The organism is Streptomyces sp. HUAS MS02 (assembly GCF_055702265.1).
Genome location: NZ_CM146747.1, coordinates 3,189,475 through 3,304,817 on the forward strand (window position 1 = coordinate 3,189,475; position 115,343 = coordinate 3,304,817).

A 115,343-nucleotide genomic window follows, 5' to 3' on the forward strand; every position below is an offset into this window, starting at 1 on the left:
CGGCCTGTCGGCATGATGCCGCTGGGCGGTGGGCATGCCCCCGCCGGGGGCACGAACGCGGTAAGGGGCGTCCGCAAGGCGGAACGCCCCTTACACATGCACCCGATCACAGAGGCGCCCGCTCCCTGAGGGGCACGGCCCGCCCGTCCATCGGCGCTTCGCTCAGTTGCGGCTGCCCCCGAGGGAGTTGCCGCTCAGTCCGCCCGCGCCCATGCCGAACTGTCCGAGCACTCCGGACGTCCGCAGGTGCTGCGGCGGAAGCAGCTCGCTCGGCTGCACCAGGACGTGCCCGTGGCCGCCGAAGTGCATCTCCCAGCCCTCACCGGTGGACCCCCTGCGGCGCCACACTGCGGACGTGGAGGTCGGCGCCTGGAGCTGGGTGCGCAGCGAGGTGGACCAGGCGATGACGGCGTCCGAGTCGACACAGATGTTCTTCTCGGGCGTCACCTCGAGCGCGAGCGGCTCTCCCGAGGTCATCAGGACGACCTTGCCGCCGCCGGACAGCTCCAGGTTGTACGCGCCCGCCGAAGCCACCTCGACGGCGCTGTCCACGGCGACGATGCCGACGTTCAGCGAGCCGTCGAACGCCAGGACGGCGGAGGAGTCGACGGTGATGCCGCTGCCGACCTCCATGATGTGCAGGTACTGCGCGAAGTTGGCGAGATACACGACCCCGTTGCCCTTGCAGCGCATGAGCTCCAGCCGCTCACCGGTCATCCGCTCGGCGTTGCGCCAGCTGCGGTTGCGGTACTGGCTGTCGAAGTCGACCTGCCCCTCGAAGGCGACCATGGCGCCCTGACGAGCCAGGACGGGACTGCTGCCGATGGTGATGTCGGTCTTGAGCAGTTGCGGGTTCTGCAGTGTGTAGCGCTCGGTGTGGTTCACCGGGATGTGCGCGAAGAGTGTGCTGTGCATGGTGTGCTGTTCTCCTCTCAGCCCCGGTCAGCCACGGATCTTGAAACGGTCGCCGGTGTCCTCGCTGGGCTGGACGACCACGAAGCCCCGCCCCTTGAACCCGATCTGGAAGGCCTCCCCACTGCCCCGGCCGATGAGCGCGCCGGCCTTGATGGTGCGACGGGCCTTCATGTCAAGGCCGTCGGTCCAGGCGATCAGCGCGTCCGGGTCGACGTAGGTCTCCCGTTCGGCGCAGTCGAGGGAGATCGGCACGCCCCGGCTGACCAGGGCGACCCATCCGGTGCCCCGGATCACGAGGTTGGTGAGGCCCGAGCCGGAGAGCTTGGCGAGACCCTTGACCGGCTCGATGGAGAGCTGGAGGGAGGCGTCGCAGGCCAGCAGGGTCGGGCCGTTGACCGACAGCGCCTCGTTGTTCAGGTGGAGGACGAGGACGTCGCCGCCGTAGTCGGCGAGATACAGGTCCCCGTCGCCGCGGCAGAGCATCAGCTTGCCGCCCTCGCCGGTGACCATCTCCTCCGCGCTGCGCCGCAGCGTGGCGGGCGGGCCGTCGAACTGCACATAGCCGTCGTACGCGATCATCGAGCCGGCCTTGGCCAGGAGGTCCTGGCCGGTGACCATGGTGACCTTGAGCGTCTTGGAGCTGTGCACGCTCATACGGACGCCGGTGGAGGCGGAGCGGTGCGCGTTGAGTGTCTGGAGGTCCATGCTCTGCCTCACACCTCGAAGGGCTGGACGACGACGAAGTTGCCGGGGGCGCCGCGGAACTGGAGGTTGACGGCCTCCTGGGTCTGCCGGGCGTACCCGGAGCGGCGCAGCCTGAGCGAGGTCGTGGTGACGGCCTGTGCGCCGGCGGACCAGGCGATGACGGCGTTGCCGTCGACGTAGGTGGCCGGTCCGACGGGCAGCACGACGGGGATGCCGCGCGTCTTGACGACGACCGCTCCCGTACCGGAGAAGAGCATGCTGAACAGGCCGCCGCCGGGCAGGCCCGCGCCCTCGATACGGCGGATCTCGGTGTCCAGGGACTCGTCGAAGGCGAGGACGCCGCGGGCGCTGGTATAGAGCTGCTCGTTCTCCAGTCGGATGACGAAGAGCTGGCTGCCCTCGTCGGCGAGGAACACCTCACCGTCCCCGGAACACCGCATCAGGGCCATGCCCTGGCCGGTGAGCTGGCCCGTCAACTTGCCGAGCAGGCCGGAACCCTTGTGGGCGAAGTCGATGTCGCCCTGGTAGGCGACCATGCTGCCCTGCTTGGCGAGGATGTTGGCGCCCTTGGTGAGCATCGCCCGCACCAGCTGCGGGTTCTGCTCGGTCCAGCGGTCCCCGACGGGGGCCTCGGAGTACTTCGTCAGGACGACTCGCAGCCCTGCCTCCGGCGGCACCGGCGCGAGCTGCGTCCCGCCGCCGAAAGGCTGTGCCTGCCCCGGGAAGGCACCCGGGGCGCCAGGGGGCGTGAACGGGCCGCCTTGCGGAGCCGCACCCGGCGGGGTGAAGGGGCCGCCCTGCGGCGCGGCACCGGGAGGCGTGAAGGGCCCACCCTGCGGCGGGGCGCCGGGCGGGGTGAACGGTCCACCCTGCGGCGGGGCGGGCGGGGGCGGCACGGTGCCGCCGGGCGGCGTGTGCAGGGGCGCGGCGATCGTCGGAGCGGCGTGCACGGAGGGCGCGGGCGCCGGGGGCGCGAACGGCTGCGCGGGCGCCGGGGCGGCCGGAGTCGCGGGCGCCGCGGGGGCGGCGAACGCGGGCGGGGCGAAGCCGGGCGCGGCGGCGGCCTGCGGCTGCTGCGGTGCGGCGGGCTGCTCCTCGGCGACCTCGCCGCCGAAGTTCTTCAGAAGCGCGTCGAGGCCGCCGTCGAAGCCCTGCCCGACGGCCGCGAACCGCCAGACGTCCTTCAGGTAGAAGTCGCCCAGCATCACGGCACGCTCGGTGGAGAACTCCGAGCCGTCGAACGGATACCTGGCCACTTCCTCGCCGCCCGCGACGATACGTACGTAACCGGGGGCGATCTGCGACATCTGGCCGTTGCCGTCGATCGTCGCCGTGAAGGACAGCTTCTGGATCTGCGGCGGGATCTTGTCGAGGGTGACACGGAAGGACTCGGTGTCACCCGACTGGGCGCCCAGGAGCTGGATGGACTCCTCGGGGGTCTTCGGCTGGTTGAAGAAGACGAAGTAGCGGTCGTCCGAGAGCCGTTCGTCGGCGTCCAGTCCGAAGCAACTGATGTCGAAGGTCAGCCCGGGGGCGGAGATCTGTACGCCTACATACAGATCCGTACCCGCGGTGAGGTCACTGATCTTGGCCTTGTGGCCGCGTTGGAATTCCCTGGCCATGCGTGACGACCGTCCCCCATCCCGAAAGTGCGTGCGCCTGCGAGTGCGTCGCGCCAGGCTAACCGCAAAGTCCTGGGGCGTACGAGGCCGGTACAGAGACGGTACAAAAGCGCGACTTCGGTCACCGGTTCCACAAACGCACACGCGCGCGTGCAGCGCCTGTTCCGTGACACCACCGCTCGGGGCACCCGCCGTGCGGCGCCTTCGGGCCGCAGGTCACGGGCCGTGTCTCAGTGAACGGCCGCGCGAGGTGTCACTCGTCCCGCGTGACGGGCAGGTGGGGCAGGCGGTCGGCGGCGACCACCCCTTCGAGGTAGCCCCGAGCACGCTCGGTGCGCGGATAGGCATCCAGCAGCTGCCAGAAACGGGGGCCGTGCCCCGGTACGAGCAGGTGTGCGAGTTCGTGCAGGAGGACGTAGTCGACGACGTACTCCGGCATGCCCTGCAGCCGGTGCGAGAGGCGGATGCTGCCCTCGGCCGGGGTGCACGATCCCCAGCGGGTGTTCTGGTTGGTGACCCAGCGCACGGAGGTGGGCCGGGCGCGACCACCGAAGTACTGGTCCGAGAGCCGGGCGGCCCGCTCCGACAACTCGGTGTCGCCGAGGCGCCTCTTGCTCTCCTGCGCGGCCAGCTTGTCGAGCATGACCGTCACCCAGCGCCGCTCCTCCGCCTCGGACATCCGTGCGGGGATGAGCACGACGGTGCGATCGCCCTCGCGGTACGCGGAGACCGTTCTACGCCGTCGCGCGCTCCTGCGAACCTCGATCGCGCTCGCCCCCGAGCCGCTCGGCGGCTGGCTCGTCGTGCTGCGCGGTGGCTTTGCGGCGCGGTGCAGTGGGTCGGCGGGCACGCCCCGACGTTACCCGCTGCACACGGGGGAAGTCCCGCCTCCGGGACGGTTCGATATCGATCCGCACCCCGAGCGCCTGATTTGTACGACGAATGCCGTCGCCTGTGGACAACTCTCGACAGGCATCGTCGCTGTCCGTGCATGCTGGCACTCGTCGGCGGACCAGGCACTCGCACCGTCGGCGGACAGAACCGATCTCTGGCTACGGGGGCCGATCATGCATCCGATGGTGAAGCCCGCGCTCCGGCGCGGCTGGCGGGATCTCAACACCGTGCAGTTCGGTCTGGCACCGGCGCACGCCATGGTGCTGGGCCCGATGGACACGACGACGGGCAGTTTCCTCGCCCTGCTCGACGGCACACGCGGGTTACCGCTCCTGCGCGAAGAGGGACGCCGCATGGGTCTGCCGGACGGTCATGTGGACGGTCTGGTGGAGCGCCTGTCCCGGTCCGGCCTGCTGGACGACGCGACGGGCGGCGGCCCGGCCGCTGACGACCTGCGCGCCAAGCCCGAGGTCCTGGACCGACTGCGTCCCGATGCCGCCACGCTCTCTCTGATCACCTCCGAGCCGGGCGACGCCATGGGTCGTCTGGCCGCACGCCGATCACTGAGAGTGCAGGTGCGGGGTGCGGGCCGGGTGGGCTCGGTGCTCGCCTCCCTGTTGTCGGGTGCGGGGGTCGGCGAGGTCGACGTCCGCGATGTAGGCCGGGTGGAGCCGTGTGACGTGGCACCGGGCGGGCTGTCGGCCGAATCGATCGGCGAGCGCAGGGACGCGGCGGCCCGCCGGGCCGCCCGGCACGCGGCGCCCGATCGCCCGCCCCGGCGTCGCCGAGGCTCCCGGCCTCCTTCCGCTCCGTCGGCCGGGGAGCGAACAGGGGACCGTCTCCACGAGGAGCCCGGCTTCTCGCTGGTGATCCTCGCCCCACGGGACGGTGTCGACGTCCACGCTCCCAGGCCCATGGCCGCCGAGCCGCTCGTCTCCTCGGGTACGCCCCACCTCTACGCCGGTGTGGTCGAGGGGACGGGCGTGGTCGGCCCTCTGGTCCTGCCCGGTGAGACGGGTTGCGCGGGCTGCCTGGAACAGAGCCGCACCGATCGCGACGAGACGTGGCCACGGCTGGTCGCACAGTGGCGGTCCGGACGTCCTCACCAACTGGAGGCATGCGACCTGGCCCTGGCCACGACGGTCGCCGGACTGGCCGCGGCGCACGCGCTCGCCTTCCTGGACGGGCGGACCCCGTCCAGCGTGGGCGCCCGCTGGGAGGTCTCGGTACCGGGGTTGGACTGGCACCCGCGTCCGGTGTGGCCGCACCCGGCATGTTCCTGCACAGCCGCTGAAAACGGTGCCGCCGGGAAAGGTAACGGGGAACACACCGCAAAGGAGGGGGATGCGCACGAGACAATGGCGGGGCATCAGCGGTCAACGAGGTTGTCCCGCAAGGCACACGCGGCACGGCCTGCTGGGAGTTGGAGGGCGCATGTCTGATCTTCCCCGGAAGGCGGTCACCCGGACCGCCAAGCTCGCCGCGCTTCCGCTCGGCATCGCAGGCCGGGCCACCTGGGGACTCGGCAAGCGAATCGTCGGCGAGTCGGCGGAGCTCGTGGGCCGTGAACTCCAGCAGCGCACGGCGGAGCAGTTGTTCAAGGTCCTGGGCGAGCTGAAGGGCGGCGCGATGAAGTTCGGGCAGGCCCTGTCCGTCTTCGAGTCGGCGCTTCCCGAGGAGGTCGCGGGCCCCTACCGCGCGGCTCTGACGAAGCTCCAGGACGCGGCACCGCCGATGCCGACCCGCACGGTGCACACCGTGCTGGAGGAGCGCATCGGTGCGGACTGGCAGGAGCTGTTCCTGGAGTTCGAGGACAAGCCGGCCGCCGCGGCCTCCATCGGCCAGGTGCACCGAGCGGTGTGGCACGACGGTCGTGAGGTCGCCGTCAAGGTGCAGTACCCGGGCGCGGGCGAGGCCCTCCTCTCCGATCTCGGTCAACTCAGCCGGTTCGCGCGTCTGCTGGGACCGTTGATCCCCGGCATGGACATCAAGCCGCTCATCGCGGAACTGCGGGACCGTGTCTCCGAGGAACTCGACTACGGCCTGGAGGCCCAGGCCCAGCAGGCGCACGCGGAGGAGTTCGAGGACGATCCGGACGTGGTCGTCCCGGCCGTGGTGCACCAGTGCGAGCAGGTGCTGGTGACCGAATGGATGGAGGGCACCCCTCTGTCCGAGGTGATCACCGACGGCACTCAGGAGCAGCGCGACCGAGCGGGCCAGCTGCTGACCCGCTTCCTCTTCTCGGGTCCGGCCCGCACCGGCCTCCTGCACGCCGACCCGCACCCGGGGAACTTCCGCCTGCTCCCGGACGAGAAGAGCGGCTGGCGCCTCGGCGTCCTCGACTTCGGCACGGTGGACCGACTGCCGGGTGGCCTGCCGGCCCCGATCGGCGAGGCCCTGCGGCTGACCATCGACGGCGAGGCCGAGGCGGTCTACGAGATGCTCTGTACGGAAGGCTTCGTGAAGGAGTCGATAGAGCTGGACCCGGATGCCGTCCTCGACTATCTGCACCCCATCATCGAACCGGTCCGGGCGGACGAGTTCGCCTTCGCCCGCGGCTGGATGCGCAGCCAGGCCGCTCGGATCGCCGACCCGCGCTCTCCCGCCCACCAGTTGGGCAAGCAGCTGAACCTGCCCCCGTCCTACCTCCTCATCCACCGGGTGACCCTGAGCACCATCGGCGTGCTGTGCCAGCTCGGCGCGACGGTCCGTATGCGCGACGAGTTGGAGGAGTGGCTGCCGGGTTTCCTGCCCGAGGAGGAGGGCGAGGGCGAGTCGGCCGCGGAGGCGTAGCCGGTCCGGTCGCGGGCGGGTTCACCACCAGGCCGAGTCCAGCCTGCCTTCGATCGCTCGCAGGTTCTCCCTGGCGCAGGTCTCGCAGAAGTAGCGCCGTGCGCCGTTCTCCACGGAACAGATCCACAGAGGTCGAGGGGCGTCGGCGGTGGTGCCGCAGCGGGCGCACACGAGGGTCTGGGGTTTTGCGGCGGGGCCGCCCTGGTCACTGTCCCCGGAAAGACTCGTCACTCGGCGACGATATCGCCGCCCTCGGCAGATCCGTGGGCACAACGCACCGCGGGGGCCGGTCCCTTCGGACCGGCCCCCGCGGGGAGCCACTACTGGTGGTGGTGATGTGCCTGTCCAGGCAGGGTCATGCCGGTCGCCGTGTGGCGACTACTGCATGACCGCCATGGCGAGCGCACGGCGGGCGCGCAGCGAGGCGCGCTCGGCCCGGCGCTGCATCCGCTGAGCGACCGCCAGGCGCATGGCCCGGCGTTCCTGCTCAGCCTGGTGCAGGCGCTCGTGCATATGCGCACGAGCCAGGGCTTCTGGCATGAGATGCATCTCTCGGGTCCTGTTCTGGCGCGAGGCGTTCGCACCGGTGGTGGTGAAATCAGGTGTCGGGGAGCCGGCGGGCTCGCTCGTGGACGGCTTCATCGGGGCCTGCTTCTTGGGGTCGTGCGTGAGGGGGCGGTCGATCGTTCCGGTGATGTTCATGCCGTGACCGGGTTCTTGCGCGGGCGACCACGAGGCCGCTTGCGGGCCACGACGACACCCTGGACGAAGAGCTCGCCACCCCAGACGCCCCAGGGCTCACGCCGCTCCTTGGCGCCGGCGAGGCAGGCCTCCATCAGCGGGCAGGTGCGGCAGAGGGACTTGGCGTACTCGACATCGGCCGGCGACTCGGCGAAGAAGACCTCCGGGTCGTAGGAACGGCAGGGGACGGGTACGCCGAGGTTCTCGATGGCGTCGTCGAGCGCGGTGAGCGCGGTGAGCGGGGTCAAGGTGGAGTCCTCCGTGAGGCCGGGCGGGGGGATCGTTTCGGAAGGCGGTACGGACGGGGCGTGCGCTTCGAGTTGCACGGGTCGTCTTCCTCGTCTGGTCGTTCCGGCCTGTTGGCCGGTGGCGGCTGGTACCGGGTTCTTTTCTTGTCCCGAGGCCCCTTCGCTCTGTAGTCCCTGGTCAGGGACAAACAGAAGGGCCGCGGATCCCGGATGGGGTTCCGCGGCCCTGAAGGCGCCGGCCTGATCGTCGATCAGGCTGGATCACTCCAGGGTTCAGGCCCACGGAAGGCCCACATCAGGTGGTGCTGCGTCGTCTGCTTCCGGAATCCGGCACCGGCCGCCGCGAAGGCATAGGCCTGGGCCTGTGCCTCTACTGCTGCTTCCAGTGCCTTGGTCGGTCGCTCATTGCGCTCACGGACGGGGAGACCCGCCAGAGACACGGAGGACGCCGGACGGCCGCCACTGATGGCGGACAGACCGGTGCCCAGGTTCGAGACGCCGAGCATGCACAGGGAGACGGCCGAGCGATCGGTCATTTTGACCGTGCTGATGTAGCTGGTGTTGATGCTGATCACTGGACTCGCCTCCTCTCGGCGTCTATGGGGACCGGTGTGAACCGATCCGACGGATATGAAGTACATCACGAAACCAGGGCCTTCGAGAAGGCCGCTGCTCTCGTGCCTAAGAACCTATGGGGATTGCTGGGGCATGCGCAAACTATTTTTTCGACGAGTTCGTATCAGTCGTTCTCGTCCTCGCACCCAGGCTCCCGACCTGCGCAGATGTCGAGAACATCGGCGCCGTAGCGCTGCAACTTGCGGGCGCGGACGCCGGGGATGCGACCGAGTTCAACCGGAGTACTCGGCCCCGCTTCCGCGATCGCCATCAGTGTCCGGTCCGTGAAGACACAGAAGTCCGGTTGGCCGCTGCGCTGCGCCTGGACCGCGCGCCACTCACGCAAGCGCTCGTAGAGCCCCTCGTCCATGTCGGAGGGGCAGTCCTCGCAGCGCATCAGCTTCATCTCGCCGGCGTCCCGCAGGGTGCGCCCGCAGACCCGGCAGCGGGCCGGGGTCCGGCTGGTGCGGCGTGGCGCCCCCGTCGCGGCGCCGCCCCCGAGGTCACCCGTCCGGCCGCCCGGGAAGCCCGGTTCGACGCCCCCGGAGCCGCCCGTGGCGGTCCGTCCCGCGGTGGCGGTCGATCCGGGGCGCAGGCCGTTGAGGAATCTGCTGGGGCGGCGGTTGGGACGGCTGCCGGGTGAGCGGGACAGGGCCCAGGAGACGGAGAGGTGTTCGCGCGCGCGGGTGACGCCCACGTAGAGGAGCCTTCGCTCCTCCTCGATCTGTTCGTCCGTCCTCGCGTAGGTGATCGGCATCATGCCCTCGGCGACCCCGACGAGGAAGACGACGTCCCACTCCAGGCCCTTGGCGGAGTGCAGCGAGGCGAGGGTGACGCCCTGGACGGTCGGGGCGTGCTGGGCGCCCGCCCGTTCGTCGAGCTCCGTCACCAGGTCGCCGAGTGTGGCGTCGGGCTTGGCGGCGGCGAAGTCATGGGCCAGGTTCACCAGGGCCGCCAGTGACTCCCAGCGTTCCCTGACCGCTCCGGAGCCCGCCGGTGGTTCGCCGGTCCAGCCCTCGCCGGACAGCACGGCTCGTACCTGTGAGGGGAGGTCGACGGCGTCCTCGAGGAGGGTGTCGTTGCCGCCGAAGCGCGCGGCCGCCCTCAGCGCGGCCCCCGCCTTGCGCACTTCGGGGCGGTCGAAGAATCGTTCCGCGCCGCGCAGCTGGTAGGGCACGCCGGCGTCCGCGAGAGCCTGTTCGTAGGTCTCGGACTGGGAGTTCGTGCGGAACAGGACGGCGATCTCGCCGGCGGGGACTCCGGAGGCGATGAGTTCGCGGATGCGGCGGGCTGCTCCCTCGGCCTCGGCGGGCTCGTCCGCGTACTCGGTGTACCGGGGCTCGGGGCCCGGGGGGCGCTGGGAGATCAGTTCGAGGCGATGGTCGGCGGCGCGACCGCGGGCCTGGGAGAGCAGGCCGTTGGCGAGGTGGACCACCTGCGGGGTGGAGCGGTAGTCACGGACGAGTTTGACGACGGTGGCCCCGGGGTGGCGGTGGCGAAAGTCGAGCAGATGGTCGGGTGTTGCGCCGGTGAACGAATAGATCGTCTGGCTGGCGTCGCCCACGACGCACAGGTCGTCCCGGTCGCCGAGCCACAGTTCCAGCAGGCACTGCTGGAGGGGGCTGACGTCCTGGTACTCGTCGACCACGAAGTGCTGGTACTGGGAGCGGACCTGCTCGGCGATGTCGTGGCGGTCCTGGAGGATACCGACCGTGAGCAGGAGGACGTCCTCGAAGTCGATGACGGCCCGTTCGCGCTTCAGGTCCTCGTACGTGGCGTAGATCTGGGCGATCTCGGCGGGGTCGCGGGGGGCTTCGCGGCCGTGCTTGGCGGTCGCGGCGGCGTAGTCGGCGGGGACGGTGCGAGTGACCTTCGACCACTCGATCTCGGCGGTCGCGTCGCGTAGTTCGTTGCGATCGAGACGGATGCGGCACGCGGCGGCGGCGTCCGCGACGAGCTGGATCTTGCGGTCGACGATGCGCGGCATGCCGCCGCCGACCGCTTTCGGCCAGAAATACTGGAGTTGGCGCAGTGCGGCCGAGTGGAAGGTCCGGGCCTGGACCCCGGCGGCGCCGAGCTGACGGAGCCGGCCGCGCATCTCTCCGGCGGCGCGGTTGGTGAAGGTGACGGCGAGCACACTGGCGGGCTGGAGCATTCCGGCCCGCACTCCGTAGGCGATGCGGTGGGTGATCGCCCTGGTCTTGCCCGTACCGGCGCCGGCCAGCACGCACACCGGACCGTGCAGGGCGGTGGCGACCGCGCGCTGCTCGGGGTCGAGCCCATCGAGCACCGCGTCGGCCGAGTCGGGGACCCGCGGGAAGAGGGTGGAAGGCGTTGCTGCTGTCACACGGCCATGCTGCCAGGTCGCCGGAGACGGCTGAGCAAGTTGTCCACAGGCAGGCCCCCGTAGTCGTACTAATGCGGCAGGCGCCCCTGTGCTCCGGTGTGCCGACGCGGGGGCAGCGGTGGTGGACGCCACCCGAGCGGGGGAATGGCGGGCCTGTCGCGTACGTTCCACTCACTGCTACCAAGCACCCCTCAGACCGTGAAGGAGCGCCAGGGACATGTCGGGCACTGTGACGATGTACAGCACCACGTGGTGCGGCTACTGCCGTCGGCTGAAGAGCCAGATGGACCGCGAGGGCATCACGTACAACGAGATCAACATCGAGCAGGACCCGGAGTCCGCGGCGTTCGTGGAGAAGGCGAACGGCGGGAACCAGACGGTCCCCACCGTCCTCTTCCCGGACGGCTCGACGCTCACGAACCCTTCGCTGGCGCAGGTCAAGCAGAAGATCGGCGTGTGACCACGGACAGGCTTCAGCCGGTGTGACCTCGTGTCGGCAGGGGCTTGCCGTACCAGAGTTCGATCAGTCGGGCCGCGATCGAGATGCCGTAGGGAGGCGCGACCTCCCCGGACTCGAACGCGGCCCGCAGTTCTTCGCGGGAGAACCAGCGGGCCTCGTGGATCTCGTCGCCGTCGACGTCGACGGTGGTCGAGGTGGCCCGGGCCATGAACCCCAGCATGAGGCTGGAGGGGAAGGGCCAGGGCTGGCTGGCGACGTACTCGACGTGGCCGACCGTGATGCCGACCTCTTCCTGGACCTCGCGCCGCACGGACTGCTCGATGGACTCACCGGGCTCCACGAAGCCGGCGAGGGTGGAGAACCGCCCCTCGGGCCAGTGCACCTGGCGGCCGAGCAGGATGCGGTCCTCGTCGTCCGTGACCGCCATGATCACCGCCGGGTCGGTGCGCGGGTAGTGCTCGGCACCGCAGGCGGGGCAGCGCCGGATGTGGCCGGCCGCCGCGATGACGGTGCGCTCGCCGCAGCGGGAGCAGAAGCGGTGGGTGCGCTGCCAGTTCTCCAGACCGACCGCGTGCACCATGAGACCCGTGTCACGGGGCGACAGCAGCATGCCCGCCTCCCGCAGCCCGGCCGGGCGTGCCGACTGGTCCATGCGGCCGGGGAGCGCGTCCTTCTGCAGTGCGAAATAGCTCACACCGTCGGCGTCGGTGCCCAGGAAGTAGCGGTGCGCCTCGGTGAGCGGGGCCTCGAAGGAGGGCGTCATGACGAGTTCGGTGGCGCCGTCCGCGGTCTCGTCGATGAGGACCTGACCGCCGGAGACCACGAAGCAGCGGGTCGTGGGGTGGCTCCAGGCCGCCGCGAGCCAGGCCTCGTCGAGCCGGTGGTGGGCGGCCCGGTCGATGCCGCTGGGGGCGGTGAGCGCGATGGGTCGGTCGGCGGTGTGGTCGGTCCAGGTGGTCACGGGTGCTTCCAACTCCCCCGGTGAAACGGTTGATGGGGCGGGGCGGTTCGGCGGGGCGTGCGGTGGGCTGGGCGTGCCGGGGCGGTCGGGGTCTTCTTCAGTGTGCCTCGTGGGTGCTTTCGGCCAGTTCGCCCCAGAGGTACGCGCTGGTCTCGACGCCCTTGAGAAGCAGATCGAGTTCGACCTTCTCGTTGGGGGCGTGCCAGCCGTCGGAGGGGACGGAGATACCCAGGAAGAGCACGGGGGCGCCGAGGACTTCCTGGAGGTCGGCGGCGGGGCCGGAGCCGCCCTCGCGCGTGTGACGGACCGGCTGCTGGAACGCACGGCCCATGGCCCGCACGACCGCCCGCAGGGCCGGGTGGTCCAGGGGCGTCAGGCAGGGGCGGGTGGAGCCGGTGAACGTGATCTCGTGCCGGATCCCGGCGGGGATGCGTTCGGCGGCCCAGGCGGTGACCGCCTTCTCGATGTGATCCGGGTCCTGGCCGGCGACCAGGCGGAAGGACAGCTTCACCATGGCCGAGGACGGGATGATCGTCTTGCTTCCGGCGCCCTGATAGCCGCCGCCGATGCCGTTGACCTCGGCGGTCGGGCGGGCCCAGATGCGTTCCAGGGTGGTGTGACCGGCTTCGCCGTGCGCCGCGGTCGACCTGGCCGTGCGCAGCCATCGCTCCTCGTCGAAGGGCAGTTCGGCGAAGAGTTCGCGCTCGCGGTCGGTGAGTTCGACGACGCCGTCGTAGAAGCCGGGGATCGCCACGCGCGCGTGCTCGTCGTGCAGGGCGGCGACGAGACGGGCGATCTCGATTGCCGGGTTCGGTACGGCACCGCCGAAGGAGCCGGAGTGGATGTCCTGGTCGGGGCCGTACAGCCGGATCTCGCACTCGGCCAGGCCGCGCATGCCGGTGCAGACGGTGGGGGTGTCCTCGGCCCACATTCCGGTGTCGGAGACGACCACCGCGTCGGCGGCGAGCCGTTCGGCCCGGGCCTCGACGAGGGCGCGGAAGTGCGGGGAGCCGGATTCCTCCTCGCCCTCGATCAGCATCTTCAGGTGGACGGCGGGGGCGCTTCGGCCGGTGGCGGCGAGATGGGCACGGACACCGAGTGTGTGGAAGAACACCTGCCCCTTGTCGTCGGCCGCCCCGCGCGCATGGAGTCGGTTCCCACGGATCACGGGGTCGAACGGCTCGGTGTCCCAGCCGTCCTCGCGCGCCGCGGGCTGCACGTCGTGGTGGCCGTAGACCAGCACCGTGGGTGCGTCGGCGTCCGTGGAGGGCCATTCCGCGAAGACCGCGGGCGCTCCCGCCGTCTCCCAGACCTCCACCGTCGGGAAGCCGGTCTCCCGGAGCTTGGCGGCCAGCCAGTCGGCGCTGCGCCGTACGTCCGTCGCGTGTTCGGGCTGGGCCGAGACCGACGGAATGCGCAGCCACTCCACGAGGTCGTCGAGGAAGGCGGCACGGTGGTTCTCGATGTACGTACGGACGACGCTGACGTCGCTGTCAACGGACTGGCTCATGCTCACGAGCCTATCGGCCCGCGGCGGCATGCTCGTCAGGCGGTTCGTCCGTGAACGCCTCCGGTTCGTCCGCCGACGGCTCCGATCCCTCCGTGGCCGGATCCGGTCCCTCTTCGGTACCGGATTCCTCCAGGAGCAGTCTTTCCAGTGCGTCCCGGCCGGGGAGGTTCGCCGGCCGGACGACGGCTCCGGTGCGGACGTACAGGAAGACGGCGTCGACGGACTCCAGCGGCACGCCCTGCTGCTCGGCCCAGGCCAGCCGGTAGACGGCGAGCTGGAGGGGGTCGGCGGCGCGGGTGCGGCTGGTCTTCCAGTCGACGATCTCGTACGTCGTCGTCCCGTCGCCGTCGTCGTCCCGGTAGACGGCGTCGATGCGGCCGCGCACGACCCGGCCGGCGATGTCGATCTGGAAGGGGGCCTCGACCCGGTGCGGGGTGCGGTGCGCGTACGGCGTGCGTTCGAATGCCTCTTTGAGGGCTTCCAGGTCCAGTTCGTCCGCGATCTCGGCCTCTCTGCCGGGCAGTTCCTCGGGCTCCAGCATCGGCAGCCGCAGCTCTTCGAAACGGGCCTCCAGCCAGGCGTGGAAACGGGTGCCGCGCCGGGCCGCGGGCTGTGGGGGGCGCGGCATGGGGCGGGCGAGTTCCTGCGCGAAGCCGTCCGGATCGGCGGCGAGACGCATCAGCTGCGAGGTGGTCAGCGACGCCGGCAGGGGTACGTCGGTGACCTTCGCGCGGGCTCGCACGAGTTCCCCGGTGAGGGCGTCCAGGTCGCGGTCCCACGAGGCGACGGTGCGGGCCTCCTCGGGGGTGAGCCCGGACGCGCCGGGATGCCTGCGGGCGTGCGGCACGGCGGGCGTGCGCCCGTCCGGCGCGGGGCGGTCCACGCGCGCGTGCGGAGCCTGCGCGGGACGGTCCGACGACCAGGAGTCCCAGTCGTCGGTGTCCTCGTCGATGAAGGGGGCGTCGTCCTCGTCGATGAAGAGGCCTTCGTCCTCGCCGATGGGTGGTTCGTCCGGGAAGTCCTCCTCTGTTGCCCCCGGATGCGTGTCCTCGTGGGAGGCGGCGCGGTCCAGGTGGGCCAGGACGGTCCGGGCAGCCGCCCTGCGGCGCATCAGAGCCGCGTCGTCGAGCGGGAGCGGCCAGGCGTGGTCGGCCGCCGTCGCGTGCAGAGCGGGGTTCTCGGCGTCCTCCTCCGGCTCGTCGGCCCATGCCTCGATCTCGCCGTGCCCGGCGACACAGTGGTCGTACAGGGCCTTGAGGAAGTCGGACGGCCCGCGGCGGCGCTTCTGGGACGGGCCCCACCAGTGGCCGGAGCCGAGGAGCAGGGAGCGGGGGCGGGTGAACGTCACGTAGCCGAGGCGGAGTTCCTCGGTGTGCTGGTGGTCCTTCATGGCCTCCTGGAAGGCCTTCAGGCCGCGCGAGTCCCAGGCCTCGACGTCCGGCAGGGTGTCGGCGTCGCCGCGCAGCTCGTGCGGCAGGACCTTGCCCTGGGCGGTCCACTTCTCCCGGCCCTGGGTGCTGGGGAAGGTGCCGGTGACCAGACCGGGGACGGCGACGACGTCCCATTCCAGGCCCTTGGACTTGTGGGCGGTGAGGACCTTGACGGTGTTCTCTCCCCCCGGCAGGGCGTTGTCGAGGCCCTTCTCGTACTGGGCGGCCGTGCGCAGGAAGCCGAGGAAGGCGAGGAGGGTGGCCTCTCCGGCGCTGTTGGCGGCGAAGGAGGCGGCGATGTCCAGGAAGTTGGACAGGGTCTCGCGGCGGCGTGCGGCGAGCGCGTGGGGGGAGGCGGAGAGTTCCACCTCCAGGCCGGTGACGGCGAGGACCCGGTGGAGGACGTCCATGAGCGGGTCGGCGAGCGAGCGGCGCAGATCACGCAGTTCGGCGGCGAGCCGGGCGAACCGGATGCGCGCGTCCGTCGAGAACGGCAGGCCGTCGTCCTCAGCCTCGGCTTCGAGGGGGAGTTCCAGGAAGGTGTCCAGGGCGTCCGCCAGCGAGATCACCTCGGACGGGTCGACGCCCTCGACGGCAGCGGCGAGCCGGCGGTCCGAGTCGGCGTCACCGTCCACGCGCGCGTGGGACACGAGCAGCCTGGCCCGGCGCCCCAGGAGAGCGAGGTCGCGGGGCCCGATCCGCCAGCGCGGGCCGGTGAGGAGGCGGACGAGGGAGGCGTTGGCACCGGGATCCTGGAGGACCTCGCAGACCGCGACGAGGTCGGCGACCTCGGGGAGGTGGAGCAGTCCGGAGAGGCCGACGACCTCGACCGGGATGTCCCGGGCGACGAGCGCGCCCTGGATCTCGGCGAAGTCGGTGGCGGTGCGGCACAGGACCGCGATCTCGCCGGGCTCCTTGCCGGTGCGCACCAGATGGGCGATCGAGTCGGCGAGCCAGTCCAGTTCCTCGGCGTGCGTGTTCAGCAGGGCGCAGCGGACCACACCGTCGCGTTCGGCGCCGGGGGCGGGCCGGAGGGCCTCCACGCCCGCGTGCATGGCCCGCAGGGGCTCCGCGAGACCGTTGGCGAGGTCGAGCAGACGGCCGCCGCTGCGGCGGTTCTCGCTGAGCGACTGGCGGGTCGCGGGGCTGCCGTCGGGGTGGGCGAAGTGCTCGGGGAAGTCGTCGAGGTTGGCGACGGAGGCGCCGCGCCAGCCGTAGATCGCCTGGCAGGGGTCGCCCACAGCCGTCACGGGGTGGCCGGTGCCGCCCCCGAACAGACCTGACAGCAGGACGCGTTGGGCGACCGAGGTGTCCTGGTACTCGTCGAGCAGGACCACGCGGAACTCGTCCCGCAGGATGCGCCCCACCTCGGGGAGTCGGGCGAGGCGGGCGGACAGGGCGATCTGGTCGCCGAAGTCGAGGAGGTCCCGCTCGCGCTTGGCCGCGCGGTAGCGGCCGACCAGTTCGGTGAGTTCGCGTCGGGCGGCGGCCGCTTCGGGGACCTTGCGCAGATCCGCGTTGGTGAGCTTGGCACCCTCCAGTTCGCGCAGCAGGTCGGCGTCGTACGCGCGCAGGTCCTCGGGTCGTACGAGGTGCTCGGCGAGTTCGGAATCGAGGGTCAGCAGGTCGCTGACCAGGTCGGGGAAGGAGCGGGTCAGTGCCGGGTAGGGGCCCGGGGACTCCCTCAGGACGCGTGCGGCGAGCTGGTAGCGGGTGGCGTCGGCGAGGAGCCGGGAGGTGGGTTCCAGGCCTATGCGCAGGCCGTGGTCGGTCAGCAGGCGGCCCGCGAAGGCGTGGTAGGTGGAGATGACCGGCTCGCCCGGCGGGTTGTCCGGGTCGATCACGTCCGGGTCGGTGATGCCCGCTTTGACCAGTGCCTTGCGTACGCGCTCGGCTAGTTCGCCCGCCGCCTTGTTCGTGAACGTCAGGCCCAGCACCTGTTCGGGGGCGACCTGTCCGGTGCCGACCAGCCACACCACGCGCGCGGCCATCACGGTGGTCTTGCCCGACCCGGCTCCCGCCACGATCACCTGCGGCGCGGGCGGCGCGACGACGCAGGCCGTCTGCTCCGGGGTGAACGGGATGCCGAGGAGCTCCTTGAGCTGCTCGGGATCGCTGATACGGGCGGACATTCCAGAGAGGCTAACGCCGACCACTGACAGCGGCCGCCGGGCCGCCGAGCGGGCGCGGTCACTCGACCACGTGACGGCCCTCGGGGCGGGCGCTGCACGATGCCCGGAAAGCGCAGTGTGCACAGTGTTGTCCGGCGGTCGGGGAGAAACGCTCGTCCAGGACCTTGCCCGCGGCGGTGGCCAGGAGGTCCGCCACCCACTCCCCTTCCGCGCCTTCGACGGGGCCCTGCGCCTGCACCTTGGGGACGCTCTCGCCACCGTTCTTCTTGGCGGCCCCCTGCCGCAGCTGGACGAGTTCGGCGCCGCCCGGTTCGGGACGTACGCCACCGAAGGGCTCGTCGACAGCTCCCTCGCGGACCGCGAGCTGGTACACGGCGAGCTGGGGGTGGCGGCTCACCTCGGCGGAGCTCACGGACTGCTTGCCTGTCTTGAAGTCGACGACGTAGGCACGGCCCTCGGTGTCGGTCTCGACACGGTCCATGGAGCCTCGGATGCGCACCTCATAATCGCCCGCCTCGAGGGTGACGTCGAAGTCGTGCTCGCTGGCCACCGGGGCCCGCCCCGCTCGGTCCATGACATGCCACTGCAGGAAGCGTTCGAGCGCCACGCGCGCGTGCTGCTTCTCCTGGTCCGACTTCCAGGGCGCGTCGAAGGCGAGCGCGTTCCAGACGGAGTCGAGGCGTTCCATGAGGACGTCGAGGTCGGCCGGGGTGCGCCCGGAGGCGACCTCGTCGGCGAGCACGTGGATGACGTTGCCGAAACCCTGGGCGGCGGTCGCGGGCGCGTCGGCCTTCACCTCACGGCCCAGGAACCACTGCAGGGCGCAGGTGTTGGCGAGCTGGTCGAGGGCGCTGCCGGACAGCACGACGGGCTGGTCACGGTTCCTGAGCGGCACCTTGCTCTCGGTCGGCTCGAACATGCCCCACCAGCGGTGGGGATGCGCCGACGGCACGAGCGGACGGCCGTCCTCGTCGCTCAGCGCGGCCAGCCGGGCCAGCCGCAGGGCGGCCGCCTCGCGGAGCGTCTCGGACACGCGCGGGTCCACCGTGGTGGCGCGCAGCTCGGCGACGAGGGCGGCCACGGACAGCGGGCGGCGGGGACGGCCCGTGACGTCCTTCGGCTCGACCCCCAGTTCGGTGAGGAAGCGGGAGGGCTGATCGCCGTCGTCGGCTGGGGCTTTCACCGCGGTGACGACGAGGCGCTCACGCGCGCGCGTGGCGGCCACGTAGAACAGACGGCGTTCCTCCGCGAGGAGGGCGCCCGGCGTGAGCGGTTCGGCGAGACCGTCGCGGCCGATGCGGTCGGCCTCCAGGAGCGAACCGCGGCGGCGGAGGTCCGGCCAGAGCCCCTCCTGGACACCCGCGACGACGACCAGGCGCCACTGCAGGCCCTTGGCGCGGTGCGCGGTCATCAGGCGTACGGCGGCGGGGCGGACGGCCCGCCCGGTCAGCGTGTCGGCGGCGATGTCCTCGGCCTCGATCTCCGCCAGGAAGTTGAGGGCGCCCAGGCCGCCGGTGCGCTCCTCCGCGCGGGCCGCCGTGGCGAACAGCGCGCACACGGCGTCCAGGTCACGGTCCGCGTTGCGTCCGGCCGTGCCACCTCGCCGGGCGGCGCGTTCCAGGCGCCGGGGCCACGGCGTGCCGTCCCACAGCTCCCACAGCGCCTCCTCGGCCGTACCGCCGCCCGCGAGGCCTTCACGGGCCTTCCGCAGCAGCGCGCCGAGGCGCTGTGCGCCCCTCGCGTACACCGGATCGTGTGCCACCAGCCGTTCCGGCTCGGCCAGCGCGCGTGCCAGGAGTTCGTCCGACGGCGGCGGTACGGGGTTGCCGCCGGCTCGCTCCTCCTCGCGCAACGCGCGGCCCAGGCGTCGCAGGTCGGCGGTGTCCATACCCGCCAAGGGGGAGGTGAGGAGGTCGAGCGCGGTTTCGGTGTCGAGCCAGCAGGGCTGCGCGTCGGACGGGTGGGACCGCCCGGACGGATCCGCCGGTTCGGACACTTCGGGTGACTCGTCGGCTTCCTCTGCCGAGCCCGTCACGGCCGTCGTCTCCCCCAGCTCCGCCCGCGCCACCGCCCGCAACGCCGTCAGCAGGGGCTGTACGGCCGGTTCGTGGCGCAGGGGCAGGTCGTCGCCGTCGATCTCCAGGGGAACGCCCGCAGCGGTGAGGGCGCGCCGGATCGAGGGGATCGTGCGGGCGCCGGCGCGCACCAGGACGGCCATCTCGCTCCAGGGGACGCCGTCCTCCAGATGGGCCCGGCGGAGGACGTCCGCGATGTTGTCCAGTTCGGTGCCCGGCGTCGGGTACGTGTAGACCTCGACGCGCCCTCCGTCCCGTACGGGCCTCAGCTCGCGGTGGGTGCGTACCTTCTCGGCGGGGAGGCGGGTGAGCGGCATGCGCTGGGTGAGCAGGCGGGTGGCGCCGAGCAGGTTCGCTCCCGAGCGGCGGGAGTTCCTGAGGACCGCGACCGGAGCCTGGCGGCCGTCCGCGCGCGGGAAGACCTGCGGGAACTCCAGGATGCCGTTCACGTCGGCGCCCCGGAAGGTGTAGATCGACTGGTCGGGATCGCCGAAGGCGACCAGGGTGCGGCCGCCTCCGGCGAGGGTCCGCAGCAGCCGTACCTGCGCGGGGTCCGTGTCCTGGTACTCGTCGACGTAGACCGCGTCGTACTGGGCGGACAGCCGCCGGGCGACGTCGGGGCGGCCGGCCAGGAGCACCGCGCGATGGACCAGTTCCGCGTAGTCGAGCACGCCCTGGAGGTCGAGGACATCGAGGTACTCGGCGAGGAAGGCGGAGGCCGCGAGCCAGTCCGGGCGGCCGATGCGCGCGGCGAAGGCGCGCAGGTCGTCGGGGGCCAGGCCCAGTTCGCGGCTGCGGGCGAGGACCGCGCGGACCTCGTCGGCGAAGCCGCGTGTGGTCAGGCAGGCGCGCAGTTCGTCCGGCCAGCGCACGTGCGCGAGGCCCAGGCGTTCGAGGTCGGGCTGGCCCGCGAGGAGTTCCCGGACCGCCACGTCCTGCTCCGGGCCGGACAGCAGCCGCAGGGGCTCGACGAACAGGTCGCTGTCCTGGTGGGCGCGGACCAGCGCGTAACAGAAGGAGTGGAAGGTGGTGGCCTGGGGGGCGCGCGCGGCGCCCATGCGCAGCGCCATGCGGTCGCGCAGCTCCACGGCGGCCTTGCGGCTGAAGGTGAGGACCAGCACGCGCGCCGGGTCGCCCCCGCGGGCGATGCGGGCCGCCACCGACTCGACGAGCGTGGTCGTCTTGCCGGTGCCCGGACCTGCGAGAACGAGCAGGGGCCCCCGCTCGTGGTCAACCACGCCGCGCTGCTCGGCGTCCAGACGAGGGGGGTCCGTCCGGGCCGGTGGGGTACGCACCAGTCGGTAAGCGCCACGGCTCCCCTGTCGCACCTGGGTGTGCGACAGGCGCCTGGTGGAGAAAGAGGAGCTCACGTGGTTCGCCGGTCCTGGTGGGTGTGCGGGGTGTCACTGTCGACGCGGTGCGCCGGTGTCGAGGGGTGGTGGTCGGGAATCGGGTGTGCGGCGTGCCGCTCGGCGAGGAGGGTGGCCGCGGGGTGAGAGGGACACGCGCAGCCGACGCTACGCCGACGGGTGGTGCGGAAGCAGGGCTTCCCCTTAAGCCCTCCCGCCGTGCACGGCACATGCGTCCCTCGCCCCACGAACGTACGGCATGGCACCGACGTGCCACGCGTCCCCCGTACGGGCCAGGGGCCGCACCGAGGTCCGTCGGATGGCGGAAGCTGTCAGGTGTGACCCTCCGCGCCCCCACCGCCGTCCCAGCGCGCCCGTCTCATGTCGACGCGCGGGACATGGCCCTCGGTGGCCCGGCTCGCCTCGCGCAGGGGGGTCGCCTCCGCGCGGTAGTGGTCCAGGGCCCTGAGTTCATGGCCGGGCAGCAGGACTCCGTCGGCGCGGACGACGCGCCACCAGGGCACCGCGCCCCCGTAGAGGGCCATGACGCGGCCCACCTGGCGCGGGCCGCCCTCCCCCAGCCATTCGGCGACGTCCCCGTATGTCATGACCCGCCCCGGCGGGATCAGGTCGGCGACCTCGAGGACCCGCTCCGCGTACTCCGGCAGGGCGTCCGCCGGAAGGCTCTCCTCGCTCATCCGCCCCATCCTGCCCCACCCCACCGACAATGGGACGTGGTGGCCAAAGGGTGCGTCCCTCGCTCCGGGGGCGGTCTTCGGGCAGACTGTGCGCCCCCGCATTGCACCCTGATGCCCCTGTGTGCCCATCCGGCATGCCACCATCGTGCGGGCGGTGACCGGTGATACGAGACCAAGAAGAGACGATGAAGCAGCAGAGCGTGCATCCCGATGACGCGTCGGGCACCTCTGACGCCTCGTCGCGCCCGAACGCCTCCGAGGGGGGCGACGAGGGCACCGACGACGTCTCGGAGAAGGCCTCCGGCACCACCCCTCCCTCCTTCGAGAAGAAGTCCCCCTCGGCGCACGAGCACGGGGACGAGGACGAGAAGCAGCGGGACGGGCAGGACGAGGACGACCTCGACGAGGCGCACGCCGAGGAGGTCGAGGGCGACGAACCACTGCTCCCCGCGCGCGTGCACCGCCCCTCCGACCTCATGCGGCTGTCGGTGGGCATCCTCGGGGTCATCGTCCTGCTGGCGATCGCCGCCTTCGCCCACGGCACCACCTCCGGACTCGAACAGGACATCAACAAGGGCACGGGGCAGGCGCCCGATCTTCTGATCAAGCTCGCCGGCCTGGGATCGAGCATCGCGATCCTGCTCGTACCGGTCGCGTTCGCGATCGAACGGCTGATCAAGCGGGACGGGCTGCGCATCGCCGACGGCGTGCTCGCGGCGGTGCTGGCGCACGGAGTGACGCTGGCGACCGACCTGTGGGTCGCCAGGGCCGCCCCGGACTCGATCCAGGAGGCGCTCACCCAGCCCTCCCCCGGCGACATCCACGCGCTCACGGACCCCGTGCACGGCTACCTCGCGCCGGTCATCGCGTACATGACCGCCGTCGGCATGTCACGCAGACCCCGCTGGCGGGCCGTGCTGTGGATCGTGCTCCTGCTGGACGCCTTCTCCATGCTGGTCACGGGCTACACCACACCGTTCTCGATCATCCTGACGGTGCTGATCGGATGGACCGTCGCCTACGGAACGCTGTACGCAGTCGGCTCACCCAACGTCCGCCCGACCGGCCGGACGCTGATGGCCGGCCTCAGGCGGGTCGGCTTCAAGCCCGTGAGCGCGGCCCGTGAGGAGATCCCGGAGACGGCGGAGGGCGGGGACCGGGGCCGCAGGTACTTCGTGACGCTGGAGGACGGCCCACCCCTGGACGTCACCGTCGTGGACCGGGAGCAGCAGGCCCAGGGCTTCTTCTACCGCGTCTGGCGGCGTCTGACGCTGCGCGGCATCACCACCCGCCGCAGCCTCCAGTCGCTGCGCCAGGCGCTGGAGCAGGAGGCCCTCCTCGCGTACGCGGCCATCGCGGCCGGCGCCAACGCGCCGAAGCTGATCGCCACCTCCGAGCTCGGACCGGACGCCGTGATGCTCGTCTACGAGCACACCGGCGGACGCACCCTGGACTCCCTGGCGGACGACGAGGTCACCGACGAGCTGATGTCGGACACCTGGCACCAGGTGAAAGCACTGCAGTCGCGGCGGATCGCGCACCGCAGGCTCGTGGGTGACGCGATTCTGGTGGATCGTTCCGGCACGGTGATCCTCACCGATCTGCGCGTCGGCGAGATCGCGGCGGGCGATCTGGTGCTCCGGATGGACGTCTCCCAGCTGCTGACGACTCTGGGTCTGCGGGTGGGCGCGGAACGCGCGGTGGCGTCGGCGGTCAGCGTGCTCGGCCCCGACGCGGTGGCCGACTGTCTGCCGCTGCTCCAGCCCATCGCCCTGTCGCGCTCCACGCGCGCGACGCTGCGCAGACTCGCCCGGGAGCGCGCCGAACGGGAGCGCGAGGCGGTCCTGGAGGCGTCCCACCTGGCCAAGCAGGCCCGTGCGGAGGAGCACAGCAGGGCCGCCGAGCCGGGCAAGGCCGACAAGAAGTCCGTACGGGCCGAGCAGCGGGCCGAGAAGCGGGCGATCGACGAGGCCCTGGAGGGGGCCCGCGAGGAGGACCTGCTCACCCAGATCCGCCACCAGGTGCTGCTGATCAGGCCCCAGGCACCGGTCGAACCGGCCCGGCTGGAGCGGGTCAAGCCGCGCACGCTGATCAGTCTCATCGCCGGCGCGATCGGCGCGTACTTCCTGCTGACCCAGCTCACCCACATCGAGTTCGGACCGCTCATCGAGAACGCCGAGTGGGGCTGGGTCGCCGCCGCGGTGTTCTTCTCCGCGCTGAGCTATGTCGCGGCGGCGATGAGCCTGCTGGGCTTCGTGCCGGAGCGGGTGCCGTTCCTGCGGACCATCGGGGCGCAGGTCGCCGGCTCGTTCGTGAAGATCGTGGCGCCGGCCGCGGTGGGCGGTGTGGCCCTCAACACACGCTTCCTGCAGCGCGCGGGGGTGCGGCCGGGACTCGCCGTGGCGAGCGTCGGCGCGTCGCAGCTCTTCGGACTCGGCTGCCACATCCTGATGCTGCTGGCCTTCGGCTATCTGACCGGTACCGAGAAGACGCCGTCCCTGTCACCGTCCCGCACCGTCATCGCGGGCCTGCTGACGGTCGCGGTGCTCGTGCTGGTGGTGACGTCCATCCCGTTCCTGCGCAAGTTCGTCGTCACGCGCGTGCGGTCGCTGTTCGCCGGTGTGGTGCCTCGCATGCTCGACGTGCTGCAGCGGCCGCAGAAACTGGTCACCGGCATCGGCGGCATGCTGCTCCTCACCGGCTGCTTCGTGATGTGCCTGGACGCCTCGATCCGCGCGTTCGGCAACGAGGACGTGTCGATCAGCATCGCCAGCGTCGCGGTCGTCTTCCTCGCGGGCAACGCGCTCGGTTCGGCGGCCCCGACCCCGGGCGGTGTGGGTGCCGTCGAGGCCACCCTGACGGTCGGTCTGATCGCCGTCGGCCTCCCCAAGGAGGTCGCCGCGCCGGCCGTGCTGCTCTTCCGTCTGCTGACCCTGTGGCTGCCCGTGCTGCCGGGATGGCTGGCCTTCAACCAGCTGTCACGCAAGGGCGCGCTCTAGAGGGCGCCCACGCGCGCGTGGGTGTCGCGTCCGTCGCAAGCCGTCCACGCGCGCGTGGCGGCACGCCTCAGCTCACCCGCACGGCCCGCGCCCCGAGCGCATCGCTCGGGGCCCCTCCAGGATGGGTGGCATGCCCCTCGCACCCCGACCGCGTGCCGTCGCCGTGACCGCCGTCGCCGTCCTGCTGACCGTGACGGCGGCGGGCTGCGGCGATGCCGCTCCGGGGGACGACGGGGACCTGACGAAGCAGAAGCTGAGCTGGAAGACCTGCGAGGCGCCGTCCGAGTCCCAGGGTGGTGGCCCCGCGCCCTCACCGCTGCCGGACGGCGACGGCTGGCAGTGCGCCACCATGAAAGCGCCTCTCGACTGGGACGAGCCCGACGGCGACACCATCGGCATCGCACTGATCCGGGCCCGGTCCAGCGGCTCCGGGAGCCGACGCATCGGCTCACTCGTCTTCAACTTCGGCGGCCCCGGCCTGTCCGGGGTCAAGACGCTCCCCTCGTTCGGCGAGGACTACGCGAAACTGCGTACCCGCTACGACCTGGTGAGCTTCGACCCGCGTGGCGTCGGACGCAGCGCCGGCATCCGGTGCGAGGACGACGAGGCACTCGACGAGTACTTCCAGCAGGACATGACACCGGACGACGCGTCCGAGCGGACGGAGTTCCTCGACAGCACCAAGACGTTCAACTCCGCCTGCGAGGAGAACTCCGGCAAGACCCTCCCGCACGTCCCCACCACGGACGCGGCCCGCGACATGGACCTCATGCGCCAGGTCCTCGGCGACGACAGGCTCCACTACTTCGGCTTCTCGTACGGCACCGAGCTCGGCGGCGTCTACGCGCACCTGTTCCCCGAGAAGGTCGGACGTGCCGTGTTCGACGCGGTCGTCGATCCGACCCAGACCGCTGAGCAGGGCTCTCTCGGACAGGCCAAGGGCTTCCAGCGGGCGCTCGACAACTACGCCCGGGACTGTGTCTCCCAGGTGGCGGACTGCCCGGTGGGCGACACCGAGCAGGACGTCGAGGCCCGGATCGTCAAGCTGCTCGACGACCTCGACAGAAAGCCGATCCCCGGGGTCTTTCCGCGCGAACTGACCGAGACCGAGGCGCGGAACGGCATCGCCCAGGCCCTCTACTCCCAGGATCTGTGGCAATACCTGACAGCGGGTCTGGAACAGGCGTACGACGGGGACGGCCAGGTGCTGATGCTGCTGTCCGACTCCCTGAACGGGCGCAGCGAGAACGGCGAGTACAGCAATATCTCCGCGGCGAACGTCTCCATCAACTGCGCGGACGACAAGCCGCGCTACACCACCGAGGACGTGGAGGCGAGACTGGCCGAGTTCCGGGCGACGTCGCCCGTCTTCGGTAAGTGGCTCGCCTGGTCCCTGCTCAGCTGCACCGACTGGGCCGTCGCCGGCGCGGCCGACCACCCCGATGTGGGGGCCTCGGGCTCGGCGCCGATCGTCGTGATCGGCAACACGGGCGACCCGGCCACACCGTACGAGGGCGCGCGGAGGATGGTCGAGGCGCTCGGGCCGGGGGTCGGAGTGGGGCTGACGTACCGAGGGCAGGGTCATGGCGCGTACGGCAGCGGCAATGCCTGCGTCCAGACGGCCGTGGACGATTACCTGCTGATGGGGAAGGTACCGAAAGACGGCACCGTCTGCTCGTGAACATGCAGGTCAGAACGTTATCCACAGGCCATCTCGGCATGCCGATGGTCCGCATACCATGGCATGACCGTCATTCGGGACAACCGTCGGGCGGTCGAGTGAGAGGGGGGAAGTGCTCATGGCGCGTTTTCCACGGGGGGCGGCCCTGGCCGCAGCCGTGCTGCTGGTCGCAGGATGCAGCGGCGGCACGGACGACGGAGCCGACGACGAGAAGGAGGACGGCAAGGCCTCCGCATCCGCACCGGCACCCGCGTTCGCGCCCCAGGAACTCGACTGGGGGCGCTGCGAGGCGACGTCGGAGGGGCCGGCGCCGGGCGACGAGTGGCAGTGCGCGACGCTGAAGGTGCCGCTGGACTACGCCGAACCGGACGGCGCGACGATCGGGCTCGCGCTGATCCGCAGCGAGGCGACCGGCGACGCCGACGAGCGGGTCGGCTCCCTCCTGTTCAACTTCGGCGGCCCGGGCGGCTCAGGTGTCTCCATGCTCCCGTCGTACGCCGGGGTGACGAGCGAACTGCACAAGCGGTACGACCTGGTGAGCTGGGACCCGCGCGGGGTGGCCCGGAGCGAGGGGGTGCGCTGCCGCAGCGACAAGGAGATCCAGGCGGGCGAGTCGGTGGACGCGACACCGGACGACGCGACCGAGGAGACCGCCTTCTTCGAGGACGCGGCCGACTTCGGCGCGGGCTGCGAGAAGGCCGCGGGCACACTGCTGTCGCACGTCTCCACCACCGAGACCGCGCGCGACATGGACCTCATGCGCCAGGTCCTCGGCGACGAGAAGATGCACTACTTCGGCATCTCCTACGGCACCGAACTCGGCGGCGTCTACGCCCATCTGTTCCCCGAGAAGGTGGGACGCCTGGTCCTGGACGCGGTGGTCGACCCGACCGCCGACACGGTGGGCCACGCGAAGAACCAGGCCCTGGGTTTCCAGCGGGCCCTCGACAACTATCTGAGGTCCACGGGCGAGGACCCCGAGGCAGGCACCCGGAAGATCGGGAAGCTGCTGGAGCGCATCGACGCCGAACCACTGGCGACGACGTCCGGCCGCGAGCTCACCCAGACGCTGGCGACCACCGGGATCGTCCTGCCGCTCTACAGCGAGCAGAGCTGGCCCACACTGACCAGCGCGCTCGACGCCGCGGAGGACGGCGACGGCACCGAGCTGCTGGCGCTGGCCGACGGGTACAACGAGCGTGACCCGTCGGGCCACTACGGCACGACGACCCACTCCCAACGGGTCATATCGTGCTTGGACCAGAAGCAGCGGCCGGCTCCGGAGGAGACGAAGAAGCTGCTGCCCGAGTTCCGGGAGATCTCTCCCGTGTTCGGCGAGTTCCTGGGCTGGGACACGGCGGGCTGGTGCCACGACTGGCCAGTACCCGGTCTCACGGACTCACCGGAGGTGAGCGCTCCTGGAGCCGACCCCGTCCTCGTGGTGGGCAACACCGGGGACCCGGCGACACCCTACGAGGGCGCGCGGAAGATGGCCGGGGAACTGGGCGAGGGCGTCGGTGTGATGCTCACCTGGAAGGGCGAGGGGCATGGCGCGTACGGCAGCGGCAGCAGCTGTGTCGACTCGACGGTGAACGCGTATCTGCTGGACGGCAGGGTGCCCAAGGACGGCAAGGTCTGCGGGTAGACCGGTGCGGGCACCGGCCCACGGCTGTCGGGTGGGCAGCGCGGAGGGGCCCGGCACCCGTGGTGCCGAGCCCCTCCTTGGAAGGCCTTCGTCCGGCGAACCGGCCTGTTCTGCTAGTAGACCGGCTTGCTGGGCTCGATCTGGTTGACCCAGCCGATCACGCCACCGCCGACGTGGACCGCGTCGGCGAAGCCGGCCGACTTCAGGACCGCGAGGACTTCCGCGCTGCGGACACCCGTCTTGCAGTGCAGGACGATCTTCTTGTCCTGCGGAAGGGCCTCCAGGGCGGTGCCCATGAGGAACTCGTTCTTCGGGATCAGCTTGGCGCCCGGGATGGAGACGATCTCGTACTCGTTGATCTCGCGGACGTCGATGATCTCGATGTTCTCGCCGTCGTCGATCCACTCCTTGAGCTGCTTGGGAGTGATCGTCGAGCCGGCGGCCGCCTCCTGGGCCTCCTCGGAGACGACGCCGCAGAAGGCCTCGTAGTCGATGAGCTCGGTGACGGTGGGGTTCTCGCCGCAGACGGCGCAGTTGGGGTCCTTGCGGACCTTGACCTGGCGGTACTGCATCTCCAGGGCGTCGTAGATCATCAGGCGGCCGACCAGGGGCTCGCCCGTGCCGGTGAGGACCTTGATGGCCTCGGTGACCTGGATGGAGCCGATCGAGGCGCACAGCACACCGAGGACGCCGCCCTCGGCGCAGGAGGGAACCATGCCCGGCGGCGGGGGCTCCGGGTAGAGGCAGCGGTAGCAGGGACCGTGCTCGGACCAGAAGACGGAGGCCTGGCCGTCGAAGCGGTAGATCGAACCCCAGACGTACGGCTTGTTCAGCAGCACGGCCGCGTCGTTGACCAGGTAACGGGTCGCGAAGTTGTCCGTGCCGTCGACGATCAGGTCGTACTGGCTGAAGATGTCCATCACGTTCTCGGCCTCGAGCCGCTCTTCGTGGAGGATCACGTTCACGTACGGGTTGATGCCGAGGACGGAGTCACGGGCGGACTCGGCCTTGGAGCGGCCGATGTCGGCCTGGCTGTGGATGATCTGGCGCTGCAGGTTCGACTCGTCGACCTCGTCGAACTCCACGATGCCGAGCGTCCCGACGCCCGCCGCGGCCAGGTACATCAGCGCCGGCGAGCCCAGGCCGCCGGCGCCCACACAGAGCACCTTGGCGTTCTTCAGCCGCTTCTGCCCGTCCATCCCGACGTCGGGGATGATCAGGTGGCGGGAGTACCTGCGGACCTCGTCTACGGTGAGCTCGGAAGCGGGCTCGACCAGGGGTGGCAGCGACACGGGGACTCCGTTGGTCGGTCAATCACTACAGTTGTTCTCCCCGTAACACTGCCACGCCCTTTTTCATTCCGAGACACCCGTCCCAACCAGCGAGACGACTTCGTCCCAGTAGCCGGGCATCGTCTCCCAGGGGTCGACCCTCCCGTGGCGATCGGTGCGGTCCGTGAAGTAGATCGTGGCGGCGCCCTGCCAGCGGGCGATCCGCAGCGCCTCGTCGAGGTGACCGCGCGGGACACCGTGGACGAAGTGGCAGAAGCGCTCGGGGGGATGGTCGGCGGTCCATTCGGCCACCTGCGACCACCGGTAGTCGCTCCAGGAGCCGGAGAAGGTCACCAGCTGGTCGGCGATCTCGACATACCCGGGATGCGGATGGGTGCCATGGCCGAGGACGACGTGGCCGCCGCCGAGGAGGGCGCGGAGTGTGGTGACCGCGCGGCCGGTCTCGGCGAGGGAGCCGCGCTCGGTGGGACAGCGGTCCAGGAGGAAGCCGTCGACGAGGTACCAGTCGAGATAGCGGCGGGCGTCGGCGGCGATCTCGGCGAAGGCGCGCGCCCCGAAGGTCATGTCCACCCGGCCGAGGACCTGGACGCCCGCGTTCCGCAACCGTCCGGCGGCCTCCAGACAGTGCCGGTCGGGGCGGGTGCCGGGGCCGTCGGAGACGTCGAGGGCGACCCAGTGCAGAGGGGTGCCGGGGCGGGTGAGTTCGCCCCATTCCAGTGGAGCGACGAGGGGGTGGGCATAGCCGGGGACGCCGATGCCCTGACTTAAGCCGGTGCGGGCGATGCCCGACGGGGCGGGGGTCAGATACGGCATGCCGCCTCCATCCAGATGTCGGCGAGGGACTCCTCCAGGTTGATGCGGGGCCGCCAGCCGAGCCGGTCGCGGGCGGTGCGCACATCGGCCTGCTGCCAGCTGCCGCAGCCGTCCGGGTAGGGGTAGGAGACGGGGGCGGCGTGGTCGGGTTCGGGGCGAGGGTGGCCGATGGTCGACCTGAGGGGGTTGGGCGGGGCGTCCAGTTCGTGGAGGGCTCCCCCGTAGCCGGCGACGCGAGCGAGGACGGCCGCGGCGTCACGGAGGCGCACGGCGCGGCCCGAGCCGATGTTGATCACACCCTGAGCGGCGGAGAGCGAGGCGGCGTGGACGGCGCGGGCGACATCGCGTACGTCGACGAAGTCGCGCTGGACACCGAGGCCGCCGAGTTTGAGTTCGCCGTCGCCGGACTGCATGGCGCGGCGCATGGCTTCGGCGAGCCGGCCGAGCGGGGAGCCGGCGGGTGTGCCGGGGCCGGCGGGCGAGAAGACGCGCAGGACCACGGCGTCCAGGCCGGAGCCGAGGACGAGCTCGGTCGCGGCGAGCTTGCTCACACCGTACGGGCCGCCGGGGCGGGGCACGGCGTCCTCGGCGGTGGAGGACCCGGGCTGGCTGGGCCCGTACTCCGCGCCGCACCCGAGCTGCACCAGACGTGCCCCGCAGCCGCTGCGGCGCAGGGCCTCGCAGACGGTGGCGACGGCGACGGTGTTGTGCCGGGTGAGTTCGCGGGCGCCGCCCCGGGTGGCGCCGGCGCAGTTGACGACCACTCCGGGGTGGACGGCGTCCAGGAAGCGGGTGAGCGCGCCGGGGCTGCCGGTGGCGAGGTCGAACCGTACGTCGGCGTCGTCGCCGCGGCCGAGCGCGGTGAGTTGGACGGCCGGGTCGGCGAGCAGACGTTCGGCGACGAAGCGGCCGAGGTATCCGTTGGCTCCGATCAGCAGGACCCTCATCGGGCGGCTCCCGGGGCGGGTTCTCCGGTTCGGGAGGTGATCATCTGGCGTTCTCCTTATGGGGTGGTGCCGTGGGTGCTGAGGTGGCCCGCGGTGTCGGCCCCGCGGGAGGGGACGTCCGGGACGGAAGCCCCGTGCGTCGATCGGGCTCGGACTTCGCGTGGCGGTGTGAGGCCGTGGTGCGAAGCCCGAGGGGTCAGGTCGCCCCGGGGGGCAGGGCGTGGGCCGAGGCCCGGGTGAGCGTGCGGGTCGCGTGGACGAGCAGGGTGAGCGCGGCGGCGCCGCACACGAGCGCGGGTACGGCCTCGGGACCCCAGGCGCGGGCGATCGTCTCGACGGGTGCGGCCAGGAAGGAGCAGCCGGGCAGGCGGCTCGCGAAGACCGTGCCCAGCGCGACCGCCTCGGCCAGGGCGGCTGCGCGGAGGGCGACCACCGGGGCCTGGGAGAAGCCGTGAGCGATGAGGAGACGCGCGAGCAGAAGGAGCGCCCCGAGGGCGGCGGCGCCCGCATATCCGGTGGGCTCGTTCAGGACCGCCCCGCACAGCGCCAGCAGGGCGGCCAGGGCACCGAGGTGGAGTGCGGACACCCCGAGGATCAGGGGCTTCATGGACTCGGCGAACTCCGCGAGGCCGCGGCTGGTGCGGAGTTTGCGGCGGGCCCGCGCGGAGAGGAGGTGGGCGCACCAGACGGCGGGAGCGCAGGACAGGGCGAGGGCGAGTACGGGGGTGACGGCCAGGGGCCAGAGGCCGTGGGGCCCGCCTGCGAGACCGGCGGTGAGCAGGCCGTCGCCGAGGAGGGCGTAGGCGATGAGCCAACACGTCCAGGTGCGGGTGCGGCGCGCGGTGCCGGACGGTGCGCGCAGTGGACCGCGGTCGAGAGCCGCACGGAGACCGAGCGCCACCGCGAGAGCGCCGAGGGCCGCGGCCATGAGACGGGGTTGGCCGTCGGTGAGCCGTACTCCTGCGACGCCCGCCGCGCACAGGGCGCCCGGCAAGAGGGCGAACACCGCCCAGCCACGGCGTGCGCCGGTTGCGCTCGGCACCGGCTCGCGCTCCGTGGATTCCTCCCCGTCGCGCGACACGCGTGCGTACATCTCCTCGGCGAGCGAGAACACATCGCGATGCCGGAAGCGGGCGGCCGTTCGGTCGGTCACCCCGTGGGCCTCCAGCCCGGCGGCGATCTCCAAGGGGTCGACCGCTCGCTCGCAGAGTTCCCGGTGCCGGTGCATCAGGGCCTTCACGGGGTCCACGGCACCGCGCCGGGAAGCGGACCGGGGCACGGCCTCGGGCAGGGCAAGGCCGTCGTCGTCCACCCGGAGCGCAGGACCGGGCGGGGCGACGAGGTCCCGCGAGGCCAGGGGGTCGCCCGAAGTCACGGCCTCCGGCGGGAGCTTCGCATCGCACCCGTCCAGCCCGTCCAGCCCGTCCAGTCCGTCCAGCCGCAACTCGCTCATCGCGCCCCCTCCCCCGCGGGCACCGGCTCCTCGGCGGCGGGAGCCGGCTCCTCCGCGGCGGGCACCGGCTCCTCGGCGGTGGCACCCGAAGGCCTCGCTACAGCCCGCACCGCGACCGCGGCCGACGTGGCCGCCGCTGCCGCCTGAGCCGTGCGCGGGGCCGAAGCCATGGCCTCGGCCGAGGCGGCACTCGCCACCGAGGCCGAACCCGTGGCCGCTGCCGGCTCCGTGGTCGCAGCCGAACCCGTCGTCGCAGCCGAGGCCGTGGCCGCCGCTGCGGCCGTGGTCCCAGCAGTCGAAGTCCCGCCCGCCGCCAACGCCGTGTCCGGCCCCGGCACCCGGCTCCGCTCAGGCACCCCGTCCCGCCCGGACAGAACGGCCCGGCCCGGCGTCGTGGCCCGCACGGGCGAGCCAACCGCCCACCGTGGCCTTCCGACGGCACCCCCGCCCGACCCCGCCGCACCGGCGACCGCCGCCGCGGCCCCGGAAATCCCCGCTCCTCCGGCAACCCCCACGACCCCAGCGACCCCGGCGACTCCCGCGACCCCGAGGCCGCCCGCCGCCGGGCGCGACTCGGTCCAGCGGCCGGGGACGTGGGACTCAGCAGGGGACCCAAAGGGCAGTGGTTCACCGGTGCCGTCGAGGACGATCCTGTGCACGGGGGCGTGGGAGACGATCTCCAGGTAGATGCCACGAAATGCCGCGACGTTCTGTTCCACCGTGAAGAGTTCGAGAGCGCGGGCGCGGGCGGCCGCGCCCAGGCGCGCACGGCGCTCGGGTTCGCGCAGGAGCGCCACGCACGCTTCGGCGAGCGCCCGCGGATTGCGCGGGGGGACGACGAGTCCGGTGCCGCCGATGACCTCCACGACCGCTCCCACGTCGGTGGAGACCGTGGGCCGACCGCAGAACATGGCCTCGACCAGACTGATCGGGAAGCCCTCGACCACACTCGACAGCACGACCACCGCCCCGGCGGCGTACGCCTCGGCCAGGTCGGGGACGGCCGGGTCACCGATCTCCTCGAAGGAGACGGGGTTGTCGCCGACCGCGTGGACACCGTCCGCCTCGTCGGGGAAGAGCTGTGCGGCGAGGGCCTTGCAGTGGCCCAGATAGGCGGTGGCCTCGGCTCCCGCGGCCGCTCCGACGATCCTGAGCCGCGCCCTCGGCTCCGCCCGCCGGACCTCGGCGAAGGCGTGCAGCAGCGAGATCAGGTCCTTGGCGGGCTCGATGCGGCCCACCCACACCAGCGTGTGCGGATCCGCACACTCCGGCGACTCGCCCACCTCGGCGAAGCGACCGGCGTCCATGCCGGGGTAGACCGTACGGATCTTGGCTCGGTCGGCGCCGCAGCGCTCCTGCCAGCGGCGGGCATGGGTGTTGCCAGGGGTGAGGAAGGCGGCCCGCCGGTACACCTCCGCCGTCAGTCGCCGGTGGAAGGCAGCGAGGAGCGCGCGTACCGGCGCCTCTCCCGAGGCCCCGAGGTAGTGCGCCCGGAGCGGCACGCCGTACTCGGTGACCAGGAGCGGCACCCCGTGGAAGTGACGGGCCAACAGTCCGGGCAGCGCGGCCGACCCGCCCGCCGCCGCATGGCACAGGTCGACGGCGCCCAGCCCGTCGTCCTCGTACCAGTCGAGCGAGAGGGGGCGCAGGGCGCGTTCGAGATGCGAGGCGACCGTCAGCAGATCCGGCACGCGAGCCTCGCGCGCCCCTCGCAGTGCGCCCGGCGCGCGACAGGCGCGCTCCAGTGTGCGGACGGCGTCCTCGGAACGCAGCGCGCCCACGAGTCCGCCCTCGTCCCGGGCCAGCTCGGCAAGCCCGTACAGCGCGTTGCCGAAACGGTCCGCCTCAGCACCGGCCGCACCGTCGAGACCATCCACGGCCGGACCGTCGAAGCCATTCGCGGCCACCCCGTCGAGGACCGTCCCGGCCACGCCGCCGATCCCGGCCACACCGCCGAACCCGCCCGCACCGCCGCCGGCTCCCCCCGAACAGACAGACGCCACCAGCTCCCCGTACGCCTCAGCGAAGCGCCTTCGCGCGCGTCGGCCGTGGACGATCCCGTCGTCCTCGACCGTCCACAGCGGTGCCGTGCGGACCCGGCGGACCTGTGGCGGCAGCGGGATCCAGCCCTCGTCCTCCTGTCGCTCGCTCCGGCTGAGCGCGTAGACGTCGAACTCGTGTCGCTCCAGCCCACGTACGAGTCGGTCGCACCAGAGCCTGGCGTCACCGCTCACATACGGATAGCCACCCTCCGTAAGCAGTCCGATGCGCACGCGTGCACCCCCGATCTCCCGTTTGAGGAGCCGCCGTTCGCCCGGCGGCCCGCAGCGGGACGAACGTATGCGGACAAGGCGGTGGCGCGACGGACGGTTGTCCATCGCGCCACCAAAAGGGGTGAACGGTCGTAACTTTCGCTAGCGGGACGCGTTTTGTCGCGCTAAGGGATCACTCGGTCACTCCGCGTCGATCGACGACGCGGGGTGACCCGTCAACTCCCCGGGTAGGGCCAGGGATTGGCCTTGCAGGTGATCCCGCCGAAGGTCAGGAACTTGCTCTGCTGCTGCATGACCGGCGCGAGTTCGCCGTTCTTGTCGCAGGTCTGGTGGCCGTAGCCGAGACGGTGCCCGATCTCGTGATTGATCAGCATCTGCCGGTACGCGTGCATCTCGTCGCCGTACGTCTCGGCGCCCTGGGCCCAGCGGTACGCGTTGATCATCACGCGCTCGGTGGCGGCCGAGTCGCAGGACACGTTGTCCACGGTGGTGTCGAGGCCCGACTTGGCGCACCAGACCGCGGTGGTACCCGGGCTCGCGAGCGTGATCACGAAGTCGGGGGTCCCCGAGGAGATCCGCTCGAACGTACGGCCACCGCTGTGGGCCCAACTCCGGTCGTCGTTCAGAGTCTTCTGCACGGCCTGGGCGAACAGCTCCGCTTCCAGTCCGAGCCCCTTCTCGACGTCGACCCGGTAGCGGTACTTCTGCCCCGTCCCCGGCGCCTTGTCGAAGCCCCTGACCGCCTCGAACTTTCCGCCGCCCTCCAGATCACCGGCGAGCGGGTACTTCTTGTCCATCTTCTGGTCGTACGACAGCGGGGTCGCGGTCGGGCTGGGAGAAACAGAGGGGGTGGGCCGGTTGTCGCTGCGCGAGGCGTCGCGCACGGCACGCTCGTCGGCGTCGGCGGCCTGCGGCTGCCGAGTGACGGTGTCGTCCTCTCCGACTGCCATCTGCCCGCCCACGACGACCACGAGCACGGTGGTGACCGCGGCTGCCGCGATCCCGGTGAACGCCCGCCCCTTGCCACCCTTCGCCGTCCCCGCGGCCCCGGTCCCGTCGCCCGGGGGCCGCTCGTGCGGCTGCTCCTGCGGCGACCGCCCGCGCGGCGGTTGCTCCTGCAGAGCCGTCTCGGCCCGGCCGTCGTCGGCACCCGGCGCGCCACGATGGGTCCGGCCGGGTGCGAAGACGTCGTCGACCTCGTCGAAGGCGTCCAGGTAAGCCTGGCGGGGGCCACCGGGGGGCATGGTCTCCTGCCGCTGCCGGGGAATGGGGATACGACGGCCCGAGCTCTCCGAAGGCACGCCGTACGGGGCGCCATGGGGTGACGCCTCGCCCGGCCCACCATAGGGAGCCCCTGCGGGCGACCCCTGCGCCACGCCGTGTCCGACACCCGGCCCGCGCCGACCACCACCCAGGTGGCCCCAACCCCCGCCCGCTTCACGCTGCTCGGGGTGCTCCCCACGACTCGACGGACGACCGCCGTCCTGGGCACCGTCCGAAAGACGCGGGAAGCCGTGCGCGGGCGTGCCGTCGGGCAGACGCGGGAAGCCACGCGCGGGCGTGCCGTCGGGGAGGCGGGGAAAACCGTGCGCCGGGGTGCCGTCCGCGTAGCGCGATGCGCCGTGCGCCGGGGTGCCGTCGGTCAGACGCGGGAAACCATGCGCGGGCGTGCCGTCGGCGAAACGCACCCCCTGCTGCCCGGTCCCACCACCACCGAACCCCGGCCTCGCCTGACCTGGCCTCGCCTGCCCCGGAAGCCCTTGCCCCGCCGTTGTGTCGTACCCGTACCCGTCCCCATACCCCGGGCCCGCGGCATACCCGCGAGGCGACGGAGCACCCCCCGGCGACTGCGGAACGGCCTGTGCCGCCGAGGCCGAGGCGCCACCGGCGCCCCAGGAATCCGGTCCGCCCGAGCCCCGGGTCCGCGCGCCTCGGGTCTCCTCCGCGCCGGGCGCTCGCGGAGGCGCCGCCGCGCGGTCACCCGGCCCGGCGGACGTCGCCGTCCCGGCTGTCCCTATATCGACATCACTTGTGTCGCCTCTCGGCGCCCGCCCCTTGCGGCTGTGCCGTCCCACGCCGCGCCTCAGCTCCCCACACCGGGCGAGCTCTTGGGCGGCCCTTCGGCGACCGCGTCACCGTCGTCGGCGCCGACCGAGCCACCGCCACTCACCGAACCACCCTCACCCGAAACACCGACCGACCCCGAAGACGAACCCACCGAAGACGAACCCACCGGTTCCGAACCCGATGGTTCCTCACCCACCGGCTCCACATCCGCCCCGCCCCGCGTCCGCCCCGCATCCGCGAGCAGCTCACGGAACGCGGCAGCCACCGCCTCCGGGTACTCCATCATCGCCACGTGCCCCGCGTCCGGCAGGGAGACGAGGCGGGAGTCGCGGAAGGAGCGGGCCGCCCGCTGGGCCATGCGGTAGCCGACGAGCTGGTCGCGTCGGCCGTAGACGAGGAGGGTCGGGGCGAGGACGCGCTCCGCCTGGCGCCAGAGCGAGTGCTGACCGCCCAGAGTGTAGGCGTCCACGAGCCCCCGCGCCGAACGCGTCAACGCGTCCCACATGTACGGCAGTTGGAGCCGCCGCTCCATCTCCTCCACGGCATTGCGGAAGCCCTCCTCGGTGACCCGGCCCGGGTCGCCGTAGCAGAGCGCGGTGACGCCCCGTACGCGCTGCTCGGCGCTCCAGCCCTTGGTGAAGCGGGTGAAGAGCGCCGACATGCCCGGCAGCGCGAGCATCGCCGTCGGCACGGCGGTCCGCTGCACGCGGAGCTCCGGCAGGGCCGGCGAGACGAGCGTCAGGGTGCGCACCAGATCGGGGCGCAGAGCGGCGACGCGGGTCGTGATCGCGCCGCCGAGGGAGTTGCCGAAGAGGTGCACCGGGCCGCGCCCGGCGGAGTCGAGGTAACGGATGACCGCGCGGGCGTGTCCCGTGACCGAGTAGTTGCCGTCGTCCGGTGGCGGCGAGTCGCCGAAGCCGGGCAGGTCGAGCGCCTCGCTGTCGACGAGCCCGTCGAGCAGCGGCATCAGCGCGGACCAGTTCTGCGACGAGCCGCCCAGGCCGTGCACGTACAGGGCGGGCGGCAGTCCTTCGCGCGCCGGCGGTCTCGACCGCACCGACAGCGTGATCCCCGGCAACCGGACCGACCTCAGCCGCTCGCCGGGTGCCACGCGCACGGCACTCGCCTTCGGCGACGCGGTGGCGGTCAGCAGGGACGGCAGCTCGGTCGAAGACATGCGGGCAATGTTACGAGACGATCACGCAGTGACTCATGTGTTCGCCGTCACAGAGCACACCGCAAATCAGCCACTTCTCACGGGGTACCGGGCACGACGCACTCGCCGCCGACCCGATGGCGGGCTCACCGCCGACCGACGGGGCCCTCGCCCCCGGATCAATAGCGGGCTCGCCACCCCGAACCGCATCGCATCGCATCGCACCGCACCGGATCGGATCGGATCGGATCGGATCGCACCGGATCGGATCGCACCGGACCGACCGCGTAGCGCCGCGATGACCTGTCTCCTAGGCTCGGAGACGTGCTCGCGAACGCGCTCGGAGCGCGCCCGGGGACGGGCTCGCAAGCGCTCTCACGAACAGGCCCGTGATCAGCCCGCACGACCAGGCTCGCGAGCCGCCGCAAGGCAGGCCCGTGACGGCGCATCCGATCTCGCGAAGAGGGCACCCGTACGTGGCCCCCGCCGCCGTCGGGGCGTTCCGGCGGCACCAGGGCAGCAGCAGGAAGGGGAACCACGATGGCCGTAGATCCGACCGATCCCGACACCTTCGCCGAGGAGGACGCCGTGGAGTTCGACGATGTGGAGGCCCCCGAGGCCGATGCCGCCGAGCAGCACGCCGATGTCACCCAGCACCGGGACGACCCGTTGACCGACGTCGACCCGGACGCGGCCAATGAGGCCGATCTGGCGGAGCAGGCCCGCGTGGTCTCCCTGGACGAGGACGACTACCGGTAACCCGATCCTCACCAGGGAAGACGACCGGTGACGGGAAAGGGCTTCCTCCTGCCCGCCCTGTCCCTGTTTGACGTGGTTGGCGGCACTTTCCCCGCTGTCCGGTCCGTGAAATTCTGCGCTCGCACCGCGCACACCCGGGTTACTGAAAAGTACGATGGCGGCGCGGCGCACACCGCATGTGGACGATCTTGGGAGGCGGCGTGACAGCCATCGAGCAGACAGAGGCGGCGCGCCCGCGGGGCACACGCCTGCCGCGCCGAGCCCGACGGAACCAGTTGCTGGGCGCCGCCCAGGAAGTCTTCGTGGCCCAGGGCTATCACTCGGCCGCGATGGACGACATCGCCGAGCGCGCCGGAGTCAGCAAGCCGGTGCTCTACCAGCACTTCCCCGGCAAGCTCGACCTCTACCTGGCCCTGCTGGACCAGCACTGCGAGTCGCTGATCCAGGCCGTGCGTAGCGCGCTGGCGTCGACGACGGACAACAAGCAGCGGGTCCGGGCGACGATGGACGCCTATTTCGCGTACGTCGAGGACGAGGGCGGCGCGTTCCGGCTGGTCTTCGAGTCCGACCTGACGAACGAGCCCGCCGTGCGCGAGCGCGTCGACAAGGTCACCAACGAGTGCGCCGAGGCCATCTGCGACGTCATCGCGGAGGACACCGGCCTCTCCCGCGCGGAGTCGATGCTCCTCGCCTCGGGTCTGGGCGGCCTCTCCCAGGTGGTGGCGCGGTCCTGGCTGCACAGCGACCGCAGCGTCCCGCGCGAGCAGGCGGTCCAGCTGCTGGCCTCGCTGGCCTGGCGCGGTATCGCGGGCTTCCCGCTGCACGGCATCGACCAGCACTGACCCCACGGGCCGGCGGGCCACTTCCTGCTTCGGGGATTTGTTCCCGCCCCCTGTTCGCTCCTGGCGTTCTCAGGCGGAGCGTGTACGTCCCCTCACCGGGCTAATGTGTGCTGCGTACGGCGCGGAAGCCCGCGCATTTCACTGACCGTCGGAGGGACATAGCCGTGGAGGTCAAGATCGGCGTGCAGCACGCGCCCCGCGAGATCGTTCTGGAGAGCGGTCAGAGTGCCGAGGAGGTCGAGCGTGCGGTTGCCGAGGCGCTGGCCGGCAAGTCGGCGCTGCTGAGCCTCACGGACGAGCACGGCCGCAAGGTGCTGATCCCGGCCGACCGTCTCGCTTACGTCGACATCGGCGAGCCGACCGTCCGCAAGGTGGGCTTCAGCGCGCTGTAGTCACCAGCACAAGAGGCGTACGGAGGGGGCCCGGTGGTGTGAAACCACCGGGCCCCCTCCGTGCGCCCGCGCATCATGGCCGCCACGGGGCGCGCCGCACAGATCGGCCACATCTCGTCCACAGACGATGATTGCGTCCCATGCCTCGCGGGTAGTACCGGCTACGACCGATTTGCCCAGGCCAGGCCGTGCGGGAGGGAACCCGATCATGTTCTTGGAAGCACTCGGATCCGCACTCCTCGGCTTCGCCCTCGCCTGCGCCGCCGTCTACCGTCTGCCGCAGCGTCTGCCGTCCCGCGCCCTGGTCCTGCCGACGGGCACCGCGGGCGGTCTCTTCGGCGCCTTCCTGACGCACACGGCACTCGGCTCCGCCAACTACCTGCTGGTCCTCACCGGCGCCCTGGTCGTCGCGGCGGCTTCCCTGTCCCTGCTCCTCCGCCCGACGGAACGCTTTCGACACAGCAGCTCGGCGACAGCGTGAGGATCCGCGGACAGAGGATCCACGGATAGGGGCGAAGCCCCATCCAGGGGCGCGGGGAGCTGCGCGACCAGCCACGAAGCACCCGCACCCACCGGACGACAGCTCACCCCACGGCGACTAGGCGCTCACGCTGCCAGGCCCAGTGCGGCCATCCGCTTGGTGTGCGCCTCGGTGATCCGCGAGAACATCCGCCCCACCTCGGCGAGATCGAAGCCGTCCGCCACACCGCCCACGAGCATCGTGGACAGGGCGTCCCGGTCGGCCACCACCCGCTGCGACTGCGACAGCGCCTCCCCCATCAACCTCCGCGCCCACAGCGCCAGTCGACCGCCCACCCGCGGGTCCTCGTCGATCGCCGCCCGCACCTTCTCCACGGCGAAACCGGCGTGCCCCGTGTCGTCGAGCACCGCGAGCACGAGTGAGCGCGTGTCCGAGTCGAGGTGCGCGGCGACCTCCCGGTAGAAGTCACTGGCGATCGAGTCGCCGACGTAGGCCTTGACGAGCCCCTCCAGCCAGTCCGAGGGCGCGGTCTGCTTGTGGAAACCGTCGAGCGCGTCGACGAACGGCTCCATGGCATGCGTCGGCTCCTCCCCGATCTCGGTGAGGCGGCCGGCGAGCCTCTCGAAGTGGTGGAACTCGGCCGCCGCCATCTTCGCCAGCTCCGCCTTGTCGACGAGGGTCGGCGCCAGCTTCGCGTCCTCAGCGAGCCGTTCGAACGCCGCCAGCTCCCCGTACGCCAGCGCGCCCAGCAGGTCCACCACCGCGGCGCGGTACTGCGGGTCGGCGGAGGCCCGCTCCCAGTCCTGGGCGGCGATCCCGGTGACCTCCGTGGTGTCGGCGGCGTCGGCGGACTCGCCGCCGCTGGCGTTCTCAGGCTTGTCAGACGTGGTCATGCAGCGCACAATAGCCCGCTCCGCGCAAGGCGGAAGGGCCCGGTCATTCGGTGCGTCATTCAGTGTGACGACGACTACGTGACCAAATCGGCCATCGCATATGCGCGATTCCGGGGTATGGTGGTAATGCGCCTGCTGGTACGTCGACGTAGTTCGAACATGCCTCGACAGGCCGCACGCATGAGGATGCCCGGTCGGTGGCCCGATCGGCTCCGACCCGACAGCCCTCCTTTTCCGTACGGCACTCCGCGTACGGCGTCCGGAGGGAACCCCTCAGCGGTATGAGCGCTAGAGCGTCGGCAGAGGTCCCGTGCCACACGGCCCGCCCGTGCGGTGGCCGACGTCCCCGGCACGGTCCGACACGACCCCCGCGCTCGCCTCACACCGCGTACACAGAAGAGGCAGCACCCTGACTACGACTTTCCGCGATCTCGGCATCTTTCCCGAGACGGCCGAGGCCCTTGAGGCCGTCGGCATCATCAACCCCTTCCCCATCCAGGAGATGACTCTCCCGGTCGCCCTCTCCGGCACCGACATCATCGGCCAGGCCAAGACCGGCACCGGCAAGACGCTCGGCTTCGGTCTCCCCCTCCTCGAGCGCGTCGTCGTCCCCGCCGACGTAGAGGCCGGCCGCGCGAAGCCCGAGGATCTCGTCGACTCGCCGCAGGCGCTCGTCGTCGTCCCCACGCGCGAGCTGTGCACCCAGGTCACCAACGACCTGCTGACCGCCGGCAAGGTGCGCAACGTCCGCGTCACCGCGATCTACGGCGGCCGTGCCTACGAGCCCCAGGTCGAGGCCCTCAAGAAGGGCGTCGACGTCGTCATCGGCACCCCGGGGCGTCTCCTCGACCTCGCGGGCCAGAAGAAGCTGAACCTCAAGAACGTCAAGTGCCTGGTCCTCGACGAGGCCGACGAGATGCTCGACCTGGGCTTCCTGCCCGACGTCGAGAAGATCATCAACATGCTTCCGGCCCGCCGCCAGACGATGCTGTTCTCGGCGACCATGCCGGGCGCGGTCATCGGTCTGGCCCGCCGGTACATGTCCCAGCCGACCCACATCAGCGCCACGTCGCCGGACGACGAGGGCGCGACGGTCCGGAACACCGCGCAGCACATCTACCGCGCGCACAACATGGACAAGCCCGAGATCGTCTCGCGCATACTGCAGGCCGACGGCCGGGGACTGGTCATGGTCTTCTGCCGTACGAAGCGCACCGCGGCCGATCTCGCCGACCAGCTCAAGCAGCGGGGCTTCGCCTCCGGCGCGGTCCACGGCGACCTCGGCCAGGGCGCCCGCGAGCAGGCCCTGCGTGCCTTCCGCAACGGCAAGGTGGACGTCCTCGTCTGCACCGACGTCGCCGCCCGCGGCATCGACGTCGAGGGTGTCACCCACGTCATCAACTACCAGTCCCCCGAAGACGAGAAGACGTACCTGCACCGCATCGGCCGTACGGGCCGCGCGGGCGCCAAGGGCATCGCGATCACCCTCGTCGACTGGGACGACATCCCGCGCTGGCAGCTCATCAACAAGGCGCTGGACCTCGGGTTCAACGACCCGCCGGAGACGTACTCCACGTCCCCGCACCTCTTCGAGGAACTGAGCATCCCCGCGGGCACGAAGGGTGTCCTGCCGCGTTCCGAGCGCACCCGCGCCGGTCTGGACGCGGAGGAGCTGGAGGACCTCGGCGAGCCGGGCGGGCGTGGTCCGCGCGGGCGTGGCGGCCGTGGCGCCGGTGCTTCCGGCCCGTCGTCCGCCGAGCGTGAGCGGGACCAGGAGCGCCCGGCGCGTACGCCGCGTCGCCGCCGGCGTACGCGCGGTGGTGCCACCGTCGACGGCGCGTCCCCGGAGGCCGCCGCGGTCACCGAGCCGTCGGCCACGCAGACGCCGGACTCCGACTCCGGCGCGTCCGAGCCTCGTACGCCTCGCCGTCGCCGCCGCACGCGTGCCGGGGTGAACCCGGCCGCCGAGGCCGTGATCGAGACCGTCGAGAGCGCGCCGGCCGAGTCGGCGGAGGCCGTGGTCGACACCGTCGCCGGCGTGCCCGCCGAGTCGGCGGAGGAGGCTCCCAAGCCGCGTCGCCGTCGTACGCGCAAGTCGGTGGAGGCCGCCGCCACTCCGGTGGCCGAGGCCGCGCCCGCTGCGGAAGCGTCGCTGGACACGGCTGAAGGCACGGCCGTCGTGGAGCCGGAGCCGGTCGCCGAGCCGGCCGCCGAGGCTGCGACCAAGCCGCGTCGCCGTACACGCAAGGTCGCCGCACCCGCCGAGGTCGTGAGCGAGGAGGCCGCCGCCGAGGAGGCACCGGCCAAGCCCCGCCGACGGACCCGCAAGACCGCCGCGCCGGTCGTCGAGGCGACCGACACCGCCGCCGAGGCCGCCGTGGACACCGCCGAGGCTGTGGCCAAGCCGCGCCGCCGGACCCGCAAGGCCGTGGCGACGACGGCTGAGGGGGCGGTGCCCGCGCAGCCGACGGAGGAGCAGGCGACCAAGCCTCGTCGCACGCGGAAGGCAGTGGCTTCGGCTGCTGCCGAGGAGGCGGGGGCCGAGGCTCCTGCTCCGCGGCGGCGTACGCGGAAGGCTGTGGCTGTGGTGGAGGGTACGGAGGGCTGAGGCCGTCCTGTCGTGCCGAAGGTCCGGTTCCCCTGGCGGGGGCCGGGCCTTCGGCCTTTTCAGGGGGTTTCGCGCCCCCGCCGCCCCGACCCGTCCCTCCCCCGCCAAGGGGCTGCGCCCCTTTGACCCCCAGCGTCCGTTCGGTGGGGGCTGGTCGCGCAGTTCCCCGCGCCCCTGAAATAAGACGGGGCTGCGCCCCAGCCTTTTCAGGCCCGCAGGGCCTGAATGCTTCAGGGGCGCGGGGAACTGCGCGAGAAGCCCCCACCCACCCGCACCCGACCACGCGCCCATCCCCACCCCGCAGGAGCCTTGGCGGACCGTTACGCTCCCCCCATGAGCCGTCCCCCCTCGTTCACCCCTCCCCCCGGCGCCCACGCCCACCGCCTGCGTACCCCTCGTGGGGAGTTCGCCGTCATCGAGGCGGGCGTGGCGGTGAAGGGGAGCGTGTTGCTCGTGCCGGGGTTCACGGGGAGCAAGGAGGACTTCATCGCGCTGCACGAGCCGCTGGCGGCGGCCGGGTACCGCACGGTCGCCGTGGACGGGCGCGGACAGTACGAGAGCCCGGGAGCCGAGGCCGACGAAGCACCTTACGCGCAGGCGGAGTTGGCCGAGGACCTGCTCGCCCAGGCGCGGGCCGTGAGCGACGGCGGCCGACTGCATCTCGTCGGTCACTCGCTCGGCGGCCAGATCTCCCGCGCCGCCGTGCTGATGGACGCCTCCCCCTTCGCCTCGCTCACCCTCATGGCCTCGGGCCCCGCCCAGATCTCGGTCGGCCAGCAGGAGCGCGTGAAGCTGTTGCGGGACGCCCTGGCCGTGATGGACATGGAGCAGGTGTGGGACGCCATCCAGGCGATGGAGGCACCGGAGCCCGAGGAGGCCGACACGGGTGCCCTCGACGCGGGGCTGGACGACCGCGCCGATCTGCGCCGCCGCTGGCTCGCCACCAAGCCCGCCCAGCTCATCGCCACGGGCCGGCAACTCTGCGCGGAACCCGACCGGGTCGCCGAACTCGCCGCCGTGGACCTGCCCAAGCACGTCCTCTCCGGTGAACGTGACGACACCTGGCCGATCCCGGTCCTCGACGACATGGCCGTACGGCTGCGCGCCCACCGCACCGTCGTACGCGGCGCCGAGCACTCCCCCAACACCGACCAGCCGAAGGCTACGGCCGACGCCCTCAGCGGCTTCTGGGACCGGATCGCCCGCTGACCACCGGCCGGACCGCCCGACCGACCGCCCGTCCGGGGCAATCCGCTCTCAGTACGTCCGTCCGGGGCAGCCCGCTCTCAGTACTGCGCCCGCAGGTGCTCCCAGAAGCCGTCCCGCAGCGCCCGTCTCAGGTCCGCCTGTCCCCGCAGCGAGTACTGGAGCAGGCCCTCCGCCTCGACGAGCAGGTCCTGGTCGACGGAGCCGGGGAGGTACGGGTGGCCGTGCAGCAGCTCCTGCAAGGTCTCCCGCCCCCGGGAGGCGAGCCACTTCGCGGCGATCTGGGCGCCGACGAAGCGGACGTCCTCACGGCTGGGGCGGGCCCCGGTGGGCGCGTCGTAGGTGGCGGCGGCCCGCCGTGACACGTACGGCTTGAAGAAGTCGAGGTCGAAGGTCCGCTGGCTGTCGACCTCCCAGAGCAGCGGCTCGGCCTGGTTGCGGCCCTCGGGCGCCTCGATGCCCCAGAGGTGGACCCGCGCCCCGTACCCCTGCGCGGCCTCGACCGCCGAGACCAGGTCCTCGTCGCCGCCGATGAGGGCCGCGTCGCTGATCGCGCGGTGCCGGGCCAGTGATTCCAGGTCGGTGCGGATCAGGGAGTCGACGCCCTTCTGCTGGTTGTTCGCGTTCAGGTTCCCGAGCCGGACCTTCACGTCGGGCAGCTCGGCGATCGACTGCTGTTCCGCCGTATGGATGCGGCGGCGTGCCCCGTCGTACCAGTAGACCCGCAGCAGCCGGCTGTCCGCGAAGATCGTGCGCGCCTTGTCGATCAGCGCGTCGATGAGCCCTTCCGCGTCGAGATCGAAGGACCGCCGGTCCTCCGTCCCCGCGACGAGCCGGCCCACGGCCGCGTACAGGTACCCGGCATCGACGAAGATCGCGTGTGTCGAGGGTGTCTTCGCCACCTCGGCGAGCATGCGGTGCAGCAGCTCGTTCGTACGGTCGATGCGGGCGCCGAGCGCCGTGAGGTCGTCGTTCATTACTGCCATTGTCCCGGCGGTCACGCTGCGAACACAACCGGTCCCAATCAGTCTTCCTGCCTCCAGGTAGACATACCACCACACCACTTACCGGTTAGTAATTAGCTTCGCGAAAAATTTCCTTAGCGTAGGGAATGTTCGTAACACGCATACCGTTGACTCCTGATGGAACACGGGCACCGACGACCCGTGAGCCACCACCAGTAGTTCTCCTCAGGAGGATGACCAGACGAAGGGAGAAGCCCTTGCGCTTCGAAATTCTGCGACTCGACGATGTCAACGGCACGCCCGTGGACAGCACCGTCGTGGACGCCGCCTCCGTCAACCGGATCGTGCAGCAGGCCGCCGCCATCGGGCAGCGACTCTGGATCCGCCCGGCCGACGTGACCGCCTTGTAGGACGCGGATCCGTTCACACTTCAGCGCCCCGTACGGCACATGCCGTACGGGGCGCTGCTATTGGGGCTCGCCGCTAGGAAGCCTGTACGACCTGGGTGACGCCGTTGATGATCTGCTGTACGGCGATCGCGGAGAGCATCATGCCGGCGAGGCGGGTCACCAGGACCACACCGCCGTCCTTGATGACCCGGATGATCAGCAGGGAGTACCGCATCGTGAGCCACAGCACGATGTGGATCGCCAGGATCGCGGCCCACACGGACATCTGACCGGCCAGGCCGTCCGCCTTCTGCACCGCCAGGATCACCGAGACGATCGCACCGGGTCCGGCCAGCAACGGCATCCCCAGCGGCACGAGCGCGACGTTGACGTCCTTGGTCTGCTTCGGCTCGTCCGTCTTGCCGGTGAGCAGATCGAGCGCGATCAGCAGAAGCAGCAGCCCGCCCGCGATCATCAGCGCCGGCACGGAGACATGCAGGTAGTCCAGGATCTGGTGCCCCAGCAATCCGAAGACGGCGATCACGCCACCGGCCACACAGACGGCCTGGAGGGCCATCCGCTTCTGGGTTCGGGCCGGCCGCCCGGCGGTGAGGCCGAGGAAGATCGGGGTGATCCCAGGGGGATCCATGATCACGAAGAGGGTGAGGAAGAGGGAGCCGAATATGGCGAGATCGAACACAGGGGTGCCTTGCGGGAAGGAGGAGGACGAGCGAGGGGTGCCCTTGGCGGGCGTCGGCGACCGGGCCGCTCACCACTGTGGGCAATGGTTCGGCGCGGCGGAAGAGGTGAGGCATGGGCACCTTGCGTCCAGGTGCCGCACGAGCGAGGGTCCGGCTAGTTCCCGCCGGTGCCCGGGACGGGGAACGCTCCGGTGGCCCGCCGTGTGATCTCGCCGTACACCTCGGGGTCTGTCGTGTACTCGCCGAGCACACAGGTCTTGCGGCTGCCGTGGTAGTCCGAGGAACCGGTGGCGAGCAGCCCCAGCTCCTTCGCCAGGCCGCGCAGCCGTGCCCGGGTCGCCGGGTCGTGCTCCATGTGGTCGACCTCGATGCCGTCGAGTCCGGCGGCGGCCAGCTCCGCGATGGCGGACTCCGGTACGGTCCGACCCCGTTTGACGGCGGCGGGGTGGGCGAAGACGGCGACACCGCCGGCGCCCTTGATCAGCCGGATCGCCTCGAAGGGGTCCGTCTCGTGCTTCTCGACGTAGGCGCGGCCGCCGTCGGCGAGCCACTGCTCCGTGAAGGCGTCGCTCACGGTCGGTACGACCCCGAGTTCGACGAGTGCGGTGGCCACGTGGGGCCGACCGACGGAGCCGCCGGCGGCGATCCGTGCGACCTGGTCCCAGGTCACCGGCACGCCCAGCTCGTTCAGCTTGGCGATCATCCCGCGGGCGCGCGGGACCCGATCGTCCCGGACCAGCTCGCGCTCGGCGAGCAGGTCGGGCTCCTCGGGGTCGAACAGGTAGGCCAGCATGTGCATGCCGACGCCGTCCAGTCGGCACGACAGCTCGGCACCGGTGACCAGGGTGAGCCCCTCCGGCAGCGCGGCGATCGCCTCGGCGTACCCGCGCGTGGTGTCGTGGTCGGTCAGCGCGACGACGTCCAGACCGGCCGCGCCAGCCTTCCGTACCAGCTCAGCGGGCGTGTCCGTGCCGTCGGAAGCCGTGGAGTGGCAGTGCAGATCGATACGCACGACTCGGACTCCAGGCGCGGGGAAGGGAAGCGGACGCTCAAGGATAGCGCCCTTTCGGGCCAACTCTGTCATACCTGAAACCAGGTAGCGCCCCCTACAGGGGTGGCGTCGAGGGCGGGTGGAACGGGCGCCTCAGGGGTGGGGGTGTGCGGGCTCGTGGGCGGCCGCGCGTCCGGTGGGGGTCGGTCGCGCAGTCCGCCGCGCCCCTGACTCTTCCGCCCTGCCCCTCAGGTCATCAGGCGCCCCTACGGCTCCAGGATGCGTGGGGAGAGGGCTCCGCACGGGAGGAGTTCCACCTCCGCTCCCGCGTCCCGCAGGTCCGTCAGGACGAGTTCGTCGTACATCAGCAGTCCCGTCTGTTCGGGCCACACGATCGCCCACAGCCACAGGCCAAGCGCCTCACCCGCGAAGACCGCGCGGTCGTCCGGCGTGCCGGTGACGTGCCACAGCGGTGTCGGCCGTCCGGCGGCCAGCACCTTCGCCTGGGGCGGCTTCTCGACGCTCAGATACGGGCCGGGATCGGGACCGTCGATGCCCGCGTACCGCGCACCCAGGCCGACGCCGAGCTCCTCCGCGATGAGAACGAGCTCCCCGACACCGCCGAGCGGTCCGGGACCGGAGCAGGCCACGGCGGTGGCGCGTCCGCCGCTGCGGTCGTCCCCGGCGAAGGCGGCACCCGTGAAGAGCCAGCCCACGGGCAGCGGCCAGGGCATCCAGACCGGCACCTTGGCACGGTGCACCACGACGCTCAGGGCCTCGACGCTGGGCGGGATCACGGGCTGCAGCGGGTGCACCGTCCCGTGCGCGGCGCACTGCCAGGAGTCGGCAAAGAGGCCGGGAGCCCTGACCCGGCCACCACACTTCGGGCAACTGGGTTCGCCCCTCATAGGGCCCAACGGTCCTCCCCGTGCTTCCTCGCGTCAAGGACGATCACCCGTCCGGCGTGTGCGCGTCACATTCCGCGCACGTTCCGCGCACGATCGCCGGTCCACGGCCGCCTGCCGGCCCGTCGGACCGACCAACGGAATCAACTACCCACACCGCCAAGGGAAGCGGCGATTTTCAGCCACCTGCCGAGTGGCCTCCGGTCACGTATGGCGTGCCGTCCGTCACACGGGGAAATCGTGCCGGGCGGCCGTTCAGTCCAAGGAGACGGACTTTCGCGCCGGGTCGCGGAGGTCGGTCCCCTGGGTGAGCCAGCGCTCCTGGAGGGCCTGGGCGCCGTGCACCCGCTTCCAGGCCGCCTCGTTGGCGGTCATCGGCAGGAGGGGCAGGAACCGTACGGGGTCGGCGGGGGCGTCGAGTTCGAGGTCCTCGACCAGGCCGCCGGACTCGGCGACGAGGACGGAGGTGAAGGGGGCGCCGGGCCAGAGCGGACCGCCCACGTCGAGGGACGCGCCGGGGGCCACGATCACGCCCTCCACCTGCGGAGACGCGGCGAGTACGGCGAGCGGGCGCAGCACCTTGTCCGTGTCGGCGACGCCGCGCCGCACGGACAGGACGAGTTCGGCTCGGGGGCCCTTGACGGGGTCGGCGAGGACCGCGGTGGGGTCGGCCATCGGCTGGGCGGACATGCCGAGCGTGGCGTAGCGGACGATGTCGCCGTCGGTGAAACGGAGCACCTCGATGCGGTCCGTGCCGAGGAAGGTGACCGCGGCGCGCGCGTCCGGTTCGCCCAGCGCGGTGCGCAAACGGGCCTCCACCAACGGAAGAACATCAGCCATGAGCCGAGCATAGAACTCGTCAGGAACCGGCAAACACGCGCCTTGACACTTCAGCCGACTGTTAGTCTTGGCCGCCGGTCAGGACAGCACGCGGGCAGCACGCAGAAGCCTCGCTCTCAAGGCTTCTCACGCCTTCGCGTCCCGTACCGAGAAGACTGACTCCCCTACGGGGAACCCCGGATGGGGTATGGAACGTCCCTTACGAGGGACCGGCCGGAGGAGGTGGGGCTGCGATGGACCGAAGTCGGCCTGGCAGTACCACCCGCTCTTCCGCTGTTCGCGTTCCGTAGCTCCGGCCGTAGCCGTAGTTCTCGCTCCGCTGGCTATCGCCTCACTCGCTTCGTGCCGCTCGCCGGTCGTCGCGCATCGGAAGAGCACTTCTTTCCCGTCTTGATCTGAATCAAGCGAAGCTGTCACCGCGACGGTGCGGTGCTCCCCGCTTTGTGGACGTGCCAAACATCCGCAGTCAAAACGTCCCCATTCCGGGTAGTTCCAACCGTCGTCGGCGGCCTTTCGTTGCGAAGGAGCCAGCTCATGTCGATGATCCACAACCTGCGTGCCGCGGTCCGCCCGTCCCGTCCCTCGCGGCTGTCGCTGCGCAAGGACGGCGGGGTGTACGACGCCACGCGCCCGGCGGAGGCGGCCACGGCCGTCGTGGACTGCGCCGTGTACCGCGACGGCGCGCGCGTCTCGTTCGAGCGCAACCTGACGCCGCACGAGGCGATCCGTCAGGTCCGCCGTGACGGCGGCTTCGTCTGGATCGGCCTGCACGAGCCGTCGGAGGCCGAATTCTCGGGTATTGCGGCCGAGTTCGGGCTGCACCCGCTGGCCGTGGAGGACGCGGTGCACGCGCACCAGCGGCCGAAGCTGGAGCGGTACGACGACACCCTCTTCACCGTCTTCAAGACCATCCACTACATCGAGCACGACGAACTCACCGCCACCAGCGAGGTCGTGGAGTCCGGCGAGGTCATGTGCTTCACCGGGCGGGACTTCTTCATCACCGTCCGGCACGGCGGGCAGGGGTCGTTGCGGGCGCTGCGTCACCGACTGCAGGACGACCCGGAGTTGCTGGCCAAGGGGCCGTCGGCCGTGCTGCACGCCATCGCCGACCATGTCGTCGACGGGTACGTGGCCGTCGCGGACGCCGTGCAGGACGACATCGACGAGGTGGAGACGGAGGTGTTCTCCCCCGGGCGCAAGGGCACGCCCCGGGGCACCGACGCCGGCCGGATCTACCAACTCAAGCGCGAGGTCATGGAGTTCAAGCGTGCGGTGCTTCCGCTGGTGCGGCCCATGCAGCTGCTGAGCGAGCGGCCGATGCGGCTGATCGACCCGGACATCCAGAAGTACTTCCGTGACGTGGCCGACCACCTCGCCCGGGTCCAGGAGCAGGTCGTCGGCTTCGACGAACTGCTCAACTCGATCCTCCAGGCGAACCTGGCGCAGGCCTCCGTCGCGCAGAACGAGGACATGCGCAAGATCACGTCCTGGGCGGCCATCATCGCCGTGCCGACGATGGTGTGCGGCGTGTACGGCATGAACTTCGACTACATGCCGGAGACGCACTGGAAGTACGGCTACCCGGTGGTCCTCGGGGTCACGGTCGCGCTCTGCCTCGGCATCCACCGGACGCTGAAGCGCAACGGGTGGCTGTGAGGCACGGTTAGGCTGCCCCCATGACAGCCGGTTCGCTCCCCGCCGATGCGCCGACCTCCGACGCGCTGCTCGAACAGGCCCTCGTCGAAGAGGCCACCAAGAAGTCCGGGCTGATCTGGGTCCGGGGTGGTGAGGCGTCCCGGGCGCTGTGGCACGTCTGGCACGAGGGTGCGGCGTGCGTGGTGGGCGACGGACCCGGTGAGCAGCCGTTGCCCGGGCTGACCGACGGGGGGTCGGCCGTGGTGACCGTGCGCAGCAAGGACAAGGGCGGGCGGTTGGTCAGCTGGGCGGCGGACGTCGTCGAACTGGCCCCGAACTCTGCCGAGTGGGAGGCGGCCGTGGCCGAGCTCAAGGGCAAACGCCTCAACGCCCCCGACGGCGAGGCCATGCCGGCCCGCTGGGCCCGCGAGTGCCGGGTGCTCCGCCTGGAGCCGACGGGGGCGACCCTGCCGCTGCCCGACGGCGATCTGGCGCAGCCACCGGTGACCACACCGGCGACCACACGACAGCCGATTCCGGCGGCGGTCCCACGCCTGCTCTTCGGCCGCCGCAAACGCGACCGCTGAGACCGGCGCCCCGCGCCGGGCCGCGCGGCTCGCCCCCGCCCACACCACCCGCAAGGCACCCCGCTCCAGAGACCGCCGTCCGCCCCCGCCGAGGCGCCGCACGCCCCAGGAGGCCGCCCGGCACGCGCTCGGCAGGCGGTCCGTCCTGTGCCGTGCTACGACGTCGGGAGTTGTTTGCCGTAGTCGACCACCGACTTTCCGTCCGGTTCCTCCAGGGTGAAGTCCTTGCCCCAGTCGGTGAGGAGGATGGTGCCGGCGTCGCCGGCGCGGACGAGGCGGAGGGGGTAGGGGGTGCCTTCGAGGGAGACGTCGAGCGTGCCGCCGGAGCCCTTGTCGCCGGTGATACGGATGGTGCGGGTGCCGGACTGCTGGTGGTGGCCCTCGGTGGACAGCGTGCCGTGCAGGGTGAGCAGGCTGTTGAGGAGGACGTCCTTGTCGGTGAAGCCGCTGAACCGCTTGTAGGCGGGGTCACCGGTCGGCACCTTCACATACATGCCGTCCAGCTTGTCCGCGGCGGCCGTCTCGGAGTCCCCCTCGCCACCGTGCTCACCGGAGTCCTGGTGGTCCCAGAAGTCCGCGTCGGCCTTGAGGAAGAGGTGCTCGCCCACCTTCAGCAGCCGGAACGTGGAGCCCTCGGATGTCACCGAACCCGTGCCGCCGTCCTCCTTCAGGCGCATGTCCAGCTTGTAGGTCTTGCCGTTGCTCACCACGGCCCCGGACAGCCGGACCGTGTCCGCCGCCGTGGCCGCCGCCTTGGTCTTGCTCTGGATCTTCGCCGGCTCCAGTCTGCCGACCCCGTTGGTGCCCTCGTTGGGGTCCTCGCTGCACCCCGTGAGCCCCAGCGCCCCGACCACCAGGGTGCAGACGGCGCTCACCAGTGCGGCCCTTCGGGTACGGGGAATCACAGTCACAGGCGATGCACCTCTTCGTGGGGAGTCCAGGCGTACCGCAGAGTACCGGGGCTCCCGACCCGCCACGGAGCCAGTCCGTCCGCACCGCTCACCAGGGCATATCCGATCGGGACGGGCTAGCCTGAAGCCGTCCTCGGCGGACATTCCCTTCGCGACGGGAAGGAAAGGGGCGGCTCATGGCGGGCGTGGCGCCCCGGATCTTCGTCTCCCACCTCTCCGGCATCGCCGTCTTCGACCCGAACGGCGATCAGGTGGGCCGCGTCCGGGATCTGGTGGCCATCCTGCGGGTGGGCCGCAAGCCCCCGCGCCTGCTCGGCCTGGTCGTCGAACTGTCCACCCGGCGCCGGATCTTCCTGCCCATGACCCGGGTCACCGGCATCGAGTCGGGCCAGGTCATCACCACCGGCGTGCTGAACGTGCGCCGCTTCGAGCAGCGCCCCACCGAGCGCCTCGTCATCGGGGAACTGCTGGACCGACGAGTGACCCTGGTCGAGACCGGCGAGGAGGTGACGGTCCTCGACATCTCGGTGCAGCAGCTCCCGGCCCGCCGGGACTGGGAGATCGACCGGGTCTTCGTCCGCAAGGGCAAGGGCGGGGCGTTCCGTCGGCACAAGGGGGAGACCGTGACCGTGGAGTGGTCGGCGGTCACCGGCTTCTCCCTGGAGGAGCACGGGCAGGGCGCCGAGAACCTCCTCGCGACCTTCGAACAGCTCCGCCCGGCCGACCTGGCCAACGTGCTGCACCACCTCTCGCCCAAACGCCGGGCCGAGGTGGCCGCCGCCCTCGACGACGACCGGCTCGCCGACGTCCTGGAGGAGCTGCCCGAGGACGACCAGATCGAGATCCTCGGCAAGCTCAAGGAGGAGCGCGCGGCCGACGTCCTGGAGGCCATGGACCCGGACGACGCCGCCGACCTCCTCGCCGAGCTCCCGGAGGACGAACAGGAACGACTGCTGACCCTGATGCAGCCGGACGACGCTGCGGACGTGCGGCGGCTCATGGCGTACGAGGAGAAGACCGCCGGCGGTCTGATGACCACGGAGCCGATCGTGCTGCGCCCGGACGCGACCGTCGCCGACGCGCTCGCGAGGGTCCGCAACGCCGACCTCTCCCCCGCGCTCGCCGCCCAGGTGTACGTGTGCCGGCCGCCGGACGAGACCCCCACCGGCAAGTACCTCGGCACGGTCCACTTCCAGCGGCTGCTGCGGGACCCGCCGTACACCCTGGTCAGCTCGCTCCTCGACGACGATCTCCAGCCCCTGGACCCGGAGGCCGCGCTGCGCGCCGTCGCCGGGTTCTTCGCGACGTACGACATGGTCGCGGCGCCCGTGGTCGACGAGAGCGGCTCGTTGCTGGGCGCGGTGACCGTCGACGACGTACTGGACCACATGCTTCCCGAGGACTGGCGGGAGACGGAGTTCCACCTGGACGAGGACGACGGCGACGCGGACGGGCAGGGGGCCGGCGATGGCTCCTGACCGGGACGGGCGCGAGCCCCGCCAGACCCGTGAGGGACGGGAGCGGCGGGAGCGGCGGGACGGGCGCCTCGGAGGGCATGAGGGGCGGATCGGGCGGGACGGCCGGCACGCGGGGCGTGAGCGCGCGCACTCCGGCGCGGGAGTGCGGGAGCGGACCGCGCCTTCCGGGGCTCCCCTGAGGGAGCGCACGCCCTCCGGGGCCACCGCGCGCCCCCGTGCGCGTCTCGACCAGCCGCTGCGCCGCCGGGCCAGGTTCCTGCCGGAGTGGGACCCGGAGGCCTTCGGGCGGCTGTCGGAGCGGATCGCACGGTTCCTGGGCACCGGGCGGTTCATCGTCTGGATGACCGTCGTCATCATCCTGTGGGTGGTGTGGAACGTCTCCGCCCCGCGCGACCTGCGGTTCGACACCTACCCCTTCATCTTCCTCACCCTGATGCTCTCCCTCCAGGCTTCCTACGCGGCCCCGCTGATCCTGCTCGCGCAGAACCGCCAGGACGACCGCGACCGCGTCAACCTCGAACAGGACCGCAAGCAGAACGAGCGGTCGATCGCCGACACCGAGTACCTGACCAGGGAGATCGCCGCGCTGCGCATCGGCCTCGGCGAGGTCGCCACCCGCGACTGGCTGCGCTCGGAGCTCCACGACCTGGTCAGGGAGCTGAACGAGCACGACGGAGAGGGCCCGCGCGCGAACCGGACGGTATTCCCGTCGGAACACGCCCGCGGACGTGACATGGGCGACCGCTGACAGGGCTCCCGGGGGCCCCGCGCCGCGCCGTACCATCGTCTTCATGGCTACGGTAGACGCGGTGCGCGAAGCACTGTCGACGGTGAACGACCCCGAGATCAACCGCCCCATCACCGAACTCGGGATGGTCAAGTCGGTCGAGATCGGTGCGGACGGAGCGGTCGCGGTCGCCGTGTACCTGACGGTCTCCGGCTGCCCCATGCGCGACACGATCACCCAGCGCGTGACCGAGGCGGTCGCACAGGTCGAGGGCGTCACGCGCGTCGACGTCGAGCTCGATGTGATGAGCGACGAACAGCGCAAGGAACTGGCGGGCGCGCTGCGCGGCGGCCAGGCCGAGCGCGAGGTCCCCTTCGCCAAACCGGGCTCGCTGACGCGCGTGTACGCCGTCGCCTCCGGCAAGGGCGGCGTCGGCAAGTCCTCGGTGACGGTGAACCTGGCGGCGGCCATGGCGGCCGACGGCCTCAAGGTCGGTGTCGTCGACGCGGACATCTATGGCCACTCCGTGCCCCGCATGCTGGGTGCCGACGGCCGTCCCACCCAGGTCGAGAACATGATCATGCCGCCGTCCGCGAACGGCGTGAAGGTCATCTCGATCGGCATGTTCACCCCGGGCAACGCCCCCGTGGTCTGGCGCGGCCCGATGCTCCACCGCGCCCTCCAGCAGTTCCTCGCGGACGTGTACTGGGGCGACCTGGACGTGCTCCTCCTCGACCTCCCGCCGGGCACGGGCGACATCGCCATCTCCGTGGCACAGCTGGTCCCGAACGCCGAGATCATCGTCGTGACGACCCCGCAGCAGGCGGCGGCCGAGGTCGCCGAGCGCGCCGGTTCCATCGCCGTGCAGACCCACCAGAAGATCGTCGGCGTCATCGAGAACATGTCGGGCCTGCCCTGCCCGCACTGCGACGAGATGGTCGACGTGTTCGGCACGGGCGGCGGCCAGAGCGTCGCCGACGGCCTCACCCGCACCACCGGCGCCACGGTCCCGGTCCTCGGCTCCATCCCCATCGACGTCCGCCTCCGCGAGGGCGGCGACGAGGGCAAGCCGGTGGTCCTGACCGACCCCGACTCCCCCGCGGGCTCCGCCCTCCGCGCCATCGCGGGCAAGCTGGGCGGCCGCCAGAGGGGCCTGTCGGGCATGAGCCTCGGAATCACCCCGAGGAACAAGTTCTAGGCCGCTCCCAAGGCTCCTGGGCGCCTGTCGCAGCCAGGGGCCGCCCCTGAAGGGGCGCGGGGAACTGCGCGACAAGCCACAACGCACCCGCACTCCCCGAACCACCGAAGCCCCAACGGCTTCGAGGGGCACCGCAGCGCAGCGCAGCGGTGCCCCTCGAAGCTACGCGTACGCCTCGATGTCCTTGATCCCGGCGAAGCCAAGACCGTACGCGCTCATCCCCCGCCCGTACGCCCCCACATGCACCCCTTGCGAGGTCGACCCCGCGAGCACCCACCCGAACTCGGACTCGCGGTAGTGGAACGGCGTCGGCACCCCGTCCACCGGCAGGGACAGGGTCGACCAGTCGGGCCCGGCGAGATCGTCGGCCAACACCCACGCGGCCTCGGTCTGCTGGTCCAGCCAGTCGTCCCGCAGGGAGTGGTCCAACTGCCCGGGCCAGGTGAACGACAACAGCCCCACACCCGCGAGCCAGGCCGCCGAGGAGACCGACGTGGCCTCCAGCAGCCCCGTACCGTCGGCGCTCCTGCGTGAGGGGTTCTCCGCGACGGTCACCACGACCGCGAACCGCTCCTTGACCTCGTCGTCCGACCCGGCGGTGTACTCGTTGCGCACCGAGGGCTCGTCACCGTGGCCGATCGAACCGTGCTCGACGGCTCCTTCCGCCGACGTACCGACCTGCATCAGCCAGCGCGGTCCCGTGAAGGCCTCGTCGAGGCCGTACCACGGGAAGGGCGCCAGCAGGTAGCCGTCGACCGCGCGTCGGCCGGAGGGGAGCTGTTGTCCGCCCTCCGTGGCCGACGCCTGCGCGCCTACCCGACTCGTCGTCTCCATGTGCCCGGACGCCTCCTCGCTCTCGACGGACCGGAGCGGCCCGCCCCCCTCGGGCGTCGTCGCTCGCTCTTCGTACGGTCCGCACAACAACTGGGCAGCATAGCCACAGCTCTCCGAGCAGCAGGGAAAGCGCCCGGCGCGTAGGACGGCGTACTGGCGGGTTCAGGCCGTACGAGGGGGCGTGACGGTATGAATCGCATCACGTAGGGGAGCGCGGCGGCACACCGGCGTACGGCTCAGGTGGCGTCCATGTCGTACGGCGGACGCTCGATCTCGCGCTTCTTCGTCATGTCGACGGGGCCGCCGGTCGCACCGGAGGAGACGGCAGCGGAGGAGTCCGAGGAGGAGGACGCGGACGAGGAGGACGCGGAGGATTCCGACTCCCGGCCGTGGACCGCGTCCGTGAGCTCGGCCATCTCCTTCTTCAGGTCGAAGCCGTTGCGGATCTCCTTCAGCCCCAGTTCGTCGTTGTCCAGCTGCTTGCGGATGAACGTCTTGGGGTTGAGGTCCTCGAACTCGAAGTCCTTGAACTCCGGCCCGAGTTCGCTGCGGATGTCCGCCTTGGCGCTGTCCGAGAACTCGCGGATCTTGCGGATGGTCCGCGTGACGTCCTGGATCACCTTCGGGAGCTTGTCCGGACCGAAGACGAGCACGGCGAGGACGACGAGCGTCACCACCTCGAGCGCACCTATGTCATTGAACACCTGAAGCTCCTTGCGATGTCCTCGGTCCCGATCCGCGGGCCTCGGCAGGTCTTCCGTGGTCCGGGCCGGATCCACGGTACCCGGCGATGCCGTCGATCCGGTACCTTCGGGCGGCCTCCGAGCACGCCCGGCCGACGGGTTTTCCCAGCTGTTTGCCTGGCGGGAGAGGGTGCGGGGCCCCTCCTGTGAAGTTGCTGTCAGCGAGCCCCGCCGTCATGGCCGCCGGGACTCGCTCAGTCGCCGCCGGACGAGCCGAGGGTGAGGGTGACCGTCCGCTCCCTGCCGTCCCGCAGCAGGGTGAGCTCCAGGCGGTCGCCGGGCCGGTGGGCGCGGACCTTGACGATCAGTTCGTCCCCGGAGTGGACACGCTGGCCGTCGACCTCGGTGATGACGTCGCCCGAGCGCATCCCCGCCCGGTCGGCGGGACCGCCGGAGGTCACCCCCGAACCGCCGCCGTCGCCCCCGTCACCGATACGGGCGCCGTCACCCGAGTAGTCCATGTCGAGGGTGACCCCGATCACCGGATGGGTGGCCTTGCCGGTGTTGATCAGCTCCTCGGCGACGCGCTTGCCCTGGTTGATGGGTATCGCGAAGCCCAGACCGATGGAACCGGCCTGCCCGCCGTCCGACTCGGAGCCGCTGCCGGCGGAGCGGATGGCGCTGTTGATGCCGATCACGCGGGCCTTGCCGTCGAGGAGCGGGCCTCCGGAGTTGCCGGGGTTTATCGGCGCGTCGGTCTGCAGCGCGTCCACGTACGACACATCGCTGACGTTCCCGCTCTCGCCGCCGGCGGTGATGGGCCGCTCCTTGGCGCTGATGATGCCGGAGGTGACGGTGTTGGCCAGGTCGAAGGGGGCGCCGATGGCGACGACCGGGTCGCCGACCCGGACCTCCTCCGAGTTGCCGAGGGGCAGCGGCTTGAGCCCGCTGACGCCGGAGACCTTGACCACGGCCAGGTCGTAGCCGGTGTCCCGGCCGACGATGGTGGCCTTGGCGGTCTCGCCGCCGCTGAAGGTCACCGATATGTCACCGGCGGCGCCGGCCGGGTCGACGACGTGGTTGTTGGTGAGGATGTGGCCGCGTTCGTCCAGGACGAAGCCGGTGCCGGTGCCCTGTGCGCTCTCCCCGCTCACGTGCAGGGTCACGACGCTGGGCAGCGCGCTGGCGGCGATCCCGGCGACGCTGTCGGGCGCCCGCCCCGTCACCCCGTCGCTGGTCTGCGGCAGTTCGATCGCCCCGACCCCGCCGTTGCGCTCCAGGTACGCGCCCACGACTCCGCCGACACCGCCGGCCACGACGGCGATCAGCAGGGCCCCGACCAGCAGCGTCCTGCCTCTGCGCCCGCGCCGCCGCGCCACGTCGTCCACCGCGGCACCGTTCTGTTGCAGCGACCCCGACCCGGCCCACGGGTCGTAGTTCTGCCAGGGCCCCCGCGAGCCGGGAGGCGCGGCCTGCGGCGACTGGGCGGGGTCGGCGTAGGCCCCCGGGGGGTGCTGGCCTCCGGCTCCGTGCGGAGGCTGCGCGGCTTGGGCCCCGCCCGCGTAGGGAGGCGGCACCGTCCGCGCCGCGTCCCCGAAGGGCGGCGGGCCCGGCTGGGAGGGATACGCGTAGGAGGCCCCGGGAGGCGGGGGCCTGTCGGGGTAGGGCGTCGGGGCCGACTGGGACACGTCCGGGAAGGGAGCGGCGGCCGGCGCGGGCACCTCCGCGTACGGGGCCGCTGCGGCCTGCGGTGCCGTCGGCGCCGGCTGCGGAGCGGCGGCCGGTACGGCGGTGCCGTGGGCCGGTGTCGTCGGCCGGACGTCCGCCGTGGGGGCAGAAGCCGTCGTTGATACGGGAGCCGTCGTGGATGCGGGAACCGTCGCCGGGTGCTGGACCGGCGGAGCGGGCGCCCAGGGGCCGGGCTCGCCGTACGGCGGGGTGCCGTAGGGATCGGGGTCGTGCAGCGGTTTGGGGCGCTCAGAGGGCGCGTCAGGGGCGCTCAGGGCGCCTTGCTCACCCGGCGGCCGGGCATCGGCGACGGCGGTGGCGCCCACGACCGTGGTCGCGGAGGCGGCTGCAGCAGCGGACCCGGGGATGTCGGAGGCCGTGTTCGCGGCACCGGCACAGCCCACGGCACCGCCGGTACGGCCGCTCTCGGCCTCGACGGTCACGCCGCCGGAACGGGCCGCCGAACCGCCCGGCCCGGTCGGCGAGTTCGTGCCGCCTTCCGCGTCGCGCACCGCCCCGCCCGCCGCCGCGTCGCGCACCGCGCTCATCGCGGTCGGGCGTTCCAGTTGGAAGTCGCCGTCCGTGTCACCGGCCGCGGCGGCGGTCGACGTGGAGGCGGCCCCGAGCGGGCTCTCGACCGCCGGACGGGCCAGTTGGAAGTCGGAGTCGGCCACGGGCGAGTCGGCCACGGGCGAGTCGGCCACGGGCTCGGTCTCGATCCGGGTGTCGGTCCCGACGAGGGCCGTTGCCGTCACCGCCGTCGCCGGGCGTTCCAACTCGAAGTCGCCCTCGGGGCTTTCCTCACGGGCCGCGTTCGCCGTCGGCCCGAGGGTCTCCGCAGCCCCGACAGCCCCTCCGGAACCGGTGGTTCCCGAGGCTCCCGTCGGTCCATCGGACGCCGTCGCCCCGATGTGGTCCCCCGCCGTCTCGGCCCCCGCGCCGTGCGCTCGGGGGCGGCTCCACCACTTCGCCTTCGTGGGCTTCCCCTCGTTCATGTTCTCCCCACACCTAGGGCCTGTCCCAAGGACCGGCCCGCCGCCCACCGTTCACCGAGCGCCGCAGGCCGGAACCGGCCCGAGCGGACACGGCCCACTCTGGATTCAACCAGGTTCGCGGGCCGGTGCGCAGGACTCGGGGTCAGCGGAGGACGGGCGAGGTGGGTGTGGGGGACGAGGTGGTGTCGGGGGCCGTCAGCAGGCCCGGTCCCGTCAGCGCGGGGGCCGGGGACCAGTCGGTCAGCTGCAGGGGCGGCGCGGCGGTCAGCGGACGTATGAGCGGTGACATGACGGCGGCACCGGCCAACACGGGTGCGGTCAGCGGGTGTACGGACCGGCGGTCCTGGCCGGCCGGAGCGGGGACCCCGGGCAGCAGGGGCGCGGAGATCTCCGTCGGGGCGACGGGCACCTGGCCCAGGGACTGCTGGCCCTGTCCGAGGAGCGGCCCGACGGTGCCCCGGCGGCGCTGCGCCTCGGGCGTCGGAACCGTGCCCGAGGCCTGGGTCCGCAGCGGGGTGACATTGCTGCCGGTGCCGGAAGCGCCTCGGGTTTCGGCCGTCTCCACGGGCATGCCGTTGGTCACACCGCCGAGGGCGATCGCGGCCAGCGACACCGCGCCCGCCGCCACGAAGGCGAACCGCATGCCGCGCGAGGCCGAACGCTCGGCCTCCTGCCGGCTCACGTCGTGGATGCGGAAGCCACGGTCGCCCGTGACCTCTCTGTCGCTTCCGCCGTCCCTGTCGCCGCCGGTTCTCTCCGCGCGGCCCGGGCGGTCGTCCGCGCCACCGGAGAGGCCACGTCCGCCGCCCAGGAAGCCACGCTCGCCCAGGGCCCCCCGATCACCGAGGAAGCCACGGCCGCTCAGGAAGCCGCGGTCACCGAGGAACCCACGGCCGCCGGACGCTCCTCGGCCGCCGCCGAGCAGTCCGCGGCCTTCCGACGGCGTCAGCGCGCCGCCGTGTGGTCCCGACGGGACGTATCCGAAGGAGTCGCCGGAGCCGAAGACCCCGAAGTCGGCGAAGTCCCGGGAGCCGGAAGAAGCACCGGGCAGGCCTCGTCCACCGGCCGTACCTCCGAGTCTTCCGCCGAAGCCGCCGGACAGCGGTGAGCCGCCGTCGTCGTCGCCGCCCGCCGGCAGCATCTGGAGACGGGCGAGGAAGCTCTCGGAAGGCGGCGGCGGGGCGGCCTCCGCGAAGACGTTCTTCAGGCGGCGCTGTTCGTCCGCCTCCGATTTGCACTTCGCGCAGGTGGCGAGATGTGCCAGGACGCGGTCTCGCGCCTCATGACCGAGCTCTCCGTCGACCAGGGCGGAGAGACGGTCTCCCAGGTGCTGCTCGGCAGGCGTAGGACGGGATCCACTCACGCGGTCGCGCCCCCTCCTCCCAGCACGGCCACCTGGGGCACCGCGAACCCGCGGCGCTGCTCGGCCCGGGCCTCCGGGGAGCGGTGCGCGAGGGCCTTGCGGAGCTGGGAGCGGCCGCGGTGGATCCGGGAGCGGACCGTGCCGAGCTTGACGCCCAGGGTCGCGGCGATCTCCTCGTACGACAGTCCTTCGATGTCGCAGAGGACGACGGCGGCGCGGAACTCGGGCGCCAGGGTGTCGAGGGCCTGCTGGACGTCGGCGTCGAAGTGGGCGTCGTTGAAGATCTGCTGCGGGGTGGGCTCGCGGCTGGGCAGGCGCTCGGCCGCGTCGTCCCCGAGGGCGTCGAAGCGGATGCGCTGCTTGCGCCGGACCATGTCCAGGAAGAGGTTGGTGGTGATCCGGTGCAGCCAGCCCTCGAAGGTGCCGGGCGTGTAGGTCGACAGGGAGCGGAAGACGCGGACGAAGACCTCCTGGGTGAGATCCTCGGCGTCGTGCTGGTTGCCGGTCAGACGGTAGGCGAGCCGGTACACGCGGCCGCTGTGGGTGCTGACGATCTCCTCCCAGGTGGGCGGAGTCCACGCCTGTGCGTGCGCGTCCGTGGTGAAGGTCGCGGTCTGTGCTCCGCCCGGGGCGGGAGCGTCGGCGTGGCTGTGGTCAGCAGTGTCGTTCACGGATTTCGGCCTACCTGCCGATCCGAGAAAGCGCCGCAGCACTCCTCCCCGATCCACAGGCGCAGCCGCACCTCCCCTGTCGGCTCTGGTGGTGTCCAGTGGAGCCCCTACCATAGCCACCTCGCCCGTTAGCTCCGGATAAGCGGTTTTATAAGAAATTGGTGGGCGCCGCCGTGGCTCGTCCGACTGACGCGGCCCGTCGGGCTTGGTCAGCAGTCGCGTCGATACGCGGCCCTGCTCGTCGGATCGATCCATCCCGTGCCCCCGTCGCGGCCCCCGTCACTCACTCATCCCTTTAAACGACCGGTCCCATCAGCAGGTTCCCGACGGCAACGGATACAGTCACGCCCAGGCAACCACGGGGACATAAGGAGAGGGTCATTACCGGCAACCGGCTGACGAGCTGGGCGTTCGCCGACGCCTTTGTCGCCGAGGACGACGCGCTGCGCTGGGCCCGGGAACGGGCCCGGGAGGCAGGGCTGCGCTCGGTGTCGCCCGGCACGGGCGCCGCGCTGCGGGTGCTCGCCGCCACCGTGGACGCGAAGGCCGTGGCGGAGATCGGGACCGGGACCGGTGTCTCCGGGATCCACCTGCTGCACGGCATGCGGCCCGACGGGGTGTTGACCACGGTGGATCCGGAGCCGGAGCACCAGCAGTTCGCCCGGCAGGCGTTCCGCGCGTCCGGCTTCGCCAGCAACCGCGCGCGCTTCATCCCGGGGCACGCCCTGGACGTGCTGCCCCGGCTCGCGGACTCCGGGTACGACCTGGTCTTCTGCGACGGCGACCGGCTGGAGAGTCTCGACTACCTCGCTGAATCGTTGCGTCTGCTCAGGCCCGGTGGCCTGGTGGCGTTCGAGGGTGTCTTCGCCAGTGGCCGGACGGTGGACTCCAATCCTCAGCCCACCGAGGTCATACGCCTGCGGGAGCTGTTGCGCACGGTCCGGGAGAGTTCCGAACTCGTGCCGTCCCTGCTCCCGGTGGGCGACGGCCTGCTGTGCGCGGTCAAGCGCTGAGCGGCTCCCCACGCCCCGGCCGGCCCCCCGAGCACTCCCCCCGGTACGACAGCGCCCCGGCACCGCCGAGTGGCGGTGCCGGGGCGACTGAAAGGGTATGGTCGCTACGCGCGTCAGCCGACGACCTTCTTGAGGGCATCACCGAGGGCGTCGGCCTCGTCCGGGGTCAGCTCGACGACGAGCCGACCGCCGCCTTCGAGCGGAACGCGCATGACGATGCCCCGCCCCTCCTTGGTCACCTCGAGCGGGCCATCGCCCGTCCGCGGCTTCATGGCCGCCATGCTCGTACCCCTTCCTGAAACCAGCTCATCGCCAAGCCGACGGCCCGGGAGGGCAGGCGCGGGCCCACCTGGGGACACGCGACACCGGCATCGAACACATTGCTTCCAGGCCATTATCCCGCATCTCATGACCCGATGACCAACATCGGTCGGCATCGCTTGGGCAACGCGCGCGAGCAAAACCACCCAATTCGGCGGTGTGACTGCGATACTGCGCCACCCCACGGTCCCGGGTGGGCACTCGCCCATTGGTGATTCTTTGACGCAGGTCACACGTCCGGGCCCGGCCACCGCCCGTGAACTCCGCCATGCTGTGCTGTGACGAGGGCGTACCGACCAGTACGTCACCTGCCGCGACACCGGAGGGGAAACACCATGGCCGACACCGTGCTCTACGAGGTGCACGACGGACTCGCGAAGATCACGCTGAACCGCCCCGAGGCGATGAACGCGCTGAACATCGCGACGAAGGTCGCGCTGCGGGAGGCCGTGGAGGAGGCCGCCGGGGACGATGCGGTGCGGGCGGTGCTGCTGACGGCCGCCGGAGAGCGGGCGTTCTGCGTGGGCCAGGACCTCAAGGAGCACATCGGGCTCCTGGTCGAGGGCTCGGGGAACGTCATGAGCACGGTCAAGGAGCACTACAACCCCGTGGTGAAGGCGCTCACGAGCATGGCGAAGCCCGTGGTGGCCGGGGTGAACGGTGTCGCGGCCGGGGCCGGTCTGGGTTTCGCGCTCGCGGCGGACTACCGGGTGGTCGCCGACACGGCCTCGTTCAACACGTCCTTCGCCGGGGTGGCGCTCACGGCCGACTCCGGGGTGTCGTGGACCCTGCCGCGGGTGATCGGCCCGGGCCGTGCCGCCGATCTGCTGCTGTTCCCGCGCAGCATCAAGGCGCAGGAGGCGTACGAGCTGGGGATCGCGAACCGGATCGTTCCGGCGGCCTCGCTGCACGCCGCCGCCGAGGAGGTGGCGCGGATGCTGGCCGGGGGGCCGACCGTGGCGTACGCGGCGATCAAGGAGGCGGTGGCGTACGGGTTCAGCCACTCGCTGGCCGAGACGCTGGAGAAGGAGGACGAGCTCCAGACTCGGGCCGGGGCCTCGGAGGACCACCGGATCGCCGTGCGGGCCTTCGTCGACAAGGAAGAGCCCAAGTACTTGGGTCGGTGATCGTTCAGTACAGCCTGCCTCCCTGAAGGGGCGCGCTCCTCGCCACGCATGTCTCCAGGTGGTCGTTCACCAGGCCGCACGCCTGCATCAGGGCGTATGCCGTCGTCGGGCCCACGAAGCGGATGCCTCGTTTCTTCAGGGACTTGGACAGGGCCGTGGACTCGGGGGTGACCGCCGGGACGTCCGCGAGGGTGCGCGGCGCCGGGCGCGTCGCCGGGTCCGGGGCGTGGGACCAGATCAACTCGTCCAGCTCGCCGGAGGTCCAGGTGGACAGCTCGCGGGCGTTGGCGATCGTCGCCTCGATCTTGGCGCGGTTGCGGATGATCCCGGGGTCGGCGAGGAGCCGCTCCTGGTCGGCCTCGGTGAACAGGGCGACCGAGGCGATCTTGAAGTCGGCGAAGGCGGAACGGAAGCCCTCGCGGCGGCGCAGGATGGTGATCCAGGAGAGGCCGGACTGGAATGCCTCCAGGCAGAGCCGCTCGTACAGCGCGTCGTCGCCGTGGACCGGGCGGCCCCACTCCTGGTCGTGGTACGCGACGTAGTCCTCGGTGGACAGGGCCCAGGGGCAGCGCGGGGCGCCGTCGGAGCCGGGCAGGGCGGTGCCGTCGCTCACCGGTGGTCGCCCTCCTCCGGCTTGTGCAGCGAGGTCGCGGTCGCCGCGCGGGCGCCCGCGAGCGCGGACTCCAGGTCGGCGATCCGGGCGTCCCGCTCGGCGATCTCGGCGCTGAGGCGGCCGAGGGCGTCGTCCACGTCCACCATGCGGTAGCCGCGGACGGCGACCGGGAAGCGGAGCGCCTCGACGTCGGCGCGGTTGACCGGGCGGCCCGCCGGCAGCGGGTCCTGGAGCCGCTCGCCCTCGGCCTCCGGCAGCACCGCGTTGTCGCCGCCGCCGACCACGGCGAGCGTCACCGCGGCGACCACGACGGCCAGCGCGACGACCAGGAACAAGAACATGAACATCGCTGGGTCCCCTCGAGTGTGTTCGGCTCCGATCGTGCCATGCGAGTCTGACAGTTAGGGTCGCAGGCGGCCGGTCAAGGCCGGCGATCGACGGGACGTACTGGGAGAGGTCACAGCGGATGCTCAGGCTGGGCAAGCGGGAATTCGGCCCGCACGAGCCGGTGATCATGGCGATCGTGAACCGGACGCCGGACTCCTTCTACGACCAGGGGGCCACCTTCCGCGACGAGCCGGCGCTCGCGCGCGTGGAGCAGGCGGTCGCCGACGGCGCGGCCATCATCGACGTCGGCGGGGTGAAGGCCGGGCCCGGGGAGGAAGTGACCGCGGCGGAGGAGGCACGGCGGACCGTGGGGTTCGTCGCGGAGGTGCGGCGGCGGTTCCCCGACGTGATCATCAGCGTCGACACCTGGCGGCACGAGGTCGGTGAGGCCGTGTGCGAGGCCGGGGCGGATCTGCTCAACGACGCGTGGGGCGGGGTCGATCCCCGGCTCGCGGAGGTCGCGGCGCGGTATCGGGTGGGGCTGGTGTGTACGCACGCGGGTGGGTCTCAGCCGCGTACCCGGCCGCACCGGGTCGAGTACGACGACGTGATGGCCGACGTGTTGCGGGTGACCGTGGGGCTGGCGGAGCGGGCGGTGGCGTCGGGGGTGCCCCGGGAGTCCGTGCTGATCGATCCGGGGCACGACTTCGGGAAGAACACGCGGCACAGTCTGGAGGCGACTCGGCGGTTGGGGGAGATGGTCGCCACGGGGTGGCCGGTGTTGGTGTCGCTGTCCAACAAGGACTTCGTGGGGGAGACGTTGGACAAGCCGGTGAAGGAGCGGGTGGTGGGGACGTTGGCGACCACGGCCGTGTCGGCCTGGTTGGGGGCTCAGGTGTATCGGGTGCATGAGGTGGCTGAGACCCGGCAGGTGGTGGAGATGGTGGGGGCGATCGCCGGGTGGCGGGAGCCCGCCGTTGCGCGGCGGGGGCTGGCCTAGATCTTTTTCGCCCCCGCCGCCCCTACCCGTCCCGTCGTCCTTCAGGGGGCTGCGCTCCCCCTTCGCCCCCCCCGTCAGGGATTCGGGGCTCCGCCCCGGACCCCGTTCGCGCGGTTCCCCGCGCCCCTTATGCGCGCGGTTCCCCGCGTCCCCTAGGGGTGTCCCGCCTCCTTCGAGACCAGGGCCACCGCCTCGTCCACGTCGTCCGTCACGTGGAAGAGGGTCAGGTCCTTTGCCGCTGCCTTGCCCTGGGCGATGAGGGTGTTGGTCAGCCAGTCGACCAGGCCGCTCCAGTAGGACTCGCCGAAGAGGACGATGGGGAAGCGGGTGACCTTCTGGGTCTGGACGAGGGTGAGGGCCTCGAAGAGTTCGTCGAGGGTGCCGAGGCCGCCGGGGAGGACCACGAAGCCCTGGGCGTACTTGACGAACATCATCTTCCGGACGAAGAAGTAGCGGAAGTTGAGGCCGATGTCGACGTACGGGTTGAGGCCCTGTTCGAAGGGGAGCTCGATGCCGAGGCCGACGGAGGTGCCGCCCGCTTCGAGGGCACCCTTGTTGGCCGCCTCCATCGCGCCCGGGCCGCCGCCGGTGATGACGGCGAAGCCGGCCTCCACCAGGCCCCGGCCGAGCCGGACGCCCGCCTCGTACTCCGGGGAGTCGGTGGGCGTGCGGGCGGAGCCGAAGACACTGATCGCGGGCGGGAGTTCGGCGAGCGTGCCGAAGCCCTCGATGAACTCGGACTGGATGCGCAGGACCCGCCAGGGATCCGTGTGGACCCAGTCCGAGGGGCCGCCCGCGTCCAGCAGCCGCTGGTCCGTCGTGCTCGCCTGAACCTGGCCTCGCCTGCGCAGCACCGGTCCCAGCCGCTGCTCCTCGGGTGGCTGCTTCTTGCCCTCGGGGTTGCCGGTCGCCATGTCCGCTCCCTCCGCCGTGCTGGTGGTTCACCTCAGCGTAGATCCATACGGGTTACGGACGGGGGACGTCAGCGTGTCCGCCACGCGATCCGCCGCGCCGGACAGGTCACGCCGTCAGCCAGGACCTCAGGCGCTCCTCGCCGGTCAGGATCTTCGCCGTCTCGACGCGCTCGTCCCGCCGGTGCGCCAAGTGCGGGTTGCCGGGGCCGTAGTTGACGGCCGGGACGCCGAGGGCACTGAAGCGGGAGACGTCGGTCCAGCCGTACTTGGGCTGGGCGGTGCCGCCGACGGCCTCGATGAACGCCGCGGCCGCCGGGTGGGACAGGCCGGGCAGCGCGCCGGGGCTGTGGTCGTCGACGGTGAACTCCTCGACCCCGCAGTCGGCGAAGACCTCGCGTACGTGGGCGATGGCCTCCGCCTCCGTACGGTCCGGCGCGTAGCGGAAGTTGACGGCGACCACGCACGCGTCGGGGATGACGTTGCCGGCGACGCCGCCGGAGATGCGGACCGCGTTGAGGCCCTCGCGGTACTCCAGGCCGTCGATCACCGGGTAGCGGGGCTCGTACGCCGCGAGCCTCGCCAGGATCGGGGCGGCGGCGTGGATGGCGTTGGAGCCCATCCAGCCGCGGGCGGAGTGGGCCCGCTCACCCTTGGTCGTCAGCAGGACCCGCAGGGTGCCCTGGCAGCCGCCCTCGACCTCGCCGTCGGTGGGCTCCAGGAGGACCGCGAAATCCCCCGCCAGCCACTCGGGGTGGGCCTCGGAGACGTGCTTCAGGCCGTTGAGGTCCGCGGCGACCTCCTCGTTGTCGTAGAAGACGAACGTCAGGTCGCGGTTGGGCGCCGGGACCGTGGCCGCGATGCGCAGCTGGACCGCGACGCCGGACTTCATGTCGCAGGTGCCGCAGCCCCACAGGACGCCGTCCTCGTCGAGGCGGGAGGGGACGTTGTCCGCGATGGGCACGGTGTCGATGTGGCCGGCCAGGATCACGCGCTCGGCGCGGCCCAGGTTCGTACGGGCGACGACGTTGTTGCCGTACCGGTCGACCGTGAGGTGCGGCAGGGCGCGCAGGGCGGTCTCGATCGCGTCCGCGAGGGGCTTCTCGGTGCCGCTCTCGGAGGGGAAGTCGACGAGCTGCGCGGTCAGCCGCGCGGCGTCCAGCGTGAGGTCAATCGGGGTCTCGGCCATGTCCCCGACCCTAACGCGCCTCCGGATCCGGGCCGCCGGACGCATGGAGCCGGGCCGCCCGGCACGCGGATCCGGTCACTTCCGCACCCCTGTTCACATCACTGTTCACAACTCCTGCACGAGTGCCATTACCGTCCAGTACCTTGGACCGCGTGTCGGAGCCGTACCCCTTCCCCCCAGGTCCCCGCCGCCCCCGCCGTCGCGGCCGCCGCGTGCTGCAGTTCATGGCGGCCTTCGTCGTGCTCACCGCGATCGGGGCGTATCTCACCGTGCAGTATCTGACCGGGGGAAACGGGACCCCCCGGTGCGTGGTCGTGTCCGGGACGGACGACGGGGCGCGGTACGAGTTCACGCCCGAGCAGGCGGCCAACGCCGCGACGATCTCGGCGGTCGGCACCTCGCGCGAGCTGCCCGAGCGGGCCGTGACGATCGCGCTGGCGACCGCGCTGCAGGAGTCGAGTCTGCGCAACATCGCGCACGGCGACCGGGACTCGCTCGGCCTGTTCCAGCAGCGCCCGTCGCAGGGCTGGGGCACCGAGCAGCAGATCCAGGACCCGGTGTACGCGGCGGGTGAGTTCTACGAGCACCTCGTCAAGGTCGACGACTACGAGCGGCTGCCGCTGACCGTGGCCGCCCAGCGTGTGCAGCGCAGCGGCTACCCGGAGGCGTACGCCAAGCACGAGCCCGACGCCGCACTGCTCGCCGCCGCGCTGACCGGGCGGTCGGCGGCCACGCTGACCTGCGAGGGGCGCCGGGACACGACCGGCACCGGCACCGCCTACACGGGCGGCCCGGACGCCGTGCGCAGCGCGCTCGCCCGGGACTTCGGGGACGAGTCGTTCGAGTCGGCCGCGGCGGTGGTGAGGTCCGAGGGCGGCGCCTCGGCCGAGGCGAGCACGGCACCGAGTCCGAGCGCCTCCCCCGCCGCCGGGACCGTGACCATCCCCCTCACGGACGCGGGGAACGCCGGAACCGCCGGGAAGACCGACCGGGCCCGGCAGCGCGGCTGGGAGCTGGCGCACTGGGCCGTGGCCAACTCCTCCCGGCTCGGGGTCGAGCGCGTCTCCTACGCGGGGCGCGAGTGGGTCGCAGAGGGTCGGGCCGGGGCGTGGCGCAAGGCCCGGGGCGCGGCGGGCGGCACGGTGGGCTCCACCACCGAGGTCCGAATCGTCACTGGACAGTAGGCCGCACGGCTCACCCGTGCGGGGTAGGCGCGGTGCGTCGGGTGGACGGGGTGCGTGGGATTTCTCCTGCTCACCCCTGGTGCGCGGAATGCGTTGGGAACACAGGGCCGTAAGGATTCAGCAGACGGTCGGCACGGGTGGCGTTTGTCCGACTGGATCCCCATTTGATCATGCGACGCATTGCCATTTCTTTACGTCGGGACGCCGCAACCTTCGGGGACTTCGAGCGGTAGTCACTGCGTCCGAGCCCGGAACGGTCAACTCCCGGGCGCGGTCGGACACTTCAACGTTCTCTTCCGTCAAAGGAGCACCATGTCCCTCCCCTTGACCCGCCGGATCGCCCGTGCCGCGCTGCTGACCGCAGCGGGAGCGGCCTCCGTGGTCGGTGCGGCCGGCTCCGCGAGCGCGGCGCCCGAACTCCCGGCCACCCCGAACCTCGGCGGCCTGTCCGCCGTGGACGGGGCGAACGCGGGCAGCACCGTGGACGGCGCGACGCAGAACGTCACCGGGGTCGCGAGCGACGCCGGCACCAAGGCGTCCAAGCAGACCCTGCCGACCGTGAGCAAGACCGGCGGGAAGACCGTCAAGACGACGACGCCCGTCGCGCAGAAGGCCGCCGGGGAGGCCGCGGGGTCCGCCGGCACCGTACTGGGTGACACCACCAAGACGGCGACGAAGAGCGGGCTGCCCACGGGGCAGCTGCCGGCCAAGAGCCCGCTCGGCTGACCTGCCGTACGCCGACCTGCCGCACGTCGAAGGGGCCCGGGGAGTTCCCCCGGGCCCCTTCGACGTGGTGTGTCCGACGTGGAGTGTCCTACGTGGTGTGTCCGACGTGGAGTGTCCTACGCCTTGGTCAGGCGTTCCACCGCCGCCGCCACCCGCTCGTCCGTCGCCGTGAAGGCCACGCGGACGTGGTGGTCGCCGGCCGGGCCGTAGAAGTCGCCGGGGGCCACGAGGATGCCGAGGTCGGCGAGGTTCGCGACCGTGGTCCAGCAGGACTCGTCCCGGGTGGCCCACAGGTAGAGGCTGGCCTCGCTGTGTTCGATGCGGAAGCCGTGGGCGACGAGGGCGTCGCGCAGGGCCGTGCGGCGGGCCGCGTAGCGGGCGCGCTGCTCCTGGACGTGCGCGTCGTCCCCGAGGGCCGCGACCACGGCGGCCTGGGTGGGGGCCGCGGTCATCATGCCGCCGTGCTTGCGGATCTGCAGGAGCGGGCCGAGGACGTCCGGGTCACCGGCGAGGAAGGCCGCGCGGTAGCCCGCCAGGTTGGAGCGCTTGGAGAGGGAGTGGACGGCGACGATGCCCTCGTACGAGCCACCGTTGACGTCCGGGTGGAGCACGGAGACCGGGTCGGCGTCCCAGCCCAGCTCCAGGTAGCACTCGTCGGAGAAGATCAGGATGCCGTGCGAGCGGGCCCACGCCACGATCCGGGTGAGCTCGTCCTTGTCGAGGACCCTGCCCGTGGGATTGGACGGCGAGTTCAGCCAGAGGAGCTTCAGGCCGGCCGGGTCCAGGGTCGTCGGATCGTCGTAGGCCTCGTGGTCCGCGCGGGCGAGACGGGCGCCCACCTCGTACGTCGGGTAGGCCAGGCGCGGGTACGCGACCCGGTCGCCTGGGCCGAGGCCCAGCTGGGTGGGGAGCCACGCCACCAGTTCCTTGGAGCCGACGATCGGCAGGACGTGGCGGTGGGTGACGTCGCGGGCGCCGAGACGGCGCTCCAGCCAGCCCGTGATCGCGTCGCGCAGTTCGACGGTGCCCCAGACGGTGGGGTAGCCCGGCGAGTCCGCCGCGGCGACCAGTGCCTTCTGGATCAGGTCGGGGACCGGGTCGACCGGGGTGCCGACGGAGAGGTCGACGATGCCACCGGGGTGCGCGGCGGCCGTCGCCTTGTACGGCTCCAGCTTGTCCCAGGGGAACGTGGGAAGGCGGTCGCTGACTGCGGACACGGGTTCTGGCTCACTTTCTCGTGGCGAACGCCTCGGTCCCGTACGGCGATCGTGGTGATCGGGCCGTACGGGACCGGGGCGGCGCGGATGCGGACCGCGGGGGCGTCACCCCCGGGCCCGCGGCGTCGCTCTCAGGCCTGCGGCGGGAGTGCGGCGACGAAGGGGTGGTCACGCTCGATCAGACCGAGCTTGCTGGCACCACCGGGCGAGCCGAGCTCGTCGAAGAACTCGACGTTCGCCTTGTAGTAGTCCTTCCACTCCTCCGGGGTGTCGTCCTCGTAGAAGATCGCCTCGACCGGGCACACCGGCTCGCAGGCACCGCAGTCGACGCATTCATCCGGGTGGATGTAGAGGGACCGCTGACCCTCGTAGATGCAGTCGACCGGGCACTCCTCGATGCACGCCTTGTCCTTGACGTCGACACAAGGCTGCGCGATGACGTAGGTCACGCTGTCGTTCCTCCTCGATAGGGCGCTGGCGGGCCTCCTCAGGCTCCGCCGCCTGGCGCGCGGGAGCGCGGCGTCGTCGATGCCCGCACCTAGTATCTCCGTTCCTGGGCATGATCCGAACAGGAGGGGTGGACAGACCTGTGGAAATCTCTGCCGGTGGACGACTCGAGATCCGTGTCTCCGCTGCTGACGTGGGCAAACGCGTGTCGGTGCGGTGCCTCGACGACGCTGGCGCCGGGGCTGGGAAATTCACCGACACGGTTGGTGTTCTCACATCATGGGACGACGGCGTCCTGTTGATCACCCGCCGGAACGGGGAGCGGGTACGGATCGAGGAGTCGTCGCTGGTCGCGGGGAAGGTCGTGCCCGCCGCCCCGGCCCGCCGACGCGGGCCCGCCGCCACGTACGAGGAGCTGGCGCGGGTCTCCGCGCGGGCCTGGCAGCCGGTCGAACGGGAGCGGCTCGGCGACTGGGAGCTGCGGGCCGCCTCCGGCTTCACCCGGCGCGCCAACTCCGTGCTGCCGACGGGCGACCCCGGAATGCCCCTGGACGACGCCCTGACGGCCGTACGCGGCTGGTACGCGGCCCGCGGGCTGCCCGCCTTCATACAGCTGGCCACGGGTGCCGAGGGCACGCAGGAGCTGCTGTGCGCGGAGGTGGCGGACCGCGGCTGGGTCCGTGAGGTGAGCGCCGAGCTGTGGATCGGCGCGCTCGCGCCGGTCGCGGACCGGGAGTGGGCCGGGGTCGAGCTGGCCCGCACGGCGGACGAGGCGTGGCTCGGCCGCTACCAGCGCAAGGGGCTCGGCGAGGTCGCGCTGAAGGTGCTCGGGAGTGGGCCGTCGGTGTGGTTCGCGACCGTGCCGGGCGCCGGGGGCGCGGGGCCGGCCGCCATCGGGCGGTGTGTCGTGGACGGGCGGTGGGCCGGTTTCGCGGCCGTCGAGGTCGATCCCGCCCAGCGGCGGCGGGGGCTCGCCACGACCGTGATGGCCGCGCTGGCCCGGCGGGCGCTGGACGAGGGCGCCTCGGCCGGGTGGCTCCAGGTGGAGACGGACAACGTGGGGGCGCGGGCACTGTACGGGGGGATGGGGTTCGCGGCGCATCACTCGTATCACCACTACCGGGAGCCGGAGGGGGCCGACAGCGGCGGGGGCGGCGGCTCCGGTGCGGGCTCTGGCTCCGGCTCCGGCTCCGGCTCCGGTGCAGGCTCTGACTCCGGTGCAGGCTCTGACTCCGGTGCAGGCTCTGACTCCGGTGCAGGCTCTGGCTCCGGTTTCGCTCCGGGGGGATCGTCGTGAGCGGGCATCACCCGGCCGTGCCGGCGCCCTTTCCCCCGGAGCCGGAGCGGGCGGCCGAGGTGCGGCGGCGGTTCGCGGAGGAGGCGCGGGCCGAGCGGCCCGATCTGGCCCTGCTGTGTCTGCTGGTGGGCGCCGCGGGCGACGGGACACTCGACGACGCGGGCGTCGACGCCGCCGAGATCGAGCTCGACCGGCTGGCCGGGCTGATGCCGTACCGGCCGGGCGCGCCTCGTGCGTGGGCGGTCGCGGCGGCCGAACTGCTCGGCGAGCAGTGTGGGTTCCATGGTTCCGCCGGGGACTACCAGCGGCTGGAGTCCTCGCTGCTGCACCAGGTGCTCGAACGGCGACGGGGGTTGCCGATCCTGTTGTCCGTGGTGTGGATGGAGGTGGCCCGGCGGGCGGGTGCGCCCGTGTACGGGGTCGCGCTGCCGGGGCACTTCGTGGTGGGGTTCGGGCCGCAGGAGGAGCAGGTGCTCGCCGATCCTTTCGACGGGGGGCGGGTGCTGAGCGGGAGCGACGCGGAGTTGCTGGTGGCCGGGGCGACGGGGGCTCCGCTGGACCCCGCGATGCTGAGCCCCGCCGATCCGCTGGACGTGGTGGTGCGGGTCCTCAACAACGTGCGGGCGTGGGCGGCGGCGCGGCCCGAGCGGACGGATGTGGCGTTGTGGGCGCTGGAGCTGTCATTGGCGATGCCCTCGCATCCGGGGCGGTTGCGGTACGAGTGGGCGCGGTTGCTGGTGCAGCGTGGGGAGTTCGTGCGGGGCGCTGCCGCGTTGGAGGAGTACGCCGAGGTGGTGGCCGGGGTGGATGCCGGGGCCGCGGAGAAGATGCGGAGGCAGGCGGAGGCGGCTCGGGCTCGGCTGAACTGAGAGTGCCTGTGGGGCGACGGCGGTTCGAGGGTGCGTATTCGCCGTGGGTCGCGTCTTCGCCGTGGGACGCCTTTTCGCCGTGGGGCGCCTCTTCGCTGTGGAGCGCGTCTTCGCCGTGGGGCGCCTCTTCGCCGTGGGGCGCGTCCTCGCCTTGGGCGCCTGTTCGCCTTGGGCGCCTCCTGGCCGGCGGGTGCGGGTTCGTCGTGGCCGGTCGCGCAGTTCCCCGCGCCCCTGGCCTCTCCGCAGCCCGTCGGCGGCTACAACCACCGTCATACCCGCAGCCGTGACGAGGGGGCACCCGGGATGTCCCGGGTGCCCCCTCGTCCTCGTCGTGCCGCTAGCTCGGGTTCGTCTCGATGACGGCCGTGCGGTTGGTCGTGCTCTTCAGGGCCTGGCGGAGGGCGCCGTAGACGTCCTGCACGGTGACGGGGGTCTTCTCGCCGTTGCCGCGGGTGATGAGGACGTCGTCGAAGGCGCCGCCGTAGAGCTCCTTGAGGGCCTTCTCGTCGTAGGAGTCGACGAGCTTGCCGTCGACGGCCTTGACGGTGAGGAACTTCCAGAGCGAGTTCTCCGGGCTCAGCGGGACGCTGTGCGCGGCGTCGGTCTGGACGGTCACGATGCCCGACATGGCCGGCTCCGCGAACTCCTTCATGAACCGGTCGACCTCGGCCTTGTCGACCGACGGCTCCTTGGTGGTGGTCGGGAGCTGCACCGTCGCGGGCTTGCCGGTCTCGACCTGGGTGCGGTAGGCCTCCTCGACGGCGTCGGTGGATGCGTCGACGTCGATGCCCTTGCCGGCCTTGCCGTACACGGGGACGGCCTTGCCCGCCTCGTACTTGACGGTGCCGTCGCTGGCCGAGCCGGAGCTGCCTGCGGCGCGTTGCAGGGCGGCCGCCAGCTTCTCCACGTCGACGGGCATGACGGGCTCGACGACCCGCTCCTGGCCGAAGAGCGCGCCGATCACCGAGACCGGGTTGTAGTCACTGACGGCGGCGGCGCTGACCGTGGCCTGCTTGTCGAACTGGAGTCCGGCCTGGTCGGGCCTGAGGGAGACGGTCTCGCCGTCGACCGAGAGCTTGAGCGCCTCGTTCGTGCTCTTGCCGAAGGCCGCGTCCAGCTTGTTGACGGCCTCGTCGCGGGTGCCGCCGCCGATGTCGACACCGAGGACGGTGGTGCCCTTGGGGACGTCGGAGTGGTTCATCAGCAGACCCGCGCCGTAGACACCGCCGCCGAGGACGATCACTCCGCCCACGAGCAGGCCGAGCTTGCTGCGGCCCTTCTTCTTCGCCGGCTTGGCGGACTTGGTGTTCTTCGCCGAGCCGGACTTCTGCTGCGGGCCGGGGTCGGGCAGCTTCGGCGGGGTGTGCTGCACCGCTCCGTCGGGGCCGCCCTCACCGAACGGCGTGCCCTGGCTGCCGGGGGGCACGACCGGGATGCCGCTGGTCAGAGTGTGTCCGGAGGGGTTGTCGACGAGCGGGCCGGAGCCGCCGTAGCCCGGGGTGCCCGGTTCCGGGGCGGGCCGCTGCGGGGTGAGGACCGCGGTGTCGTCGCTGATGCCGCCGCCGGGGCGGGCGTAGGAGCCGGGCGCGGAGAAGTCGGCGTCGGGACCGCCGAAGGGGTTGCCCTGGTAGCCGTGGCCGCCGGGACCGCCCTGGCCGGGCGGCGGGCCGAGCGGGCTGTCGCCGGTGACGGGGCCGCCGGTGGGGCCCGCCGGGCCGGAGCGGCCGTCCGGGCCGCCGGGGCGGGCGCCGCTGTCGGAGAAGTACGGCAGGTCGTCGCGCTCGGGCTTGGTGCCGGCCAGCGCGGCCGAGACGTCGAAGGAGCCGGTGCCGCCGCCGTGGCCGGGAGCGACCGGCTGGCCGCCGGTGGCGCCCGGGAGTCCGGCGCCGTTCGTCCCGCCGGGCCGTGCGCCCGTGCCGGGGCGCGGGCCGCCGGGCTGGGCACCGGGTCCGCCGGCCATCGGGCCGGGACCGCCGGGGCGGGCGCCCGTGCCGGGGCCGCCGGGTGCGCCGGGGCCGGGTGTGCCCGTGCCGGGACCGCCGATCGAGCCGGTGGAGAACCCGGCGCCGTTGCTGCCGCCGGTGCTCGTGCCCTTGGCGGGGGTGGCGCCCTTGCGCGGCGCGAACCAGTCGCTGGTGGGCTTGTCGTCGGCGGGTGCGGCCGGTTCCGGCGCGGGCGCCGGGGTGTCCGTGAACACGGGCATGGCCGTGGTGCCGGTGGTCTCCGACTCGGACCCGGTGTCGTCCGCCGAGACGTCGCCGTCACCGACCGGCTTGCGGACGACGACCGGCGGGATGGGGCGCGAGCCGGGGATGTTGATCCGGACCCGCGTGGTCAGCGTGGTCTCGGTCCTGGGTCCGTCCGGCCGCTCGCCGGCGGCCGACCGGGCCGCGTCGGCACCGGCCTCGGTGGCCATGGGCGTGCCGTACGGCGGTGTCCCCGACGGGTACGCGGTGCTGCCGCGCCCATTGGCCCCGGAGGACGAAGTGTCAGTTTCACGACTCAAGGCAGGTTCTCCCGGTTTGCTCCGCCGCCCGTCACGACCTCAACTCAGCGGGCAGCTCGGCGGCGCGCACCACCATACTGGCCACTTCCGGCGCGTATCCCACGACCGTGTGGGAAACCCACACGGGACCCGCACCGGCGCTCTGCGGCGAAGTGGTACGTCACTTCCCAAGTCGGGCGTCGGGCCCGGTCGGTTGCCGCCCCCACCCAAGGGTGGCGCACATCACAGCCACAGCCATGCCGCCGAGCAGGAAGAGATACGAGCCCGCTCCCGCACCGAACAGGAAGTCGCCCTCCGGCCGGGTGGACGTCAGCAGGACGACGGAGATCATCCAGCCGGCGGCCGGCGCAACGGCCCCGGCCCGGCCGCCCGTCGCCCGGGCGCCGCCCAGGAACAGGCCGGCCGCGCCCAGCAGCGCGAGCAGCAACCCCCCGGGGAACCAGGCCGCTTGGAGCAGCCCGCCGGCCACCCCGACCACGGCTCCCAGGACGAAGAGTCCCAGGTGCGCGGCGGCCCGCCCCAGCGGGGGAAACGTCAACGGCTGTGCGAGCGCGCTGCCTTGCCCGCCCGTCGGCCGGTTCTTCGCGGTCATCGCCGGCCCTCCTCTCGGCGGCCGTGCGTGCGCACCACTGCTGTGTCATACCCATGCGTACGCATCACAGGGCCGTTCCGTTCTGCCGTTTCTCGAAAGTCTGCCGTTCCGGGGAAGTCTGTCGCTCTTCGGGCGAAATGCCGGGGATCCCCTCGAACAAGTCGCTCTCCCGGCCGCCACCTTCGCGTCCGCCCCGCACCAACTCGTAGTACTCGGTGGTCAGCAGCGGCTGGGCCAGCCGGTTGGAGAGGACGAAGTACGGCTCGGCGACCTCGATCTGCGTGGCGTGGGCGCGCATCGCGGCGGCCTTCGCGTCCGCGAAGCCGGCGCCGTCGATCTCGGTGGTGACGATGTGGTCGTCCACCACTCCGGGCACATCCGTGACGCTCGCGGCCCGCTCGAACGGCAGCCGTCCGGGCTCGGCGAGGTCGCGGCCGAGCCGGCCGAAGCCCTCCAGGAGCACCCCGCGCGGCACCCGGTTCCAGTAGACCTTGGCGATCTCCCAGGGCTCGCCCAGGTCGGGGCGGTAGTCCGGGTCGGGGCTCAGGTCGGCTGCGCGCATGGCGACGCGGTGGGCCTGGATGTGGTCGGGGTGGCCGTAGCCGCCGTTCGGGTCGTAGGTGACGAGGACCTGGGGGCGTACCTCACGGATGACCTCGACCAGGTGGGCGGCGGCCTCGTCGACGTCGGCCGACCAGAAGGCGCCGGGGCGTTCGTTCTGTTCGACGCCCATCATCCCGGAGTCGCGGTAGCGGCCGGGGCCGCCGAGGAAGCGGTGGTCGGTGACGCCGAGTTTCTTCATGGCCTCGGCCAGCTCGTCCACCCGGTGCGGGCCCAGGGCGTCGTCGCGGTCGGGCGCGAGGTGGGCGAGGCCGGGCGGGATGACCTCGCCCTCCTCGCCGAGGGTGCAGGTCACCAGCGTCACGCGCGCGCCCTCGGCCGCGTACCTGGCCATGGTCGCGCCGTTGTTGATCGACTCGTCGTCCGGGTGCGCGTGCACCAGGAGCAGTCGGCGAGCGACGCCGGAGGGGCGTCCCCCCGGCCGAGGGCCGGAGGAGGGCAGATCCGTCATGGGGCCACCCTACGAGGCCCCCGGTTCGCGCCCGTGCCGGGCGCGGCATTCACGGGAACGGTCGGCCGCAAGGGTCGCGGGCCCGGTGGGACGGGCCCTGGGAGAGGCCCCGGCGGCCGGAGGTGTCAGAACTTGATACTGCCGATCATGCCCGCGATGTTGGTCGTCAGCTCGCTGATCGTCGGCGCGATGGTCGAGGAGGCGAGATAGAACCCGAGCAGGATGCAGATGATCGCGTGTGGTGCCTTCAGCCCTGACTTCTTGATCAGGATGAAGACGATGATCGCCAGCAGCACCACCGCCGAAATCGAGAGTGCCACGGCGGCTCACCTCCAAAAGTTCCCTGGGACCTGGGGAGCGAAGCAGTTGTCGAAGGCTGACGGCGAGAGCGTCGTCAACCGGTGACGTGGGTGACGCAGTTGTAAATCCATACAGCGGCCAGCAGGTTCATACCCACCCAGCGGTAGTGATCATAACTATCCATACGCGCGCATCGGTCGGCGCACGGCCGCACAAGGGGGCGCATGGCCAATATGGTCGGAGCATGACGACCCAGCCCGAGTCCTTCCCTCGCCGACACGCCCGGACCCAACGTTTCTCCCTCGGCGCGCCGAGGGCTTTCTCCGTCGCTCCGGACGGTTCCCGCGTCGTGTTCCTGCGGTCCTCGTCCGGCACCGACCGGGCCAACAAACTGTGGGTGATGGACCTCGGGGACGGGGGTGAGCGCGTGGCGGCCGACCCGGGCGCGCTGCTCGCGGGCTCCTCGGAGGAGTTGTCCACCGAGGAGCGCGCGCGCCGTGAGCGTCTGCGCGAGGGCGGCGCCGGGATCGTCGGCTATGCCACCGACGCGGCCGTGGAGTTGGCCTCTTTCGCCTTGTCAGGGCGGCTTTTCGTGGCCGAGCTGCGGGCCGGGACGGCACGTGAACTGGACGTTCCCGGGCCGGTGATCGACCCCCGCCCCTCGCCCGACGGCCGGTACGTCGCCTACGTCGCCCGGGGTGCGCTGCGGGTGGTCGCGGTGGAGGGCGGTGCGGACCTGGCGCTCACCGAGGAGGGGGCGGGGAACGTCACCCACGGTCTGGCGGAGTTCATCGCGGCCGAGGAGATGGGCCGTTCACGCGGTTTCTGGTGGTCGCCGGAGTCGGACCGGCTGCTGGTGGCGCGGGTGGACGACACGCCGGTGCGCCGCTGGTGGATCTCGGACCCCGCGCAGCCGGAAAGGGACCCGCAGCAGGTGGCGTACCCGGCGGCCGGGACCGCCAACGCGGAGGTGCGGCTCTTCGTGATCGACCTCGCCGGGGCCCGCACGGAGGTCGTGTGGGACCGGGCGCGTTACCCGTATCTGGCGCATGTGCACTGGTCAGCGGCGGGTGCGCCGCTGATCCTGGTGCAGGCGCGGGACCAGCGCAGCCAGCTGTTCCTGGCCGTGGACCCGGACACGGGGGCGACCCGGATGGTGCACGCCGACGAAGATCCACATTGGCTTGATCTTTTCCCTGGGGTGCCGGCGTGGAGTCCGTCGGGCCGACTCGTGCGTGTCGCGGACGAGGGCGGCGCGCGGGTGCTCGCGGTCGGTGAACGCCCTTTGACGGGGCCGCAGTTGCAGGTCCGCGCGGTGCTCGACGTCGCGGACGCCGATGTACTGGTCTCCGCCTCGGCGGGTGAGGCGGCCGCGGACCCGGAGATCGGCGAGATCCACGTCTACCGCGTGAACGAACTGGGCATGGAGCGCGTCTCGCAGGAGCCCGGCGTGCACTCGGCGGTGCGCGCCGGGGGCGTGACCGTGCTCGTCTCGGCCGTTCCGGGGCGGGCCGGCGCCCGGGCGCAGGTGCTGCGGGACGGCAAGCCGGTGGCGACCGTGGCGTCTTATGCGGAAGATCCCGGTATGTCACCGCGCGTGCGGTTCACACAGGGGGGCGCACGCCGCGTACCGTGCGCCCTGCTTATGCCGAGCGACTACGACGGGGTCACACCCCTACCGGTCCTCATGGACCCCTACGGCGGTCCGCACGGCCCCCGGGTGCTCGCCGCGCACAACGCGCACCTCACCTCGCAGTGGTTCGCCGACCAGGGTTTCGCGGTGGTGGTCGCCGACGGACGCGGCACCCCCGGCCGCTCCCCCGCCTGGGAGAAGGAGATCGACGGCGACTTCACCCTCTCCCTGGACGACCAGGTGGAGGCGCTGCACGACCTGGCGACGTCCCACCCGCTGGACCTCTCCCGGGTCGCGATCCGCGGCTGGTCGTACGGCGGCTGGCTCGCGGCCCTCGCGGTGCTGCGCCGCCCGGACGTCTTCCACGCCGGCATCGCGGGTGCCCCGGTCACCGACTGGCGGCTCTACGACACGCACTACACCGAGCGGTACCTGGGTGATCCCGCGAAGAACGCGGCGGCGTACGCGAGGAGTTCGCTGATCACGGACGAGGGGCTGTCCTCGCCCGCCGAGCCGCACCGCCCGCTGATGGTGGTGCACGGCACCGCCGACGACAACGTGGTCTTCGCCCACGCGCTGCGGCTGTCCTCAGCGCTGCTCGCGGCCGGCCGCCCGCACGAGGTGCTGCCGCTCTCCGGCGTCACCCACATGACCCCGCAGGAACAGGTCGCCGAGAACCTGCTGTTGCTCCAGGTCGACTTCCTCAAGCGTTCGCTGGGCCTGGCCTAGGCGAGGGCGAGAGCGGGGGCCGGCACAGCAACGGGCCGGGGCTACATGGCGAGCCCCGGCCCGTTTACGGCACCCGCACGGCCGTACGCGTAGTAGATTCGCGCGTCCGTATATCGGAACCGCGTCAGCCGAGTTGCCTGCGTGTTAACGCAGTTGGTGCGGATTTGTGGGCTTATTCAGCCTCATTCGTCTGCTCGTCCGTCTGCTCGTCCGCCCGGTCGTCCGTCTGCTCGACCGTCCGGTCGTCCTCCGGTTCCTCCGGCGGCACCACCTGTTTCTCCTCCGCGAAATGGCAGGCCGAGTCATGGGCGGCCGGGCCGGTGGTGAGCCGGAACTCCGCGGGGACCGCCAGCAGCGGCACCTCCAGCGCACAGCGCTCCCGGGCCTTCCAGCATCGCGTGCGGAAGCGGCACCCGGAGGGGATGTTCGTCGGGGAGGGCACATCACCGAAGAGGATGATCCGTTCCCGGTGCTCACGGGCCTCGGGGTCCGGGACGGGCACGGCGGACAGCAGTGCCTGGGTGTAGGGATGCGTCGGGTGGTCGTAGATCTCGGCGTCCCGGCCGATCTCCACGATCCGCCCCAGGTACATCACCCCGACCCGGTCGGAGATGTGCCGCACGATCGACAGGTCATGGGCGATGAAGACGTACGACAGTCCGAACTCGCCCTGGAGGCGGTCCAGCAGGTTGATGACCTGGGCCTGGACGGAGACGTCCAGGGCGGAGACGGGCTCGTCGGCGACGATGATCTCCGGGCGCAGCGCCAGCCCCCGGGCGATGCCGATGCGCTGGCGCTGGCCGCCGGAGAACTGGTGCGGATAGCGGTTGATGTACTCGGGGTTGAGGCCGACCACGTCGAGGAGTTCCTGCACCCGGCGCCGGCGGTCGCCCTTGGGAGCGACCTCGGGGTGGATGTCGTACGGCTCCCCGATGATGTCGCCCACGGTCATCCGGGGGTTGAGGGAGGTGTACGGGTCCTGGAAGACCATCTGGATGTTGCGGCGGACGGTCCTGAGCGCCCGGCCGGAGAGCTTGGTGATGTCCTCGCCCTTGTAGCGGATCGACCCGGCGGTCGGCCGCTCCAGGTGGACCAGCATCTTGGCGACCGTGGACTTGCCGCAGCCGGACTCGCCGACGATGCCGAGGGTCTCGCCCCGGCCGAGGGCGAAGTCGACGCCGTCGACCGCCTTCACTGCGCCGACCTGCTTCTTGAAGAGGATGCCCTCGGTGAGCGGGTAGTGCTTGACCAGGCCGCTGACCTCCAGGATCGGCTCAGCCGGCGGGGCGGTCGTGGATGTCGTGGTCATCGAGGCACTCCCTCCAGAAGTGGCAGGCGCTCAGCCGGATCCCGTCCGCCGGCTCCACGTCGTACAGCGGCGGTACGTCGGTCCGGCACACGTCGCGGGCCATCGGGCAACGGGGGTTGAAGGCGCACCCGGGCGGGATGTCCATGAGGTTGGGCGGCAGGCCCTTGATGGCGTAGAGCTCCTGGCCCTTCTGGTCCAGGCGCGGGATCGAGTCGAGCAGGCCGCGCGTGTACGGGTGGGCCGGGGCCTTGTAGATGTCGTGGACGGGCGCGGACTCCACGATCCGGCCCGCGTACATCACGGCGATGCGGTCGGCGACGTCCGCGACGACGCCGAGGTCGTGGGTGATGAGGATGAGGCCCATGTTCAGCTCGCGCCGGAGTTCGGCGAGGAGGTCCATGACCTGGGCCTGCACGGTGACGTCCAGCGCGGTCGTCGGTTCGTCGGCGATGATCAGCGCGGGTTCGAGGGCCAGCGCCATCGCGATCATGATGCGCTGGCGCATGCCGCCGGAGAACTGGTGCGGATAGTCCCGTACGCGCTCCTTGGCGGCCGGGATGCGGACCCGGTCCATCAGCTCGACGGCCTTGGCGCGGGCGTCCTTCTTCGACATGCCCCGGTGCACGACGAACATCTCGCCGAGCTGGTCGCCGACGGAGAGGACGGGGTTGAGGGAGGACAGGGCGTCCTGGAAGATCATCGCCATCTCGGCGCCCCGGATCTTGCGGCGCTCGTCCTCCTTGAGCTTCAGCAGGTCCCGGCCCTTGAAGAGGATCTCGCCGCCGGTGATCCTGCCGGGCGGCATGTCGAGGATGCCCATGATCGCCTGCGCGGTGACCGACTTGCCCGAGCCGGACTCCCCCAGCACGGCCAGCGTCTGACCCTCGTCCACGCCGTAGTCGACCCCGTTGACCGCCTTGGCGACCCCGTCCCGGGTGCGGAACTCCACGTGCAGACCACGCACTTCGAGCAGCATGACGGCACCTCACCTCAGCTTCGGGTCGAGGGCGTCGCGCACGGCGTCGCCCAGCATGATGAACGCGAGGACGGTGATCGCCAGGGCGCCGGAGGGCCACAGCAGGGCGTGCGGGGCGTTGCGGATGTACGGGGAGGCGGCGGAGATGTCGATGCCCCAGGAGACGCTCGGCGGTTTCAGGCCGACGCCGAGGTAGGACAGGGTCGCCTCCAGGGCGATGTACGTGCCGAGGGCGATGGTGGCCACGACGATCACCGGGGCGACGGCGTTGGGGGCGATGTGGCGCAGCAGCATGCGGGAGTTGGAGGCGCCGAGGGCGCGGGCGGCCTGCACGTAGTCGTTCTGCTTGGCGGTGATGACCGAGCCGCGGGCGATGCGGGAGATCTGCGGCCAGCCCAGCAGCACCATGAAGCCGATCACGGGCCAGATGCTGTTGCTGGTGACCACGGAGAGCAGCACCAGACCGCCGAGGACCACCGGGATCGCGAAGAAGACGTCGGTGATCCGGGACAGGATCGAGTCCGAAAAGCCTCCGAAGAACCCGGCGAGCCCGCCGAGCACCGACCCGAGGATCGCGACACCGAGCGTGGCGCAGACGCCGACGGCGATGGAGACCCGCGCCCCGTAGACGGTACGGGTGTAGACGTCGCAGCCCTGGCCGTCGTACCCGAACGGGTGTCCGGGTTGCGCGCCCTCCTGGGCCTTGGAGAGGTCGCACTTGAGGGGGTTGCCGGAGGCGATCAGCGACGGCCAGAGGGAGATGACGACCAGGAAGAGGATCACCAGGGCCGAGATGATGAAGACGGGGTTGCGCCGCAGGTCGCGCCAGGCGTCGGACCAGAGGCTGCGGGCCTTGTCGGCCGGGCCGCCGCCCGCCGGATCGTCGCCCAGGCGCTTCTCCAGGGTCTCCCCCTCGGTGGTGGCCAGATCCATCGTGCCGTCCTGCCCCGTCGCGGCGATCGCCCCGCCCTCGGGGGCGCGCTGGCCGCCCGAGACGTGCGGCTCCTCCGGCTGCGGCTCAGGCATAGCGGATCCTCGGGTCGAGTACGGCGTAGAGGAGGTCGACGAGCAGGTTGGCGATGAGGAACACCAGGACCAGGACGGTCACGAAGCCGACGACGGTCTGGGTGTTCTGGCGGAGGATGCCCTGGTAGAGCTGGTATCCGACGCCGTGGATGTTGAAGATCCGCTCGGTGACGATGGCGCCGCCCATCAGTGCGCCGATGTCGGTGCCGATGAAGGTGACCACGGGGATCAGGGAGTTGCGCAGCAGGTGCTTGCGGATCACCCGGTGCCGGGGCAGCCCCTTGGCGACGGCGGTGCGGACGTAGTCGGCGCGGGCGTTCTCGGCGATGGACGTCCGGGTCAGTCGGGTCACGTACGCGAGAGAGACGGAGGCGAGGACGAGCCCGGGGACGATCAGCTCGTCGAAGGTGGCGTCGGAGGAGACCGACGGACTGATCCAGCCCCACTCCACGCCGAGCAGCAGCTGGAGCAGCAGACCGGTGACGAAGGTGGGGACGGAGATGACGACCAGGGTGACGACCAGCGCCCCGGTGTCGACGGGGCGCCCGCGCCGCAGGCCGGTGACGACACCGAGGGTGATGCCGATGACGATCTCGAAGAGGATCGCGACGATCGTCAGCCGGATGGTGACGGGGAAGGCGGAGGCCATCAGCTCGGTGACCTCCTGCCCGTTGAACGCGGTGCCGAAGTCGCCGGTGAAGACATTGCCCATGTAGGTCAGGTATTGCTGCCCCACGGGCTTGTCGAGGCCGAACTCCCGTCTGAGCTGGGCGGCCGTCGCCGGATCGCACTCCCGGTCGCCGCAGAGGCCCGCGATGGGGTCGCCCATCACGTTCACCATCAGGAAGATCAGGAGGGTGGCGCCCACGAAGACCGGGATCATCTGCAGCAGGCGCCGGGCGACGTACCGTCCCACGGGAGGTCAGCTGACCTTGATCTGGTCGTACACGGGCACGCTGAACGGGTTCAGGGCGACGTCGGAGAGCCGCTCCGAGTAGCCCGCGCTGCCGTTCTGGTACCAGAGCGGGATCGCGGCCATGTTGTCCCGGACGACCTCCTCGGCCTTCTGGAACGTCTCCACCGCCTTCGCCGTGTCGGACTCGGCGTTGGCCTCGTCCACCAGCTTGTCGAACTCCGCGTTGGACCACTTGCCGTCGTTGGAGGAGGCGTTGGTGTAGTACAGCGGCTGCAGGAAGTTCTGGATGAGCGGGTAGTCCATCTGCCAGCCGGCGCGGAACGGGCCGCTCATCTTCCGCTGGGTGATCTGGTTGCGGTAGTCGGCGAAGGTGCCGACCGGGTTGCCGACGCACGCCTTGTCGTTGTCCAGGGCGTTGTTGATGGAGTTGCAGACGGCGTCGACCCACTGCTTGTGGGAGCCGGTGTCCGCGTTGTACGTGATCTTGACCTGTCCGCCGGGGAGCCCGCCGCCCTCCTGGATCAGCTTCTTGGCCGCGTCCGCGTCGTACTCGCAGGCGTCACCGCACAGGCCCTCCTTGTAACCGCCCTCCTCGCCGAGGACGGGCGAGGTCCAGTCGGTGGCGGGGGTGCGGGTCTTCTGGAAGATCGTTTCGGTGATCTGGTCGCGGTCGATCGCCCGGGACAGCCCCTCGCGGACCTTCTCCGAGCCCTCCTTGTTCCACTGCTCGTCGTAGAACGGGAAGGACAGGGTCTGGATGATGCCGGCCGGGGTGTTGATGTACCGGTCGCCGAGGTCGGCCTGGACGTTCTTCAGCTGGGCGGCGGGCACGTCGTCGACGAGGTCGAGGTTGCCGGCCATCAGGTCGGTGTAGGCGGTGTTGTTGTCGGTGTAGACCTTGAGATCCACACCGCCGTTCTGCGCCTTGTCCTCGCCCGGGTAGTCGTCCCATTTCCGCACCGACAGCTGCGAGCCCTTGGTGTAGGAGTCGACGGCGTACGGGCCGTTGCCGACGGGCTTGGCCAGCCAGGCGTCGTGGTCGGTGAAGAACGACTGCGGCAGCGGGGCGTACGCGTTGTATCCGAGGGTGTCGGGGAAGGTCGAGAACTTCTGGGTGAGCTTGACGGTGAAGGTGTTCTCGCCGGTGACCTTCAGCCCGGAGAGCGTGTCGGCGGTCTGCTTGCTGCCGTCGTCGGGGTGCGTCTTGTCGTAGCCCTCGATGTACTCGAAGAAGTACGCGTTCTTCTGGTTGTTCTTCAGGCTCGCCCCGTAGTTCCAGGCGTCGACGAAGGACTTGGCGGTGACCTTCTCGCCGTTCTGGAAGGTCCAGCCGTCCTTGACGGTGATGGTGAAGTTCTGCGAGTCGGTCGTCTCGATCTTCTCGGCGAGCATGTCCTTGGCCTCGCCGGTCTTGGCGTCGTACCGCTTCAACCCGCGGAAGATCATGTCCAGCACCTTGCCGCCCTGCACCTCGTTGGTGTTGGCCGGCTCCAGCGGGTTCTGCGGGTCGCCCCAGGAGGAGCTGAGCACCGCGCCGGCGTCACCGCTGCCGCTGCCGCCGTCGCTGTCGTCCCCGCCACCGCAGGCGGTCGCGGCGAGGGCCACCGCCGCCGCGCCGGCGATCCATCGGGCGTGCGTGGCTCCACGCATGGGTGCCTCCTCGTCCTACGTGCGCGATCTTCTTGTTACCGGACAATATCGGCGCGTTTCGCATATACCGCACATTTGGGGGGCCGGATGGGGGGCGTTGTCGGGTGCGGGTGGGTGGGGGTTGCTCGCGCAGTTCCCCGCGCCCCTGAAAGACCAGGCCCTGCGTGCCTGAAAGGCGACGGGACCGCGGGATGAAAAGCACGGGGCGCAGCCCCTGCTTCTCAGGGGCGCGGGGAACTGCGCGAGAAGCCCCACCGGAGCCGCACTCGCCGACGCACCACGGGGACCCCCCCTCCCGCGCCTGAAAAAATCCCGAAGAACCGGTAAGAGAACAGTTCGCCCCCGTAAGAGCGCGTTCGGCAATCCCCCACCCCTTGGTCAAGGCCCCCAAGAACGCATTGACCCACCCCCACGACCGGTTGAAGGGTCACGTCATGGGGACCTCACCACCACTCACCGCCGCCCCCTTCGAGACGGCACCCACGACCCCGCCACGAACCGGCGGCACCAGCTCACCCGGCCGTATCGCCTGGCGCCGCTTCCGCCGGGACCGCGCCGGAGTCATGTCGGCGTACGTCGTCGTCCTCTTCTTCGCCACCGCGATCGCCGCCCCCCTGATCGCGAAGCTCTACGGCAAGAACCCGTACACGACATACGGGCAGAACCAGCCCGGCCTGCTGAACCAGTTCGGCTTCCCCGTGGCCCCGAACGGCGGAATCAGCGGCGACTTCTGGTTCGGCGTCGAGCCGCAGCTCGGCCGGGACGTCCTCACCCTCCTCCTCTACGGCATCCGCAACTCCCTGCTGATCGCCACGGTGACGACCCTGCTGGTCACGGCGCTCGGCATCGTCGTCGGCGTGACGGCGGGCTATCTCGGCGGCCGCGTCGACAACCTCGTGGGCCGGATCGTCGACATCCTGCTGGCCTTCCCCTCCACGCTGTTCTTCATCGCGATGTGGCCGGTCATGATCTCGATCCTGGTCCCGCCGGACGAGAACACCCCGACCTGGCTGACGGTGGTGAGCCTGATCTCGGTGATGACCGCCTTCGGCTGGGCCCCCATCGCCCGGCTGCTGCGCGGCGAGGTACTGGCCCTGCGCGAGCGGGAGTTCGTCGAGGCGGCCAAGGTCACCGGCGCCTCGCCCGCCCGGATCGTCTTCCGGGAGCTGCTGCCGAACCTGTGGACGCCGGTCCTCATCCAGGCGACCCTCGCGCTGCCCATGTACGTCACCACGGAGGCGGCCCTCGCCTTCCTCGGCGTCGGGCTGAGCGACCCCACCCCCGACTGGGGCGTGATGATCCAGCGCGGCGCCCAGGTCTACCAGAGCGACATCACGTACATGCTCTTCCCCGGCCTCTCGATGGTGATCTTCGTGATCGCCTTCAACCTCCTCGGCGACTCGGTCCGCGACGCGCTGGACCCGAAGGCCGGTCGCTGAACCCCGTTCCGTTCCGGACGCTTCCCGTTCCGGAAGCTCCCTCCCCCTGATTCAGGCAGGACACCCATGTCGATCTCCCGCAGAAACTTCGTCATAGCGAGCTCGGTCGCGACGGCCGGCGGCGCCCTGGTCCTCAGCGCGTGCAGCAGCGGAGGAGGGGGCAGCGCTGCGGGGGGCGGCGTGGCCTCCGGCTCCGCCGCCACGTACTCCAAGGTCGCGGTGGGCACCGCGGCGGACTCCACCGGCCCCGCGCCGGAGATCGCGGGCGCCCGCAAGGGCGGCACGATCCATCCGATCGGCCCGGACGACTTCTCCCATCTGGACCCGCAGCGGATCTACTTCGCCTGGAACTCCACGGTCGCGAACCTCTACGTCCGCTGCCTCACCGGCTACAAGATCGCCTCCGACGGCTCCATGAAGCTCGTCGGCGACCTCGCCACCGACGCCGGCACCATGTCGGACGGCGGCAAGACCTGGACGTTCACCCTCAAGGACGGCCTGAAGTGGGAGGACGGCAGCGAGCTGACCGTCGAGGACGTACGGCACGGCATCGAGCGCGGCTTCGCGAGCTTCACCACCGAGGGCGCCACCTACGTCCAGACCTGGCTGACCGGCTCGCCCGACTTCCGGTCCGTCTACAAGGGCCCGTACGGCGGCAAGCACCTCTCCTCCGTCGTCACGGACACCGCGAAGAAGACCATCACCTTCCACCTGAAGACCGCCCGCCCCGACCTCAACTGGGCGCTGGCGATGCACTCCTACGGCGCCGTGCCGGTCGCGCACGACAGCAAGGAGAAGTACGACAAGGACCCGTTCTCCTGCGGCCCGTACCGGATCAGGCAGCACTCGGTCGACAAGTCCATGACGCTGGTCCGCAACACCCACTGGGACCCGAAGACGGACGCGATCCGCAACGCCTACCCGGACTCCGTGGTCTTCGAGTTCGGCCCCGAGGCCCTGCCCGCCACCGACCGGCTGATCGCCGACTCGGGAACCGACCGGTACGCGGTCATGGCCTACAGCGGGGTGCCGGCCGAGCGCATCCAGAAGGTGATCAGCGACAGCACGCTGGAGTCCCGCACGATCGACGGCCTGCTGACCGGCCTGTACTACTACGCCGTCAACTGCCGCCGCATCAAGGACGTCCGGGTCCGCCAGGCCCTCAACCACGCCTGGCCGCTCGAACAGATCCGTTCCATCTACGGCGGCCCGTCGGCCGGTGACTACGCGACGACCATCCTCAGCCCGGACATCGCGGGCCGGGTGAAGTTCGACGTCTACGGCAAGCTGAAGAACCCGCGCGGTGACACGGCGAAGGCGAAAGCGCTGCTGAAGGAGGCCGGCAAGCTCGGCCAGAAGATCGTCTACACCTATCCGCAGGGCGCCAACGACGCCTACGACAAGACGAAGGTCGTCATCGTCAACGCCCTGAAGGAGGCGGGCTTCGACCCGGTGGTCAAGGCCGTGGAGTCGACGAGCTACTACGACCAAGTGGGCCAGATCGACAACCAGTTCGACGTGATGTGGTACGGCTGGTCGCCCGACTGGCCGGCCGCGTACACCCTCATCCAGCCGCTCTTCGACGGCACCACGATCGCCGACAACGCCCCCAACGTCTCCCAGCTGAACGTGGCCTGGGTCAACGCGGCGATCAAGAAGGACGCGGCCATCACGGACACGACGAAGGAGAACGCCGCCTGGGCGGCGCTGGACCAGGGGATCATGGCCAAGGAGGCGCCGATCATCCCGGAGACCTACCAGCGGCGCTACTACCTGTACGGCTCCAAGGTGGGCGGCGCCCAGTTCGACCCGCTGTTCTCGGCGTTCATCCTCTACAAGCTGTACGCCAAGGCCTGAGCGGAACCGGGAACAGCGCGGCCATGCTCCGTCTCATCGCACGCAGGACCCTGAGCGCGCTGCTGATCCTGCTGATCATCAGCGCCATCACGTTCCTCCTCTTCTACGTCGCCCCGCGCGACCCCGCCCGTGCCGCCTGCGGCAAGCTGTGCACCCCGCAGACGCTCGCGCTGGTCCGGCACAACCTCGGTATCGCCGATCCGCTGCCCGTCCAGTACTGGCACTGGCTGGTCGGGGTCTTCGCGGGTCGCGACTACGCCGGCCTCGGCCACTGCCCCGCCCCCTGCCTGGGCTACTCCTTCACCAACCATGAACCGGTCCTCGGCCTGATCACCGACCGCTTCCCGACCACGCTCTCCCTCGCTCTCGGCAGCACGGTCGTCTTCGTGGTGTTCGGCGTGGGCACCGGCATGATCGCGGCGGTCAGGCAGGGCAAGGCACTGGACAAGATCGCCTCGTCGGCGTCCCTGGTCGGCTCGTCGCTCCAGATCTACATCGTCGGCGTGGTGGCGATGTACTACCTCTCCGACCAGTGGGGCCTGCTCCCCCGCCCGTCGGACGCCGTGGGTCTCACCCAGGACCCACTGGCCTGGTTCAAGGGCCTGCTCCTGCCCTGGCTGGTCCTCGCGATCATCTTCACCGCCAACTACACCCGGATGACCCGCTCCCAGCTCGTGGAGAGCCTCGCCGAGGACTACGTCCGCACGGCCCGCGCCAAGGGCATGTCGCGGCCCACGGTCTTCTTCCGCCACGCCTGGCGCGGCGCCATGGGCCCGATCGTCACCATTCTCGGCCTCGACATCGGCTACCTCCTGGGCGGCGCCATCATCACCGAGGAGACCTTCGGCCTGCACGGCATCGGCGCGCTGTCCATCAAGGCCGTCCGCGACAACGACCTGCCCCTGCTCCTCGGCGTCGTCCTGGTCGCGGCCACGGCGATCGTCATCGCGAACATCGTGGTGGACGCGGTGTACGCGCTGATCGACCCACGGGTGCGGCTGGCGTAGAGCCGACGAGAAGACTGTCGCGGAAGGTGGGACGAAAAGAGAACAGGAAAGACACAGGCAAGGCACAGGAAAGGGCCCGGGTCCGTGGAGAGACGGACCCGGGCCTTTCCGCCGCGCGCATTCTCGGTGAATCCCCCGTTGACCCACCTGTGAAAGCGCGCCGCGAGCACAAAGGATTACTCGGTCACTTCAAGGAGTACTTGACGATGTACGTCATCTTCTTGATGTTCTTCGGGCGCTTCGTGCAGACGACCTTGGTCTTGCTCACGGCCTGAAGATATCCGCAGCCGATGTGCACCAGACCGGTCTTCGCGTTCTTCTTGGCCGAGTTGATCCGCCAGCCCGATGTTAGGTGCCCTCTTTCTATCAGCGCTCTCACGGGCATCGCACGCAACTTGAGCAACCCCTGAGCTTCAGCCCAACTCCCCGCGCTCCACGCAGAATTCATTGCCCTCGGGGTCGGCCATGAGGACCCAGCCGCCACCGTCGGGGCGGGTGTGGTCGGCGACCACGCGGGCGCCCAGCGCGACCGCCCGCTCGACCTCCTCGGCACGGCTGCGGCCCCGGGGCTTGAGGTCGAAGTGGATCCGGTTCTTGAACACCTTGGCCTCGGGCACCCGCACGAACAGCAGCCTCGGCCCCCCGTCCGGATCCGCGATCAGCGCCTCCGGGTCACCGGGCTTGTCATCCTCGGCCAACGGCCGCCCGAGCAACTCGCTCCAGAAGAGCGCGACGTAGTAGGGATCGCCGGTGCAGTCGAAGGTGAGGCTGTGGATGGCGGGAGATGTGGGGCTCAACTGGGGTCTCCGTCGTCGCGAGTGGGTGTGCGGTTGGGGGGTCGGGCGGGGATGGGCGTCCGTGACGCGCGGCCCCGATGCGGGCCAGCGCCCCGATGCGGGACAACGACCTGATGCGGGACGGCACAACCGAACGGTTCTCGGGCGCCGACCAGGGTCTCGCCACCGGCCGCCGCCCGCCACCGATTTCCCATCAGGCGCGGGCTGCTCCGCCCACGTCCCGCAGCACGGCCTCCGCCGCCTCCCTCAGCGACCCGAAACACCTGTGCGCGTCCAGGAGTTCCTGGGGGCCGTGCGTGGACGTCACCGCGTACACCGTGCAGCCGGCCGCGAGCCCCGCCGCGACGCCCGCCGGCGCGTCCTCGACGACCAGGCACCGGCCCGGTTCGACGCCCAGACGCGCGGCAGCGGTCACATAACCCTCGGGCGACGGCTTGCCCTCGGAGACGTCCTCGGCGCACACCCGGACCTCGGGCACCATCAGCCCCGTTCGGGCGAGCCGGGCAGCGGTCGGTTCGGTGCGGCTGGACGTGACGACGGCCCAGCGGCCCGGTGGCAGGGCACGCAGCAGCCCGGCGGCCCCGTCGAAGGCCCGGAAGCCGGGCTCCTCGGCGGCCATGAGCCGGTCCAGCGCGCGGTGCTCGACGGCCGGGTCGCGCTCCGGGACAAGCGCCCTCAGGATGTCTGCCCGTCGCCGCCCCTGCGTGGCCCGCCACACGGCCTCGGGGTCCAGCCCTCTCTCCCGCGCCCAGGCCCGCCACACCCTGCCGTGCGCGCCGGCGGTGTCGAGCAGCACACCGTCCACGTCGAGGAGGACGGCGACCGTCGTACCGTCGCCGATCGGACGTCCGGTGTCCGTCCCCATCTGCTCGTACACCCCCGGCGAAAGCGGTCCCCCAAGGAAGAGGGCCCGCCGTACCCGGCCGAGGCCCCGTCACCGGGACCATCACCGTCGTATGACGAGCCCTCCAAGACTCGAACGAGCCGACCTCGATCTGACCGAACTCGACCGGGCCGCAGCGGACCGGCCGGGCCGCCCCCTCGGCCCGGTCCGGCCCTCGCGTCAGTCCTTGGCGATCTTCGCGTCGGAGGCCTCAGGCACGCCGTCCTCCAACGCCTTGAGCGCCGGGTCCAGCACGACGTCCTCGGCGCGGGCCTCGGTCGTCGGGTCCTCCGGGAAGTGGCAGGCCGTCAGGTGGCCGGGCAGGTTGCCGGAGAGCTGGACCAGCGGCGGCTCCTCGGAGGCGCACTTGTCCTGGGCCTTCCAGCACCGCGTCCGGAAGCGGCAGCCGGACGGCGGCGAGATCGGCGAGGGCACGTCACCGGCGAGCCGGATCCGTTCCTTGGCCTCGACCTCGTCGTCGATCGCCACCTCGGGCACCGCCGAGAGCAGGGCGTGGGTGTACGGGTGGCGGGGCCGGTTGTAGAGCGAGTCCCGGTCCGCGACCTCGACGATCTTGCCGAGGTACATGACCGCGACGCGCTTCGAGAAGTGCCGGACGATGGCGAGGTCGTGCGCGATGAACAGGAACGCGATGCCCAGCTCGTCCTGGACCTTCTGGAGCAGGTTGACGACCTGCGCCTGGATCGACACGTCCAGCGCCGAGACCGGCTCGTCCGCGACGATCAGCTTCGGGTTCAGGGCCAGCGCCCGGGCCACACCGATGCGCTGGCGCTGACCGCCGGAGAACTCGTGCGGGAAGCGGTTGTAGTGCTCGGGGTTGAGACCGACCAGTTCGAGGAGCTCGCGGACCCTGTTCTCCCGGCCGCCCTCGGGGTTGATCCCGTTGACCTCCATCGGCGACTTGATGATCGTGCCGACCGTCTGCCGCGGGTTGAGGGAGGAGTACGGGTCCTGGAAGATCATCTGGATCTCGGACCGCACCGGCGCCAGCTGCTTGCGCGAGGCGTGGGTGATGTCCTGGTCCTTGTAGGTGATCTTCCCGCCGGTGGGCTCCAGGAGCCGGGTGATCAGCCGCCCGGTCGTGGACTTGCCACAGCCGGACTCACCGACCAGACCGACGCTCTCGCCGACCCCGACGGTCAGGTCGATGCCGTCCACGGCCTGGACCGCACCGACCTTGCGTTTGATCGGGAAGCCGCCGTAGATGGGAAAGTGCTTCGTCAGCCCCTCGACCCGGAGCAGCGTCTCGGCCGCGGTGTCCTGGGAGCCCTGCTGTGCGGGGAGGGTGAGGTTGTCGCTCATGATCTCGGTTCTCCCTAGCGCAGCCGGGGCTGGATCTTGTCGATGAAGATGGACTGCTTCTGGTCCGCCGTCAGGTGGCAGGCAGAGGCACGCCCCTCGCCGAGCGGCGGCCGCTCCGTGCTGCAGCGGTTGCCGGTGACCTCACCGGTGAACGCGCAGCGCGGGTGGAACGGGCAGCCGGTGGGCGGGTTGAGCAGGCTGGGCGGCGACCCCGGGATCGGGGTGAGCGCCTGCGCGGTGTCACCGCCGAGCCGGGGCATCGAGCTGAGCAGACCCCAGGTGTAGGGGTGCGTGGGGTTGCGCAGCACCTCACGGACGCTGCCGCGCTCCACGGCCCGGCCCGAGTACATCACCAGCAGGTCGTCGGCCATGTCGGAGATGACGCCGAGGTCGTGGGTGATGAAGATGATCGCGGAACCGAACTCCTGCTGCAGGTCCTTGAGCAGGTCGAGGATCTGTGCCTGGACGGTCACGTCGAGCGCGGTGGTCGGCTCGTCCGCGATCAGCAGGTCGGGGTCGCAGACCAGTGCCATGGCGATCATGGCACGCTGGCGCATACCGCCGGAGAACTGGTGCGGGTAGTCGTCCACGCGGGTCTGCGGGTGCGGGATGCCGACCTTGGCCAGCATCTCGATCGCCCGCTGCCGGGCCTCCTTCTTGGAGGCGCCGGTGTGCTTCATGAACGGCTCGGCGATCTGCCGGCCCACCGTGTAGTACGGCGAGAGCGCCGTCAGCGGGTCCTGGAAGATCATCGCCACCTTGTTGCCGCGGAGCTGCTCCAGCTCCTTCTCCTTGGCGGTGACGAGTTCCTTCCCGTCGAGGATGATCTCGCCCTCGACGGTGGTGCTCCTGGGGTTGTGCAGACCGAGGACGGTCAGGTTGGTCACGGACTTGCCGGAGCCCGACTCACCCACGATGCCCAGCGTCTTGCCGCGCTCGACGTCGAAGGAGAGCCCGTCGACGGCCTTGACTATGCCGTCCTCGGTGGAGAACCGCACCCGCAGGTCGCGGACCGAGAGGAAGGCCTCCGGCCCGGTCGGGGCCTTCTCACCTTCGGTCTTGGTCAGAGTGGTCACGGTATTTCTCCTAGCTGAGGCGCACGCGCGGGTCGATGTAGGCGTAGGCGATGTCCACGATGATGTTCAGCAACAGGATGAAGAAGGCGCCGAACAGCATCACGCCCATCGTCAGCGGGATGTCCTTGCCGACCGAGGACTCGACCGCAAGACGTCCGATGCCGGCCAGGTCGAAGGTGTACTCCGTGACGACCGCGCCGGACAGCAGCGCGCTCAGGTCCATGCCGATGATGGTGACGATCGGGATGAGTGAACCACGCCAGGCATAACGGAAGAATACGTACCGCTGCCTCATGCCCTTCGCGCGGGCCGTGCGGACGTGCTCCTCCGAAAGCTGCTCGATCATGGTCGAGCGGGCCATACGCGTGTACTGGGCGGTGAAGATGGTGGCCATCACGGCCCAGGGGATCAGCAGGCCCGTGAACCAGCCCAGCGGATCCTCGGTGAAGGGCACGTACTTGGGGCTCTCCATCCAGCCGGTGCTGTAGACGAGGATGCCGAGGACGATCGGGCCGAGGAAGTAGATCTGGAAGGAGCTGAGCACCATCGAGGCGCCGCTGACGGCCTTGTCGACGGCGGTGCCGCGCTTCCAGGCAGCGAGCAGGCCCGAGGCGAGACCCAGCACCAGGAAGATGACCAGACCGCCGATGGTCAGCGACAGAGTGAGCGGGAAGCTGTCGGCGATGGAGTCCCAGACGAAGTCACCGCTCTGGAAGGACACACCCAGGCAGGGTGCGGAGCAGTGACCCACCGGGAAGTCCCGGCCGAGGACGATGCCCGACATGAACTCCCAGAACTGCGTGGTGATCGGCTTGTCGAGACCGAGGTTCTCCCTGATGACCGCGATGTTCTCGGGGGAGCAGTTCTTGCCACAGGACAGCTGCGCGAAGTCTTGGGGGATCGTATAGAACAGGAAGAACGTGAAGGCGCCGATCAGGAACATGATGACGACGGCGCCGATCAGCCTGCGGATGAGGAACTGAAGCATGGCGGGTGGATGCTCTCTTCGAAACGCGGCGGTCGGAGGGGGTGGAACCGACCGCGGGGGTGCGCTCCGCCTGGCGCACACCCCCGCGGATCAGCCGGCCTGGCCGGACTGACGTATTACGGCTGCTTCAGGAACACGTCGTTGATGTCGATGTAGCTCGACTCCGTGCTGTACTTGGCACCACCGATGTTCGATCCGAAGAGCTGGATCTGCTTCGAGTAGTAGACCGGGGCGGCCGGGTTGATCTCCTCCACGATGCGGTGGTGAGCCTCTTCCCACGTCTTGGCCGCGGCCTCGGGCTCCTCGGTCAGCGCCTTCTTGATGAGGGCGTCGACCTTGGCGTCCTTGATGTGCGAGTAGTTCGAGCCACCGTCGGCGACCAGGGTGCCGTCGTAGACCGGGGTGATGACCGTGGACGGGGAGGACCAGTCCTGGCCCCAGCCGGTCATGTAGATGTCGTACGGGTTGTCCAGCTTGCCGACCTGCTCGTAGAAGCTGGCCCGGTCGATCTCCTTGGCCTGGACGTCGAAGCCGAGCTTGCCCAGCGCGTCCTTGATGATCACCTGCTGGGCCTGGCCACGCGGGGTGTTGGAGTAGGCGTAGCTGAGCTTCGTGCCCTCCTTGACACCCGCCTCCTTCAGCAGCTCCTTGGCCTTCTCCAGGTCACCGTTGGGCTTCTTCTGCTTGCCGAACGGGTCGTAGGAGGCGTCGTAACCCGGCAGGGTCGGCGCCATCAGACCGCCGGCGACCTCACCGCCGTAGCGGCCACCGTCGGCCTGGACCATGGCCTGGGACGGGATCGCGTAGGTGATCGCGTCGCGGACCTTCTTGTCCTTGACGGCAGCGGCGTCGAGGTTGAAGGTGAGCTGCCACACGTAGGGCTGGTAGCCCTGGATGGTGCGCTTCTTCGTCTCGGGGTTGCTGATCACCGTCGACATCTGCGCTGGGTCCACCGAGTCCGTGAACTGGATGGCGTTCTTGGCCTCGCCCTGGTCGGCGATCAGACGCTTGGTCTGGCTGGCCTGGTCGATGGTGTTGGTGAAGTTGAAGCCGTCGACGTACTGGTGGCGCACCGAGTCCGTCTTCGGGTCCCACTGGTCGTTCTTGACCAGCTTCAGCGACTTGCCGGTCTTGAGCTCGGAGATCTTGTAGGGGCCGAGGGAGGCCGGCGCCTTGTCGTACTTCTCCTTCGTGTCCTGCTTCTCGGGCACGATGGCGTAACCGGCCATGGCCAGGGCCTGCGGGAGGTCCGGGCGCGGCTGGTCGAAGTGGAAGATCACCGTCTTGTCGTCCGGGGTCTCCAGGACGGAGTCCGGCAGGTGCTTGCCCTTGTACGGGCCGTCCGGCAGCGCCTTGCGGTAGTCGGAGCCCGAGAGCCAGCTCTGGACGTACGTCGGGCCGTCGAAGATGACCTTGGAGTACTGGCGCTCGATGGTGTGACGGACGTCGGCCGAGGTGATGGCGTTGCCGTCCTCGTCCTTGATGCCGTCCTTGAGCGTGTACGTCCAGGTCTTGCCGCCGTCGGAGGACTTGCCGGAGTCGGTGGCGATGTCACCGACGACCGTCAGGTTGCCCTTGTCGTCCTCCTGGTAGTTCGTCAGACCGCGGTGGATCAGGTTCGCGAGCTGACCGGCGTCGGAGACGTAGATCTGACCCGGGTCCAGGTGGGTGATGTCCGACTGCTGGTAGACGTTGATGACACCGCCGGGCTTGGCCCCCTTGACCTCCTCGGCCGGGCCGGTGGACGCAGCGGCGTCACCGTAGGCGACAGGCTTCGACTGCTCGGCGGCGTCCTTCTGGGACTTGGAGTTGTCCTTCGTCTCGCCCTTGCCGTTGTCCGCGCAGCCTGCCAGCGCGAGCGAGCCGGCCACGAGGGCGACGGCCACGGCGCGCGTGGTGCGGTTTCTGATGGGCTTCATGATGCCTTTGCACCTACCTGTCGATAGTTGTCCACGAGTACTGCCTGACGGCCCGGGAGAACCCGGGTCGGGGGCGGCAGTCCCCCCACCCACCAATGGACGATTACCGTCCGGTCTTGGGGTCGAATGCGTCCCGGACGGAGTCGCCGAGAAGGTTGAAGCAGAGCACGAAGACGACCATCGCCACGCCCGGGAAGAACATGAACATCGGGTCCTGCTCGTACACCTCGGAGCCGACGGCGAACATCCGGCCCCAGTCGGGAGTGGGCTCGGTGAAGCCGACGCCGACGAACGAGAGGAAGGCGATGGTGAGGATCGTGCTGGGCAGGATGTACGTGGCCTGCACCAGGATCGGGGTGACGATGTTCGGCAGGATCTCCTTGCGCACGATGCGCCAGGGAGAGGCCCCGGACACCTTGGCCGCCTCGACGAACTCGCGTTCCCGCAGCGAGAGTACCGAACTGCGCACCAGACGGGCGAGGCCCATCCAGCCGAGGAACCACATCACGAGGATGATGGCCACGGCCCGCAGATAGGTCGGCGTCTCGTCGCGCGGGTCGACGAACAGTGCGGTGACGACGGGCATGAACGCGATGAAGAAGAGCTGCGACGGGAAACCGAGGAAGAAGTCGGTGATGCGGCCGACCCAGTAGTCGACACGACCACCGAAGTAGCCGCCGATCATGCCGATGAGGACACCGGTGGTCACGCTGAACAGCGTGACGATGACCGCCATGTACAGCGACGTCCGCATGCCGTACAGCAGCATCGTGAACACGTCGCGGCCCAGCTTCGGCTCGACACCGAACCAGAACTCACCCGACATGCCGCCGAAGGAACCGGTGGGCATCGCGAAGTCGTCCAGCAGGAACGGGTAGTCCGGCTCCTGCGCGTACAGCGTGTACGGGTCCTTGCCGTACAGGCTAGAGATGACCGGCGCGAGCGCGGCGATCACGAAGAAGAAAATCACTACGCACGCGGAGACGACTCCAGTACGGTCCCGCTTGAACCGTTGCCACATCAACTGCCCGGGGGAACGACCCTCAAGCTTCTTCTCACCCTTGGCGACCTCGGCGGTCGTCTCGAGCTCGGGGTCCAAGGCGACCGCGGACCCGGAGCCCTCGGCCTTGGTTGGACTGGTCATGTCTGTTCTTCCCCCGGGGGGTTGGAGAGTTGAGCGCAGCACAGATACCGGCAGGTTCTGTGGTTTGGGGGAACTTTCGCCAAACGGGTCAACGCGCGTCAAGGGCGGAAGGCATAGGGATCTCCCTACCGTCCATATTTTGAGCAAAAATTGCAAAGATTGACACCTGGTCGCGCTTGACAGGTGAGACTAGAACCCGGCAAATCAGGCATACGCGGAACGATTTTTGTTTACATGTCCGAAACTTGATCGCTGGATCACCGATATCCGAACAGCGCTTCACAGCACACAGACAGTGAACCGAAAGATCGTGCACGGAAGTCCAGCCTCCCCCGCGGCCTCTTCACACGCTCCCCCGGATCCCCTGTATCCGCACCACATCTCCCCCGTATGCGGGCAGGCCGGAAGCCCGGTCCTCCAGTGCGGGGAGAACCGGGGCTTCGCTCAAGGAAATTGACGCAGCGTCAGCCGAGTCGGCCGAACGTCAGCCGTGCTTGGCGCGGCTCGCGGCACGCGCGCGCTCGCGGGCGTCCAGGTTGACCTTGCGGATGCGCACGGCCTCCGGGGTCACCTCGACACACTCGTCGTCGCGGCAGAACTCCAGGGACTGCTCCAGGGAGAGCTTGCGCGGCGGGACGATCGCCTCGAACGAGTCGGCCGAGGAGGACCGCATGTTCGTGAGCTTCTTCTCCTTGGTGATGTTCACGTCCATGTCGTCGGAGCGCGAGTTCTCACCGACGATCATGCCCTCGTACACCTCGGTGCCGGGCTCCGTGAAGAGCACACCGCGCTCCTGGAGGTTCGTCATCGCGAACGCGGTGACGGCGCCGGCGCGGTCGGCGACGAGCGAGCCGTTGTTACGGGTCTGGAGCGCGCCGAACCAGGGCTCGTGGCCCTCGTGGATGGAGTGCCCGATGCCCGTGCCGCGGGTCTGCGTCAGGAACTCGGTCCGGAAGCCGATGAGGCCGCGGGACGGCACGACGAACTCCATGCGCACCCAGCCGGAGCCGTGGTTCGACATGTTGTCCATCCGGCCCTTGCGGACACCCATGAGCTGCGTGACCGCGCCCATGTGCTCCTCGGGCACGTCGATCGTCATGCGCTCGACCGGCTCGTAGATCTTGCCGTCGACCTCCTTGGTGACGACCTGGGGCTTGCCGATGGTCAGCTCGAAGCCCTCGCGGCGCATCTGCTCGACCAGGATGGCGAGCGCCAGCTCACCACGGCCCTGGACCTCCCAGGCGTCCGGGCGCTCGGTGTCGAGCACGCGGAGGCTGACGTTACCGACCAGCTCGCGGTCCAGGCGGTCCTTGACCTGACGGGCGGTCACCTTGCGGTCCTTGACCGCGGCCTTGTTGTCCGCGCCCTTGCCCGTGCCGCCGCGGCCGACCAGCGGCGAGGTGTTCGTGCCGATGGTCATCGAGATCGCCGGCTCGTCGACCGTGATCAGCGGCAGCGCGATCGGGTTCTCGGGGTCGGCGAGGGTCTCGCCGATCATGATGTCCGAGATACCGGCGACGGCGCAGATGTCACCCGGGCCGGCCACCTCGGCGGGCTTGCGGGTGAGCGCCTCGGTCATCAGCAGCTCGGTGATGCGCACGTTGGACATCGTGCCGTCACGCTTGATCCACGTGACCGTCTGGCCCTTGCGCAGCTCGCCCTGCTCGACGCGGAGCAGCGCGATACGGCCGAGGAAGTTGTCGGCGTCCAGGTTGGTGACGTGCGCCTGGAGCGGGGCCTCCTCGTCGTACGACGGGGCGGGGACGTGCGACAGGATCGTGGAGAAGAACGGCTCCAGGCTGTTGCTGTCGGCCGGGACGGTGCCGTCCTCCGGCTTGGTCAGCGAGGCGACACCGTCACGCGCACACGCGTAGACGATGGGGAACTCGATCTGGTCCTCGTCGGCGTCGAGGTCGAGGAAGAGGTCGTAGGTCTCGTTGACGACCTCGTCGATGCGCGAGTCCGCGCGGTCCGTCTTGTTGATGCACAGGATGACGGGCAGGCGCTGCTGGAGCGCCTTGCGGAGCACGAAGCGGGTCTGCGGCAGCGGACCCTCGGAGGCGTCGACGAGCAGGACCACCGCGTCGACCATCGACAGACCGCGCTCGACCTCGCCGCCGAAGTCGGCGTGACCGGGGGTGTCGATGATGTTGATGGTGATGACGTCGCCGCCATCCTTCGGGTGGTACTTGACCGCCGTGTTCTTGGCGAGGATCGTGATGCCCTTCTCACGCTCCAGGTCGTTCGAGTCCATCATGCGGTCGTCGAGCGACTCGGCGGCGTGCGCGGCGAAGGCACCGGCCTGCTTGAGCATGGCGTCGACCAGAGTGGTCTTGCCGTGGTCGACGTGGGCGACGATGGCAACGTTGCGGATGTCGTGGCGCGTGGCCATAGTGAGGCGCTTCTCCCGGAGTGTGAGGACGGCCTGCGCTGACATCTGTGTCGCGCGGACCCTGCCGGGCTGGACACGCCACGGCCTCACCCCATGGTACGGGGCCGCGGGCACCGAGGCTCCCCGGGCCGCTCCGGCCCAGCTCGGACCGGCTCAGCCCCAGCTCAGACGGGTTCTGGGCCGCCCGGCGCGCGTACGCCGGCCGCCGCCCCGTGCGGTACGGGGCGGCGGCCGGGGTCCGTCGGGGACGGTCCGCTACCTGTCGGCGGGCTGCTTGTCGGTGGGCTGCTTGTCGGTGGGCTGCTCTTCGGCGGACTTCCGATCGGCGGACTGCTCGCCGGTGGGCCGCGCCGGCCCCTTGGCGCCCTTCTTCAGGAAGCCCATGTCCTCGTAGTACGGGGTCTGGAAGCCGAAGGCGCCCGCGTTCGCGAGGCCGGTGCGGACGGCGACCAGCTGGGGCCGCTGGTAGAGGGGGATGGACCCGGCGGCGGCCCAGATGCGGGCGTCCGCCTTGCGGATCAGGGAGCGCGTCCTGCCCTCGTCGAGGCTGGCCACGGCCTGGTCGAAGAGCTGGTCGACCCGGTCGGTGCCGACGCGCGTGTAGTTCTGCTCGACGTTCAGCGAGCCGTCGGCGGCGGGCACCGGCTTGGCGTAGATCGGCCGGGCGTCGGTGGCGGGGTAGGCGGAGGTCGGCCAGGAGTACAGCGCGAGGTCGTACTGCCCGTTCGCGATGTGGTCCTTGAAGTAGCTCTCGTCCGCGACCTTGGAGATCTCCGTACGGATCCCGACGCGGTCCAGCATCGCCGCGATCCGCTCGCCGACGGCCCGCAGCGACTCGGTGCCCGGGCCCGACGGCAGCACGAACCGCAGGGTCAGCAGCTTGCCGTTCTTGGCGAGGGGCCCCTTGGCGGCATCGGCGGGCGCCCGCGTCCCGCGCGGCGCGTACGCGCCGGGCACCCCGCCCGGCTTGAACTGCTTGCCGTCCTGAGCGAGGTTCGCGCCCCGCTCGCCCTCCTTCTCGTCGACGTCGGCGTCGAGACCGGCGTCGAGACCGGCGTCGGAGGGCTTGTCGTCCTGGCCGACGATGTAGGTGCTCTCGTGCGCGGACTCCCGGGAGTCCTGGGAGCCCTTCGAGTCCTCGGAGCCCTTGGAGTCCCCGGAGTCCTTGCTCTCCTTGTCCTTGGCGTCCTTGGCGTCCTTGGCGTCCTTGTCCTCGGAGTCCTTGGCGTCCTTGACGTCCTTGGAGCCGTGCTCCTGTTCGCCCTCCGCTCCGGCTGCCTTCTTGCCGGGCGCGAGGGGGCCGCCCTGTTCCCAGCCGGCGTCGGCGAGGAGGGCGCGCGCCTCGTCGGTGTCCTGGTCGCCGAGGGCGCCGCTGTTGTCGGCGTAGGCGGCCTGGCCGGCGAGGGCGAGGTGGCTGCCGACGGGGACGGCGGGCAGCCCGAGCGGCTTCAGGACGAGCTCGGCGAGCTTCTCCCGGTCGATCGCGCGGGCCACGGCGCGGCGGACCCGCTCGTCGGCGAGGGGGCCGTCGGAACCGTTCAGGGCGAGCTGGGTGTAGGCGGGTTCCAGGGAGCGGCGGACGGTGATGCCACGCAGGGCGGACTGCTGGGCGGTGTACTCGGCGAGGGCCTCGCGCCGTTTCTTCCGGGCGCCGATCTCGTCCTCGGCGGCCTTCTCGTCCGAGCCGTGCGCGATGGCCCAGGAGCGCAGCGCCTGCGCGGATTCGCGCTGCGCGAGCGGCCCCGCCGCCCCCGTGTCCTTCTTGTCACGGTGGGCGAGCGTGATCCGCTCGGCCTGGACCGAGTCGATCTCGGCGATGTCGACCTTGTCACCGGCGAGCGCCTCGACCCGCTCGTCGCGCGGCACGGCCCGCAGTACCAGGGTCGAGAGCTTGGCGGAGCGGCCCCACCAGCGGGGGTTGCGGGTGAGGGTGACCTCGCCGCCCTTGCGGTCGATCTCCTTCAGGGCGAACGGACCGGCGGTGACCTTGAGCTTCTTGCGGGCGCCGTCGTTGAAGGAGTCCGGGGTGCCCATCACCTGTTTCGGGTACAGCGGGGAGAACAGCGACTTCCAGTCGGCGTACGGACGGGCGAAGGTGACCCGGACCTCCAGGTCGTTCTCGCCCCGTTCGATCTTCTCGATGCGTTCGTAGCCGGCGTTCCGTGCCGTCCAGTACGCGGAGTCCTTGCCGGACAGGGCACGCCACTGCGCGGCGAAGTCGGCGGCGCCGATCTCCCGGCCGTCGCTCCACACGGCCTGCTGGTTCAGTTTGTAGAGGACGACCTGCCGGGGCTCGCGTTCGACGACCTTGGCGGACTCCACATAGTCGGAGTTGAGCTCGGGGCGCCCGCTGGGGTCCAGGCGGTACATCGAGGGCAGTACGGCGCCGGCGATCCGCGCGGTGGCCGGGTCGGCGTCCGCCTGGAACGTGTTCAACGTCTCCGGTACGGCGTCCACGGCCCAGCGGAGGGTGCCGCCGTCGGCGACCAGGTTCCGTGCGGCGGGCGCGATGTCCTGCTCGGCGACGGGCCTGCCCGCCGGATCTTCCTCACCGCATCCGCTCAGCACGGGCATCGTGAGCACGCCGGCGGCGAGGAACACCAGCGAGCGGCGCGGGGCGCGCGGTCGAACGCGGTCGTGGGGAATCGGCGTCATGGCGACCTCCTCGCTCCGCGGTGGGAGAACGGGGACGGGGGTGGCTCTGATCACGTTCGGCGGTATATGGAGCTGATCAGACGGATGCGGCCCACTGAAGAGGACGACGCGGGCGCGGGGCCGCCGACACGACGAGGGGGCGCCGGAACCCACCCGTTTGGCCGCGCGGCCCCTCCGGGGTGGGGGCGGGTGGGTGCGTTGTCGGGTGCGGCTCCGGTGGGGCTTCTCGCGCAGTTCCCCGCGCCCCTGAAAAGCCGGGGCTGTGCCCCGCGCTTTTCATCCCGCGGCCCCGTCGCCCTTCAAGCCCGCAGAGCCGTGGTCTTTCGAGCCCGCAGGGCCATGGTCTTTCAGGCCCGCAGAGCCGTGGTCTTTCAGGCCCGCAGGGTCTGATCTTCAGGGGCGCGGGGAGCTGCGCGAGCAACCCCCACCGGAGCCGCGCCCGACAACGCACCCACCCGGCCCACCCCCACCCGCGCAAAAGAAAACCGCAAACCGCTTCCCACCGGCAGGTGTGACGCGCGACACTCGCAGGCGCATGAACATTGCCGCCTTGGGGCCCACACCCCCTGAAAGCGAGGGCAAGTCATGTCCGTGCACGACGACTTGACGTCGGTCCGGCGCTGCCTGGACGAGCTGACCCGGTCCGTACGCCGCCTGGAACAGCAACTCGGCGGCAGCGGCCTGGAGATACGCCGCGTCCGTACCGATGCCGACCACCTGCGCGAAAGCATCGCGCTGCTCGGCGACGCCGCCGCCTCCCTGGCGAAGCCGCGCCGTCCCGACCTCGTCCCCATCCCCGACACCCCGTACGACAGCTCCCTGTGGACGGACTCGGACGACGAGGGCCTCGGCTCCCGCGGCCGCCGCGCCCCCTGACCACCGTCGTCCGCCCACCCCCGACAACCAACCCGACCGGGAGTCCCCCGTTGGCCACTGGTACGGAACCACCGGCAACAGAACCCCTTCCACAGCGCGGCGGCGTGCGGACCCGTACGCGCGCCGCGATCTCCGCCCCGCATCTGCGCACCGACCGCTGGTGGCTGGCCCCCGCCGCCACGGCCGCCGGACTGCTCGCCTTCATCGTGTACTCGACCTGGCGGGCCTTCGCGGACGAGCACTACTACGCGGCCCCGTACGTCTCGCCGTTCTACTCGCCCTGTCTGGCGGAACGCTGCGAGCCCATGCACGGCGGCCCCAACTGGGAGATCTTCGGCGGCTGGTGGGGCATCTCACCGGCGATCATCATCCTGATCTTCCCGCTCGGCTTCCGCTTGACCTGCTACTACTACCGCAAGGCCTACTACCGGGGCTTCTGGGCGTCCCCGCCCGCCTGCGCCGTGGCCGAGCCGCACAAGAAGTACTCGGGCGAGACCCGCTTCCCGCTGATCCTGCAGAACCTGCACCGGTACTTCTTCTACGCCGCCCTGCTGGTCGCCGGCATCCTCACCTACGACACGGTCCTCGCGTTCCGTGACGAGCACTACGAGTGGGGCCACATGGGCCTCGGCACCCTCGTGTTCCTCGTCAACATCGTGCTGATCTGGGCGTACACCCTCTCCTGCCACTCGTGCCGGCACATCGTCGGCGGCAAGCTCAAACACTTCTCCAAGCATCCCGTGCGCTACCGGATGTGGCAGTGGGTCGGCCGACTGAACGCCCGTCACATGCTGCTCGCCTGGGCCTCGTTGGTGAGCGTGGCGCTCGCCGACTTCTATGTGTACCTGGTCGCGTCCGGCGCCTTCGACGATCCGAGGTTGTTCTGATGTCCGTGGTCGAGCGACAGGAGTGGGACGTCGTCGTGATCGGCGCCGGCGGCGCCGGACTGCGCGCCGCGATCGAGGCCCGCGAGCGGGGCGCCCGTACGGCCGTGATCTGCAAGTCCCTGTTCGGCAAGGCCCACACGGTGATGGCCGAGGGCGGTATCGCGGCCGCCATGGGCAACGTCAACTCCGGTGACAACTGGCAGGTCCACTTCCGCGACACCATGCGCGGCGGCAAGTTCCTCAACCAGTGGCGGATGGCCGAGCTGCACGCCAAGGAGGCCCCCGACCGGGTCTGGGAGCTGGAGACCTGGGGCGCCCTCTTCGACCGTACGAAGGACGGCCGGATCTCGCAGCGCAACTTCGGCGGCCACGAGTACCCGCGCCTCGCCCACGTCGGCGACCGTACGGGCCTGGAGCTGATCCGCACCCTCCAGCAGAAGATCGTCGCCCTCCAGCAGGAGGACCACAAGGAGACCGGTGACTACGAGTCCCGGCTGAAGGTCTTCCAGGAGTGCACCGTCACCCGGGTGCTGAAGGACGGCGACCGGGTGTCCGGGGCGTTCGCGTACGAGCGCGAGTCGGGGCGTTTCTTCGTGCTGGAGGCACCTGCCGTCGTCATCGCCACCGGGGGCATCGGCAAGTCCTTCAAGGTGACGTCGAACTCGTGGGAGTACACGGGTGACGGGCACGCGCTGGCGCTGCTCGCGGGCGCGCCGCTGCTGAACATGGAGTTCGTGCAGTTCCATCCGACGGGCATGGTCTGGCCGCCGTCGGTGAAGGGCATCCTCGTCACGGAGTCGGTGCGCGGCGACGGCGGAGTGCTCAGGAACTCCGAGAACAAGCGGTTCATGTTCGACTACATCCCGGACGTCTTCAAGGAGAAGTACGCGGAGTCCGAGGAGGAGGGCGACCGCTGGTACGAGGACCCGGACCACAACCGGCGCCCGCCCGAGCTGCTGCCGCGCGACGAGGTGGCGCGGGCCATCAACGCCGAGGTGAAGGCGGGCCGGGGCTCACCGCACGGCGGGGTCTTCCTGGACGTGTCGACCCGGATGCCGGCGGAGACCATCCGGCGCCGACTCCCCTCCATGTACCACCAGTTCAAGGAGCTGGCGGACGTCGACATCACGGCGGAGGCCATGGAGGTCGGGCCCACCTGTCACTACGTGATGGGCGGGATCGCGGTCGAGTCGGACACGGCGGCGGCGCGCGGGGTACCGGGCCTGTTCGCGGCCGGTGAGGTGGCCGGCGGGATGCACGGCTCCAACCGGCTGGGCGGCAACTCCCTCTCCGACCTGCTGGTCTTCGGCCGCCGGGCCGGCCTGCACGCGGCCGAGTACGCGGCGGGCCTGGCCGGTGCGCGCCCTCCGGTGGACGACATCGAGGTCGACACGGCCGCCGCCGAGGCGCTGCGCCCGTTCTCCGCCGAGGGCCCCGCGCCCGGGCAGTCGGAGACGGCGGGGGGCTCACCGCCGGAGAACCCGTACACCCTCCACCAGGAACTTCAGCAGGCCATGAACGACCTGGTCGGCATCATCCGCCGCGAGGGCGAGATGGAGCAGGCGCTGGCGAGACTCGCCGATCTGCGGGTACGGGCGCGCCGGGCGGGTGTCGAGGGGCACCGGCAGTTCAACCCGGGCTGGCATCTCGCCCTGGACCTGCGGAACATGCTGCTGGTCAGCGAGTGCGTGGCGAGGGCCGCGCTGGAGCGTACGGAGTCCCGGGGCGGTCACACCCGCGAGGACCATCCGACGATGTCCCGCGACTGGCGTCGGATCAACCTGCTGTGCCGGCTCACCGATCCGGCGGCCGATCCCACAACCGATCCCACGGCCGGTCCGACGACAGGAACGGCCGCGACAGGAACGGCGACAGGGGCGGCACCAGGCGATGCCGTCGTCGGCGCGATCGCCCTCACCCGAGAGACCACCGAACCCATCCGTCCCGACCTGCTCGCCCTGTTCGACAAGGAGGAGCTGGTCAAGTACCTCGCCGAAGAGGAGCTGTACGAGTGAGCAGCTACGAGGCCCGCTTCAAGGTGTGGCGGGGCGATGTGCGGGGCGGCGGTCTGGAGGACTTCGCGGTCGAGGTCAACGACGGCGAAGTGGTGCTGGACATCGTCCACCGCCTCCAGGCCACCCAGGCCCCCGATCTGGCGGTCCGCTGGAACTGCAAGGCGGGCAAGTGCGGTTCGTGCTCGGCGGAGATCAACGGGCGGCCCCGGCTGATGTGCATGACCCGCATGTCGGTGTTCACGCGGGAGGAGACGATCACCATCACCCCCCTGCGCGCCTTCCCCGTGGTCCGCGACCTCGTCACCGACGTCGGCTTCAACTACCAGAAGGCGCGTGAGGTCCCGGCCTTCGTACCGCCCGAGGACCTCGGCCTGGGCGAGTACCGGATGATGCAGGAGGACGTGGACCGCTCGCAGGAGTTCCGCAAGTGCATCGAGTGCTTCCTGTGCCAGGACACCTGCCATGTCGTCCGCGACCACGAGGAGAACAAGTCGGCGTTCGCCGGCCCCCGCTTCCTGATGCGGGTCGCCGAGCTCGACATGCACCCCCTGGACGCGGCGGCCGACACCGGGCTCGACCGCAAGACGACCGCCCAGGACGAGCACGGGCTCGGCTACTGCAACATCACCAAGTGCTGCACGGAGGTCTGCCCCGAGGGCATCAAGATCACTGACAACGCGCTGATCCCGCTGAAGGAGCGGGCGGCGGACCGCAAGTACGACCCGCTGGTGTGGCTGGGCTCGAAGATCAGGAGGCGCTCCTCGACGGGGTGAGGCCCCGGGCGGCTCCCCCACTCCGGCCCACCCCGCTCGCGGGCGCCCGGCACCGGTCATACGCTCCCGAATGTGACGTCGCGTCTGAGAAGGAGCCGAGCGCGCGGGGCCACGTCCCACATAGCCGTGCGCGTGGCCCACACCGCGTTCGGGGGGCTCGTGGCCCTGGCGTGGCTCCTGCTGCCCACGGCGACACGGGCGGCCCCGGAGGGGCGCCCCACGGGCCCGCACGCCCCTTCCGGGTCCGTGGCCCGGGTCATGGGTCCCCCCGTCGGCGAGTGGCCCGCGGCCGCCGCGCCCGGTCGGCTCGTCGTGGCACCGGCCACCGACGGCGACAGGAGCGCGGCTCCGGCCGACGACAGCTCCGGCTCGGATCTGATCCTGCCGGTGGCGGCCGCGGGCACGGCCGTCGCCGTCGCCGCGTACTCCCTCGTACGGCGCAGGCGCCGCACCCGGCTGCGCACGACCCCGACCGGCGTCTACGAGCCTCCCACCACCCCCCTGTCCGATGTGCACAGCCGCGCCCGACGCCTGCTCGTCGAGACCGACGACAGCATCCGCACCAGCACGGAGGAACTCGCTTTCGCGGCAGCCCGCCCGGGCCGAGCCCCCGGCGCCCCGCTCGGGGAGGGACCACCGGAACCGGACGCGATGGGGCGGGAAGCCGACGAGCAGGACACGGGGAAGCCGGACACCGACGCGCCGGACACCGGGAAGCCCGACGCGGACAGACGGAACACGGAACAGCCGGACGCAGACGGACGGGACGCCGCAAGTCCCGGCACGGAGGCCCCAGCTGCGGAGAGTCCGAACGCCGACCAGCCAGCCCCTCAGGAACCGGCGACCGACGTGCCGGATCACGAGAGCCCGGAATCGGAGCAGCCGGAATCGGAGCAGCCGGACAAGGTGAAATCCTCGGCAGTCACCCCCGGCGGGTCCCACCGAGAGAAACCATCGGCGGTCGGCCCCAGCCGGCCCCACCTCGGCGGGTCCGACGAGGAGAGACTAACGGGAGTCGGCCCCAGCCGGCCCCACGAGGCGAAGCCGTTCACGCTCGATCCGGCTCAGCCCTTCGTGGAGACGCCCGCGGCGCGGGACGCGGTGCGGCCGTTCGTGGAGGCGTTGGCGGACGCGCGGGGTGAGCTGGTGGCCGCGTTCGGGGCGGGCCAGCGGCTGGACGAGGAGGGCGGCTCGCTGACGCCCGAAGAGGAGCGCGCGCTGCTGGAGGAGATCCTCACCCGGTGCACCACGGCACAGCGGCGACTCGACACGGCGACCCCCGCCTTCGATCAACTCCGTTCCCTGGAGCGGGACATCATCCCCGCCCTGGAGCACGCGGAGGCCCGCTTCCGTGAGCTGACCGGCCGTACCGCGACCGCCTCCACCACCCTCACCGCCCTCCGCGACACCTACGCCCCCGCCGCCTCCCTCCCCGTCACCGGCCACGTCGAGCAGGCCAAGGACCGCCTGGTCTTCGCCACCACCGAACTGAACCGGGCCCGTCAGTCCGCCTACCCCGGCGACCTGGACACCGCGGCCGTCCACCTGCGGGCCGCCGAGGGCGCGATCGACCAGGCGGACCTGTTCGTGACCGGGGTGGAGCGGCTCGCCGCGGAGCTGGCCCGCGCCACCGAGCTGGCCAAGCAGGGCGAGCCCCCCACGGGCCGGCACGACGACCCCCTCGACGTCCTGCGCCGCCAGGGCCGCTGGCGGCTGCCGTCCCGCAGCACCGTCGCGGCCGCGGCCGACTTCATCACCACCCACCGGGCGGCGGTGGGCGTACGGGCCAGGACCCGGCTGTCGGAGGCGGAACGGCACCTGATGCTGGACGCCGGCGACGCCGAGAACTCCGACCACGCCCGGCGCGCGGAAACCCTCGCCCGCGAGGCCCGCGACCTGGCCGAGCAGGACGTACGGGCCCACGGCAACCCGTACGGCGGCCCGGTCGGTGACGGCCTCGCCGGAGCTCTCCTGGGCGGCATCATCCTCGGCGAGCCCCCCGACGGCACCGGCCGAGCGGACCTACGGGGCCCCGCCTGCTACGGAGGAACGGCCACCCGCGCCCGCAGAGCGAGAAGCGGCCGGTTCTGAACAGCCGGGTCGCACCCGCGCCCTGTCAGGGCGCACGGAACCGCGTGCCCCGGCCCTAGAACAGGCTCAGCAACGCCTCCGCCGGATCAGTCAGCCCGTGCTCCCCGCCCGGCAACGGCAGTTCGAACCACACCGTCTTGCCGCGAGGCGTCCGGCGCGAGCCCCACGCGGCGGAGAGCAGCCCGACCAGCTGCAACCCCCGTCCGCCCTCGTCCGTGTCCCGTGCACGACGCCGACGCGGCTGCACGAGCCCGGCGTCCCACACCTCGCACACCAGCGTCCGGTCCAACAGCAGCCGCAGCCGTATCTCGCCCTCGCCGTACCGCAGCGCATTGGTGACCAGCTCGCTGACCAGCAGTTCCGCGGTGTCGACGAGCGGTTCCAGATCCCACGCCAGCAGCCGGCCGCGCGCGTACTCACGGGCGCGTCCCACGCTGCGCGGCTCACGCGGCAGGGTCCAGTCGCCGACGGAGTCCTCCGGCAGCCCCTGCACACGGGCCATCAGCAGCGCGATGTCGTCCTCGCCGTGGTGGGTGTCGAGGGTGTTGAGGACGTGGTCGCACACGTCCTCCAGGGACCGCGGCGTGTCCGCGCGGAGCGTGGTCGGCGGCTGTCCGGGGTCGGTGAGCGCACCGACGAACGCCTGGAGCCCCTCGTCGAGGGGGTGGTCGCGGGATTCGACCAGTCCATCCGTGTAGAGCGCCAACAGTGCGCCTTCGGGTAGTTCGACCTCCACCTCCTCGAACGGTTCGCCGCCGACGCCGAGCGGCATGCCGGGCGGCACGTCGAGCATCAGCGCGCTCTCGCCCGGCTCGACCAGCACCGGCGGCAGATGGCCGGCGTTGGCGAAGGTGCAGCGACGGGTCACCGAGTCGTAGACGGCGTAGACGCACGTCGCGAGGTAGACCTCCGAGAGGTCCTTGTCGTGGGGCCGGCTGGCGGCGGTGCGGGAGGCCGACTGGACGCCGCCGGGGGTGCCGAGGCCCCGGGCGATCTCGTCGAGCGCCGAGAGGACCTCGGCGGGCTCCAGGTCCAGCAGGGCCAACGTGCGTACGGCCGTACGAAGTTCACCCATGGCCACCGCTGCCCGCAGTCCGCGTCCCATCACGTCGCCGACGACGAGTGCCGTGCGGTGACCGGGGAGTTCGATGACGTCGAACCAGTCGCCGCCGACCTCGGTGGCCGCGTTGCCCGGCAGATAGCGACAGGCGATGTCGAGCCCGGAGGCCTCGGGGTCGCCGGGCGGCAGCAGGGAGCGCTGCAGGATGAGGGCGCGTTCGTGTTCGCGCCGGTAGAGGCGCGCGTTGTCGATGCAGACGGCGGCGCGCGCGGCCAGTTCGACGGCGAGGCCCCGGTCGCGCTCCCCGAACGGCTCACTGCCCTTGGTCCGCGAGAACTGCACGAGTCCGACGACGGTGTCGTGCGCGACCATCGGCACGGCGAGCGTCGACTGGATCAGGTTGCCCTCCTCGGGCACCTGTTGGGGGCGGGCGGTGCGCAGGGCGTCCGCGCAGGGCGAGTTGAACGGATAGTGGTGGACGGCACCGACCCTGACGGGGGCGGGTCCGCCGACGAAGGGCGCGTCGGAGACGGCGCTGGAGAAGGCGACCCGGCGCAACTCGGCGCTGCCGTCGGCGAGTCCGGGCGGTGTCTCGTCGCCCACCAGCAGGCCCTGGTAGAGGTCGACGGTGGCCAGGTCGCAGAAGCCGGGGACGACGACGTCGAGGAGTTCGCGGGCGGTGGTCTCCAGATCGAGGGAGTTGCCGATGCGCGTCCCGGCCTCGTTGAGGAGGGCGAGATTCCGCCGGGCGGCGGCCGCTTCACGGGCGGCGGAGCGGCGGGCCGTGATGTCGGTGGCGAGCCAGGCGATGCCGATGGGGCGGCCGGTGCCGCTGTGTACGCGGAAGAGGTTGATGGACCAGTGGCGGCGCTCCTCGGAGCCGGGCACGAAGCCCGTGATGTGCATGTCCGTGATCGAGTCGCCGGTCTCCATGACCCGCCGCAGGGTCGCCTCGACCCGCTCGGCCTCCGGGGACTGCAGATAGTCGTGGACGCCTCGGCCCCGGTGGTCGTCGACCTCGCCACCGTAGATGGAGGCGAAACGCCGGTTGGCGCGCCTGACCCGCAGATCGGTGTCTATCAGAAGGAACCCGAACGGAGATTGGCCGAATATCGCCTGCGAAGCGGCAAGGTCGGTCTCTATCCGGCGCAGGGTCCGGACGTCCACGACGATGCACACGGCGGCCCGTTCACCGCCGTCCGCGGTGGTGGGCATCACATAGACCTCGGCGAGCCCCTCCTCCCCGTCGGGGCCCGGCATACGGAAGGGGACCACCCCGGTCCACTCCCGCCCGTCGAGGACCTCGGCCATCTTCCGCTGGCCCTCCGCACGCCGATCGGGGTCGACGAACGACTCGATGGGATCCATCCCCAGAGCCCGTTCCGCCGAAATACCGAACAACTGCTCGGCCCGCAGGCTCCACTGGTCGACGAGTCCGTCGGGACCGATCGAGAACGAGGCGACCTTGATGTAGTCGTACATGGACCCGGGCGGGCTGGTCTGCCACATCGGGTCACCGGCCGCGTGACCACCCATGAAACCCGGCCCGTCGGCGGGTCCGACCGTCCCGGCGGCGGATCCGACCGCCCCCTGGGCGGAGTCTGCCGCCCCGTCGGTCGATCCGGCCGCCCCGCCGGCGGACGCGGCCGCCGTACTGTCGCGTGCGGCGCCGCTGTCGCGAGTGGCTCCGCCCAGGCCGGAATCGTCTGCGGCCTCGGGCCTCGCGCGGTCCGACGGGTTCCCTGACCCCGTGGACTTCGTGGCCTTCGCTGGTATCTCGCTCACGCGAACCGTCCCCTCCAGCTCACCGCGTCCGGCTTCGGTCACCAGGGGCGGCTGCCCGCAGTATCCAGCACTACGGCGCCGCACAACACGGTGTTCACGATCACAGCACGGTCCCGATCGTTTTTGGACCGGCTGCGACATACTCCCAAGTCTTCTAACCAGGCGTTGCCCCCTCGAATCAAAGACTCCAGCCAGCGCTACTGGCTTGAACCAGTCGGTCGCACGCGCGCCCCCAGGAGCCGCCCCCTCCCCCCTGCCGTACGCCGTGAACCCCCGTCGTGCACCCGCGCCATCGCCCAGTACGTCGACAAGGTCGCTCAGCCGGGAACCGCCAGCTCGAACCAGACGGTCTTGCCCGTCTCCCCGGGGCGGGTACCCCAGGCTCGCGAGGAACAGGCCACCAACTGCAGCCCCCGGCCGCTCTCGTCGTCGACATCGGCCGCGCGTTCGCGTGGTGGATCGGGCAACGGGTCGGAGACCTCGACCAGGAGCGCCCCGGAGGGGTCGGTGGGACGCACGAGTCGCACTCCGATGGGTCCCGTCGCGTGCCTCAGCGCGTTGGTCACCAGTTCGCTCACCAACAGGGCGGTGATGTCCGCGAGCACGTCCAGCCCCCACTCGCGCAGCTGCGCCCGCACCACCGCACGAGCGTCCCGCACCGCCCCCGGCTGCGCGGGGAAGGTCCACTCGGCGCAGTCGTCTCCGCTGTCGATCACGCCGATCACTTCCCAGTCCAGAAGCAGGCCCTGTCCGGTTTCATGGGGTTAATGGGCACATACCCGATATCCAGCCCGAAGTACCGCGCACGAGGGCGCACTGT

General features: G+C 71.1%; 93 protein-coding genes and 1 pseudogene. 34 read left to right on the forward strand and 60 right to left on the reverse strand.

Annotated elements, in window-relative coordinates; genetic code table 11:
* Positions 1–162: 162 nt before the first annotated feature.
* From ACZ9QC_RS13500 to ACZ9QC_RS13515, 4 genes are all read right to left on the reverse strand, one after another.
* Positions 163–915: an AIM24 family protein gene (locus ACZ9QC_RS13500; RefSeq protein ID WP_472920367.1), complete on the reverse strand. Its 753-nt coding sequence runs from the start codon at positions 913–915 to the stop codon at positions 163–165.
* 27 nt (positions 916–942) lie between these two features.
* Positions 943–1,620 (reverse strand): AIM24 family protein, encoded by a 678-nt coding sequence (locus ACZ9QC_RS13505; RefSeq protein ID WP_215448892.1) that lies wholly within the window; start codon positions 1,618–1,620, stop codon positions 943–945.
* 8 nt (positions 1,621–1,628) lie between these two features.
* On the reverse strand, positions 1,629–3,242 hold the full coding sequence (locus ACZ9QC_RS13510; RefSeq protein WP_472920368.1) for a TerD family protein: 1,614 nt from the start codon (positions 3,240–3,242) through the stop codon (positions 1,629–1,631).
* 253 nt (positions 3,243–3,495) lie between these two features.
* Positions 3,496–4,092, reverse strand: coding sequence for a M48 metallopeptidase family protein (locus ACZ9QC_RS13515; protein ID WP_472920369.1), 597 nt, complete (start codon positions 4,090–4,092; stop codon positions 3,496–3,498).
* A gap of 217 nt (positions 4,093–4,309) precedes the next feature.
* Between ACZ9QC_RS13515 and ACZ9QC_RS13520 the strand changes: the two genes are divergently transcribed.
* Positions 4,310–5,578, forward strand: a complete 1,269-nt coding sequence (locus ACZ9QC_RS13520) for a TOMM precursor leader peptide-binding protein (RefSeq protein WP_472920370.1) — start codon at positions 4,310–4,312, stop codon at positions 5,576–5,578.
* Complete coding sequence (locus ACZ9QC_RS13525; RefSeq protein ID WP_472920371.1) at positions 5,571–6,929, forward strand: ABC1 kinase family protein; 1,359 nt, start codon at positions 5,571–5,573, stop codon at positions 6,927–6,929. The genes ACZ9QC_RS13520 and ACZ9QC_RS13525 overlap by 8 nt, the downstream gene beginning before the upstream one ends.
* Positions 6,930–6,950: 21 nt before the next feature.
* Here the strand turns inward: ACZ9QC_RS13525 and ACZ9QC_RS13530 are convergent, their stop codons facing one another.
* The 5 genes from ACZ9QC_RS13530 to ACZ9QC_RS13550 form a co-directional block, all read right to left on the reverse strand.
* On the reverse strand, positions 6,951–7,160 hold the full coding sequence (locus ACZ9QC_RS13530) for a hypothetical protein (RefSeq protein WP_472920372.1): 210 nt from the start codon (positions 7,158–7,160) through the stop codon (positions 6,951–6,953).
* Positions 7,161–7,307: 147 nt separating this feature from the next.
* Positions 7,308–7,631 carry a hypothetical protein gene (locus tag ACZ9QC_RS13535; RefSeq protein WP_472920373.1) on the reverse strand — a complete coding sequence of 108 codons (324 nt, stop codon included), beginning with the start codon at positions 7,629–7,631 and terminating at the stop codon, positions 7,308–7,310.
* The gene (locus tag ACZ9QC_RS13540) at positions 7,628–7,996 is read right to left on the reverse strand and encodes a WhiB family transcriptional regulator (protein WP_005480495.1); all 369 of its coding nucleotides are present in this window, start codon (positions 7,994–7,996) and stop codon (positions 7,628–7,630) included. The genes ACZ9QC_RS13535 and ACZ9QC_RS13540 overlap by 4 nt, the downstream gene beginning before the upstream one ends.
* 173 nt (positions 7,997–8,169) lie before the next feature.
* A complete protein-coding gene (locus tag ACZ9QC_RS13545; protein WP_045559069.1) occupies positions 8,170–8,493 on the reverse strand; it encodes a hypothetical protein in 324 nt (107 codons plus the stop codon).
* 164 nt (positions 8,494–8,657) lie between these two features.
* On the reverse strand, positions 8,658–10,880 hold the full coding sequence (locus ACZ9QC_RS13550) for an ATP-dependent DNA helicase UvrD2 (RefSeq protein WP_472920374.1): 2,223 nt from the start codon (positions 10,878–10,880) through the stop codon (positions 8,658–8,660).
* A 217-nt stretch (positions 10,881–11,097) separates the two neighbouring features.
* Between ACZ9QC_RS13550 and ACZ9QC_RS13555 the strand changes: the two genes are divergently transcribed.
* Complete coding sequence (locus tag ACZ9QC_RS13555; RefSeq protein ID WP_184899186.1) at positions 11,098–11,340, forward strand: mycoredoxin; 243 nt, start codon at positions 11,098–11,100, stop codon at positions 11,338–11,340.
* 13 nt (positions 11,341–11,353) lie between these two features.
* Here the strand turns inward: ACZ9QC_RS13555 and nudC are convergent, their stop codons facing one another.
* The 5 genes from nudC to ACZ9QC_RS13580 all read right to left on the reverse strand — a co-directional run bounded on the left by nudC (position 11,354) and on the right by ACZ9QC_RS13580 (position 21,495).
* Positions 11,354–12,301 (reverse strand): NAD(+) diphosphatase, encoded by a 948-nt coding sequence (gene nudC / locus ACZ9QC_RS13560; RefSeq protein WP_472920375.1) that lies wholly within the window; start codon positions 12,299–12,301, stop codon positions 11,354–11,356.
* Positions 12,302–12,398: 97 nt separating this feature from the next.
* Complete coding sequence (locus tag ACZ9QC_RS13565) at positions 12,399–13,811, reverse strand: dipeptidase (protein ID WP_472920376.1); 1,413 nt, start codon at positions 13,809–13,811, stop codon at positions 12,399–12,401.
* Between the two features lie 10 nt (positions 13,812–13,821).
* Positions 13,822–17,373 carry a UvrD-helicase domain-containing protein gene (locus tag ACZ9QC_RS13570; protein WP_472920377.1) on the reverse strand — a complete coding sequence of 1,184 codons (3,552 nt, stop codon included), beginning with the start codon at positions 17,371–17,373 and terminating at the stop codon, positions 13,822–13,824.
* 58 nt (positions 17,374–17,431) lie between these two features.
* Entirely contained in the window at positions 17,432–20,818 is a 3,387-nt protein-coding gene (locus ACZ9QC_RS13575; protein WP_472920378.1) for an ATP-dependent helicase, read from the reverse strand.
* Between the two features lie 311 nt (positions 20,819–21,129).
* Positions 21,130–21,495, reverse strand: coding sequence for an MGMT family protein (locus ACZ9QC_RS13580; RefSeq protein WP_467300441.1), 366 nt, complete (start codon positions 21,493–21,495; stop codon positions 21,130–21,132).
* A gap of 185 nt (positions 21,496–21,680) precedes the next feature.
* On the opposite strand from ACZ9QC_RS13580, the gene ACZ9QC_RS13585 reads away from it, so the two are divergent.
* From ACZ9QC_RS13585 to ACZ9QC_RS13595, 3 genes are all read left to right on the forward strand, one after another.
* Positions 21,681–24,494 carry a lysylphosphatidylglycerol synthase transmembrane domain-containing protein gene (locus ACZ9QC_RS13585; protein ID WP_472920379.1) on the forward strand — a complete coding sequence of 938 codons (2,814 nt, stop codon included), beginning with the start codon at positions 21,681–21,683 and terminating at the stop codon, positions 24,492–24,494.
* Between the two features lie 130 nt (positions 24,495–24,624).
* Complete coding sequence (locus tag ACZ9QC_RS13590) at positions 24,625–26,175, forward strand: alpha/beta fold hydrolase (RefSeq protein ID WP_472920380.1); 1,551 nt, start codon at positions 24,625–24,627, stop codon at positions 26,173–26,175.
* Between the two features lie 118 nt (positions 26,176–26,293).
* Positions 26,294–27,820 (forward strand): alpha/beta hydrolase, encoded by a 1,527-nt coding sequence (locus ACZ9QC_RS13595; RefSeq protein WP_472920381.1) that lies wholly within the window; start codon positions 26,294–26,296, stop codon positions 27,818–27,820.
* Between the two features lie 113 nt (positions 27,821–27,933).
* Here ACZ9QC_RS13595 and moeZ read toward each other — a convergent pair whose 3' ends face one another.
* The 7 genes from moeZ to ACZ9QC_RS13630 all read right to left on the reverse strand — a co-directional run bounded on the left by moeZ (position 27,934) and on the right by ACZ9QC_RS13630 (position 37,842).
* On the reverse strand, positions 27,934–29,112 hold the full coding sequence (gene moeZ, locus ACZ9QC_RS13600) for an adenylyltransferase/sulfurtransferase MoeZ (protein WP_215448877.1): 1,179 nt from the start codon (positions 29,110–29,112) through the stop codon (positions 27,934–27,936).
* Between the two features lie 63 nt (positions 29,113–29,175).
* Entirely contained in the window at positions 29,176–29,925 is a 750-nt protein-coding gene (locus ACZ9QC_RS13605) for a spherulation-specific family 4 protein (RefSeq protein WP_472920382.1), read from the reverse strand.
* Positions 29,913–30,872 (reverse strand): NAD-dependent epimerase/dehydratase family protein, encoded by a 960-nt coding sequence (locus ACZ9QC_RS13610; protein ID WP_215448875.1) that lies wholly within the window; start codon positions 30,870–30,872, stop codon positions 29,913–29,915. Before ACZ9QC_RS13610 ends, ACZ9QC_RS13605 begins: the two co-directional genes overlap by 13 nt.
* A gap of 196 nt (positions 30,873–31,068) precedes the next feature.
* On the reverse strand, positions 31,069–32,325 hold the full coding sequence (locus ACZ9QC_RS13615) for a hypothetical protein (protein ID WP_472920383.1): 1,257 nt from the start codon (positions 32,323–32,325) through the stop codon (positions 31,069–31,071).
* On the reverse strand, positions 32,322–34,598 hold the full coding sequence (locus ACZ9QC_RS13620) for a DUF3492 domain-containing protein (protein ID WP_472920384.1): 2,277 nt from the start codon (positions 34,596–34,598) through the stop codon (positions 32,322–32,324). Before ACZ9QC_RS13620 ends, ACZ9QC_RS13615 begins: the two co-directional genes overlap by 4 nt.
* Positions 34,599–34,813: 215 nt before the next feature.
* Positions 34,814–36,136: a DUF3152 domain-containing protein gene (locus tag ACZ9QC_RS13625; protein WP_472921677.1), complete on the reverse strand. Its 1,323-nt coding sequence runs from the start codon at positions 36,134–36,136 to the stop codon at positions 34,814–34,816.
* A gap of 545 nt (positions 36,137–36,681) precedes the next feature.
* Entirely contained in the window at positions 36,682–37,842 is a 1,161-nt protein-coding gene (locus tag ACZ9QC_RS13630) for an alpha/beta fold hydrolase (protein WP_472920385.1), read from the reverse strand.
* Between the two features lie 519 nt (positions 37,843–38,361).
* On the opposite strand from ACZ9QC_RS13630, the gene ACZ9QC_RS13635 reads away from it, so the two are divergent.
* The 4 genes from ACZ9QC_RS13635 (at position 38,362) to ACZ9QC_RS13650 (ending at position 40,295) form a co-directional block, all read left to right on the forward strand.
* Positions 38,362–38,580, forward strand: coding sequence for a hypothetical protein (locus ACZ9QC_RS13635; protein ID WP_472920386.1), 219 nt, complete (start codon positions 38,362–38,364; stop codon positions 38,578–38,580).
* A 200-nt stretch (positions 38,581–38,780) separates the two neighbouring features.
* Entirely contained in the window at positions 38,781–39,422 is a 642-nt protein-coding gene (locus tag ACZ9QC_RS13640) for a TetR/AcrR family transcriptional regulator (protein ID WP_316725964.1), read from the forward strand.
* Between the two features lie 164 nt (positions 39,423–39,586).
* On the forward strand, positions 39,587–39,814 hold the full coding sequence (locus ACZ9QC_RS13645) for a DUF3107 domain-containing protein (RefSeq protein WP_009293559.1): 228 nt from the start codon (positions 39,587–39,589) through the stop codon (positions 39,812–39,814).
* Between the two features lie 208 nt (positions 39,815–40,022).
* Positions 40,023–40,295 (forward strand): hypothetical protein, encoded by a 273-nt coding sequence (locus ACZ9QC_RS13650; protein ID WP_472920387.1) that lies wholly within the window; start codon positions 40,023–40,025, stop codon positions 40,293–40,295.
* 125 nt (positions 40,296–40,420) lie between these two features.
* Here ACZ9QC_RS13650 and ACZ9QC_RS13655 read toward each other — a convergent pair whose 3' ends face one another.
* A complete protein-coding gene (locus ACZ9QC_RS13655; RefSeq protein WP_472920388.1) occupies positions 40,421–41,197 on the reverse strand; it encodes a ferritin-like fold-containing protein in 777 nt (258 codons plus the stop codon).
* A gap of 319 nt (positions 41,198–41,516) precedes the next feature.
* Between ACZ9QC_RS13655 and ACZ9QC_RS13660 the strand changes: the two genes are divergently transcribed.
* Entirely contained in the window at positions 41,517–43,796 is a 2,280-nt protein-coding gene (locus ACZ9QC_RS13660; protein WP_472920389.1) for a DEAD/DEAH box helicase, read from the forward strand.
* A 333-nt stretch (positions 43,797–44,129) separates the two neighbouring features.
* Positions 44,130–45,005, forward strand: coding sequence for an alpha/beta fold hydrolase (locus ACZ9QC_RS13665; RefSeq protein WP_472920390.1), 876 nt, complete (start codon positions 44,130–44,132; stop codon positions 45,003–45,005).
* A gap of 77 nt (positions 45,006–45,082) precedes the next feature.
* Here ACZ9QC_RS13665 and ACZ9QC_RS13670 read toward each other — a convergent pair whose 3' ends face one another.
* Entirely contained in the window at positions 45,083–45,988 is a 906-nt protein-coding gene (locus tag ACZ9QC_RS13670) for an NYN domain-containing protein (protein ID WP_184899148.1), read from the reverse strand.
* 236 nt (positions 45,989–46,224) lie between these two features.
* Between ACZ9QC_RS13670 and ACZ9QC_RS13675 the strand changes: the two genes are divergently transcribed.
* A complete protein-coding gene (locus tag ACZ9QC_RS13675; RefSeq protein WP_472920391.1) occupies positions 46,225–46,377 on the forward strand; it encodes a hypothetical protein in 153 nt (50 codons plus the stop codon).
* Positions 46,378–46,450: 73 nt separating this feature from the next.
* Here the strand turns inward: ACZ9QC_RS13675 and ACZ9QC_RS13680 are convergent, their stop codons facing one another.
* From ACZ9QC_RS13680 to ACZ9QC_RS13695, 4 genes are all read right to left on the reverse strand, one after another.
* Positions 46,451–47,056 carry a MarC family protein gene (locus ACZ9QC_RS13680; RefSeq protein ID WP_316725968.1) on the reverse strand — a complete coding sequence of 202 codons (606 nt, stop codon included), beginning with the start codon at positions 47,054–47,056 and terminating at the stop codon, positions 46,451–46,453.
* Positions 47,057–47,211: 155 nt separating this feature from the next.
* Positions 47,212–48,069, reverse strand: a complete 858-nt coding sequence (locus ACZ9QC_RS13685) for a PHP domain-containing protein (protein WP_472920392.1) — start codon at positions 48,067–48,069, stop codon at positions 47,212–47,214.
* Between the two features lie 245 nt (positions 48,070–48,314).
* Complete coding sequence (locus ACZ9QC_RS13690; protein ID WP_033525501.1) at positions 48,315–48,956, reverse strand: DUF6758 family protein; 642 nt, start codon at positions 48,954–48,956, stop codon at positions 48,315–48,317.
* 252 nt (positions 48,957–49,208) lie between these two features.
* Complete coding sequence (locus ACZ9QC_RS13695; RefSeq protein ID WP_472920393.1) at positions 49,209–49,793, reverse strand: suppressor of fused domain protein; 585 nt, start codon at positions 49,791–49,793, stop codon at positions 49,209–49,211.
* Between the two features lie 534 nt (positions 49,794–50,327).
* Between ACZ9QC_RS13695 and ACZ9QC_RS13700 the strand changes: the two genes are divergently transcribed.
* Positions 50,328–51,452: a magnesium and cobalt transport protein CorA gene (locus ACZ9QC_RS13700; RefSeq protein ID WP_215448863.1), complete on the forward strand. Its 1,125-nt coding sequence runs from the start codon at positions 50,328–50,330 to the stop codon at positions 51,450–51,452.
* A gap of 20 nt (positions 51,453–51,472) precedes the next feature.
* Entirely contained in the window at positions 51,473–52,018 is a 546-nt protein-coding gene (locus ACZ9QC_RS13705; RefSeq protein ID WP_472920394.1) for a hypothetical protein, read from the forward strand.
* 155 nt (positions 52,019–52,173) lie between these two features.
* Here the strand turns inward: ACZ9QC_RS13705 and ACZ9QC_RS13710 are convergent, their stop codons facing one another.
* Positions 52,174–52,929: a hypothetical protein gene (locus ACZ9QC_RS13710; protein ID WP_472920395.1), complete on the reverse strand. Its 756-nt coding sequence runs from the start codon at positions 52,927–52,929 to the stop codon at positions 52,174–52,176.
* Between the two features lie 176 nt (positions 52,930–53,105).
* Here ACZ9QC_RS13710 and ACZ9QC_RS13715 point away from each other — a divergent pair, with 176 nt between their 5' ends.
* The 3 genes from ACZ9QC_RS13715 to ACZ9QC_RS13725 all read left to right on the forward strand — a co-directional run bounded on the left by ACZ9QC_RS13715 (position 53,106) and on the right by ACZ9QC_RS13725 (position 56,332).
* On the forward strand, positions 53,106–54,407 hold the full coding sequence (locus ACZ9QC_RS13715; RefSeq protein WP_472920396.1) for a magnesium transporter MgtE N-terminal domain-containing protein: 1,302 nt from the start codon (positions 53,106–53,108) through the stop codon (positions 54,405–54,407).
* A gap of 142 nt (positions 54,408–54,549) precedes the next feature.
* Entirely contained in the window at positions 54,550–55,155 is a 606-nt protein-coding gene (locus ACZ9QC_RS13720) for a DUF1003 domain-containing protein (protein WP_472921678.1), read from the forward strand.
* A 43-nt stretch (positions 55,156–55,198) separates the two neighbouring features.
* On the forward strand, positions 55,199–56,332 hold the full coding sequence (locus ACZ9QC_RS13725; RefSeq protein ID WP_472920397.1) for an Mrp/NBP35 family ATP-binding protein: 1,134 nt from the start codon (positions 55,199–55,201) through the stop codon (positions 56,330–56,332).
* A 162-nt stretch (positions 56,333–56,494) separates the two neighbouring features.
* On the opposite strand, the gene ACZ9QC_RS13730 is transcribed toward ACZ9QC_RS13725, so the two are convergent.
* From ACZ9QC_RS13730 to sigE, 5 genes are all read right to left on the reverse strand, one after another.
* Complete coding sequence (locus ACZ9QC_RS13730; protein ID WP_472920398.1) at positions 56,495–57,166, reverse strand: hypothetical protein; 672 nt, start codon at positions 57,164–57,166, stop codon at positions 56,495–56,497.
* Between the two features lie 236 nt (positions 57,167–57,402).
* A complete protein-coding gene (locus tag ACZ9QC_RS13735) occupies positions 57,403–57,870 on the reverse strand; it encodes a sec-independent translocase (RefSeq protein WP_472920399.1) in 468 nt (155 codons plus the stop codon).
* Positions 57,871–58,103: 233 nt separating this feature from the next.
* Positions 58,104–59,813 (reverse strand): S1C family serine protease, encoded by a 1,710-nt coding sequence (locus tag ACZ9QC_RS13740; protein ID WP_472921679.1) that lies wholly within the window; start codon positions 59,811–59,813, stop codon positions 58,104–58,106.
* 901 nt (positions 59,814–60,714) lie between these two features.
* Complete coding sequence (locus tag ACZ9QC_RS13745) at positions 60,715–61,935, reverse strand: anti-sigma factor family protein (RefSeq protein WP_472920400.1); 1,221 nt, start codon at positions 61,933–61,935, stop codon at positions 60,715–60,717.
* Positions 61,932–62,648 carry an RNA polymerase sigma factor SigE gene (gene sigE / locus ACZ9QC_RS13750; protein ID WP_472921680.1) on the reverse strand — a complete coding sequence of 239 codons (717 nt, stop codon included), beginning with the start codon at positions 62,646–62,648 and terminating at the stop codon, positions 61,932–61,934. The genes ACZ9QC_RS13745 and sigE overlap by 4 nt, the downstream gene beginning before the upstream one ends.
* 269 nt (positions 62,649–62,917) lie before the next feature.
* Between sigE and ACZ9QC_RS13755 the strand changes: the two genes are divergently transcribed.
* Positions 62,918–63,619: an O-methyltransferase gene (locus ACZ9QC_RS13755; protein ID WP_308010964.1), complete on the forward strand. Its 702-nt coding sequence runs from the start codon at positions 62,918–62,920 to the stop codon at positions 63,617–63,619.
* 113 nt (positions 63,620–63,732) lie between these two features.
* On the opposite strand, the gene ACZ9QC_RS13760 is transcribed toward ACZ9QC_RS13755, so the two are convergent.
* A complete protein-coding gene (locus tag ACZ9QC_RS13760; RefSeq protein ID WP_003966491.1) occupies positions 63,733–63,900 on the reverse strand; it encodes a DUF3117 domain-containing protein in 168 nt (55 codons plus the stop codon).
* 375 nt (positions 63,901–64,275) lie between these two features.
* On the opposite strand from ACZ9QC_RS13760, the gene chcB reads away from it, so the two are divergent.
* Complete coding sequence (gene chcB / locus ACZ9QC_RS13765) at positions 64,276–65,067, forward strand: 2-cyclohexenylcarbonyl CoA isomerase (protein ID WP_472920401.1); 792 nt, start codon at positions 64,276–64,278, stop codon at positions 65,065–65,067.
* A 4-nt stretch (positions 65,068–65,071) separates the two neighbouring features.
* Here the strand turns inward: chcB and ACZ9QC_RS13770 are convergent, their stop codons facing one another.
* On the reverse strand, positions 65,072–65,680 hold the full coding sequence (locus ACZ9QC_RS13770) for a DNA-3-methyladenine glycosylase I (protein ID WP_472920402.1): 609 nt from the start codon (positions 65,678–65,680) through the stop codon (positions 65,072–65,074).
* A complete protein-coding gene (locus ACZ9QC_RS13775) occupies positions 65,677–66,027 on the reverse strand; it encodes a DivIVA domain-containing protein (RefSeq protein ID WP_472920403.1) in 351 nt (116 codons plus the stop codon). The genes ACZ9QC_RS13770 and ACZ9QC_RS13775 overlap by 4 nt, the downstream gene beginning before the upstream one ends.
* Before the next feature lie 119 nt (positions 66,028–66,146).
* On the opposite strand from ACZ9QC_RS13775, the gene folP reads away from it, so the two are divergent.
* Entirely contained in the window at positions 66,147–67,007 is an 861-nt protein-coding gene (gene folP, locus ACZ9QC_RS13780) for a dihydropteroate synthase (protein WP_472920404.1), read from the forward strand.
* A gap of 152 nt (positions 67,008–67,159) precedes the next feature.
* Here folP and ACZ9QC_RS13785 read toward each other — a convergent pair whose 3' ends face one another.
* Both ACZ9QC_RS13785 and dapE read right to left on the reverse strand, forming a co-directional pair.
* Positions 67,160–67,921, reverse strand: coding sequence for an LOG family protein (locus ACZ9QC_RS13785; RefSeq protein ID WP_472920405.1), 762 nt, complete (start codon positions 67,919–67,921; stop codon positions 67,160–67,162).
* 106 nt (positions 67,922–68,027) lie between these two features.
* Positions 68,028–69,107: a succinyl-diaminopimelate desuccinylase gene (gene dapE, locus ACZ9QC_RS13790; RefSeq protein ID WP_472920406.1), complete on the reverse strand. Its 1,080-nt coding sequence runs from the start codon at positions 69,105–69,107 to the stop codon at positions 68,028–68,030.
* A 152-nt stretch (positions 69,108–69,259) separates the two neighbouring features.
* Between dapE and ACZ9QC_RS13795 the strand changes: the two genes are divergently transcribed.
* Both ACZ9QC_RS13795 and ACZ9QC_RS13800 read left to right on the forward strand, forming a co-directional pair.
* Positions 69,260–70,291 carry a heavy metal transporter gene (locus tag ACZ9QC_RS13795; RefSeq protein WP_472920407.1) on the forward strand — a complete coding sequence of 344 codons (1,032 nt, stop codon included), beginning with the start codon at positions 69,260–69,262 and terminating at the stop codon, positions 70,289–70,291.
* Positions 70,292–70,603: 312 nt separating this feature from the next.
* A complete protein-coding gene (locus tag ACZ9QC_RS13800) occupies positions 70,604–71,017 on the forward strand; it encodes an ATP-binding protein (protein ID WP_472920408.1) in 414 nt (137 codons plus the stop codon).
* A gap of 116 nt (positions 71,018–71,133) precedes the next feature.
* Here the strand turns inward: ACZ9QC_RS13800 and ACZ9QC_RS13805 are convergent, their stop codons facing one another.
* Both ACZ9QC_RS13805 and fdxA read right to left on the reverse strand, forming a co-directional pair.
* Positions 71,134–72,234 carry a bifunctional succinyldiaminopimelate transaminase/glutamate-prephenate aminotransferase gene (locus tag ACZ9QC_RS13805; RefSeq protein ID WP_472920409.1) on the reverse strand — a complete coding sequence of 367 codons (1,101 nt, stop codon included), beginning with the start codon at positions 72,232–72,234 and terminating at the stop codon, positions 71,134–71,136.
* 131 nt (positions 72,235–72,365) lie between these two features.
* Positions 72,366–72,683, reverse strand: coding sequence for a ferredoxin (gene fdxA, locus ACZ9QC_RS13810; protein WP_005480604.1), 318 nt, complete (start codon positions 72,681–72,683; stop codon positions 72,366–72,368).
* 140 nt (positions 72,684–72,823) lie between these two features.
* Here fdxA and ACZ9QC_RS13815 point away from each other — a divergent pair.
* Positions 72,824–73,813, forward strand: a pseudogene (locus tag ACZ9QC_RS13815) (GNAT family N-acetyltransferase); the annotation flags it as partial.
* Positions 73,814–73,974: 161 nt separating this feature from the next.
* Positions 73,975–74,847 carry a transglutaminase family protein gene (locus tag ACZ9QC_RS13820; RefSeq protein WP_472920410.1) on the forward strand — a complete coding sequence of 291 codons (873 nt, stop codon included), beginning with the start codon at positions 73,975–73,977 and terminating at the stop codon, positions 74,845–74,847.
* Between the two features lie 337 nt (positions 74,848–75,184).
* Here ACZ9QC_RS13820 and ACZ9QC_RS13825 read toward each other — a convergent pair whose 3' ends face one another.
* The 4 genes from ACZ9QC_RS13825 to ACZ9QC_RS13840 form a co-directional block, all read right to left on the reverse strand.
* Positions 75,185–77,353 carry a hypothetical protein gene (locus tag ACZ9QC_RS13825; RefSeq protein ID WP_472920411.1) on the reverse strand — a complete coding sequence of 723 codons (2,169 nt, stop codon included), beginning with the start codon at positions 77,351–77,353 and terminating at the stop codon, positions 75,185–75,187.
* A 160-nt stretch (positions 77,354–77,513) separates the two neighbouring features.
* Positions 77,514–77,945: a DUF6113 family protein gene (locus tag ACZ9QC_RS13830; protein ID WP_472920412.1), complete on the reverse strand. Its 432-nt coding sequence runs from the start codon at positions 77,943–77,945 to the stop codon at positions 77,514–77,516.
* A 64-nt stretch (positions 77,946–78,009) separates the two neighbouring features.
* A complete protein-coding gene (mshB, locus tag ACZ9QC_RS13835; RefSeq protein WP_472920413.1) occupies positions 78,010–79,017 on the reverse strand; it encodes an N-acetyl-1-D-myo-inositol-2-amino-2-deoxy-alpha-D-glucopyranoside deacetylase in 1,008 nt (335 codons plus the stop codon).
* A gap of 125 nt (positions 79,018–79,142) precedes the next feature.
* A complete protein-coding gene (locus ACZ9QC_RS13840) occupies positions 79,143–79,337 on the reverse strand; it encodes a hypothetical protein (protein ID WP_005480627.1) in 195 nt (64 codons plus the stop codon).
* 224 nt (positions 79,338–79,561) lie between these two features.
* Here ACZ9QC_RS13840 and ACZ9QC_RS13845 point away from each other — a divergent pair, with 224 nt between their 5' ends.
* Positions 79,562–81,679: a prolyl oligopeptidase family serine peptidase gene (locus tag ACZ9QC_RS13845; protein WP_472920414.1), complete on the forward strand. Its 2,118-nt coding sequence runs from the start codon at positions 79,562–79,564 to the stop codon at positions 81,677–81,679.
* A gap of 172 nt (positions 81,680–81,851) precedes the next feature.
* Here ACZ9QC_RS13845 and ACZ9QC_RS13850 read toward each other — a convergent pair whose 3' ends face one another.
* Genes ACZ9QC_RS13850 through ACZ9QC_RS13870 form a run of 5 tightly spaced genes read right to left on the reverse strand, consistent with a single transcriptional unit; the run spans position 81,852 to position 87,556 of the window.
* Complete coding sequence (locus tag ACZ9QC_RS13850; protein ID WP_472920415.1) at positions 81,852–82,988, reverse strand: ABC transporter ATP-binding protein; 1,137 nt, start codon at positions 82,986–82,988, stop codon at positions 81,852–81,854.
* Positions 82,954–83,964 carry an ABC transporter ATP-binding protein gene (locus tag ACZ9QC_RS13855; RefSeq protein WP_472920416.1) on the reverse strand — a complete coding sequence of 337 codons (1,011 nt, stop codon included), beginning with the start codon at positions 83,962–83,964 and terminating at the stop codon, positions 82,954–82,956. The genes ACZ9QC_RS13850 and ACZ9QC_RS13855 overlap by 35 nt, the downstream gene beginning before the upstream one ends.
* Before the next feature lie 9 nt (positions 83,965–83,973).
* Positions 83,974–84,990, reverse strand: coding sequence for an ABC transporter permease (locus ACZ9QC_RS13860; RefSeq protein ID WP_472920417.1), 1,017 nt, complete (start codon positions 84,988–84,990; stop codon positions 83,974–83,976).
* A complete protein-coding gene (locus ACZ9QC_RS13865; RefSeq protein ID WP_472920418.1) occupies positions 84,983–85,906 on the reverse strand; it encodes an ABC transporter permease in 924 nt (307 codons plus the stop codon). The genes ACZ9QC_RS13860 and ACZ9QC_RS13865 overlap by 8 nt, the downstream gene beginning before the upstream one ends.
* Before the next feature lie 6 nt (positions 85,907–85,912).
* Positions 85,913–87,556, reverse strand: coding sequence for a peptide ABC transporter substrate-binding protein (locus ACZ9QC_RS13870; RefSeq protein ID WP_472920419.1), 1,644 nt, complete (start codon positions 87,554–87,556; stop codon positions 85,913–85,915).
* Positions 87,557–87,990: 434 nt separating this feature from the next.
* Between ACZ9QC_RS13870 and ACZ9QC_RS13875 the strand changes: the two genes are divergently transcribed.
* From ACZ9QC_RS13875 to ACZ9QC_RS13885, 3 genes are all read left to right on the forward strand, one after another.
* Positions 87,991–88,995, forward strand: coding sequence for an ABC transporter permease (locus ACZ9QC_RS13875; RefSeq protein ID WP_472920420.1), 1,005 nt, complete (start codon positions 87,991–87,993; stop codon positions 88,993–88,995).
* A gap of 66 nt (positions 88,996–89,061) precedes the next feature.
* Entirely contained in the window at positions 89,062–90,852 is a 1,791-nt protein-coding gene (locus tag ACZ9QC_RS13880) for an ABC transporter substrate-binding protein (protein ID WP_472920421.1), read from the forward strand.
* A 23-nt stretch (positions 90,853–90,875) separates the two neighbouring features.
* On the forward strand, positions 90,876–91,859 hold the full coding sequence (locus ACZ9QC_RS13885) for an ABC transporter permease (protein WP_472920422.1): 984 nt from the start codon (positions 90,876–90,878) through the stop codon (positions 91,857–91,859).
* Between the two features lie 413 nt (positions 91,860–92,272).
* On the opposite strand, the gene ACZ9QC_RS13890 is transcribed toward ACZ9QC_RS13885, so the two are convergent.
* The 9 genes from ACZ9QC_RS13890 to ACZ9QC_RS13930 form a co-directional block, all read right to left on the reverse strand.
* The gene (locus tag ACZ9QC_RS13890) at positions 92,273–92,656 is read right to left on the reverse strand and encodes a VOC family protein (RefSeq protein ID WP_472920423.1); all 384 of its coding nucleotides are present in this window, start codon (positions 92,654–92,656) and stop codon (positions 92,273–92,275) included.
* Between the two features lie 193 nt (positions 92,657–92,849).
* Entirely contained in the window at positions 92,850–93,521 is a 672-nt protein-coding gene (locus ACZ9QC_RS13895; protein WP_472920424.1) for an HAD-IA family hydrolase, read from the reverse strand.
* Between the two features lie 198 nt (positions 93,522–93,719).
* Positions 93,720–94,862: an ABC transporter ATP-binding protein gene (locus ACZ9QC_RS13900; protein ID WP_472920425.1), complete on the reverse strand. Its 1,143-nt coding sequence runs from the start codon at positions 94,860–94,862 to the stop codon at positions 93,720–93,722.
* A gap of 14 nt (positions 94,863–94,876) precedes the next feature.
* Positions 94,877–95,938 (reverse strand): ABC transporter ATP-binding protein, encoded by a 1,062-nt coding sequence (locus tag ACZ9QC_RS13905; protein ID WP_230219921.1) that lies wholly within the window; start codon positions 95,936–95,938, stop codon positions 94,877–94,879.
* A 10-nt stretch (positions 95,939–95,948) separates the two neighbouring features.
* The gene (locus ACZ9QC_RS13910; protein ID WP_472920426.1) at positions 95,949–96,926 is read right to left on the reverse strand and encodes an ABC transporter permease; all 978 of its coding nucleotides are present in this window, start codon (positions 96,924–96,926) and stop codon (positions 95,949–95,951) included.
* Positions 96,927–97,042: 116 nt separating this feature from the next.
* Entirely contained in the window at positions 97,043–98,845 is a 1,803-nt protein-coding gene (locus ACZ9QC_RS13915) for an ABC transporter substrate-binding protein (protein ID WP_472920427.1), read from the reverse strand.
* 103 nt (positions 98,846–98,948) lie between these two features.
* Entirely contained in the window at positions 98,949–99,989 is a 1,041-nt protein-coding gene (locus tag ACZ9QC_RS13920) for an ABC transporter permease (RefSeq protein WP_472920428.1), read from the reverse strand.
* Between the two features lie 484 nt (positions 99,990–100,473).
* A complete protein-coding gene (gene typA, locus ACZ9QC_RS13925) occupies positions 100,474–102,381 on the reverse strand; it encodes a translational GTPase TypA (protein ID WP_217182343.1) in 1,908 nt (635 codons plus the stop codon).
* 255 nt (positions 102,382–102,636) lie between these two features.
* Positions 102,637–105,036 (reverse strand): ABC transporter family substrate-binding protein, encoded by a 2,400-nt coding sequence (locus ACZ9QC_RS13930; protein ID WP_472920429.1) that lies wholly within the window; start codon positions 105,034–105,036, stop codon positions 102,637–102,639.
* A gap of 585 nt (positions 105,037–105,621) precedes the next feature.
* On the opposite strand from ACZ9QC_RS13930, the gene ACZ9QC_RS13935 reads away from it, so the two are divergent.
* The 5 genes from ACZ9QC_RS13935 (at position 105,622) to ACZ9QC_RS13955 (ending at position 111,678) form a co-directional block, all read left to right on the forward strand.
* Positions 105,622–105,912, forward strand: coding sequence for a hypothetical protein (locus ACZ9QC_RS13935; protein ID WP_472920430.1), 291 nt, complete (start codon positions 105,622–105,624; stop codon positions 105,910–105,912).
* Between the two features lie 50 nt (positions 105,913–105,962).
* Positions 105,963–106,799 (forward strand): hypothetical protein, encoded by an 837-nt coding sequence (locus tag ACZ9QC_RS13940; protein ID WP_184899068.1) that lies wholly within the window; start codon positions 105,963–105,965, stop codon positions 106,797–106,799.
* A complete protein-coding gene (locus tag ACZ9QC_RS13945; protein WP_472920431.1) occupies positions 106,799–108,814 on the forward strand; it encodes a fumarate reductase/succinate dehydrogenase flavoprotein subunit in 2,016 nt (671 codons plus the stop codon). Before ACZ9QC_RS13940 ends, ACZ9QC_RS13945 begins: the two co-directional genes overlap by 1 nt.
* Positions 108,811–109,587: a succinate dehydrogenase/fumarate reductase iron-sulfur subunit gene (locus tag ACZ9QC_RS13950; RefSeq protein WP_472920432.1), complete on the forward strand. Its 777-nt coding sequence runs from the start codon at positions 108,811–108,813 to the stop codon at positions 109,585–109,587. Before ACZ9QC_RS13945 ends, ACZ9QC_RS13950 begins: the two co-directional genes overlap by 4 nt.
* Before the next feature lie 132 nt (positions 109,588–109,719).
* Positions 109,720–111,678: a hypothetical protein gene (locus ACZ9QC_RS13955; protein ID WP_472920433.1), complete on the forward strand. Its 1,959-nt coding sequence runs from the start codon at positions 109,720–109,722 to the stop codon at positions 111,676–111,678.
* A 55-nt stretch (positions 111,679–111,733) separates the two neighbouring features.
* Here the strand turns inward: ACZ9QC_RS13955 and ACZ9QC_RS13960 are convergent, their stop codons facing one another.
* Together ACZ9QC_RS13960 and ACZ9QC_RS13965 are read right to left on the reverse strand one after the other, a co-directional pair.
* The gene (locus ACZ9QC_RS13960) at positions 111,734–114,523 is read right to left on the reverse strand and encodes a SpoIIE family protein phosphatase (protein ID WP_472920434.1); all 2,790 of its coding nucleotides are present in this window, start codon (positions 114,521–114,523) and stop codon (positions 111,734–111,736) included.
* 317 nt (positions 114,524–114,840) lie between these two features.
* Positions 114,841–115,248 (reverse strand): ATP-binding protein, encoded by a 408-nt coding sequence (locus tag ACZ9QC_RS13965; RefSeq protein WP_472920435.1) that lies wholly within the window; start codon positions 115,246–115,248, stop codon positions 114,841–114,843.
* Between the last annotated feature and the right edge of the window lie 95 nt (positions 115,249–115,343).

What these genes read in the sequence shown, in the direction of transcription:
- ACZ9QC_RS13500 (WP_472920367.1), bottom strand. Translation starts at nt 915, where the DNA reads ATGCACAGCACACTCTTCGCGCACATCCCGGTGAACCACACCGAGCGC.
- ACZ9QC_RS13505 (WP_215448892.1), bottom strand. Translation starts at nt 1,620, where the DNA reads ATGGACCTCCAGACACTCAACGCGCACCGCTCCGCCTCCACCGGCGTC.
- ACZ9QC_RS13510 (WP_472920368.1), bottom strand. Translation starts at nt 3,242, where the DNA reads ATGGCCAGGGAATTCCAACGCGGCCACAAGGCCAAGATCAGTGACCTC.
- ACZ9QC_RS13520 (WP_472920370.1), top strand. Translation starts at nt 4,310, where the DNA reads ATGCATCCGATGGTGAAGCCCGCGCTCCGGCGCGGCTGGCGGGATCTC.
- ACZ9QC_RS13525 (WP_472920371.1), top strand. Translation starts at nt 5,571, where the DNA reads ATGTCTGATCTTCCCCGGAAGGCGGTCACCCGGACCGCCAAGCTCGCC.
- ACZ9QC_RS13535 (WP_472920373.1), bottom strand. Translation starts at nt 7,631, where the DNA reads ATGAACATCACCGGAACGATCGACCGCCCCCTCACGCACGACCCCAAG.
- ACZ9QC_RS13555 (WP_184899186.1), top strand. Translation starts at nt 11,098, where the DNA reads ATGTCGGGCACTGTGACGATGTACAGCACCACGTGGTGCGGCTACTGC.
- ACZ9QC_RS13565 (WP_472920376.1), bottom strand. Translation starts at nt 13,811, where the DNA reads ATGAGCCAGTCCGTTGACAGCGACGTCAGCGTCGTCCGTACGTACATC.
- ACZ9QC_RS13570 (WP_472920377.1), bottom strand. Translation starts at nt 17,373, where the DNA reads ATGTCCGCCCGTATCAGCGATCCCGAGCAGCTCAAGGAGCTCCTCGGC.
- ACZ9QC_RS13580 (WP_467300441.1), bottom strand. Translation starts at nt 21,495, where the DNA reads ATGAGCGAGGAGAGCCTTCCGGCGGACGCCCTGCCGGAGTACGCGGAG.
- ACZ9QC_RS13585 (WP_472920379.1), top strand. Translation starts at nt 21,681, where the DNA reads ATGAAGCAGCAGAGCGTGCATCCCGATGACGCGTCGGGCACCTCTGAC.
- ACZ9QC_RS13590 (WP_472920380.1), top strand. Translation starts at nt 24,625, where the DNA reads ATGCCCCTCGCACCCCGACCGCGTGCCGTCGCCGTGACCGCCGTCGCC.
- ACZ9QC_RS13595 (WP_472920381.1), top strand. Translation starts at nt 26,294, where the DNA reads ATGGCGCGTTTTCCACGGGGGGCGGCCCTGGCCGCAGCCGTGCTGCTG.
- ACZ9QC_RS13605 (WP_472920382.1), bottom strand. Translation starts at nt 29,925, where the DNA reads ATGCCGTATCTGACCCCCGCCCCGTCGGGCATCGCCCGCACCGGCTTA.
- ACZ9QC_RS13610 (WP_215448875.1), bottom strand. Translation starts at nt 30,872, where the DNA reads ATGAGGGTCCTGCTGATCGGAGCCAACGGATACCTCGGCCGCTTCGTC.
- ACZ9QC_RS13615 (WP_472920383.1), bottom strand. Translation starts at nt 32,325, where the DNA reads ATGAGCGAGTTGCGGCTGGACGGACTGGACGGGCTGGACGGGCTGGAC.
- ACZ9QC_RS13630 (WP_472920385.1), bottom strand. Translation starts at nt 37,842, where the DNA reads ATGTCTTCGACCGAGCTGCCGTCCCTGCTGACCGCCACCGCGTCGCCG.
- ACZ9QC_RS13635 (WP_472920386.1), top strand. Translation starts at nt 38,362, where the DNA reads ATGGCCGTAGATCCGACCGATCCCGACACCTTCGCCGAGGAGGACGCC.
- ACZ9QC_RS13650 (WP_472920387.1), top strand. Translation starts at nt 40,023, where the DNA reads ATGTTCTTGGAAGCACTCGGATCCGCACTCCTCGGCTTCGCCCTCGCC.
- ACZ9QC_RS13665 (WP_472920390.1), top strand. Translation starts at nt 44,130, where the DNA reads ATGAGCCGTCCCCCCTCGTTCACCCCTCCCCCCGGCGCCCACGCCCAC.
- ACZ9QC_RS13670 (WP_184899148.1), bottom strand. Translation starts at nt 45,988, where the DNA reads ATGGCAGTAATGAACGACGACCTCACGGCGCTCGGCGCCCGCATCGAC.
- ACZ9QC_RS13690 (WP_033525501.1), bottom strand. Translation starts at nt 48,956, where the DNA reads ATGAGGGGCGAACCCAGTTGCCCGAAGTGTGGTGGCCGGGTCAGGGCT.
- ACZ9QC_RS13695 (WP_472920393.1), bottom strand. Translation starts at nt 49,793, where the DNA reads ATGGCTGATGTTCTTCCGTTGGTGGAGGCCCGTTTGCGCACCGCGCTG.
- ACZ9QC_RS13700 (WP_215448863.1), top strand. Translation starts at nt 50,328, where the DNA reads ATGTCGATGATCCACAACCTGCGTGCCGCGGTCCGCCCGTCCCGTCCC.
- ACZ9QC_RS13705 (WP_472920394.1), top strand. Translation starts at nt 51,473, where the DNA reads ATGACAGCCGGTTCGCTCCCCGCCGATGCGCCGACCTCCGACGCGCTG.
- ACZ9QC_RS13715 (WP_472920396.1), top strand. Translation starts at nt 53,106, where the DNA reads ATGGCGGGCGTGGCGCCCCGGATCTTCGTCTCCCACCTCTCCGGCATC.
- ACZ9QC_RS13725 (WP_472920397.1), top strand. Translation starts at nt 55,199, where the DNA reads ATGGCTACGGTAGACGCGGTGCGCGAAGCACTGTCGACGGTGAACGAC.
- ACZ9QC_RS13730 (WP_472920398.1), bottom strand. Translation starts at nt 57,166, where the DNA reads ATGGAGACGACGAGTCGGGTAGGCGCGCAGGCGTCGGCCACGGAGGGC.
- ACZ9QC_RS13760 (WP_003966491.1), bottom strand. Translation starts at nt 63,900, where the DNA reads ATGGCGGCCATGAAGCCGCGGACGGGCGATGGCCCGCTCGAGGTGACC.
- chcB (WP_472920401.1), top strand. Translation starts at nt 64,276, where the DNA reads ATGGCCGACACCGTGCTCTACGAGGTGCACGACGGACTCGCGAAGATC.
- ACZ9QC_RS13775 (WP_472920403.1), bottom strand. Translation starts at nt 66,027, where the DNA reads ATGTTCATGTTCTTGTTCCTGGTCGTCGCGCTGGCCGTCGTGGTCGCC.
- folP (WP_472920404.1), top strand. Translation starts at nt 66,147, where the DNA reads ATGCTCAGGCTGGGCAAGCGGGAATTCGGCCCGCACGAGCCGGTGATC.
- ACZ9QC_RS13785 (WP_472920405.1), bottom strand. Translation starts at nt 67,921, where the DNA reads ATGGCGACCGGCAACCCCGAGGGCAAGAAGCAGCCACCCGAGGAGCAG.
- dapE (WP_472920406.1), bottom strand. Translation starts at nt 69,107, where the DNA reads ATGGCCGAGACCCCGATTGACCTCACGCTGGACGCCGCGCGGCTGACC.
- ACZ9QC_RS13800 (WP_472920408.1), top strand. Translation starts at nt 70,604, where the DNA reads ATGTCCCTCCCCTTGACCCGCCGGATCGCCCGTGCCGCGCTGCTGACC.
- ACZ9QC_RS13830 (WP_472920412.1), bottom strand. Translation starts at nt 77,945, where the DNA reads ATGACCGCGAAGAACCGGCCGACGGGCGGGCAAGGCAGCGCGCTCGCA.
- mshB (WP_472920413.1), bottom strand. Translation starts at nt 79,017, where the DNA reads ATGACGGATCTGCCCTCCTCCGGCCCTCGGCCGGGGGGACGCCCCTCC.
- ACZ9QC_RS13845 (WP_472920414.1), top strand. Translation starts at nt 79,562, where the DNA reads ATGACGACCCAGCCCGAGTCCTTCCCTCGCCGACACGCCCGGACCCAA.
- ACZ9QC_RS13850 (WP_472920415.1), bottom strand. Translation starts at nt 82,988, where the DNA reads ATGACCACGACATCCACGACCGCCCCGCCGGCTGAGCCGATCCTGGAG.
- ACZ9QC_RS13855 (WP_472920416.1), bottom strand. Translation starts at nt 83,964, where the DNA reads ATGCTGCTCGAAGTGCGTGGTCTGCACGTGGAGTTCCGCACCCGGGAC.
- ACZ9QC_RS13860 (WP_472920417.1), bottom strand. Translation starts at nt 84,990, where the DNA reads ATGCCTGAGCCGCAGCCGGAGGAGCCGCACGTCTCGGGCGGCCAGCGC.
- ACZ9QC_RS13870 (WP_472920419.1), bottom strand. Translation starts at nt 87,556, where the DNA reads ATGCGTGGAGCCACGCACGCCCGATGGATCGCCGGCGCGGCGGCGGTG.
- ACZ9QC_RS13875 (WP_472920420.1), top strand. Translation starts at nt 87,991, where the DNA reads ATGGGGACCTCACCACCACTCACCGCCGCCCCCTTCGAGACGGCACCC.
- ACZ9QC_RS13880 (WP_472920421.1), top strand. Translation starts at nt 89,062, where the DNA reads ATGTCGATCTCCCGCAGAAACTTCGTCATAGCGAGCTCGGTCGCGACG.
- ACZ9QC_RS13885 (WP_472920422.1), top strand. Translation starts at nt 90,876, where the DNA reads ATGCTCCGTCTCATCGCACGCAGGACCCTGAGCGCGCTGCTGATCCTG.
- ACZ9QC_RS13895 (WP_472920424.1), bottom strand. Translation starts at nt 93,521, where the DNA reads ATGGGGACGGACACCGGACGTCCGATCGGCGACGGTACGACGGTCGCC.
- ACZ9QC_RS13900 (WP_472920425.1), bottom strand. Translation starts at nt 94,862, where the DNA reads ATGAGCGACAACCTCACCCTCCCCGCACAGCAGGGCTCCCAGGACACC.
- ACZ9QC_RS13910 (WP_472920426.1), bottom strand. Translation starts at nt 96,926, where the DNA reads ATGCTTCAGTTCCTCATCCGCAGGCTGATCGGCGCCGTCGTCATCATG.
- ACZ9QC_RS13915 (WP_472920427.1), bottom strand. Translation starts at nt 98,845, where the DNA reads ATGAAGCCCATCAGAAACCGCACCACGCGCGCCGTGGCCGTCGCCCTC.
- ACZ9QC_RS13920 (WP_472920428.1), bottom strand. Translation starts at nt 99,989, where the DNA reads ATGACCAGTCCAACCAAGGCCGAGGGCTCCGGGTCCGCGGTCGCCTTG.
- typA (WP_217182343.1), bottom strand. Translation starts at nt 102,381, where the DNA reads ATGGCCACGCGCCACGACATCCGCAACGTTGCCATCGTCGCCCACGTC.
- ACZ9QC_RS13930 (WP_472920429.1), bottom strand. Translation starts at nt 105,036, where the DNA reads ATGACGCCGATTCCCCACGACCGCGTTCGACCGCGCGCCCCGCGCCGC.
- ACZ9QC_RS13935 (WP_472920430.1), top strand. Translation starts at nt 105,622, where the DNA reads ATGTCCGTGCACGACGACTTGACGTCGGTCCGGCGCTGCCTGGACGAG.
- ACZ9QC_RS13945 (WP_472920431.1), top strand. Translation starts at nt 106,799, where the DNA reads ATGTCCGTGGTCGAGCGACAGGAGTGGGACGTCGTCGTGATCGGCGCC.